The sequence below is a fragment of the Nocardia sp. NPDC051832 genome (assembly GCF_040681285.1).
Classification (GTDB): domain Bacteria; phylum Actinomycetota; class Actinomycetes; order Mycobacteriales; family Mycobacteriaceae; genus Nocardia.
In genome coordinates this window covers 696532-808500 of sequence record NZ_JBFAYL010000001.1, presented here as the reverse complement: position 1 = coordinate 808500, position 111969 = coordinate 696532, and the positions used below count along the sequence as shown (strand labels likewise).

Below are 111969 nucleotides of genomic sequence, written 5' to 3'. Positions count from 1 at the left end.
GTTCGCGGTGGCCGCGACCAGCCCGGGTCCGGCGACCCAGCCCATGCCGGTCTGCACGATCGGATGCTCGATGCCGACCAGCTCGGTCAGCGGCGTGCGGAGGCGTCCGGTCATGCCTGGACCTCCTTCTCGCGGAAACCCTTGGGGTCGAGCACGGTCCGGATGATCCGGAGCTCTTCCTCAGTGGGCCAGCGGGTTTCGCCCGCCTCGTCGAGTCCGGCGATCTCGAACGAGGTGTTCTCGGCGACCTCGTCCGCCGTCACGCCCGGGTGCAGCGAGAGCGCGCGCAGGGTGTGATCCGGGCCGTTGAAGTCGAAGACGCCCAGGTTGGAGACCACCCGGTGCAGGTGGTGGAACCGGTAGGCCGGGTTCTCCGGATCGATCTTGTCGTAACCGATTCCGGAGACGATGTCGACGGTCTCGCAGAACACCCGCTTGTTGTGTTTGGGCACGAAGTAGCTGGTGGCGTGGTTGATGGTGTTGCCGGGCGCGCCGCGCACACCGAACATCTGACGCGAAGGCTGTTGCAGCGCACCGAAAGCCGACAGGTTCTGGTTGCCGAACTTGTCGATCTGGTTGGCGCCCATCACCACGTGCCGGCGGCCGGAGGCGACCACGTCGAACACCTTGGAGAACGGAATCCAGCCCTCGATCGGGGCTTTGCCGCCGATCGCCGGAACCTCGGCGAAGAACAGCGCCTCACCGTCGGAGAGCAGCAGATCCGGCTCGAAGGTGAGCCGGGCCAGGCGCGCGCCGATGGTGGTCACGGTGGACATCGGGCTGGCCATGATCTCGCCCGCGCCCCGGAAGATTTCGGCCGCGGCGACGACGCAGACCTCGGCCCTGGTGATCGTATCGGTGCTGGTCACTTCTGCTCCTCGGCGAAAGCACGGACGGCGGCCTGGTATTCGTCCTCGGACACATCCAGGTACCGCGCCTTGAACTCGGCCCACGACTCGGGCGTCTTGGCGGCCTCGACATAGTGGCGCTGGAACTTCTCGTCGCGGCCGTAGCCGCCGGAGAAGGTGAAGTGCGCGCCACCGGGGGCCTCGACCACGCCGTCGACCATCATGCGGTTGAGGATGATGGACTGCTGCGGAACGGCTTTCACCAGTTCCTCGGTCTCCACGAGCCGGTCCGCCGACAGGTACCGGCGCTCGGCGGCCAGGCAATACAGGTCGTCGAAGTAGGGGTCGACGCCGGTGTAGGCGGCATTGCCGTGCTTGTCGGCCAGATCCAGATGCACGAAGGCGGCGTCGAGCTGCAAAGCGGGCATGGCGACCAGGGTCTCGGTCTTGCCGTCGGTCGGGTACGGCGACTGCACGGTCTGCAGCTCGCCCTCCCAGAAATCGACGACGGCGGAACCCAATCCGGCGCGAATCGGCAGGAACGGCAGCCGGGCGGCGGCAGCCTGCAGGCCGCACTTGACCATGCCCTCGTCCATCTCGCGCACTGTGATCTCGCCGCCGGTGCGCGCCTTGGCGAACCACGGGTCGTAGAACGGCGCGGAATCCAGGGAAACGAAGCCGTAGTAGGCCTTTCGCACCTTGCCCGCCGAACACAGCAGACCCAGGTCCGGCCCGCCGTAGGTGACGACGGTCAGATCCTTGATGTCCGAACGCAGGAGCGCGCGGACGAAGGCGAGCGGCTTGCGCCGGGAACCCCAGCCGCCGATGCCGATCGTCATCCCGCTGCGCAGCTCGCCGACCACATCGTCGAGCGACATTCGCTTGTCGCGCATGGCTTTATTTCCCCTTCTTCTGTGCGGCCAGATCGTCGTCGAAGCGCGCCCGGATCTCATCGGCCACACCGGCGAGGTTGAGCTCCATGGTGAAGCCCTGCTCGAAGCGGTAGGACCGGTGCACGTCCTGCACGTCGATGCCGTTGAGCGCCTTCTTGGCGGCGCGGATGACGCGGCCGTCCTTGTTCGCGATGTTCTTCGCGACTTCCAGTGCGGCGGCGTCGAGTTCGGCGCGCGGGACCACCTGGTAGACCGAGCCGAAATGGTGCAACTGCTGCGCGGTGAGCTTGCCCGCGGTGTAGAACATGGTCCGCATCAGATGCTGGGGGACCAGCCGGGCCAAGTGGGTGGCCGCGCCGAGCGCGCCGCGATCGACCTCGGGCAGGCCGAAGGTCGCGTCGTCGGAGGCGATGATGACATCGGAGTTGCCGACCAGGCCGATGCCGCCGCCGAGGCAGAACCCGTTGACGGCGGTGACCACCGGAACCTGGCAGTCGTAGACCGCGGCGAAGGCCTCGAAGCAGCCGTGGTTGGCGGCGATCAGCTTCGCGTGGCCGACGTCCTCGTTCATCTCCTTGATGTCGACGCCCGCGTTGAAGCCGCGGCCCTCGGCGCGCAGCACGACGACCCGGGTTTCCGGGTTGCGCCCGGCCGCGCGGATGGCGTCGGCGAGGGCGAACCAGCCGTCCGAAGGCAGGGCGTTGACCGGCGGATAGTCGACCGTGACGACTTCGACGCCCGCGGTTTCGGTGTGACGGTTGATCCCCATCGAATGTCCCATCGTTCTTAAGACTGGTGTGCATTGCCGAAGCAAGCAGTTGCTTGGTAGGTTAGCACGGTGGCTCTCGAAATCGACCTGTCCGGCCGCGTTGTTCTCGTCACCGGCGGTGTGCGAGGCGTCGGCGCCGGAGTGAGCAAGGCCTTCCTCGCGGCGGGCGCGACCGTCATCGCGTGCGCGCGCCGCCCGGCGGAAGCGGCGGTGTCCTGCGACGGGCGGGAGATCGAATACCTACCCTGCGATGTGCGCGACGCCGACTCGGTCAACGGCCTGGTCGAGACCATCGTGCGCAAGCACGGCCGCCTCGATCACGTGATCAACAACGCCGGCGGCGCGCCCTTCGCGCTGGCCGCACAGGCCAGCAAGAACTTCCATTCGAAGATTGTCGAGCTGAACCTGCTTGCTCCGCTGCTGGTTTCGCAAATTGCCAACGCGGTGATGCAGCAGCAGCCGGACGGCGGCTCGATCGTCATGGTGTCCAGCGTCAGCGGGCACCGGCCCTCGCCGGGCACCGCCGCCTACGGCGCGGCCAAGGCGGGCATCGACAGCCTGACCGAGTCGCTGTCGGTGGAGTGGGCGCCGAAGGTCCGGGTCAACTCGCTGGTCGTCGGCCTGGTCGAAACCGAGCAGAGCGAACTGCACTACGGCGATCAGAACGGCATCGCCGCGGTCGCGGAGACCATCCCGCTGGGCCGGATGGCCCGTCCCGAGGACATCGGGCGCTGTGCCGCCTTCCTCGCCTCCCCGCTGGCCGCCTACGTCAGCGGCGCGACTCTGCTGGTGCACGGCGGCGGTGAGCGCCCCGCCTTCCTCGCGGCCGCGACCGCTGATCACCACTCCACAACGAAAGAGGGACAACAGGTATGAGCACCGAGATCTGCGCCGGACGCGTGGTCATCGTCACCGGCGCGGGCCGCGGCATCGGGCGGGCGCACGCGCTGGCCTTCGCCGCGGCGGGCGCGAAGGTGGTCGTCAACGACCTGGGCTCCGCGCTGAACGGCGACGCGACCGCCGAAACCCCGGCCCAGCAAGTGGTTTCGGAGATCAAGGCGCTCGGCGGCGAAGCCGTGGCCAACGGCGACGACATCGCCGACTGGGCGGGCGCGCAGAATCTGATCCGCACCGCCGTCGACACCTTCGGCAAGCTGGACGTGCTGGTCAACAACGCCGGCTTCGTGCGCGACCGGATGCTGGCCAACCTGTCCGAGGAGGAGTGGGACGGGGTGATCCGCGTGCACCTCAAGGGCCACTTCGCCACCATGCGTCACGCGATCAACTACTGGCGCGCGGAAAGCAAAGCGGGCAATCCGGTCGACGCGCGCATCATCAACACCAGCTCCGGCGCCGGCCTGCAGGGCAGCGTCGGCCAGAGCAACTACGGCGCCGCCAAGGCCGGCATCGCGGGCCTGACCCTCACCGCCGCCGCCGAATTCGGCCGCTACGGCGTGACCGTGAACGCGATCGCCCCGGCCGCGCGCACCCGGATGACCGAAACCGTCTTCGCCGAGACGATGGCCGCACCCGAGGACGGCGGCTTCGACGCCATGGCGCCGGAAAACGTCTCGCCGCTCGTGGTTTGGCTCGGCAGCGCCGAGTCGGCCGGCATCACCGGCCGGATGTTCGAGGTCGAAGCCGGCAAGGTCGCCGTGGCCGATGGCTGGCGGCACGGCGCGGCGGTGGACAAGGGCGCCCGCTGGGAGCCCGCCGAACTCGGTCCGGTCGTCAAGGACCTGCTCGCGAAAGCTGTGTCGCCGGAACCGGTCTACGGCGCCTGAGCCCCGGTCAACGGCCACTTCTTCGAGCCCCGCGCACGTTTCGTGCGCGGGGCTCGGCGTTTGTGCGGCTGGAGGGGCCCGTCACAGTTCCGCGGTCTCTCTGCGCAAGATCGCGAGGCCTACTACTCTTATATCTCGTCCGTATAAGTCCCGGAGAGTGTTGCGACCGGGCAAGCGAAACTGCGCTGTATGTGATGAAGGGGAAGGCTGGCGCATGGCCATTGGTCGCACGATGCGAGTTGCTGCGGTAGCTGGGCTGGTTTCCGGCTTCGCGCTACTCGGGCCCGTGGCTGCCTTGGCGCAGCCCGACGGCCGCGTCAGACCTGAGGCGCCCGCGCAGGCCGATGTGCTGGCCCAGCCCGGATGTTCGTTGAGCGCGGGTTGTCCCGAACCGGCCGCTCCGGAGATCGCGGAACAGTGGACGCCGATGACCATCCCCGGGCAGCGGGCCCCCGTGGTGTCCGAACCCACGGATGTCGCCCAGCCTCCGATGCAGCCCACCCAGGCGGTCGGCTCCGGCTCGGCCGCCGGGCTCGGCGCGTTGCTGGGCACCGGCTCCGCCGGTCTCGGCGTAATCCTCGGCACCGGCTCGGCCGCCGGCTCCGCGGTCCTCGGCACCGGTTCCGCGGGCGTCGGCACGGTCCTCGGCACCGGGTCGGCCGCGCTGGCGACCGGTTCGGCCGGTACGGCCGCGGTGCTCGGTACCGGTTCGGCCGGCCTGGGGCTCGCGCTCGGTACCGGTTCCGCGGGTCTCGGCGCGGTGCTCGGTACCGGTTCCGCCGGTTTGGGCGCAATCCTGGGCACCGGTTCGGCCGGACTCGGGGTAGTGCTCGGTACCGGTTCGGCCGGGCTGGGGCTCACGCTCGGCACGGGCTCGGCCGGTCTCGGCGTGGTGCTCGGCTCGGGGTCGGCCGGTTTGGGCGTGATTCTCGGTACGGGCTCGGCGGCGCTCGCCGGTACCGGTTCCGCGGTGCTCGGAACCGGCTCTGCCGCAGTCGGTTCGGCGGGCGTGGGGTCCGCTGCCGTCGGCTCGGCCGGTGTCGGCTCCGCCGCGGTGGGTTCGGCCGCCGTCGGCTCTGCCGCGGTCGGTTCCGCGACTCCGCTTCTGCTGCTGTTGATTCCGATCCCGCCGGTGCCCGCGCCCGCGCCGCCCACCGTGCCCATGGTGATTCCGCCCGCGCCGTCCGTGCCCGCGCCGGCGGTACCGCAACTGCCGGTACCCGTCGTGGCCCCGCCTGCGCCCCAACAGGTTCCGCCGGAAGCGCCCGCCCCGCCGCCACCGCCGCCGCCCGCGCCCCCCGCCGCCCCGGCGAAGCCGAATCCCGATGTGCGCCCGACCTCCTCGGACGACGGACTGCCGGAGCCCAACGTGCTCACCGTGGTAGGCGGTCTGATCGCGCTCGCGCTGGCCGGAACCGGCTCGGGCGCAGTGAGTTTCCAGAGTGCGTCGGCGGCGCAAGCGCGCATCGATGCCGCCCGTGCCGAGTTCTTCGGACCTAGGTCGTGAGGGGCAACGGCATGAGTGACAGCAAAACTCAGAACAGCGCGCGGTCCTACCGCCGGGTGGCGGCCGCGGTCGACGCGGTGTGCGCGGTCGCCGCCGATTTCGACGCCTGCACCCTCGACGAAGTGGTCGAGGCGATCGCCCGGGAGCGGCAGCGGGAGATCGAAATCGCCAGTGCCCATTTGGGTCCCGGCGTCTGCGGACAGCGGCGGCTGTATCCGGACCGGGACGTGATCGTGCTGGCGACCGCGTTGCCCAGCCGCGAGCACACCCTCGCGCACGAACTCGGTCACATCATCTTCGACCACGAGGGCGCACCGGCCCCCGAGGTCACGCTGGAGGCCAGCGACGACCTGATCGCCTACATGCTCAGTCAGCGGGCGCATCAGCAGATCCTCGACGACGGAGCCGACGAACAGGCCGAATGGGAGGCCGAGACCTTCGCGGCCATGCTGATGACCAGGCTGCGCGTGTTCAACACCCGGGGCGCAGGCGTCTCGGTCCTTCGATTCGACGAGGCACTCGGATGATGACCTTGTGGTTGACAGCCATGTTGGTTTGGATGGCCGCCGGTGCGAGGGTGGGGCGGGTGCTGGTCAAACCGGCGACCACGGCGCGCGTCGCGATCGTGGTCGCGGTCGCCGCCGTCGCGCTCGGGGCCACCGTCGCGGTGCCCGAAATCGCTTTGGCCATAGACAATTTGCTTCCGCGCGGGCTGCACGCGGGGCTGCTCTCCGACGGTGTCGTGGTGTCGGCGTGGATCCTGTTCACGACCGCCACCGCGGTGGTCGCGGCGGCGGCCTGGCCGGTGGTGTCGCGGCGGAACCTGGGGCGGATCGCGTCCTACATCTACGCCGGCGGCGTCCTCACCGTGATCGTCGCGCTGGCCTGGTCTTATACCTTCGGCTGGGCATATGTGGTGATCGCCTGCCTGTTCATCGTCACCACCGGCGTGCGCAACCTGGACTGGACCACGCTGGGCCGTGGAATCGCCATCTATACGACCGGCACCGCGGTTGTCGCGGTGTTGTCCGCCTTCAATATTCGGCGTGCGCTCAGCGAAGCGCCCCGTCCCGCACCGGGTCTGCCCGCCTGGGGCTGGCCGGTGTGGGAAATCGCCGCGCTGCTAATAGCTTTCGGCGCGATCTGGATCGTGGTGGAGCTGTGGCTGCGTGCGCGGGTGCTGCTGCGCCAGATCCGGGAACTGCACCGCTTGATGATCGGCCGCTTCCCCGAGGTGCTCGCGCACGATCAGACCGGAACCTCCACCCAGCTCAAGGCTTCCGACCAGGTCGCCCAGATCATGGACGCGCTGTATCTGCAGTCCGGCGGCGGCGTGGAGCTGATGGCCGCGGGTAAGCCGCCCGCCTCGATCGTGGAGCGGGCCGACATGGTGGCCGAGTGGGCCCGAAACCCCTTGGGCGACATCGTGTGTGACTCGCGCTGGATCGCGCCGCCGGAGGGTATCAGCCCGCGCGGCTGGGTGCAGGCCATCGCCCGCTCCTTCGACGCCTACAGCGGCGTGGAAGCGCCGGCGCGGAACTCCGCACACGGGTAGCGATTTCATTTGCAAGTACATCTCGGCTGAGTTTGCCAGAACCGCCCAATTGGTCTGATTCGCTTCGTGGAGCGAATTCAACTCGGGCAGCAGAAAATCCGGCACGGCCAAAGGCCGAGCCGGACTCAGCTGCTACGACGCATACCCCCCTGGCCAACTGAGTTCGAAGACACATGGGTAACACGTCGGGCACCCCAAAGGAGCCCGCCTTACACACACCACCGCCGACGCCCCCGACAGCCGTCGGGCGGTGACCTTACTGGCCCCTATTCAGTTCCGTCCGGCGGGATTTCGGGCAAGCCTTCACTGGCCCGAAGCTTCTCCGCCATCGAGGTGAGGAGGTTCTGTGATTCTTCGGACAGGTCGAACGCTCTACTCGACAGCCGTCGCAGTCCATAGCCCTGCAGCTGGGACAGCAGCTCCAGATCGTGATCGATCTTGGCGGCATAGATGTCGTTGAAGAAGTAGTCCGGCTTGACCTTGAAGAACTTGGCCAGTGCAGCCACCGTTTCGTCCGACGGGTTCGTCCGTTGTCCCGACCGCAACTGCGAGAGATACGGTTTCGAGATCGGATGCCCGGAGGCTGTCAGCGCAGCCGCAACCTCCGCGTTGGTGTGCGGCTTGCGCCCCGGGGGATGCACGGTTTCGAACAGCTTGTTCAGCCGCGCCGCGAAATCAGCCATTGTGAGCCGCCCAATTCCCTTCGCTGTACTAACAGTCGTTATCTCGGATACGTATCATTGATATTAGCGGCTCAGTAACTGAAAACCTACGCCTGATTCCGGATTTCCTTGAAGCTTCTAGGTGTGCCTCGAGCGAAGTCACTGGGACCGTAGCGTTTGCGGGTCGCCCCAAGGTCTCTGGTGGAGACGTGACAAGCACCGGTTCTGGCCCGTCGCAGAGGTCTTCCGCGACGGACCAATGATAGCCGTAAGATAGCTGACGTCTCATCTACTTCTCTGTACCGCCGATTGTGTGGCGTACGACACGTTTTGACGCTTCTGGGATGAACGTTCAACAAACGGGGTGGAATCTCGTTGAGTCCTAAAGTCGCTCGATGATGGTGCCGGTGGCGAGCGCGCCGCCGCAGCACATCAAGATCATGGCGGTGCTCTTGCCGGTGCGCTCCAGCTCGTGCAAAGCCGTTGTGATCAGCCGGGATCCGGTGGAGCCGACCGGATGGCCGAGTGCGATCGCGCCGCCGTTCACGTTCACCCTATCCATGTCCGGCTTGTGCACCGACGCCCAGGACAGCACTACCGAGGCGAAGGCCTCGTTGATCTCGAACAGATCGATGTCGGACATGCTCATGCCGGACTTGTCGAGCAGCCGCTGACAGGCCTGCACCGGCCCGTCCAGGTGGAACTCGGGCTCGCTGCCGACCAGTGCCTGCGCCACGATCCGGGCGCGCGGGCGCAAACCGCGCTGCTGCGCGGCCTTTTCGTCCATGAGCAGCACGGCCGCGGCGCCGTCGGAGATCTGGGAGGAGGTGCCCGCGGTGTGGATCCCGCCCTCCAGAACCGGCTTCAACTTGGCCAGCCCCGCCCGGGTGGTGTCGCGCAGGCCCTGGTCCCGGCTGACGTCGAGGGTCTCGCCGGTCGGGTTCCCCTCCTTGTCGACCTGCGGCGCGTCCTTGATGGTGAGCACCTCGCGGTCGAAGCGGCCCTCGGCCCAGGCCTGCGCGGCCAGGCGCTGCGAGCGTTCGCCCAGTTCCTCGACGTCGTCGCGGGTGATGCCGCGGCGCTTGGCGATCCGCTCGGCGGCCTCGAACTGGTTCGGCATATCGATATCCCAGGAGGCGGGGCGGCGCGGACCGGCATGGGTTCCGACGTTGGCGCCCAGCGGGACATGGCTCATCGACTCCAGGCCGCAGGCCAGGCCCACCTCGATGGCGCCGGTGGAGATCAGGCCCGCGACCAGGCCGACGGCCTGCTGCGCCGAGCCGCACTGGTTGTCGATGGTGACCGCGCCGGCCTGCCAGGGGAGTCCGGCGTGCAGCCAGGCGGTGCGGGTGACGTTGTTGCCCTGCTCGCCGACCTGCATCACGCAGCCGCCGATGACCTGCTCGACGAGGATCGGATCCAGTTCCGCCTTGTCGAGGATCCCGCGCTGGGCGGCGCCGAGCAGTTCGGCGGCGTGCAAGCCGGCGAGCCAGCCGTTGCGCTTGCCGATCGGGGTGCGAGCTGCCTCGACGATTACGGGTGTGCCCATGTCCAAATCCTTCTTTTGCTCAGACCCTGTGTTCGGGACAGAAAACTGGAACGCGTGTTAGTCGGTCCCCTAGATCTTCTTTACTAGTAATACCCCCTGTGCTGCAATGAGTGTAGAACGTGTTTCAGTTCTCAAAGGAGACAACTGGTGGTTCACACTCGTCCTGATCTGCCCGAGGGTTTCGACGTCACCGATCCGGATATCTACGCACAGCGCGTCCCGGTCGAGGAGTACGCGGAACTGCGCAAGTCCGCGCCGGTCTGGTGGAATCCACAGCCGCCGGAAGTCGGCGGTTTCCACGACGACGGCTTCTGGGTGGTGAGCAAGCACGCCGACGTCAAGGAGGTCTCGCGGCGGAGCGAGGTCTTCTCCACCTTCGAGAACACAGCGCTGCCGCGCTTCAACGACGACATTCCGCGCGAGAACATCGACATGCAGCGACTGGTGCTGCTGAACATGGACGCGCCCGACCACACCAAACTGCGCAAGATCATTTCGCGCGGCTTCACCCCACGCGTCATCAACGGTCTGCGCGCCGAGCTGTCCGCGCGGGCCGAGGGGATCGTCAAGCGCGCTGCCGAAGAGGGCGCGGGCGACTTCGTCACCCAGATCTCGTGCGAACTTCCGCTCCAGGCCATCGCCGAACTGATCGGCGTGCCGCAGGAGGACCGGATGAAGGTCTTCCAGTGGTCCAACGAGATGACCGGCTACGACGACCCCGAATTCGCCGATGTCGATCCGATGGCCTCGTCCATGCAGATCCTCAGCTATGCCTACGAGATGGCCGAGGCGCGCAAGGCGTGTCCCGCCAACGACCTGGTCACCAAGCTGATCGAGGCCGACATCGACGGCGACTCGCTCAAGCCGGAGGAGTTCGGCTTCTTCGTGATCCTGCTGGCGGTCGCGGGCAACGAGACGACACGCAATGCCATCACGCACGGCATGATGGCATTCCTTGATCACCCCGAGCAGTGGGAGCTGTTCAAGAAGGACCGCCCGGCGACCGCCTACGACGAGATCATCCGGTGGGCCACCCCGGTCACCTCGTTCCAGCGGACCGCGCTGGAGGACACCGAGATCGGGGGAGTGCAGATCAAGAAGGGCCAGCGGGTCGTCATGCTCTACCGCTCGGCCAACTTCGACGAGGACGTCTTCGAGCAGCCGGAGCGGTTCGACATCCTGCGCAAGAACAACGACCACCTGTCCTTCGGCGGCACCGGCGCGCACTTCTGCATCGGGGCGAACCTGGCGCGGCTGGAAGTCGAGCTGATCTTCAACGCGATCGCCGATCACCTGCCGGACATCACCAAGCTCGGTGATCCGAAGCGGCTGCGGTCGGGTTGGCTGAACGGCATCAAGGAATTCCAGGTCGACTACAAGACCAAGAGTGGCGGCTGCCCGGTCGCGCACTGACCGGCCGCACCCGCACGAAGGCCCCGAACCGGCACGTCCCATGCGGTTCGGGGCCTTGGCGTGCTGAACCCGGAGGTCAGCGGTCCTTACTCGGCGGCCTTCATGGTGGCCATGGCGCGCTCGGTCTCCCAGAACGCGCGTAGCGCCGCGATCTTCCCGGCGTCGTCCACCTTGTAAGTGAAGACGCCCTCGGCATCGATCTGCTGGCCGGCGATGCGGGTGCGGATCTTGCCGGTGAAGGCGACCTCGTGACCGCAGGCGAACGAGTCGTCGAACAGGAACTCGATCGATTCGGTCTTCGCGATGGCCTTGTCCCAGAACGCCGCGATGGCCTCGGGACCCCGGTGACCTTTGCCTTCGGGGTCGAATCCGGAAGGGCCGACGGGGTCTTCGACAATCCCGTCGGCCGCGAACAGCGCGACCCAGGCGTCCTTGTCCCGGGACCGCACGGCCGCCTGCGAAGCGCGGCCCGCAATCACCGCCGGATGGTTCTCGTTCGTCATGGCTTTTCCGATCCGACAACCCACATGGAGAAGTACTGCGAGCCGCCGCCGTAGGCGTGACCCATGGCCTTGCGCGCGTCCTTGACCTGGTAATCCCCGGCCCGGCCCATGACCTGCTTGGCGGCTTCGGCGAACCGGATCAGGCCGGAGGCGCCGATCGGGTTCGAGGACAGCACGCCGCCGGACGGGTTCACCGGGATCTTGCCGCCGATCTCGGTCTCGCCCTTGTCGGTGAGCTTCCAGCCTTCGCCGGGTGCGGCGAAACCGAGGTTCTCCAGCCACATCGGCTCGAACCAGGAGAAGGGGACATAGATTTCGGCGGCGTCGATCTCTTCGATCGGGTTGGTGATGCCCGCCGCCTTCCACAGTGCGGCGGCCGCGTCCTGGCCGGCCTGCGGGTTGACCTGGTCGCGTCCGGCGAAGGTGGTCGGCTCGGTGCGCATGGCGGTGCCGTGCACCCACGCGACCTTCTTGCCTTCGGCTTCGACCACGGCGGCGGCTTCGGCGTCGCCGATGACCAGCGCGCACGCGCCGTCCGAGGACGGGCAGGTCTCGTCGAATCGGATCGGGTCCCACAGCATCTGCGAGGCCAGCACTTTGTCGACGGTGATGTCGGGCTGATGCAGATGCGCGAGCGGGTTCTTGGCGCCGTTGCGGCGGTCCTTCACCGCGACCAGTGCGCCGATATGGCTCGGGGCGCTGGACCTGCGGATATAGGAGCGCACGTGCGGCGCGAAGTAGCCGCCCGCACCCGCGCCCACCGGCATGGTGAACGGCACCGGAATAGACAACGCCCACATGGCATTCGATTCGGACTGCTTCTCCCAGGCCACCGCGAGCACCCGCTTGTGCATGCCCGCCTGCACCAGGTTGGCGGCCACGACACCGGTGGAGCCGCCGACCGAGCCGGCCGTATGCACGCGGAGCAGGGGTTTTCCGGTAGCGCCCAGGGCGTCGGCCATCATGAGCTCGGGCATCATGACGCCCTCGAACATGTCCGGCGCCTTGCCGACCACGACCGCGTCGATGTCGGCCATGGTGAGGCCGGCGTCTTCGAGCGCACGATCGATTGCCTCGCGGCACATCCCCGACATGGAGACGTCGGTTCGTTTCGTCACGTGATGGGTCTGGCCGGTGCCGAGCACCGCGGCGGGGCCGGGTGCATTCAAAGACGTCATCGGGTGCCCTCCAAAACAGTAACCAGGTTCTGCTGCAGCGCCGGGCCGCTGGTCGCGTGCGCGAGTGCACGATTAGCTGAGCCCGCCATAATCGCCCGTGCGGCGAATCCGATGCGCTCCAATCCGGCGGCGAACATCGGGTTTGCTACCAGTGCGCCACCGGAGGGGTTCACCCGAGTTCCCGGCTTCAAGCCGATCGCCTCGGCGAGGATCAGCTGCTGGTGGCTGAACGGCGCGTGCAGTTCGGCGATATCGAATCCGGTGGTGTCGCCACCGGTCACCGCCTGCGCCGCCGCCGCGGTGGAGGGGGATACGGAGAGGTCGCGGGCGCCGAGCATCGGGGTGTCGATGCGGTGCGCCATCCCGGTGATCCAGGCCGGGCGCTCGCACAGTTCCTTGGCGCGCTCGCCCACTGCCAGCACAATCGCGGCCGCACCGTCGGTGACAGGCGCGATGTCGTGCGCGCGCAGCGGATCGGCCACATACGGTGTGGCGAGCAGAGATTCGAGATCGCCGTCCGGGCCGGCGGCGACCGCGGCCATATCCCGCTCGGTCCAGCGGCCCGCGGCCAGCCCGGCCCGGGCCTGCAAGCCCGCGATGGCGTGCGAATCCGGCCACAGCGGCGTGACGGTGTACGGGTCGAGCTGCATGGTCAGCACCTGGCGCAGCGTGCCCGCCGAAGATTTGCCGAAGCCGTACACCAGTGCGGTCTGGGCCTGGCCGGACCGCAGTTTCACGAACGCCTCGTACAGCGCCCAGGCGGCGTCCATCTCGACGTGCGACTCGTTGATCGGCGGCACCGCGCCGATCGCGTCGACCGCGGAGATGAACGAAAAAGCGCGTCCGGCAAGGTAATCCGAGGAGCCCGAGCACCAGAAGTCGATGTCGGACTTGGTGATGCCGAGGTCGGCGTAGAGCTGCTGGAAGCAGGGCACCAGCATTTCGACACCGTTGGTGGTGCCGAAGGTCTCCGGTACATGCGGCGCGTGGGCGAACCCCACCACCGCGATGTCGGTGGAATTGTCAGTCAACGTACGCGGCCTCTCAGAGGTGATGCTTGTAGGTGTCGTAGTCGGCGTCGGGTTCGCCGGACGGCTCGAAGTGGTCCACGTTGGACAGGCCGAAGCCCCACTCCTCGCGCGGTTTCCACACCGCCTGCACCCGCATGCCCATGCGCACTTCGCTTGCCTCGCAACCGAGTACGAGATGCAGGACCGGGATGTCGGCGCCGTCGAGCAGGACGTAGGCGGCCACGTAGGGCGGCTTGATGCGCTGACCCAGGAACGGCACGTTGACGATGCAGAAAGTGGTGACGGTGCCGTGATCGGACAGCTCGACGTAGTCGTTGGTCGGCAGGCCGTTGGTCGGATTCGCGCCGCGCGGCGGGAAATACACCTTGTCGCCGTCGCCGGAGCGGGCGCCGAGCAGCTTGCCCTCGGCCAGGCCGCGCAGGTAGACGGTCTCCTGCGGCGAGGCGTTGTGGCTGTAATGCAGGTCGACGGGCGTGACGATCTCGGTGATCGGCTCCCGCTCGTCGCTGGAATCCGCTGGGGCGGTGGAGGTTTCGCCCGGCTCGAAGCAGGCGATGTCCTTGATGCTGCCGGTGGTTTCGGCGGCCCAGCGGGCGCGCACGCGCATGCCGGTCGAAATATCCTGCGGCGTAGCGACATCCACGGCATGCAGCAGCGCGCTGTCGGCGCCGTCGAGGCGGATCAGCGCGTAGGCGAAGGGCCGGTCGAACGGCTGGCCGGGCAGCACGTCGGCCACCCAGCTCCAGGATTCGACGGTGCCGACATCGGCCACGGTCACGAACTCCGTCAGCGGCGCGGCGGTCACCGGATCGTATTCCGGCGGCGGCACCAGCACGCGTCCGTCCGAGCCGCGCACGCCGATCACCTGATGCCCGCGCAAGCCGGTCAGGAACTTGCCGATGGTCGGTCCGACCGAGCGGGTGTAGTCGAAGTGCATCCGGAGGGGCGCACTGAGTACATCGGGCGTCGCTGTGTTCAATTCCGCCCCTTTCTCATCCGTAACTACGCCGGATGCGGTATTCCCCTGAGTCACGACATCGAGTAGAACAGGTTCTTATTCTGGTGGCAAGCATCGGGAGAGCCTAGGGTCCGATGTGAGCTCGGCCACGGCGGCCTCGGCGACGGAGAAGGAGACACCTGATGAAGTTCGGATTGCAGCTCGGGTACTGGATGGCACAGCCGCCGGCCAACGCCGGGGAGTTGGTGCAGGCCGCCGAGGCTGCCGGCTTCGACGCGGTGTTCGCCGCCGAATCGTGGGGTTCGGACGCCTTCGGGCCGCTTACCTGGTGGGGATCGCAGACCGAGCGGGTGCGCCTGGGCACGTCGGTGGTTCAGGTGTCCGCGCGTACGCCGGCCGCCACCGCGATGCACGCGCTCACCCTGGATCACCTCAGCGGCGGCCGCGCGGTGCTGGGCCTGGGCGTCTCCGGCCCGCAGGTGGTCGAAGGCTGGTACGGGCAGCCCTTCGCCAAGCCGCTGGCGCGCACCCGCGAGTACGTGGACATCATTCGCAAGGTGCTGGCGCGCGAGGCGCCGGTGACCAATGCCGGGCCGCACTACCCGCTGCCCTATACCGGGCCGGGCGCGGTCGGTCTCGGCAAGCCGCTGAAGCCGATCGTGCACCCGCTACGTGCGGATTTGCCGATCTGGCTGGGCGCGGAGGGCCCGAAGAACGTGGCGCTGACCGCCGAGATCGCGGACGGCTGGCTGGCGATCTACTTCGCTCCGCGGCTGGCGAACATGTACAACGACTGGCTCGATGAGGGCTTCGCGCGGGCTGGGGCGCGCCGCACCCGGGAGACCTTCGAGATCGCCGCGAGCTGCCAGGTGGTCATCACCGACGATCCGGCCGCCGAACTGGAGAAGATGCGCTGGATCATGTCGCTCTACATCGGCGGCATGGGTGCGCCGGAACAGAACTTCCACGCCCAGGTCTACAAGCGGATGGGCTACGAGCGCGAGGTCGACGAGATCAGCCGGCTGTTCCTGTCGGGCAAGAAGGCCGAAGCCGCGGCGGTGGTGCCGGACGAGCTGATCCTGGACACCGCGATCATCGGCCCGGTCGAGCACGTCCGCGAACAGATCAAGGTCTGGGAGGCCGCGGGCGTGACCATGATGCTGGTTTCGGCCGCCGACGCGGCGCAGGTTCGGCAGCTGGCCGAGCTCGCCTCGTGATAACCCTTGTTCATTGATAGAACACGTTCTAGATTCATTGAGGTGACGATGACCACAATCGATCCCGATACCCGCCTGCGGATGCCTGTGCACAACGGGTTCAGCCTGCTCGCTGGACTGCGGCGGCACAAGAACTCTCCGGTGGTCACGCTCGGGGACACCGTGCTCACCGGCGCGGACGTGCTCGACGCCATCAGTCAGTACGTGGCCGCGTTCGAAGCCAACGGCATCGAAACCGGCTCTCCGGTAGGCGTTCTCGCGTTGAACCGGCCCGAGGTGCTGTTCACCATCGCGGCCGGGCAGGCGCGCGGGCACCGGCGGACGGCGCTGCATCCCATCGGCGGCCTGGACGATCACGCGTATGTCCTTGCCGACGCGGGCATTACGACGCTGATCCTGGATCCGGTGCCGATGTTCGTGCAGCGCGCCCGCGACCTGGTGGACCGCGTCGAGGGGTTGACCAAGGTGCTGGTGCTCGGCCCGGTGCCGGACGAATTGTCCGATGTCGGTGTGGATTTCCTCGCCGAGGTGGCGAAGTACGAGCCCGGTCCGGTCGACGCCGTGGAGCTGCGGCCCGAGGACGTCATCTCGGTCAGCTACACCGGCGGCACCACCGGCAAGCCCAAGGGCGTGGTCGGCACGGCGCAGGCCATGGCCACCATGACCCAGATCCAGCTGTCGGAATGGGAATGGCCGAAGCGGCCGAAATTCCTTATCTGCACACCACTTTCGCATGCGGGCGCGGCGTTCTTCCTGCCCGTGGTGCTGCTCGGCGGCGAGTGCATCGTGGTCCCGCGCTTCGACGCCGGTGAGGTGCTCAAAGCGATCGAGGAGTACAAGATCAGCGCCACCATGCTGGTGCCGTCGATGATCTACGCGCTGCTCGACCATCCCGACGTGGACAAGCGGGACCTGTCCTCGCTGGAAACCGTGTACTACGGCGCGTCCTCGATCGATCCGACCCGGCTCACCCAGGCCATCGAGAAGTTCGGCCCGATCTTCGCCCAGTACTTCGGCCAGTCCGAGGCCCCGATGGCGATCAGCTACCTGGGCAAGGAGGAGCACGACAAGGAGCGGCTCACCTCGTGTGGCCGTCCCTCCGCCGCCCTGCGGGTCGCGTTGCTCGACTCCGAGGACAACGTCGTCGCCCCCGGCGAGGTCGGCGAAATCTGTGTCTCCGGACCGCTGCTGGCGGCCGGCTACCTGAATCTCCCCGAGGTGACCGCCGAAACCTTCAAGGACGGCTGGCTGCGCACCGGCGACCTGGCCCGCCAGGACGCGGACGGCTTCCTGCACATCGTCGGCCGCAGCAAGGACATGGTCGTCACCGGTGGCTTCAATGTGTTCCCGCGCGAGGTGGAAGACGTTGTCGCCGAACACGACAGCGTCCTCGGCGTGGCCGTGGTCGGCGTCCCGGACCCGCAGTGGGAAGAGGCCGTCACCGCGGTCCTCGTGCTCGACCCGGCCATCGCCGCCGACGAAGCCGCGGTGCAGAAGGTGACCACCGAAATCTCCCAGACCGTGAAGCAGCGCAAGGGCTCGGTCCAGGTGCCCAAGCACTACATCGTCGTCGACCAGCTGCCGCTCACCGGCCTCGGCAAGCCCGACAAGAAGGCCATCCGGGTCCTCGCCAACGAGCGGTTGGGTATCTCCTGACCCAGGAACCACGGGCGGCTTGGTGGTCGAGTCGCCCGTAACGAATCTGCCCCCGTCCAGAGCCAGGACGGGGGCAGATCTCGTTTCGGCGGGGCGCCTCAGGCGTCCGTGCGCAGTTCCATCGGGAGATCGAAGAGCGGGAACAGTTTTTCGGTGTCGAGGAAGAAGTTCAGGCCGGCGATGGCGTCGCCGTCGAGTTCCAGAATCGTGATCGACCACGGCATGTAGACGCCCGGTTCCTCGGTCGGCTTGTAGTGGCCGAAGGCGATGTGTCCGTTGGCGCCTTCCAAGCGGATCATCTTGGAGCCCTCGCACGCGCTGCCGGTGCCGAGCATGAACTCGGCGACGTTCTGCGGGCCCGAGATCCAGAGGTCGAACGGCGGCATCGACAGTGCCACATCGGCTTTCAGCAGCGTGGTGAGGGCGTCCATGTCGTAGGCCTCGAAGGCCGAGACGAAATTGTCGACCAGCTTGCGCTGGTTCTCGTCGGCTTCGTCGAAGTCGTCGAAATCGCTGGGCTGCACCTTGGACATGGTGGCCCGGGCCCGTTGCAGCGCGCTGTTCACCGACGCGGGGGACATGGTGAGCGCCTCGGCGGTCTCGTTGGCGGAGAACCGCAGCACCTCGCGCATGATCAGGATGGCGCGCTGGGTGGCGGGCAGGTGCTGACAGGCGGCGACGAAGGCCAGGCGCAGCGTGTCCTTGGTGGAGGCGTGCTCGGCCGGGTCCGCGCCGAAGGCCAGGGCGTTGGGGATCGGCTCGATCCAGACGTAATCCGGCTGCGGCGGCGGGAGGGTGGAATCGGGGCTGCTGGGGCCGTTGAGGTCCATCGGCCGGGCCCGGCGCTGCGGGCCGTCGAGCATGTCCAGGCAGACGTTGGTGGTGATGCGGTACAACCACGAGCGCAGGCTGGCGCGGCCCTCGAACGAGTCGTAGGACTTCCAGGCGCGGGTGAAGGTCTCCTGCACGGCATCTTCGGCTTCGAAGGAGGAACCGAGCATGCGGTACGCGTAGGCGCATAGCTCGCGCCGGTGCCCCTCGAACGACGCGAGCACGTCGGGGGTGAGGGTGGCGGATCTGGCCGAGTCGTTCATGGATGTCACGATGCCACAGCCCACCGACAAGTCACAGAGGGCAATTTGCCCGAACCGGATCGCCGCACGGGCTTTTCACCAGCGGTTTCAAGATCATTCACCGGTGTAGGTCTTTCGCTTCGCGAAGGATCCTGACAGGAGCGATGAATTTCGATTCGGACGTCCGTCCTTATTCGTGACGGCACCACCGCCCGCGAAAGGACGAAAACATGAGCAGCAAGATGATTTTCATCAACCTCCCGGTCGAGGACCTGAACCGGTCCAAGGCCTTCTACGAGGCGGTCGGCTGGAAGGTGAACGCGGATTTCACCGACGAGAACGCCGCCTGCATCGTGGTCGACGACAATATTTGCCTGATGCTGCTGACCAAGTCCTTCTTCACGACGTTCAGCCAGCGGCCCGTCGCCGACACGGTCGCCGCCACCGGCGCCGCGTACGCGCTATCGCTGGCCAGCGCGGACGAGGTCGACGTGCTGACCGACGCGGCCGTCGCCGCGGGCGCCACCGAGGAGCTGTGCCCGGACAAGCGCGCCCAGGAGGCCGAGGTCGGAATGCACGGCCGGACCTTCATCGATCCGGACGGTCACCAGTGGGAGCCGTTCTACATGGCGTATCAGGCGGCATGATCGCGTCGCCCGGCGGGAGCCAGGACCCAACTGCGGTGGGTCCAGGCGCTCGCCGGGCAGACGGTGCTACTGGCCGGTGAAGTTCGGCGTGCGCTTCTCGGCGAAGGCCTTCGGGCCCTCCTTGGCGTCGGCGGACCGGAACACCGTCATCCCGATCTTCGCTTCGATCTGGAACGCGTCCAGCTCGTGCATGCCCTCGGTTTCGCGCAGCGTGCGCAGGATTGCCTGCACTGCCAGCGGGCCGTTGTTCGAAATCTGCGCCGCCAGTTCCAGCGCCTTGTCCAGGGCGGTGCCGTCCGGCACCACATGCCCGATCAGCCCGTACTCCTTGGCTTCGGCGGCGGTGATGTGCCGTCCGGTCAGCAGGATGTCCGCGGCGACGGTGTAGGGAATCTGGCGCGCCAGCCGCACCGCCGACCCGCCGAGCGGGAACAGGCCCCAGCGCGCCTCGGAGACACCGAATTTCGCGCTCTCGGCGGCCACTCGAATGTCGGTGCCCTGCAAAATCTCCGTGCCACCCGCGATGGCCGCGCCCTCCACGGCCGCGATCAGCGGCTTGGTGAGGCGGCGGCCCTTGAGCAGCGCCGGGAGGTTGGCCGGGTCGAAACTGGATTCGTTGTCACCGGGGTGCCTGGCGCTCATCGCCTTGAGGTCCATGCCCGCGCAGAAGGTCCCGCCCGCCCCTGTAAGGATGGCCACACGGATGTCGGGATCGCTATCAACCTGATCCCAGGCGTCGCGCATGATCGCCATCATCTCCGCGGACAGGGCGTTGCGCGCCTCGGGGCGATTCATCGTGACGATGAGAACGTGATCGCGCTTTTCGACGAGGCAGTGCGGCATAGAGGTTCTCCTGACTTTTGACGCTTGCCAGGGACAGTAACACGTTCTATTTTAGGGCTGTGAGCTACAACATAGCGGACCTTGTCGAACACGCCATCGACCTCATGCCGGATCGCGTCGCGCTGGTCGACGACGCCCGCGAGGTGACTTACGCACAGCTGGAGGAGCAGGCCAATAAACTGGCCCACTACCTGCTGGAACACGGTGTCCAGCACGGTGACAAAGTGGGTCTCTACTCGAGGAACACCATCGAGGCCGTCATCGCCATGGTCGCGGTCTTCAAGGCCCGCGCGGTGTTGATCAACGTGAACTTCCGGTACGTCGAGAACGAGTTGCAATACATCTTCGACAATTCGGACATGGTCGCGCTGATTCACGAGCGTCGCTACACCGACAAAGTCGCCGCCGTCCGGTCGAACACCCCCAAGCTGGGAACCGTCATCGTCGTCGACGACGATACGACCGGAACCATCCCGACCGCAGCCGATTCAGTGGATTACGCCACAGTGCTGGCGGAGTCCTCGGGCGAGCGTGACTTCGGCGAACGCTCCGGCGACGACATCTTCATGCTCTACACCGGCGGCACCACCGGCCTGCCCAAGGGCGTGATGTGGCGCCAGGAGGACTGGTGGCGGGTGCTCGGCGGCGGCATCAACTTCGTCACCGGCGATCGCATCGAGGACGAATGGCAGCAGGCCAAGACCGGCGCCGGCAACGCGCAGATGGTGCGCTACCCGATTCCGCCGCTGATCCACGGCGGCTCGCAGTGCGCGGTGTTCCACACGCTCTTCGACGGCGGCAAGGCGATCCTGCTGCCGGAGTTCAGCGGGCACGGCGTGTGGCAGGCCATCGACCAGCACACGGTGAATTTAATCTTCATCACCGGTGACGCGATGGCCCGCCCGATGCTGGACGCACTCAAGGAGGGCAACCCGAAAACCGGTGAGCCCTACAAGCATTCGACCCTGTGGGCGATGGCCTCCAGCGCGGCGCTCTTCTCGCCGACGCTCAAGGACCAGTTCATGGAAGAACTTCCGAACACCATGATCACCGACTCGATCGGCTCCTCGGAGACCGGTTTCGGCGGTCTGGCCGTGGTCACCAAGGGTCAGACCCACACCGGCGGCCCGCGGGTGAAGATCGACGCCTCCACCGAGGTGCTCAACGACGAGGGCTACCCGGTCGAGCCGGGTTCGGGCCAGATCGGTTTCATCGCGCGCAAGGGCCACATCCCGATCGGCTACTACGGCGACGAAGCCAAGACCAAGGCGACGTTCAAGGAGTTCCACGGGGTGCGCTACTCCATCCCCGGCGATTTCGCCCGGGTCGAGGAGGACGGCACCGTCACCATGCTGGGCCGCGGTTCGGTCAGCATCAACAGCGGTGGCGAGAAGATCTACCCCGAAGAGGTCGAGGGCGCGCTGAAGATGCACCCGGAGGTCTTCGACGCGCTCGTCGTCGGCGTGCCGGATGAGCGCTGGGGTCAGCGGGTTACGGCCGTCGTGCAGTGCCGCGGCGACAAGCGCCCGACGCTGGAGGACCTGCGCCCGATCCTGACCAAGGAGATCTCGGCCTACAAGCTGCCGCGCAGCCTGTGGTTCGTCGACGAGATCAAGCGGTCCCCGGCGGGCAAGCCGGACTACCGCTGGGCCAAGGAGCAGACCGAGCTGCGCCCGGCCGACGAGCACGCCGAAGCCAGCAGCAAGTAAGTTCGGCTAAGGACCACCGGGCAAGGGCTGTCACCTGGGTGGCGGCCCTTGCCCCTTTTCCCTGCCCGGAACTGGAGATCGACATGGACAAGTTGCCGCCGCTGGCCTTCTTCGAGGCCACTCCGGACGGTTTCGAACCGTTGCCGTTCGCGCAGAGTGCCTGGTCGCCCACCATGATCAACGGCCCGGCCGTCTGCGGCCTGCTGGCCCGGGAACTGGAGAACCAGTTCTGCCCGGCGGGCTTCCTGCCGTCCCGGCTGACGGTCGACATGTTCCGGGCGCCGCAGAAGAAGCGCACCACCGTGCTGACCAAGGTGGTGCGCGAAGGCAACCGGATCGTGGTGGCCGACGCGGTCTTGCAGCAGGACGGGCAGGACATGGCGCGCGCGACCGCGATCTTCCTGAAGCAGTCCGAGCAGCCGCCGGGGGAGCGCTGGACGCGCGCTGAGGCGCCGCAGCCGCCGGACGTGCCACCCGCCGACGGCCCGACCGTCCCGTGGTGGAACAGCAGCGACAGCGCCGAAGGCTGGACCAATCGCATCCGGGACCATCAGAACGACGGCCACAAGAAGATGTGGCAGACACCGATTTCCGCGGTCCTCGGCGAGGCGCCGTCCTCGTTCGTCGGTGCGGCCATCATCGGTGAGTCGACCAGCCTGCTCACGAACTGGGGCACCGAGGGCGTCGGATTCATCAACGCCGACCTGACCATCGCGCTGGCCCGGCCGGCCGAGGGCCTGGAGATCGGCCTGGAGGCCGACAACCACATCAGCGTGGACGGCGTGGCCGTGGGCAGTGCGACGCTGTTCGATCGGCAGGGGGCTTTCGGCACCTGTGTGGTGACGGCGTTGGCGAACGCGCAGCGGGCGGTCAACTTCGGCAAGGGGTACCGGCACCCCGCGGAAATCGCCGCGCAGTAGGCGACAGCTCTTCGGCCCGCAGGCGACAGCGCTACGGCCCGCAGGACATTGTCCTGCGGGCCGTATTGTGTTGGGGGAGTGGGTCAGCGGGTTTGAAGCTCGGCAATGCGGAACGCCAGCTTGGTGCGAACCGCGGGGATGCGGGTGGCCAGCGACATCACGGTGTTGCGGAGCAGGCGGGCCGGGCGGGGGCGCAGGGTCGCCATGCGGGTCATCCGGTCGGTGAATGCGACGACTCCCAATGCGACTGGGCGGCGGGTGGTTTCGTAGGTGTCGAGCAGTGCCGCCGGTTCACCCTTGACCACCCGGGCGACCAGCGGCCCGAGGAAAGCGGCGTCTTGGATGCCGGTGTTCATGCCCTGGCCGCCGGCTGGGCTGTGCACGTGTGCCGCATCGCCGGCCAGTAGGATCCGGCCCGAACGGTACCGATCGGCGACCCGATGGTGCACCCGGAAACGCGAGCTCCACAGCACCTCGGTGACTTTCACGTCCCCGCCGGGGCCGCGCTTGTCGAGGATCGCCTGGATGTCCTCGGCCGTCGGGTGCTCGGGGGCCTGGTCCAGGGTGGCGACGACGCGGTAGCGGTTCGGTTCGTCGTGGTCGGGCAGCGGGGCCACCACGGTCACGCCTTCGGGTGAAAGGTGCAGCGCCACTTCGCTCCTGGCGATCGGCCAGGTCATCCGGACGTCGGCCAGGACGAACGATTCCGGGTAGCTGTCGCCGGTGAAGCCGATGCGCGCTTGGTCGCGGACGACGCTGTGCATGCCGTCGGTACCGATCACGTAGTCGGCCCGGATGCTTCCGGCTACACCGGCCGCGTCGGTGTATTCGACTGTGACGCTGTCCTTCCCGTCGACTACGCGGGTCACCTGGTAGGGGCGGTGCACCTGCCCGCCTGCCTTGTGCAGCCGGTCCAGCAGCACTTCCTCGGTGGTGTCCTGCGGAACCATCAGTGTGTAGGGGTATTCGGTGGGGAGTCCGCCGAACTCGATCTTCGCCAGGGTGCGTGCGCCGTCGTACACCCGGAAGGTCGGCACCACGATCCCGCGCCCGATCAGATCCTCCGCGAGCCCGAGCTCCTCGAGCACCTCCAGGGTCCGGGCGTGCACCACGGCGGCGCGAGAAGTGTTGGCGCCCTCCGCCTGTCGATCCAGCAGCAGGAAGTCGACGCCGGCGTCGGCGAGGGTGATCGCCGCGGTGAGGCCGGCCGGACCGGCGCCCACGATGACGACGGTGGTGGTCTCGGGGAGCGGGGTGGTGTTCATGGCGAACTCCTAAGTCAACATCTGTTTGCCAACGCTTGTTGACTTCAACTGTAAGTAGACCGCCTGGAAAAGTCAACAGATGTTGGCCTACAATCGTTGACATGACCGTCGAGCCTGATCAGACCCCTGCGCGCCGCTCGGACGCGACCCGCGCGAAGATCCTGGACGCCGCCCGCGCGCGCTTTGCCGCCGAGGGCTTTCGCAAGGCCACCGTGCGTGCGATCGCCGCCGACGCGGACATCGACCCATCCATGGTCATGCGCTACTTCGGCAGCAAAGACGGCCTTTTCGCCGCCGCCGTCGACATCTACCTGGAGCTGCCGGACCTGTCTGCTGCGGATCCGGAAGCCCTGGGCGACTTGCTGATTCGCCGCTTCCTGGCGATCTGGGAAGAACCCCCGGGCAATGAGGTCATGCTCACCCTGCTGCGCACCGCCATCACCGACGACGCCCTCGCCGATCGCGCCCGCGCCGTCTTCGCCGAGCAAGTGCTGCCCGCAGTCCTCCGATATGGCGATCCCGCCGACGCCCCCCGGCGCAGCGGGCTCATCGCCAGCCAGCTCCTCGGGTTGGCGCTCTGCCGCTACATCCTGCGGTTACCGCCCGTTGTCGCGATGACTCCCGATCAGATCGTTGTCGACGTCGCGCCCACCCTGCAGAACTACCTGACCTCGCAGCCCGGCTAGCGCGGCGGGGGAGTGTTTCGCCGTGCTCGGAGCGGCGAGGGTGATGCTCAGGATGGCTGGGCCGCTGCTGAGTCGACGGGATCGGCAACGCCGGAAAGGCTTTCGCTGGATTGAGCGAGGAGCCGGCGGAGGACGGCGAGGCCGTCGGGGCCGAGGGCATGGCTGAGCTGCTCTTCGATTGCCCGGATGTGCTGGGCGGCGGTGCGCAGGGCCTTGTGGCCGGAGTGGGTGAGGGCCACCAGGCGACCGCGGCGGTCGGCTGGATCGACGCGCCGTTCAACGTATCCGTAGCGCTCCAGGTGCGTGATCAATTCACCCATCGACTGCTGGGTCATGCCCGCGGCCTCGGCCAGGGCGCTGATGCGGGAACCGGCGGGGTCGAGATATCGGAAGACCGCGTAGTGGGCGGGGCGCAGGTTGTCGCCCAGGTCCGCGCGCAATCGGCTGTTCAGCTCGTGCTCGAAGCTGCGGCTGGTCTGAACGAGAAGCTTCAACAGGGTGGGTGGGGGTTCGGCGGCCATTGACACGATAGGAAGGTTACCTTCATATTGGAGTCATGGATAGCCCGAGTCTCACCTTCCGCAATGGCCACCGCGTCACCTTCGTCGAGGAGGGCTCGGACGAGCACGGTCGCTACCTCCGGCTCGAGCACCTGCTCCCGGCGGCCGGGCGGCAAGCCGGGCCGCATTGGCACCCGGTGCTCGCCGAGCGATGGTCGGTGCGGCGCGGCCGGCTGCGCTTTCGGATCGGTGGGGCGGAAGTGACAGCGGGGCAGGGTGATTCAGCTGCCGCCCCGGCCGGGGTGGTGCACGAGTTCTGGAGCGAGGAACCGGGCACGATCATCGATCACGAGATCCGGCCGCCGCTGCGGCACTGGGAGATGTTCCGGCTGTGGCAGGCGCTGGACGCCGCCGGGAAGACCACCAAGGGTGGCGTGCCGCGCAACCCGCTCGCGCTGGCCCTCCTGTGGGATTACCAAGACGGCTACCTGGGCGGCATCCCGGCCGGATTGCAGCGGGCAATCTTCGGCAGCCTCGCCCAGCTCGCCCGGCGCCTCGGGTACGAACGCCGGTGGCTGCCCGCTGTCGGTTCACCGCTGTGATCGCGTACGAACGCCGCTAACTGCCTGCTGTCAAGGCGGGTGCGGCAGTCGAACGGCCCGGCGGTGAAAACCGCCGGGCCGCTTCGTGTTCGCGGGATCAGGCCGGGTTGGCCAGGGCCGCGCCGATGGCGCGCAGGTGATCGGTGCCGGCGCCGAGTGCGAATTCGTTGTGCTTGGCCGCGGTGAAGTAGTTGTGCACGATGTGGTCGCGGTCGATGCCGACGCCGCCGTGCACGTGCACGACGGTGTGCGCGACCCGGTGGCCGGCGTCGGCGGCCCAGAACTTGGCGGTGTGCACCGCTTCGCTGCTGGGCAGGCCTTCGGACAGCCGCCAGGCGGCCTGGGTGACCGCCAGGCGCAGGCCCTGGATGTCGATGTAGGCGTCGGCGAGGCGCTGAGCGACGGCCTGGAAGGCGCCGATCGGCTTGCCGAACTGTTCGCGCTCGCGCGCGTAGTCGGCGACCAGTTCCAGCGACTTCTCCAGGGTGCCGAGCTGCTGGGCGGACAGGCCGATCCAGGCCCGGGTGAGCACCCAGTCCAGGATCTCCGCGCCGGCTTCCACCGTGCCGACCAATTCGGCCGGGGTGTCGTGCAATTCGACCTCGAACTCGGCGCTGAAGTCGACCACCCGCTGCGCGGTCAGCGTGACCGAGGCCTCGGACGGATCGACCAGGAACAGTGCCGGAGCGCCGGAGACGGTGGCGGGCACCAGGATTCGGGCGGCCCGATCGGCGTAGGGCACGGTGGTCTTGTTGCCGACCAGCCGCCACCCGCCGTCCGCCTCGCGCGCGACGGTGGTGGGCTTGGCCGGCTCCCAGTTGTGTTCCTCGGCGAGCGCGGCGGTCAGGATGACCTCGCCCGTCGCGGCCTTGCTCGCCCATTCCCGCTGTGCGGCGGAGCCGTACGCGGCGAGCGCGCCTGCGCCGACCACGATCGAGGACAGATACGGCACGGCCGCCACGGCCTTGCCGAGTTCGCGCAGCACCGCGGTCTGCTCCAGGATGCCGAAGTCGCCGCCGCCCAGGGCTTCCGGCAGCGCGGCGGCCAGGACACCGGTCTCGGCCAGGGAGTTCCACAGCGGCTCGTCGTAACGGCCTTCGGCGTCGAGTGCGCGCAGCCGGTCGGCGGTGACCAGCTTGCCGCACACCTCGGCGGTCAGCCCGGCCAGGTCGTTCTGGGCTTCGGTGGGAGTGAAATCCATTGGTATTCCCCTGTTCTCAGCGCGCGGAGGCCGGCTGGCGCAGCGCGGTCATGGCGATGATGTCGCGCTGGACTTCGTTGGTGCCGCCGCCGAAGGTCAGGATCAGCGCGGCCCGGTGGAAGCGCTCCAGCCGGCCGCGCAGCTCGGCGCCGGGGGATTCCTGGCGCAGGTAGGCCTGCGGGCCGAGGATTTCCATGAGCAGCCGGTAGGCCTCGGTCGCGAGTTCGGTGCCGTAGACCTTGCAGGTGGAGGCGTCCCACATCTTCGGCGCGGCCTCGCCGCCGTGGTCGGCGCCGCTGGCGACCTGCCAGTTCAGCAGCTTCAGGTACTCCACCTTGGCGTAGACCTTGGCCAGGTTGATCTGCACCCATTCCTGGTCGATCACGCGATCGCCGTTGGCGGCCTTGGTGTCCCGCGCCCACTCGATGGTCTGGTTCAGCGCGACCAGCAGCGGTCCGGCCGAGGTCAGCGCGACCCGCTCGTGGTTGAGCTGATTGGTGACCAGCGACCAGCCGCCGTGCTCCGGGCCGACCAGCGAGCTCACCGGGACCCGCACGTCCTGGTAGTAGGTGGCGCTGGTGTCGGGGCCGGCCATGGTGTGCACCGGCGTCCAGGAGAAGCCCTCGGCGGTGGTCGGCACGATGAGCATGCTGATGCCCTTGTGCTTCTTCGCGGTGGGATCGGTGCGCACGGCCAGCCACACGTAGTCGGCGTAGGCGATGAGGCTGGTCCACATCTTCTGGCCGTTGATGACGTAGTCGTCGCCGTCGCGCACCGCGGAGGTGCGCAGGCTGGCCAGGTCGGTGCCCGAGCCGGGCTCGGAATAGCCGATGGCGAAATGCAATTCGCCCGCGGCGATCTTGGGCAGGAAGAACTTCTTCTGCTCCTCGGTGCCGTAGTGCATGATCGTCGGCGCGACGGAGTTGATGGTCAGGAACGGCACCGGAGCGCCCGCGATGGCGGCTTCGTCGGTGAAGATCAACTGATCCATGGTGGTGCGGTCCTGGCCGCCGTATTCTTTGGGCCAGGCCATGGTGAGCCAGCCGTCCTTGCCCATCTGCTGGACGACCTCGCGGTAGACGTTGCCCTCGCCGTACTCACCGGTGGTGGAGCTCAGCGCCGCGCGGCGCTCCGGTGTGATCAGCCGCGCGAAGTAGTCGCGCAGTTCGGCGCGAAGCTCCTCCTGCTGCTGCGTGTACGCAATGCGCATGGCAGTACCTCAGCCTTCGTTCGAATCAAGTAAGACCGATGATTGCATATGAGTTGAAACATGTTCCAGTATTGAGTGCGGATCCGATCGATGGCGGCACAGCCCGCCGCCATGGCTTGTACGCTCGGACAAAGCTCGAACGAAGGAGTGACCATGAAGGTCGAAGTCGATCTCGATCAGTGCGAGGCGAACGGAATCTGTGTCGGATTCGCCCCCGACGTGTTCGATCTCGATGACGAGGACCAGCTGCACATCTTGGTGGACGACGTCGCGCCGGACCGGCTCGAGGATGTCAAAGACGCCGTCGCTCAATGCCCGAAGGCGGCGCTGAAGCTCATTTGATCGATGCTTGCTCCGGAGTAGAACACGTTCTAGAGTCGGCCCGGTGAGTGAACTGAACTTGGCGGGCAAGGTTGCGATCGTCACCGGCTCCGGTGCCGGACTGGGTAAGGCCGAGGCGCTCGCCTTGGCCGCCGCGGGCGCCGCGGTGGTGGTCAACGATCTCGCCGAAAGCGACGCGGTCGCGGAAACCCTCGCCGAAATCCGCGCGCTCGGCGCGAAGGCGGAATTCGTCGCGGGCAGCATCGCCGAGCGCAGCACCGCCGACGCGCTGCTGCGCACCGCGCAGGAGTCCTTCGGCAGCGTCGACATCGTGGTCAACAACGCGGGCATCACCCGCGACAAAATGCTGTTCAACATGTCCGACGAGGAGTTCGACGCGGTCGTCGCCGTGCACCTGCGCGGGCACTTCCTGCTGACCCGCAATGCCGCGGCCTACTGGCGCGCCAAGTCCAAGGAAGCGGGCGCTCCGGTGTACGGCCGCCTGATCAACACCTCCTCGGAAGCGGGTCTGCTGGGCCCGGCGGGCCAGGCCAACTACGGCGCCGCCAAGGCCGGTATCACCGCGCTGACGCTGACGGCCGCGCGGGCGCTCGCGCAATACGGCGTGCGCGCCAACGCGATCGCGCCGCGCGCTCGCACCGCGATGACCGAGGCCGTCTTCACCGACGCGCCGGAAGGCTCGGTGGATCCGCTCTCGCCCGATCATGTCGCTCGTTTGGTCGCGTTCCTCGCCTCGCCCGCGGCGGAGCAGGTCAGCGGTCAGTTGTTCGTGGTCTACGGACCGATGGTGGCGCTGATGGCGGCCCCGGTGGTGGAACAGCGCTTCGACGCGAGCGGCGATCAGTGGACGGCGGGCGACCTCGCGGCGACCCTCGGCGGCTACTTCGCCGAGCGTTCCGCCGACCAAACTTTCTCCGCGGGGCCCGCGCTGCGCGAGTTGGGCTGACGCGCAAATCAGCGGCCTGACCAGGGTTGCTGATGGTTGGCAAGTTCGGCCATGTCAACTTGATCAAGTGTCCAATTGTTGATCACGGCACCTGACTTTGTTAGACATGGGAGTCGGTGTGTGTGACGGCTCACAAGGCCTGAAGCGGACAGAACTGACACACGTTGCAAATACATAGGCTGATTCCGGGGAAAAGTGCAGCACAAAAGTGATCAAAACCTCACAGCCATCAGGTGAACATGTTCTAATCATCCCGAGCAATGCGGCTCCCGGGTGGGGCCGTGCTTTCAGCAACACGAGCACGTTGAGCAAGGAGGATCGCGAATGAACGAGGTCCTTGCCGTGCCGTTGCGGGCAGTCGGGGGGTTCTTCGAACTTGTCGCCGACGTGGCCCGGGCGAGCATTCGCAGGCCTTTCCAAGCGCGTGAGTTCGTTGATCAGTCCTGGTTCATCGCGCGCGTTTCCATCGTGCCGACCCTGCTGGTCGCCATCCCGTTCACCGTTCTGGTGAGCTTCACGCTGAACATCCTGCTGCGCGAGATCGGCGCCGCCGACCTCAGCGGAGCGGGCGCGGCCTTCGGCACCGTCACCCAGGTCGGTCCGATCGTCACCGTGCTGATCGTGGCCGGCGCCGGCGCCACCGCGATCTGCGCGGACCTGGGCGCGCGCACCATCCGCGAAGAAGTCGACGCCATGAAGGTGCTCGGCATCGACCCGATCCATCGGCTGGTGGTACCCCGGGTGCTGGCCTCGACCTTCGTGGCGCTGCTGCTGAACAGCCTGGTCTGCACCATCGGCATCCTCGGCGGCTTCCTGTTCTCGGTGTACCTGCAGGACGTCAACCCGGGGTCCTTCGTCAACGGCATCACGCTGCTGGTGCATCTGCCCGAGCTCATCATCTCCGAGGTCAAGGCGGGGCTGTTCGGACTGATCGCCGGCCTGGTGGCCTGCTACCTGGGCCTGAACGTCAAAGGCGGGCCCAAGAGCGTCGGCGACGCGGTGAACCAGACCGTCGTCTTCGCGTTCATGGCGCTGTTCGTGGTGAACGTCGTGGCCACGGCGGTCAGCATCAAGTTCGCGGCGCGGTGATCACATGGCCTTCGTGATCAATTCCCGCTTCCCCAAGACCGTCCGGCGCGTACGGCGCATGTCGGATTCGCTGGATACGGTCGGCAAGCAGGCGGTGTTCTACGGCCAGACCGTGGGCTCGGTCCCGCGTGCCCTGATCCACTACCGCACCGAGACCATCCGGCTGATCGCCGAGATCAGCATGGGCACAGGAGCTTTGGCGGTGATCGGCGGCACCGTGGTGATCGTCGGATTCCTCACGCTGTTCACCGGCGGCACCATCGCGGTGCAGGGCTACAGCTCGCTCGGCAATATCGGCGTCGAGGCGCTGACCGGCTTCTTCTCCGCGTTCCTCAACGTTCGTATCGCGGCGCCGGTCATCTCGGGTATCGGCCTGGCGGCCACCATCGGCGCGGGTTCCACCGCGCAGCTGGGCGCCATGCGGGTCTCCGAGGAGATCGACGCGCTGGAAACGATGGCCATCCGGCCGATTCCGTACCTGGTCAGCACCCGGGTGCTGGCCGGGATGATCGCGATCGTCCCGCTCTACGCGCTCGCGGTGATCTGCTCGTTCCTGGCCGCGCGCTTCGCCACCGTGGTCATCTACGGCCAGTCGGCGGGCGTCTACGACCACTACTTCTCCACCTTCTTGATCCCGAGCGACATCCTCTGGTCCTTCGCGCAGGCGATCCTGATGGCGCTGGCGGTCATGATGATTCACACCTACTACGGCTTTACGGCCGCGGGCGGCCCGGTGGGCGTCGGTATCGCGGTCGGTAAGGCGGTGCGCGCCTCGCTGGTCGCGGTGGTCACGGTGACCCTGCTGGTGTCGCTGGCCATCTACGGCACCTCCGGCAACTTTCACCTCTCCGGGTAAGCGGAATGGGAACGATGAAGCTCAAATTGGCCGGCGCCGCAATGGTGCTCACGCTGGCCGCGATCGTGGGGGTCGCGATGGTGATGTTCGTGGGCGGGTTCACCCCCACCGACACCATCACCGTGACCGCGCCGCGCAGCGGCCTGGTACTCGACACCGACGCCAAAGTGAAAGTGCGCGGCGTGGAGATCGGCCGGGTCGTCTCGGTCGATCATTCCGCGAACTCCGCGCGACTACACCTGGAAATCGACCCCGACAAATTGAAACTGGTGCCCGAGAACGTGGCCGTGGACATTCGGTCCACCACCGTGTTCGGCGCCAAGTATGTCAATTTCATTGTCCCGGATCAGCCCTCGAAATCCGCGCTGCGGCCGGGCGCGACCATCGCCGCGAACAAGGTGACGGTCGAATTCAATACGCTGTTCCAGCATCTGTCGGATCTGCTCGCGAAAGTGGAACCGGACAAGCTGAACGCGACCATGTCGGCGCTGGGGACGGCGCTGAGCGGGCGCGGTCAGAAACTGGGCGAATTGCTGTCCACCAGCAACTCGTATCTGCGCGACACCGTCAATCCGTATCTGCCGACGCTGCAAACGGATCTGGGCAAGACCGCCGAGGTCACCGGAATCTACGGCGACACCGCCGCCGACTTCCTGCGCACGGTGGACAACGCGACGGGCACCAGCCAGACCATCGCCGAGGAAGCGGGCAATGTGGACGCGCTGCTGGCCAATCTGATCGGGCTGGCCGACACCACCGGATCGGTGCTGCGGGACAACGAGTCTCAGCTGATCACCGCGCTGAATCTGATGACACCGACGGTGCAGTTGCTCTACGACTACCGGGCGGCTGCCGAGTGTGTGATCAACGCCGTCGGCAATTTGATGCCGCTGGCGGACCGGATCTTCGGCGGCATGTACGACGGCGTCGGCATGAACACCAACCTCCAGATGGGGTCCAAGCCCTACACCTTCCCGGAGGACCTGCCCAAGGTGAACGCTACCGGCGGCCCGCGCTGTGAGGGCGTGGTCGACCGGGTGCCGGACAGCCATCACGGCTACGTGGTCACCGATACCAATGAAGGGGCGCCGTTCGTTCCGAACGCGACGCAGCCGCGGCTGGACGAAGGACAGCCCAAGGTCTTCGAAATCCTGTTCTCCGGCTTCGCGGGGGTGCATCAGCGGTGAGAAACACTGCGACACTGGTCAAGCTCTCCATCTTCACGCTGGTGATGACGCTGGTTTTCGCCGGCTTGGTGGTCGTCTTCAGTCAGATGCGTTTCGCGCGGGAAGACGGATACAAGGCGATCTTCACCAGCTCCTCGGGCATGCTGCCGGGGGCCAAGGTCCGGATCGCCGGCGTCCCGGTCGGTTCGGTCACTTCGGTGAAGGTCGGTAAGGACAATCTCGCGCACGTCGAATTCGATGTGGACCGCCGTTACGCGCTGCTCACCAGCACCCGTGCGACGATCAAATACGAGAACCTGGTCGGCGACCGCTACATGGAACTGCTGGAGGGCCCGGGCAGCGCCGACACGCTGCGCGAGGGCGGCACCATCGGCAAGGACAAGACCTCGCCCGCACTGGATCTGGACATGCTGCTCGGCGGTTTCAAGCCGCTGCTGCGTGGCCTGGACCCCGGCCAGGTCAACGACCTGACCTCGGCGCTGCTGCAGATCTTCCAGGGCCAGGGCGGCACGCTGGTCTCGCTGCTCAACAGCGGCGGCTCGTTCGGCAAGACCCTGGCCGAGCGGGACGAGTTGATCGGCAACGTGATCAACAACCTGAATACGGTGCTGGGCACCATCGATCAGCGCGGTGAGCAGTTCCGCACCACGCTCGACGAATTGCAGCGCCTGGTCACCGGTTTGGCGGAGAACAAGGATCCGCTCGGCGACGCGCTGCCCCGCATCGCGGGCGCCACCGGCGAGCTCAACAGCCTGCTCGCGCAGGCCCGGCCGGATCTCGCGGGCACCATCGGCAACCTCGGCCGGCTCGCGACCAATCTCGACAACGGCAGCGAGACCGTCGACTGGGTATTGCAGAACCTGCCGGATACCTACAAGAAGCTGATTCGGATCGGCTCCTACGGCGCCTTCCTGCAGATGTACATCTGCGGCACCTGGCTGCTGGTAGACGGCCCCGACGGAAAGCCGATCGAGATGTCGCTGCCGGGTGGGCAGACCGCAAATGGCGAGCCGACCGGGAGGTGTGCGAGCAATGGCTGATTCCAAGAGGTCTCCGGCCATCACCGTCGGTGTCGTCGGCATCGTGGTCGCGGTCTGTATTTCGCTGACGGCGTTGCAGTTCTCCCAGCTGCCGTTCATTCGCGGCGGCGCGAACTTCACCGCCTACTTCGCCGACGCGGGCGGGCTGGTGCCGGGCGACGCGGTACAGGTCGCCGGGATTCGCTCGGGTGAGGTGGACGGGGTCGAGCTGGCCGGCGACAAGGTGCTGGTCCGGTTCCGGCTGGAGGAGTCGATCGAGCTGGGGGACAAGTCCTCCGCCGCGATCAAGACCAATACGGTGCTCGGGCGCAAGTCGCTCGAGGTGACTCCGGCCGGGCACGGCGCGCTGCGCACCGCGGACACCATTCCGCTGGAGCGCACCACGTCGCCGTATTCGCTCAACGACGCGCTGAGCGAGCTGGGCGCCACGGTGCAGGGCCTGGACATGCAGCAGGTCGACAAGACCCTGGACGCGCTCTCGGAAACCTTCGCCGACACCCCCGCGCCGCTGCGCAACGCGCTCGACGGAGTTACGGCGTTGTCGCGCAGCATCAATACCCGCGACGAGGCGCTGAGCCAACTGCTCACCCGGGCCCAGAACGTCACGAAGGTGCTGGCCGATCGCAGCAACCAGATCAGCGCGCTGCTGCTCGACGGCAACAATCTGCTCGGCGAGCTGGACCGGCGCCGCTCGGCCATCGCGCAGCTGATCGTGAACATCAACGGTGTCGCACAGCAGCTGTCCGGCTTGGTCAACGACAACGAACCGCAGATGAAAAACACGCTGGACCGGTTGAATTCGGTGCTGGCGCTGCTCGAGAAGAACAAGCAGAACATCAACGACGCGCTCGACAACCTCGGACCCTACGCGGCCGCGCTGGGCGAACAGGTCGGTAACGGCCCCTGGTTCAACGCCTATGTGGCGAACGCGTCCTCGGTGTACCTGCAGATCCTGTCGGACGCCCTGGCGTGGCCGGAGCATCTGCCGGAAGACCTGCGCAAGACGTTCCTCGACCCGAATCCGCTGACCACCATCCGCCCGGCAGAAGAGGATCCGCCGCGATGAACCTGCAGAACAAGGTCCGCGGCTTGCCGCGCTGGGCGCTGGTAGTCGCCGGGGTGCTGGTCGCCGCGGTGGTGGTGGTCGGGGTGTACAACGGCGTCACCCGGATCGGCAAAACCACGATCACCGCCTACTTCCCGTCCACCAACGGGCTCTACGAGGGCGACGAAGTGCGCGTCCTCGGGGTCGAGGTCGGGCGCATCGACTCCATCGAGCCCGGCCCGGATCAGGTCAAAGTCGAGCTCACCGTGAATCGCGGCATCGACATCCCCGCCGACGCCAAAGCCGTGATCATCTCGCCCTCACTGGTTTCCGCGCGCTTCATCCAGCTGGCGCCGGCCTACACCGGCGGCCCGAAAATGGCCGATGACGCCGAGATTCCGATGAATCGCACCGCGGTGCCGGTGGAATGGGATGACATCAAGGCCGAATTGTCCAAGCTGGCCACCACTTTGGGCCCGGTCGGCGACGACCAGCAGGGCTCCTTCGGGCGCTTCATCAATACCGCCGCCGACAATATGGACGGCAACGGACAGAAGTTCCGCGACACCCTGCGGGAGCTGTCGGCGACGCTGACCACGCTGTCGGACGGTCGCACCGACCTGTTCGGCACCATTCGCAATCTGCAGAAGTTCGTCGAGGTGCTCTCGGCCAGCAATGAGCAGATCGTGCAGTTCGGCGGCCGGCTGGCCTCGGTCTCGCAGGTGCTGTCGGACACCTCCGACGATCTCGGTGCGGGACTGGACAATCTGGATATCGCGCTGGCCGACGTGAAGCGCTTCCTCGAGGGCAGCGGCACCGAGCTCACCGAGGGCGTGCAGCGGCTGGCCGACGTCACCCAGATCCTGATCGACAAGCGGCCCCAGATCGAGCGCGTGCTGCACTCCGGGCCGACGGCGCTGGTGAACTTCTACCAGATCTACAGTCCCTCGACGGGCACGTTCGGCGGCAGCGCCGCGCTGAACAACACGGCCAACCCGCTGGCCTTCCTGTGCGGCGGGATCGAGGCCCAGGGCGACGTCAACGACGCCAAGCGCAGCGCCGAGTTGTGCGCGCAAATGGTCGCGCCGGTCATCAACTCGCTCGCGATGAATTACGCGCCGATCATGCTGAACCCGGCCACCGGCGTGCACGCCTTCCCGGACCAGCTGGTGTACAGCACGCCCGAGGTGGAGGCGGCAGCCAAGGCCAGCGGAGCCGTTGCGGTCCCCAAAGATCTTGCCGGACTTGCCATTCCAGGAGGGACACGGTGATCACCAAATCGTGCCGCCGCATCGTCGCGCTCGCGCTCGGGGTAGCGGTGACGCTGTCGGTCTCCGGCTGCGAATGGGACGGGCTGAACTCGCTACCGCTACCCGGCACCGAAATCGCCGAGGGCGCTTACGAAGTGAAGATCCAGATGCCCAATGTCACGACCCTGACCCGGAATTCGCCGGTGCGGGTGTCGGACACGGTGGTCGGCACGGTGACCGGTATCGAGGTGGAGGACTGGCACGCGCTGGTCACCATCGCCATCGATCCCGGGGTCCGGCTGCCCGCCAACGCGATCGCCAAGATCGGGCAGACCAGCCTGCTCGGCAGCAATCACATCGAGCTGTCCGAGCCGTCGGAGGTCGCCGCGGCCGGTGAGCTGAAGGCCGGGGATGTCATCCCGCTGGAGCGGGCGGGGGCCTACCCGACCACCGAGCAGGTGCTGTCCTCGCTGTCGGTGGTGCTCAACGGCGGCGGCATCTCGCAGCTGGAAACCATTACCCGGGAACTGAATACGGCGCTGCACGGGCGCGAGAACGATATCCGGGATCTGCTGCCGCAGCTGAACACGCTGACCACCGGCTTGAACCAGCAGACCGCGGACATCACCAGGGCGATGGAGGGCCTGGACTATCTCGGTGCGCAGCTGGCCGATCAGAGCGATGTCATCGGCAAGGCCATCGATCAGATCCACCCGGCGCTGACCGTGCTGGCCGACCGCACCAAGAACATCACCGACACGGTCACCGCGCTCGGCGACCTCAGCGATGTCACCGACCGGATCATCCAGGCCAGCGGCGAGGACCTCAAGACCAACCTGGCCAACCTCGCGCCGCTGCTGGACACCCTCGCCGGCACCGGCACCAACCTGATCGAGTCGCTGAAGATGTTGCCCACCTTCCCATTCCCGATGAAGAACATCGGCAAGGCGATCAAGGGCGACTACATGAACCTGTGGATCACCGTGGACCTGACCACGAAGCGGCTGGACAGCAACTGGCTGAGCGGTACGCCGCTGGGCGGCCGGTTCGGCGGCGTCGAAGGCGTGGTCGGTAGCTTCGCGCCGCCGACCGCCGCCGAGGCCGGTAATCCGCTCACCGTGCCCCCGGCGCCGGCTCCCGCGGCGGCGCCCGCACCGGGCATTCCCGGTCTGCCCGCGATTCCGGGCCTGCCCGCGATCCCCGGCCTCACGGCGCCCCTGGACAACCCCGCACCGCAAGGAGCGCCGCGATGACGCTGACCCGCTTCGTCAGAACCCAGCTGTCCATCTTCGCCGTGCTCACGGTGGTCGGTCTGGTCATCATGGGCGGCGTGTATGTGCAGGTGCCGGCCATGCTCGGCATCGGCCGCTACGACGTGACGGTGCGCCTGGCCGCCACCGGCGGACTCTACGAGACCGCGAACGTCGCCTACCGCGGCACCAATATCGGCAAGGTGCAAGAGGTTCGGCTCACTCCGGACGGTGTCGAGGCGATGCTGTCCATCGACAGCGATCAGAAGATCCCCGTCGACGTGACCGCCTGGGTCCGTAGCGTTTCCGCGATCGGCGAGCAGTACGTCGATCTGGTCCCGGCCGACAAGCCCAAGGGCGGAAACCTGGCCGACGGCGCGGTGATCCCGCAGGATCGCACCCAGCTGCCGCAGGATGTCGGTTCGCTGCTCGACCAGACCGACCGGCTGCTGTCCACCATCACCAATACCCGCCTGCGCCAGGTGATCGACGAGGCCTTCCTGGCCTTCAACGGGGCCGGCCCGGATCTGCAGCGGTTCATCGACTCCGCGTCGCTGCTGATCCAGGAGGCGAACAACACCGCCGAACCGACCAAGAAGCTGCTCGATCAGATCGGGCCGCTGCTGGACACCCAGATCGAATCCGATGCCGCGATCCGGTCCTGGACCCAGAACCTCGCGACGGTGACCGACCAACTGCGCGAGCATGATCCGTCGCTGCGGAACGTGCTCCGGGACGGCCCGTCGGCGCTGCAGACGGTGACCGATCAGTTCGCCTCGCTGCGGCCCACGCTGCCGCTGCTGCTGAACAATCTGGTCGGCCTCGGACAGGTCGGCGTCACGTATCACGCTGGGCTGGAACAGCTTCTGGTGGTCCTTCCGCCGCTGATCTCGGTGTTCCGGACGGTGATCCGGGGGCCGGAGAAGTACGGCGCGATGGTGAACTTCCAAACGGTGGTGAATGATCCACCCGCGTGCACCACCGGCTTCCTGCCGCCGGCGGAGCGGCGCTCACCCGCCGACCTCTCGGCGGTGGACACCCCGGAGGGCCTGTACTGCAAGGTGCCGCAGGATTCGCCGATCGCGGTGCGCGGTATCCGCAATACGCCGTGTATGGAATTCCCCGGCCGGCGGGCGCCGACACCGGAGCTGTGCCGCACCGGGTACACGCCGGTGGGCGACGATCCGGCCTGGGGCCCGGTCACCCCGTACCAGGCCCCCGCTACCGAACCGCAAACCCCCGATGTGACGCCGGTCGCACCGGCGTCCTATGGTGGCCAGACACCCGCGGCCGCACGGACCTACGATCCGAAGACCGGGGTGTATATCGGAACCGACGGTAGAACCTACCGGAACGGCGATGTCGCGCCCGGCGGATCGGGCGCGGTACCGGCGAGCTGGCAGGCAATGTTCGAGGAGCAACAACGATGACCCAGAACAACGGCGAAACCCACCGCACGCGCCGGCGTGCGGGCCGTCCCGCGGGGCCTCCGGTCGAAGACGCCGAAGCCAGCGAAGTCACGGTGAAGAGTTCCGCCGTTGTCACCGTCGCGCAGCAGCGAGCGGCCGCACCGGCCGACCGCGCCGAGGAGACGGTGGTCACCGAGGTCGGCACCGAGAAGGTCGCGCTCACGAAGGAATCCGAAGCCGCCCCGGTTGTGCCTGAAGCCCCGGCGGTGCCCGAAGCCGCCCCGGCGGTGCCCGAGGCGGCCGATTTCGTGGCGCGGCCCGAACCCGCGGGCAAGCTGGGCGCCCGGCGGATCGTCGCACTGGCGGCGGCCGTGGTCCTGGTGCTGGCCCTGATGGTCGGCGCGGGCAGCACGGTCTACCTGTGGCACAGCAATAACGTGCGCGAGGACCGGCGCGCCGAATACGTGCAGGCCGCCCGTCAGGCCGTCATCAACCTGACCACCATCCGCGCCGACTCCGCCAAGGAAGACATCGAGCGGATCCTGTCCACCGCGACCGGCAAGTTCAAGACCGAATTCGACGGCCGCGTGGACCCGTTCATGGAGGTCGTGAGGCAGGCCAAGGTGTCCTCCACCGGCGAGGTCGTCGAGGCCGCGCTGGTCCGGGACGACGAGAACTCGGCGACCGTGCTGATCGCCGCCAAGCAGACCCTGACCAACGCGGCTTCCGCCGAACCCCAGACCCGCCTCTACCGGTTCCGGATCACCGTGACCCGCACCGATTCCGGCCTGTCCGCGTCGAATGTGGAGTTCGTGGCATGAGAATTTCGAAACAGAACCCCCTGGTCCTGCTCGTCGTCGGGATCTCCGGCGTGCTGGTCGCCGCTTCATTGGTCGTCGGCGGCTTGTTCGGCTACAAGTACTGGGACCAGGAACGGGCCGAGAAGTCCCGCACTGAAGTAGTCGACGTGGCCGGTCGCTCCGTCGCGGCCATGTTCACCTACGACCACAACACCGTCGACACCGAACTCCCGAAGGCCGCCGAGGCCCTCACCCCGAAATTCCGCGAGGATTACCTCAAACTCATCGCCCAGGCCATCGCGCCCGGCGCCAAGGACAAACAACTCACCGTCCGCGCCACCACCCAGGCCGCCGGCGTCATCACAGCCGACCGCGACCGCGCCGACGTCCTGATGTTCCTGAACCAGGTAACGACCAGCAAAGAGAACGCCCAGGGCACCACCACGGGCAGCCGCGTCCGCGTCACCCTGGACAAGTCCGGCGACCACTGGCTCGTCGACGCGGTCACTCCGGTCTAACCGGGTTCGCGGGGGAGCCGCACGGTGAACGTGGTGCCCTCGCCTTCGACGCTGGCGACCGTGACCTTGCCGTCGTGCGCGGTGACGAGAGCTTGCACGATGGACAGGCCCAAGCCGGTGCCGCCGCTGGTGCGGGTGCGTGAGGTGTCGGTGCGGTAGAAGCGTTCGAAGACCCGGGCGGCCGCCGCGGCGGGCAGGCCGGGGCCGGAGTCGGCGACTTCGAGCAGCACCTCGTCGATTTCCGGCGTGAGGTGCACGGTGACCGTGGCGTCGCGCGGTGTGTGCGTCAGCGCGTTGTCGACCAGGTTCGCCAGCACCTGGCGCAGCCGCATCTCGTCGCCGGTGATCTCCAATGTGCCCTCGCCCGAGTGGATTTCGAGTTCGATCGGGCGGCGCGGGCCGTCCGGGTCGGCCGCCGCGGCGCGGGCGCGGGCGTTGTGGACGGCATCGCTGGCGACCGTGAGCAGGTCCACCGGGCCGAGTTCGAGCGGTCGCTGGGCGTCCAGGCGCGCCAGCATGAGCAGGTCTTCGACCAGCAGACCCATCCGCCGCGCCTCGTGTTCGATGCGATCCATGAAGCGGGCGGGATCGTCGGTGGCGCCCTGGCTGTACAGCTCGGCGAAGCCGCGAATCGTGGTCAGCGGCGTGCGGAGTTCATGGCTGGCGTCCGCGACGAAACGTCGCATGGTGGCTTCGGATTCGCGCGCGGACGCCTCCGAGGCCTCGGTGGCGGCGAAGGCGGACTGGATCTGGGCGAGCATGCCGTTCAGCGATTGGGACAGGCGATCGACCTCGGTGTTGGTGCCGCGCACCGGAACTCGGCGGAACAGGTCACCGCGGGCGATGGCGGCGGCGATGTTCTCCACCCGGCCGAGCGGGCGCAGGCTGCGCTGGATGACGAAGTACGCCAGCACCGCGAGCACGGCCAGCACCACCGCGCCGATCATCACCTGCAACCGGATGAGTCGATTGATGGTGTCGTCGTTCTGGGTGAGCGGCACCGCGACCGTGGTGACGGTTTCACCGGCGCGCAGCGTCAGGGCGCGCCACTGCACCGGGGAGTCGTCCAGCGATCCGACCGTCGCCGCCCGCGGGCCGTGGATCTGGGTGAGATCGGGCCGGGCCTCCACGTCGAACGGCTTGAGGACGAGAGCTCCCGCGCCGCCGGCGTTCTCGGTGACGATGTAGAACGGGCTCGGCGGCATGCGCTGATCGATGGCCGGCGCGGGCAGCGCCGGACGCGCGACCGTCACCCGGGACATCCCCGCCTCACGCAGCTGCTGATCGGTCTGGCTGAGCAGCTGCTTCTCGAACGCCGAGGTGACCGCCATCCCGGAGGCCAGCAGGCCCAGCGCCGCCAACGCGACCAAGGCCAGCACCAACGTGATGCGCAGCGGGATCGAGGCGAGCCGGCGGCCGATCGCGTTCCGGATCCGGCCGAGCCGTCCCGGTTGCTGCCGAACCCGATTGGGCCCGTAGGGCTTACGGATCGGCTTCGGCGGCAGAACGCGCTCGGTGCGGTTCATCAGCGGGGTTTCCGCATCACGTACCCGACGCCGCGCAGTGTGTGAATCAACCGTTGCTCACCCGTGTCGACCTTCTTGCGCAGATACGACACGTAGGTCTCCACCACCCCGACCTCGCCGCCGAAGTCGTAGCGCCACACGTGGTCCAGGATCCGCGGCTTGCTCAGCACCGTGCCCGCGTTGACCAGGAAGTAGCGCAGCAGCGTGAACTCGGTGGGGGACAGGGCTACTGGTTCGCCCGCCTTCCACACCTCGTGGGTGTCGTCGTCCAGTTCGATGTCCTCGAAGCGCAGGCGCGCATTCGCCGGTTCGGGCGCACTGTGCCCGGCGCGGCGCAGCACCACCCGCAGCCGCGCCACCACTTCTTCCAGGCTGAACGGCTTGGTGATGTAGTCGTCGGCGCCCAGCGTCAGCCCGGCGACCTTGTCCTGCACCTCGTCGCGCGCGGTCAGGAACAGCACCGGCGCGGCGATGCCGTCGGCGCGCAGCCGGGGCAGCAGGCCGAAGCCGTCCATGCCCGGCATCATCACATCGACGATCAACGCGTCCGGCCGGAAGGATCGGGCCTTGTCCAGGGCCTGCGCGCCGTCGGCCGCCGTTTCCACCTCGAACCCCTGATACCGCAGGCTGACGGCGAGGAGTTCGACGATCATCGGCTCGTCGTCGACGACCAGCACCCTCGCCTCGGGGCCTTCAACGGACGCAGCTGTCATGGCTTAATCCTGCGCCACCGCGCTGCGAGATCCCTGGACCTTGGCTGGGAGGTTCCTGTGAACGCCCTACCCGCGCGGCGCCCGGCCCTACCGGCGCGGCGTCCGCTCCTCCGGGTAGACGTCGTCGTCGGTCAGCAGCGCGCTGCCGGCCACCTGATCCTGTGCGAGCGCCTCCAGGAACGAGCGCGCCCAGCGGTCCACGTCGTGCGCCAGCACCTGGCGGCGCAGCGAGCGCATCCGGCGGCGCTTGGTGTCGCGTTCGTCCTCGATGGCGGAGACGATGGCGTCCTTCACGCTGTCCAGATCGTGCGGGTTGCACAGGTAGGATTGCCGCAATTCGGCTGCGGCGCCGGTGAATTCGCTCAAGACCAGCGCGCCGTTCAGGCCGCTGTGGCAGGCCACGTACTCCTTGGCGACCAGGTTCATGCCGTCGCGCAGCGGCGTCACCAGCATCACGTCGGCGGCCACGAAGAACGCGATCAGTTCCTCACGCGCGATCGGCCGGTGCAGATAGTGCACGACCGGGTGCCCGACCTCGGCGAATTCACCGTTGATCCGGCCCACCTGGCGCTCGATGTCGCCGCGCATCTGGATGTAGGACTCGACGCGCTCCCGGCTCGGCGTGGCCAGCTGCACCATGACCGTGTCGGCCGGATCGATGCGGCGCTCGATCAGCAGTTCTTCCAGCGCGTTGAGCCGGATGTCGATGCCCTTGGTGTAGTCGAGCCGGTCGACGCCGAGCATGATTGTTTTCGGATTGCCCAGTTCCGCACGGATTTTCGCGGCCCGGTCGCGCACCGACTTGCGCCGGGACAGCTCGTCCAGCTCGGCCGAGGCGATCGAGATCGGGAACGCGCCGACCCGCACGGTCCGGAATCCGACCTGCACCACACCCAGCTTGGAACGCACCCCGACATTGCCGCGCGAGGTGGGCTGACCCGCCAGCCGGCGGGCCAGGTACAGGAAGTTCTGCGCACCGCCGGGTAAGTGGAAACCGATCAGATCCGCGCCGAGCAGACCCTCGATGATCTCGGTCCGCCACGGCATCTGCATGAACAGCTCGACCGGCGGGAACGGAATGTGCAGGAAGAAACCGATGGTCAGATCGGGTCGCAGCATGCGCAGCATCTTCGGCACCAGCTGCAACTGGTAGTCCTGCACCCAGACGGTGGCGCCCTCGGCGGCCACCTTGGCGGCGGCCTCGGCGAAGCGCCGGTTCACGTTGACGTAGGCGGCCCACCAGGTGCGGTCATAGGTCGGGCGGACGATGACGTCGTGGTAGAGCGGCCAGAGCGTGCCGTTGGAGAAGCCCTCGTAATAGTCGGCGACTTCCTCGGAACTCAGCGGCACCGGATGCAATTCCAGGCCGTCTTCGATGATCGGGTCGACGTCCACATCGGGGACGCCCGCCCAGCCGACCCAGGAACCCTTGTTCATCCGCAGCACCGGTTCCAAGGCGGTGACCAGGCCACCAGGGCTGCGTTTCCAGCGGGAGCCGCCGTCGGGTAGTCGTTCCAGGTCGACCGGCAGCCGATTCGCGACGACGACGAAACCGGAGCCGGCGCCGTTCGATTCGACCGGCGCCAGACCGGAGTTGGGGTCGGCGGGCTCGGAGTCGGACGGCTGGTCGGTCATCTGGTCCATTCACGCATCCTTCGCGCGTCGCGGTTTCCCGTGGGGTGTCAGGTCGACGGCGCCGTTGTCGTCGAATGGTGGTCGGGTGTTACCCGCCCGCCCAGTCCGCTATTCGCCCCGGCCGATCGGACCGATGCCGAGCATCGACAGCAGCATCCGGCACTCGTCCGCGTCTTCGGCGTAAGCCGCCACTACGCGCTGGGCCTGACGTGCGGTTTCGTCGGCGAGTGGTTCCAGTTCGTCGTCCGCGATGTCGTTCGCGCTGCCCTTCGCGGCCATCTTCTTTCCTCCCGGCTCATTACGCTCGTACGTGCGAATAGTCAATGGTATATGGCCTCGGTGGCCGTTCGTGGCTCCCTATACCGTGGGGGCCAGCATCAAACTCCACGAAAGGGTCGACAATGCCGCTGGCCACGGTAAACGGAATTCCCCTCAACTACCAGGTCAAGGGTGACCGGGCCAAGGGTACCGACGCCAAAGGCGGTGGTCCGCTGGTCGTGATGATCATGGGAACCGGCAGCCCCGGCCGGGTCTGGGAGCTACATCAGGTGCCCGCGCTTGTCGCCGCCGGTTACCGGGTCTGCACCTTCGACAACCGCGGTATCGCGCCCTCCTTCGAAGCCGCGTCCGGCATCGCGATCGAGGAGATGGTCGCCGACACCGCGGGCCTGATCGAGCTGCTGGGCGAGGGCCCGGCGCTGGTCGTGGGCACCTCGATGGGCGCGCGCGTCGCCCAGGAACTGGCCCTGGCCCGCCCCGATCTGGTGCGCAAAGCGGTGTTCATGGCCGGGCACGGCCGGCTCGACCAGTTCCAGAAGACGCTCTCGCTCGGCGAGCACGAATTCGACGCCAGCGGGGTGCGGCTGCCGGCGAAGTACGAGGCCGCCCTGACCGCGGTGATGAACCTGTCGCCGGCCACCATGGCCAACGCCAATACCGCGCGTGACTGGCTGGATCTGTTCGAATTCACCGGCGGCCCGGTCACTCCCGGCATCCGCGCGCAGCGCCGCATGGACCACGATTTCGATCGTGTGCAGGCCTACCGCGCGATCACCGTGCCCTGCTTGGCCATCGGGTTCGCCGATGACCGGATGATCCCGCCCTATCTGTCCAGGGAGGTTGCCGAGGCCATCCCGGGCGCGCGCTACCAGGAGATTCCCGATGCGGGGCACTTCGGCTACCTCGAACGACCGGAGGCGGTCAACAAGATCCTGCTCGATTTTTTCGCCGGATGAGGTAACCCCCTACAGGTAACGTCCGCCTTGCTAGTGTCGACACACGCTCGGGGAGTAACCGAGCCGATCCCGTACACAGCGCCAGTATCCAGTGAGGTGAAATGAGCACCAACCCCTTCGATGACGAAGACGGCCGCTTCTTCGTTCTGGTCAACGACGAAGAGCAGCATTCCCTGTGGCCGGCGTTCGCCGAGGTCCCGGCCGGGTGGCGAGTCGTGTTCGGCGAAGACAGCCGGGCCGCCTGCGTCGAATATGTGGAGAAGAACTGGACGGATATGCGTCCGAAGAGCCTGCGTGATGCGATGGCCGCTGATGATGCGGCACGACAGGGCGCCCAGTCCTGACAGTGGTATCTGAGAGTACTGCGCAGGGGACCTGATGCTGAGCCGCCGCCAGGCGCGGCACCGTTAGTCGGTGTCGCGCGGGCGGCGAGCCCGGTTATGATGGCTTCCGCGTTTCACCCGCCTCCTTAGCTCAGTGGTAGAGCACCGCTCTTGTAAAGCGAAGGTCGTCAGTTCAATCCTGACAGGGGGCTCCAGCCTGGCCGCCGCCTGCGGACAAAAAGCGTCCGCAGGCGGCGGCCTTCGCGTATTTTTTGGGGGCGCAGCCCCCAAGCCCCGCCCGGGGGGCTTCGCCCCCGGACCCCCTCCGGGGTTCAGTCTGGGACGTTTGCGCTGTGGCCCAGGGTGCGCAGGGCCGCTTTGATTTTGGTCTGGGCTTCGTCGAGGGACTCGGGGGATGGGTTCGGGTCGGCGCCGGAGATGTCGAAATCGCCCATGGTGAAGGCTGGGAAGACGTGGACGTGCAGGTGGGGGACTTCCAGGCCGGCGATCAGGAGGCCGGCGCGTGGGGCGTCCCAGGCTTGGCGCACGGCTTGGCCGATGATCTGGGCGACGCTGTTGAGGCGTGCGAATGTGTCGCCGTCGACGTCCTGCCACTGATCGATTTCCTTGCGCGGGACGATCAAGGTGTGGCCCGGAGTGACCGGGGCGATGGTCAGGAAGGCGACGAATTCGTCGTCCGCCCAGACGAATCGGCCGGGGAGCTGACCTTCGATGATCGCGCTGAAGACAGATGCCATGTCTCGCAGCGTAGCTGGGGTCAGGCTGCCGCGAAGTGGGACAGGATGCCCTGGACCTCGTAGATGTCGACCTGGCGATTGAACCGTTTGTGCAGCGGCTCGGCGGTGCCCGCGATCCAGATCACGAGCTCGGCATCCAGATCGAAGGTGCCGGCGGTCTCCACCGAGAAATGCGTGATCGCCCGGTAGGGAATGCTGTGATAGCTCACCTTGCGGCCGGTCATGCCCTGCTTGTCCACCAGGATCAGCCGCCGGTCGGTGAACAGGATGGCGTCGCGGACCAGCAGATAGGCGGCATAGATCTGTTCGTCCTGGCCGAACAGGCGCGCGTACTCGTGTTGTGCCTTCGCCGGATCGAGCCGACCGGCATTACCCATGATTCCGTCGATCAGACCCATGGTTCGACCACATCCTTCAGATGTGTTGGGGATCAGTGTGTTCAACTCACACCTGTCCTCAACCATCATCCTCTTGGTGCGCTGCCGACGCGCCCACTTATGCTGTCTCGCGTGCGCGTACTCGTTGTCGGCTCCGGAGCCCGTGAACATGCTCTTGTTCTTGCCCTGCGCAAGGACCCCGCGGTGACCGCGCTGTTCGCGGCGCCGGGTAACCCGGGGACCGCGCTGCACGCGCAGAACTATCCGGTCGATCCGTCCTCCGGCGAGGCCGTCGCCGGGCTGGCCGCGGAGCTGGGCGCCGACCTCGTGGTGGTCGGGCCCGAGGTGCCGCTGGTGCTCGGCGTCGCCGACGCGGTGCGCGCGGCGGGCATCGCCTGTTTCGGCCCGTCGGCCGCGGCCGCGCGGATCGAGGGCTCGAAGGCCTTCGCCAAAGACGTGATGACCGCGGCGGGGGTGCGGACCGCGCACAGCGAAATCGTGGACACGCCAGCCGAACTCGACGACGCGCTGGATCGTTTCGGGCCTACCTGGGTAGTCAAGGACGACGGGCTGGCCGCCGGCAAGGGCGTGGTCGTGACCGCCGATCGGCTGGCCGCCCGCGACCACGGCGCCGAACTGCTGGAGCAGGGTCATCCGGTGCTGCTGGAGTCGTTCCTCGACGGCCCTGAGGTGTCGCTGTTCTGCCTCGTCGACGGCGAGACCGTGGTGCCGCTGCTGCCCGCGCAGGATCACAAGCGCGTCGGCGACGGCGATACCGGCCCGAACACCGGCGGCATGGGCGCCTACACCCCGCTGCCCTGGCTGCCCGAGGAAACCGTCACCGCCATCGTCGAGGACGTGGTCAAGCCGGTCGCGGCCGAGATGGTGCGCCGCGGCTGCCCGTTCTCCGGCCTGCTCTACGCCGGTCTCGCGATCGGTGCGGCCGGGCCCGCGGTCGTCGAATTCAACTGCCGCTTCGGCGATCCGGAAACCCAGGCCGTGCTCGCGCTGCTGGACAGCCCGCTCGGCGAGCTGCTCAACGCCACCGCGACCGGCACCCTCGCCGAGGTCGCGCCGCCGCGCTGGCGGGCCGGCTCGGCCATCACCGTGGTCATCGCCGCCGAGAACTACCCGGGTCGGCCGCGGCTGGGCGATGTGATCACCGGCGCCGGTGAGGGCGCCGCCGAGGAGACCACCGCGGTGATGCACGCCGGGACCGCACTGCGCGAAGACGGCGCACTGGTCTCCGCGGGCGGTCGCGTCCTCAATGTGGTCGGCGTCGGCGGCGATCTGTCCGAGGCCCGCGCGAACGCTTACGCCCGCATCACCGGAATCAAGCTGCCGGGCAGCCATTTCCGCACGGACATCGGCCTGGCCGCCGTCGAGAACCGGATTACGGTCTAGAAGCCGAGGCCGTGCGCGGCCAGCCAGGCCCGCGGGTCGACGTGCTGGCCGGCCGCGATGACCTCGAAGTGCAGGTGCGGGCCGGAGGAGTCGCCACGGTTGCCCATGCGGGCGATCTGCATGCCCGCCGGGACGCGTTCGCCGACCGAGACGAAGAAGTCGTACATGTGCCCGTAGACGGTGATGGTGCCGTCGTCGTGGCGGATGCGCACCCACAGGCCGAAGCCCTGGGCGGGGCCGGCGTCGATGACGGTGCCGTTGGCGACGGCGTAGATCGGGGTGCCGATCGGGCCGGCGACGTCGATGCCGTTGTGGAAAGTGCCCCAGCGGGAGCCGAATCCGGAGGTGAAGGTGCCGCGGGTGGGGAGCACCATGCCGCCGATGCCGGGCAGGATCGAGCCGGGCGGCAACGGGGTGGTGGCTGTCATCCAGGGCTGGTATTCGCCCGCGGCGGCCGCGGCGGCTTCGGCTTTGGCGCGTTCCAGGGTGGCGCGGGCGGCGGCGGCGACCACGGCCTGTTCGCGAATGCGCTCGCCGTTGGCGATGGCGGCGAGGTAGCGCTTCACCGACGGCACGGTGGATTGGACGAGCTGCTCGTGGGCGAAGGCGACGCGCTGGGCCTCGCCGGGGCCGGGCGTGCGGTTGCTGACGCCCCAGTCGAACGACGAGTCGCCGGCGGCGAAGAGCGCGACGGCGGTGAAGACGGCCAGTTTCACGCGGTGTTTGTAGAGCAGGGCGCGGTAGTCGCGCTGTTTGTACTGGTTCCAGAGCTCTTGCGGGTTCGGGCGCGGTCTTCTTCGTAGCTCGTCGAACCGGCGCTGGATCCGTCTGGCCCAGGCTCTCAGGTCCGGCGGCTTGCGGCGGCCTTCGAAACGGGTCCGCCAATCGGGTGGAATGACGCCGATGCCACTCACCGCGCGTATCTCGTCCAGCCCCGCGCTGGGGGCGGGCGGGCGGCGCAGCCGACGGAGTGGATGGGCGCTGTCAAGCATTAGGCCGACCTTAGCCTTTGTCGCGCCAGTGACAAAGGTTGTCGGAGCTCGTGGTGTCGTGGGCCCGGAGCGATTACGGTCTCTCGGGTGTCCAGAGAATCTCGCCGGTCGATCATTCCCACCTTCTACGTGATGGACGTCTGGAAGGCCGCCGCCGAACGCGCCCGGACCCACGGTGACGTGCTCGTTCTCGCCGCCGGGCAACCCTCGACCCCGGCTCCGGCGCCGGTGCTGCGCGCCACCAAGCAGGCAATCGACGCGGAATTGCTGGGCTACACCGAGACGTTCGGCATCCTGCCGCTGCGCGCGGCGATCGCCGAGCATCATCGCCAGACCTACGGGTACGCGGTGGACGCCGACGACGTGGTGGTGACCACCGGCTCCTCGGGCGCGTTCACGCTGATCTTCCTGGCCGCCTTCGACGCGGGCGACACCGTGGTGGTGGCCCGCCCGGGCTACCCCGCCTACCGGAACACCTTGAACGCGCTGGGCTGCCGGGTGATCGAGCTGGACTGCCGCGCCGACACCAGGTTCCAGCCGACCGTTGCCATGCTCGAGGAGTTGCCCGAGCCGCCGAAGGGCCTGATCATCGCGAGCCCGGCCAACCCGACCGGCACCATGATCGAACCGGAGGAACTGGCCGCCATCGCCCGCTGGTGCGATGCGCACGGCACCCTGCTGATCTCCGACGAGATCTATCACGGCATCACCTATGGCGCGGAGGGCACCTCGTCGTCCTGGGAGACCTCCCGGAACTCGGTGGTCATCGGCTCGGTCTCGAAGTACTTCTCGATGACCGGATGGCGACTCGGCTGGATGCTCGCCCCGGCCGATCTGCGCCCGGCGTTGCAGCGCCTGGCCTCCAACATGACCGTGTGCCCGCCCGCGATCTCCCAGTACGCGGCGCTGCACGCGTTCGGCGCGGAGGCGAAAGCCGAACTGGACGGGCATGTCTCGCGCTACGCTACCAATCGCCGGCTGCTGCTGGACGGCCTGGCCGCGCTCGGCATCACCGACCTCGCGCCGGCCGACGGCGCGTTCTACGCCTACGCCGATATCGGTCACCTGACCGAGGATTCCCGCAAGTGGTGCGCGCAGGTGCTCGAAGCCACCGGAGTAGCCTTGGCGCCCGGTATCGACTTCGATACCGCCAACGGCCACCGGACCGTTCGGTTCTCTTTTGCCGGCGCGACGTCCGACATCGAGGAAGCGCTTGTTCGCTTGGGGTACTACCTGCGCGGCTGAACCATTGTGCCGGGCAACAAGTTTGCCGAGACTCGCACCTCGACGAGGTGAATGCGGTAAAACATCGATGGCTGGGATTCCCTCTAACGATTTCGCACGGGTGAACCGATGACGACTGGCACGATGGCACGGTGATAACCGCGACGACCCCCAAAGGCGAACGGCGTCGCCAGGCTTTGGTAGCGGCCGCCGCCGAGTTGTTACTCGAAGGCGGATTCGATGCGGTGCGGCATCGGTCGGTGGCCACGCGCGCCGATCTGCCGCTGGCGTCGACCACGTACTACTTCGAGTCGCTGGAAGATCTGATCGCGCGCGCGGTCGAGTTCAGCGGCAACGCGGAGTTGGACGCGATGCGCCGCCGGGTCGGCGAGGTGTCGCATCGCCGCCGTGGCGCCGAGGCGACGGTCGATCTGCTACTGGATCTTCTAGTGGGTACCGACGGGCACGACGAGGGCGCGCGCGGTCAGTTGATCGCCCGCTACGAGCGGTCGGTGGCCTCGGCGCGGCATCCGGAACTACGCGAGGTGCAGCTACGCCTGCGCGCCCAGCTCGACGAACTGCTCGGCGACGTGCTGCGCCGCTCGGACCGGCTGGTCCGGCACGAACAGGTGCGCCGGCTGGTCGCGGTGGTGGACGGCGCGGTGGTCGCGGCGCTCACCGAACTCGACCCGGAACCGCGCCGGATGGCGCGCGGCGCGCTACTGGAAATCATCGATATCGTCGCGCCCGCGACGCCCCAGCAAGCGGACAGGTACCGCGCACTAGACTCGTAAAACGTGAGTCTTGTCCCGAACGTCCTCGCCACTCGCTACGCCAGCCCGGAACTCGTGCACCTCTGGTCGCCCGAGAACAAGATCGTGCTCGAGCGCCGGCTGTGGCTGGAGGTGCTGCGGGCGCAATCCGAGCTCGGCATCGACGTGCCGGCCGGTGTGCTGGCGGACTATGAGCGGGTCATCGACCAGGTCGATCTGGCTTCGATCGCGGAGCGTGAGCGGGTCACCCGCCACGATGTGAAGGCGCGCATCGAGGAGTTCAACGCCCTCGCCGGGCACGAGCACGTGCACAAGGGCATGACCAGCCGCGACCTCACCGAGAACGTGGAGCAGCTGCAGATCCGGCTCTCGCTGGAGCACGTGCACGCGCACGGTGTCGCGGTCGCCGCGCGCCTGGCCGAGCGGGCCGGCGAGTACCAGGCGCTGGTGATGGCGGGGCGCTCGCACAATGTCGCGGCCCAGGCCACCACCCTCGGCAAGCGTTTCGCCTCGGCCGCCGACGAGGTGCTGATCGCACTGGCCCGAGTCCGGGAACTGATCGACCGCTACCCGCTGCGCGGTATCAAGGGCCCGATGGGCACCGCCCAGGACATGCTCGACCTGCTCGACGGTGACGCCGCGAAGCTGTCCACCCTGGAACAGCAGGTCGCCCGGCACCTCGGCTTCGCCAACGTGCTGACCAGCGTCGGCCAGGTTTACCCGCGTTCGCTCGATCACGACGTGCTCTCCGCGCTGGTGCAACTGGGCGCGGGCCCGTCCTCGTTCGCGCACACCATCCGGCTGATGGCCGGGCACGAGCTGGTCACCGAGGGCTTCCAGCCCGGTCAGGTCGGCAGCTCCGCGATGCCGCACAAGATGAACACCCGCTCCTGTGAACGCGTCAACGGCCTGCAGGTCGTGCTGCGCGGCTACGGCTCGATGGCCGCCGAGCTCGCGGGCGCCCAGTGGAACGAAGGCGACGTCTTCTGCTCGGTGGTGCGCCGCGTCGCCCTTCCGGATGCTTTCTTCGCCCTCGACGGCATGATGGAAACCTTCCTCACCGTGCTCGCCGAATTCGGCGCGTACCCGGCTGTCGTCGCCCGCGAACTGGATCGCTACCTGCCCTTCCTGGCCACCACCCGAATCCTGATGGCCGCGGTCCGCGCGGGCGTCGGCCGGGAAACCGCGCACGAGGTCATCAAGGAGCACGCTGTCGCCGTCGCGCTGGCGATGCGCGAGCAGGGCCGCGAGCCCGATCTGCTCGATCGGCTGGCCGCGGACTCCCGGCTGCCGCTCGATCGCGCCGCCCTCGATACCGCCCTGGCCGACAAGTCCGCCTTCATCGGTGCGGCCGAGGCCCAGGTCGTCGATGTGCTCGCGGCGGTCGAGAAGCTGGTCGACGGTTACCCCGAGGCCGCTCGCTACAGCCCGTCGCCAATTCTGTAGCCGCCCTGGCGGGTTAGTGTCGCCGGGTGAATCCGTACACGATTTTCTCCGACATCGTCGCCGGGCAGGCGCCGGCCAGCAAGGTCTATGAGGACGACGATGTGCTGGCGTTCATGGACATTCGGCCGATGACGCCCGGGCATGTACTGGTGGTGCCGAAGGTGGCGGCGCGCAGTCTGGCCGAATTGGACCCCGAGGTCGGCGGCAAGTTGTTCCAGGTGGGCCAGCGGGTGGCCGCGGCCTTGCGGGCCAGCGAAGTCGGGTGCGACGGGGTGAACTTCTTTCTCGCGGACGGAGTGACCGCCGGCCAGGAGGTCTTCCATGTGCACCTGCATGTGATCCCGCGGACGGCGGGGGATGGGTTCGGGCTGCGGGGGCGGCCGACGAGTCCGCGGCGGGACGACCTGGACTACCTCGCGGGTTCGATCCGGGGCGCGCTCGGCCGGTCCGCCTGAGGCATTACGTACCGGAAAGTTTGCTGAACGGATGCTATTGTCTGCAAATGCCCGCACCACGTTGGCTGGTGAGATAGCTTGAAGGGCAACAGGATGCGGTGATGGAGGTGGGTTATGCGTCGATCCACGGTTGCTGTCGTTGTGCTGATGTTCGGCCTCGCGGTCACGGGTCAGGTGATCATCGGACCCGGCACGGCCACGGCCGCGCGGATCGTCCGGATCGACGACAAGAGCCCCACTCGATCGGCGGTTTTCATCGACTCCGTGGCGATGGGCCGCACCATCCAGGTGGACGTGCTGCACCCCGCCGATAGCGCCGCCCGCCCCTCCTACTACCTGCTCGATGGCCTGGATCCCGGTGTGGGACAAAGCACTTGGACCAACGCGACCGATGCCGAGCCCTTCTTCGCCGACCGGCGCGTGAATGTGGTGCTGCCCGTGGGCGGTCAGGCCAGCTACTACACCGACTGGGTGCAGGAGGATCCACGCCTCGGCCGCTACCAGTGGGAAACCTTCCTCACCAGCGAACTGCCGCCGCTCATCGACGCGGCGTTCCATGGCAACGGCGTCAACGGGATCGGTGGACTCTCCATGGGCGGCATGGCGGCGTTCACGCTCGCCGTCCGCCATCCGGAGCTCTATCGCGCGGTCGCCGGCTACAGTGCCTGCCCCGACCTGGGTTTGGCCAGTTCCGCGATCATGTTCTCGGTCGCCAACCGCGGCGGCAACCCGATGAACATGTGGGGTGCGCCGGGCAACGCCGAATGGGCGGCGCACGATCCCGCGCTACTGGCGGATCGGCTGCGCGGCAAGACGATCTACCTGTCCACCGGGACCGGCCTGCCCGGCCGGCACGAGCTGGAGATCAAGCCGCAGCTGCCGGAGAACGTGGCATTCGGCGGCCCGATCGAAGCGGGCGTCAACGCCTGCGTGCTGTCCTTCGATCAACGTCTGCGCGGGATCGGCATCGCGGCGTCGATCGACCACAGCGTCACCGGCACCCACTCCTGGTCCTATTGGCAGGACACCCTGCACCGCTCCTGGCCCACCCTGGCGCCGGCGCTCGGCGTCTAGTCCCGGCGGGTCCGCCGAACAGTAGGGTGGGAGCCATGTCTGTCGAGAGTGTGGTGGCGGCGCCGGTCGCCAAGAAGGTGCCGGCGGAGCGCAAGCATCACGGAGACGTGTTCGTCGACGATTACGAATGGCTGCGGGCGAAGGAAGACCCGGAAGTCCTGGCCTACCTGGCGGCGGAGAACGCCTACACCGAGGCGCAGACCACGCACCTGGAGGGGCTGCGCGGGCAGATCTTCGACGAGATCAAATCACGGACCTTGGAGACGGACCTGTCGGTGCCGACCCGGATCGGCGACTACTGGTACTACGGGCGCACCTTCGAGGGCAAGCAGTACGGCGCCAGCTGCCGGTGCCCGATCGACGCGACGGCCGAGGGGATCGACGCGTGGACGCCGCCGCGGCTCGAACCCGGTGTGGAGATTCCGGGGGAGGAGGTGCTGCTGGACCAGAACATCCTGGCGGAGGGGCACGACTTCATCAGCGTGGGCACGGTCACGGTCAGCCGCGACGGCAACCTGCTCGCCTATTCGGTCGACGTCGTCGGCGATGAGCGCTACACCCTGCGGTTCAAGGACCTGCGCACCGGCGCGGAGCTGGCCGACGAGATCCCGGGCACCGAGGGCAGCGTCACCTGGTCGCACGACGGGACGCATGTCTTCTATCTGACGGTCAACCAGTCGTGGCGGCCGGACACGGTGTGGCGGCATCGCCTGGGCGCCGACCGCGCCCAGGACGTCAAGGTGTTCCACGAGCCCGACGAGCGTTTCTGGGTCGGAATGGACAGCACCCGCTCGGAGAAGTACCTGATGATCGGGCTGTCCTCCAAGCTCACCAGCGAGATCTGGCTGCTCGAATCCGATGATCCGGAAGGCGAATTCCGGGTCATCCTGCCGCGCCGGGAAGGCGTCGAATACTCCGTCGAGCACGCGGTGATCGGCGGCGAGGACCGCTTCCTGATCCAGCACAACGACGTGGTGGACGGGGTGAAGGCGGTCAATTTCGTGCTCTGCGACGCCCCGGTCGACGATCCGCTGAACATGACGCTGCTGATCCCGCACCGCGACGACGTCCGCTTGCAGGGCGTCGGCGCCTTCCGCGACCACCTGGTGCTCGGCTACCGGCGCGAGGCGCTGCCCCGGATCGCGGTCTGGCCGCTGACCGAGGCCGGTTACGGCGAGCGGCGGGAGCTGGAATTCGATCTGGAGCTGTGCACCGTCGGTGCGAGCGGCAACCCGGAGTGGGAGCAGCCGACGCTGCGACTCGGCCTCACCTCGTTCCTCACCCCGATGCGGCTCTACGACTACGTGCCCGCCACCGATACGCTGCTGCTGCGCAAGGAGCAGCCGGTGCTCGGCGGATACAACGCGGATGAGTATGTGCAGCAACGCGATTGGGCCGTGGCCGAAGACGGCACCCGGGTCCCGATCTCGCTGGTGTGGAAGAAGGACGCGGTCGCCGAGGGCCCGAAACCGTTGCTGCTCTACGGATACGGGTCATACGAGTCCGAGATCGATCCCTACTTCTCGGTGCCCCGGCTGTCCATCATGGACCGCGGCATGGTCTTCGCCATCGCGCACGTGCGCGGCGGCGGTGAAATGGGCCGGCTCTGGTACGACCACGGCAAGATGCTGTCGAAGAAGAACACCTTCACCGACTTCATCGCGTGCGCGCGGCACCTGGTCGACACCGGGGTCACCGCGGCGGACCGGATGGTGGCCGACGGCGGCAGCGCGGGCGGCCTGCTGATGGGCGCGGTGGCGAACATGGCGCCGGAACTGTTCCGGGGCATCATGGCCAACGTCCCGTTCGTGGACCCGCTCACCTCGATCCTGGATCCGGACCTGCCGCTGACCGTCACCGAATGGGAGGAATGGGGAAACCCGCTGGCGGACAAGGAAGTCTACGACTACATCAAGTCCTATTCGCCGTACGAGAACGTCGAGGCCAAGAACTACCCGGCCATCCTGGCCATCACCAGCCTCAACGACACCCGTGTCCTCTACGTCGAACCGGCCAAGTGGGTCGCCAAGCTCCGCGCCACCAAGACCGGGGACTCCCAGCTGCTGCTCAAGACCGAGATGAGTGCGGGCCACGGCGGCGTCAGCGGGCGCTACGAGAAGTGGAAGGAAATCGCCTTCGAATTCGCCTGGCTGCTGGACACCGTCGGGCTGGCCGGCGAATAGCACTGCGCAACAACTGATCCCGGCCCGCGCAGCAGGCCGGGATCAGTGCCGTCAGACGCCGCAGTTCACGATGTCGTCGATCATCTGCTGCCGGTTCTGTTCCCGGATGTGCTCGATCCCCCGATAAGCCCCCTTCGAATCCAGCACCGCGATGTACACGTCCGCGATCTGCTGGGGTGTCGCGTCCGGCCGCTGCGCCCGGACCTTGTCCGCGAAATCCTTTGCCGCGGCGCACTTCTCCTCCTGCGTGAAGATCGGCGGCGGATCCCCCTCATCGGCCAGCGCCACCCCGGGCGCCAGCAGGAGTAGCGGAGTGGCCAATGCGCTCAACAGTGCTGCTCTCACCTCCGCCATCCTAGACACGGTCACAGAGTTCTCCACCCGGTCATTTGCCCTGCACGCTGAGTACATTTCCGTTTGGCACCGTAGTTTCATGAACGCTGAGTTGCTCGTATCCGTATCCGGGATCCGGGACACCACCCGGGACGCGGCGATCGAATTCGCCGCCGAGATGGATCAGCGGGACGTCAGGTTGTCGCTGCTGGTCGCGCCGCGGTTGAAGGGCGGGTATCGGCTGGCCGCGGATCCGGCGACGCAGTCCTGGCTGCGCGGGCGGCGCGCCCGCGGGGACGCGATCGTGCTGCACGGCTACGACCAGGCGGCGACGAAGCGGCGGCGGGCGGAGTTCGCGACGCTGCCCAGGCACGAGGCGCGGCTGCGGTTGACGGCGGCGGATCGGGTGATGGAGCAGGTGGAGCTCCGCACCAGGTTGTTCGCGGCGCCGCGCTGGGACGCGTCCCAGGGTGCGATCGCGGCATTGCCCGATGTCGGGTTCCGGCTGGCGCTGGGGCTGACGTCGATGCTGGATCTGGAGCGCAATGCCGCGCAGAAGGCCCGTGTTTACGGGATCGGTGAGGGGTTCCGCGCCGAGCCGTGGTGGTGCCGGGCACTGGTTCTCGGTGCGGCCCGCACGGCTCGGCGTGGAGGTATTCTGCGCCTGGCGATTTCGGCCGCGCAGCTACAGCGGACCGGGCCGCGGCAAGCCATGACGGACGCGGTGGACCTGGCGTTGTTTCACGGCGCGAAGAGCGAGATCTACCGCTGGGAGCCGTTCGCCGCGGTGCGCGCGGCCTGACGAAAGTCCAGGGGGCCGAACCGACTACGGAACAAGCGGGTGGGCGTCGTGGCTGAATCCGCCCGCCTCGGTGCGGTCCAGCCGCATCGGATGTTTCGCGAGGTGGGTGAGGCAGCGTTCGATGTCCTCGATCAGCAGGTCGGCCATGTCGACGGTGAAGCCGTGGCGGATCACCGCGCGCATGATGGTCTCGGTGCCGCGGTCGGCGGGCAGGGGATAGGCGGCGATGGTCCAGCCGCGGGTGCGCAGCCGGTCGGACAGGTCGTAGAGGTTGTAGTCATGACCGGTGCGCAGCCGCCAGGAGACCGCGGTGACGCCCTTGGCCGGGTCGCCGTCGTGGATCAGGTCGAACATGCCCAGGTGCACCAGCTGTTTCGCCAAATGCCGTGCGACGCGGTAGATCTCGGACTGCACGCGGCTGTAGCCGGCCCGGCCGAGCCGGATGAAGTCGTAGTACTGGGTGATGACCTGCCCGCCGGGGCGGGAAAAGTTGAGATTGCAGGTGGACATCGAACCGCCGAGGTAATCGACCTCGAAGACCAGATCGTCGGGTAGGTCGGCGGCGCTGCGCCAGATCGCCCAGCCCACGCCGAGCGGGGCCAGCCCGGTCTTGTGCCCGGAGGCGTTGATGGACCGCACTCGCGGCAGCCGGAAATCCCACACCAGGTAGGGCGCGCAGAACGGGGCCAGGAAACCGCCCCCGGCGGCATCGACGTGGATGGGGATGTCCAGTCCGGTCTGCTCTTCGAGCCGATCGAGCTCCCGGCTCACGCCGGCCACGTCCTCGAACAGTCCGGTGCCCGTCTGGCCGAAGGTGGGCACCACCATGATGGTGTTCGCGTCGCAGGCGGCGATCACGTCTTCCGGGCGGAGCGTGAATTGCTCACCGTGTAAAGGCAATTGGCGCATCTCGACATCGAAGTACCGCGCGAATTTCGCCCAGCACACCTGGGCCGGGCCGCAGACGAAATTGGGCGTCCCGGTTCCGCCGCGCGCACGCCAGCGGAACTTGGCAGCCAGCCCGCCCAGCATCGCGGCCTCGCTGGATCCGGTGGTGGAGGTACCCCGGGTAGCCGCCGGATCGGGACAGTGCCACAGATCGGCGACCATTCGCACGCAACGCTTTTCGAGTTCCGCGGTCTGTGGGTACTCGTCCTTGTCGACGATGTTCTTGTCCAGCGATTCCGCCATCAACCGGCGCGCCTGGTCGTCGAGCCAGGTGGTGCAGGGGGTCGCCAGGTTGATCCGGGACATGCCGTCGAGCCGCAGTTCGTCGTGCACGATCTCGTAGGCCGTCTGCGGAAACATCTCCGCGGCAGGGAAACCCGCCCGGGGCGCGCCGTGCCGCAGGCCGGGCACGGCGAACAGGTCGTCGGAATCCGGGTTGTCGAGCATCCACACGCCTCCAAGAGCACTCGCAGCGATGGTTGGCCGATCCAGAATCGCATATCCGGCGGCCCTGGTATTGCCAATCGTTCGCGACACGGACCATTCGGTCGGATATCGGCGCCGATGCTGCTGGCCGGTCTGCTTCGGGGGCAGTAGCGGATCGATTGCCTGTCGGCATGGGTATTGTCGGACTGCGAGTTGGACACCCGGACAACCACAGGAGAGACCGGCATGATCGCCGATGGCCCGCAGACCGCCGAATTACGCACGCGCATAGCCGCTTTGATGCCGCAGGCGAAAAAAGATCTGACCCAGCTGGTTTCGTTCAGATCGGTGGCCGACCCGCGCCAGTTCCCGCCGGAGGAATGCGAGCGGACCGCGCAGTGGGTGGCCGACGCGTTCGCCTCGGTCGGGCTGTCGAAGGTCGGGCTGCACGAAACCCCGGACGGCAGCAAGGCGGTCATCGCCGCCCGGCCCGCGCCCGCCGGCACCCCGACGGTCCTGCTGTACTGCCACTACGACGTGCAGCCGCCGCTGGACGACGCCGCCTGGCGCACGCCGGTGTGGGAGCTGACCGAGAAGAACGGCCGCTGGTACGGCCGCGGCAGCGCGGACTGCAAGGGCAACATCGTCATGCATCTGACCGCGCTGCGCGCCATCGGCCCCGATCTGCCGCTGGGCGTCACGCTGGTGTGCGAGGGCTCCGAGGAGCAGGGCACCGGCGGCCTGGAGCGTTTCGTGGAAGCCAACCCGGACCTGCTGCGCGCCGACGCGATCGTGGTCGGCGACTGCGGCAACTTCGCCGCCGGGGTGCCGACCTTCACCGAAACCCTGCGCGGCAACGTCAATGTCGTGATCACCGTGGAAACCCTTGCCGGACCCATGCATTCGGGCATGTTCGGCGGCGCGGCGCCCGATGCGCTGGCGGCCCTGATCCACCTGCTGGCCACCCTGCGCGACGAGCACGGCAACACCACGGTCGACGGCCTGTCCAACGATCAGCGCTGGCCCGGGGTGCAGTACCCGTCCGACCAGTTCCGCACCGACGCCGGCGTGCTCGGCGGGGTCGACCTGCTGGGCGAGGGCACCGTCGCCGACATGCTCTGGGCCCGGCCGGCGTTGACGGTGCTCGGCATCGACGCGCCGCCGGTGGTCGGTTCCACGGCCGCCATCCAGCCCGCGGCCCGGGCCCGCTTGAACCTGCGCATCCCGCCGGGCGTCGACCCGAAGGCCGCCTTGTCCGCCCTCGAAGCGCACCTGACGGCGAACGTGCCCTGGCACGCGAAACTGTCGATCGAAACCGAAGCCACGGGGGCCCCGTTCCGATCCGGTCGCGGCGGACCGGCGCGCACCGCCATGGAGGCCGCGCTCGCGGCGTCCTACGGCCGGGCGGCGACCACCCAGGGGCAGGGCGGCTCGATCCCGCTGTGCAACGTCTTCGCCGATACCTACCCGGACGCGGAGATCATGCTGCTCGGGGTGGAGGAGCCGAAATGCCTGATCCACGCGCCCAACGAGAGCGTGGATCCGAACGAGATCGAGCGGATGGCGCTGGCCGAGGCGCTGTTCCTCACCGCCTACGCCGAGCGCTAGAACTCGCGCTGGTCCTCGGGCTCGAGCACCGTGAATTCGGTTCCGGCGGGCCCCATTTCGCTCAACCGGCCGAAGTAGATGCCCCGCGCGCCCGGCTCGATGATCCCGTAGTGGATCGGAAGGGCCGTCCGCGGCGCGACCGCGCGCAGATAATCGACGGCCTCGCTGATCCGCATCCACGGCGCGGCCGCCGGGATCGCGAGCACGCCGACCGGCACCGGCGGCACCCACAGCGAATCGCCGGGATGCACCAGCTCGGCCGGGTCCTCGGCGGTGCCGAGCTGGAAGACGGTGTTGTCGATCACCGGGAGCTCCGGGTGGATCACCGCGTGCCGGCCGCCGCCGCCGGTGATCCGCAGGTCGCCGAGCTCGACGATATTGCCCGCGTGCACCGCCTCCCACCGGCCGCCGCGCTGCTGGGCGGTCTGCGGATCGGAGAACACGCGCGCCCCGGGGTTGGCGTCCAGCAGCGCGTCGATGCGCAGCGGATCGATGTGATCGGGATGCTGGTGGGTGACCGCGATGGCGTCCAGACCGGTGAGGCCTTCGAAGCCGTGGGCGAAGGTGCCCGGATCGAACAGCACCTTCTTGCCGTGCAGCTCGACGAGCAGACACGAGTGGCCGAAGTGGGCTATGCGCATGCCGCCATCGTATTGACCCCGGAGCCTGCGCGGGGGAAGCGAACAACTACGCTGATCGGTAACCCCACCACCCCGAACACTGAGGAGCAACGCGTGGCACGAGTCGTGGTCGAGGTGATGCCGAAGGCCGAGATCTTGGATCCGCAAGGGCAGGCCATCGTCGGTGCGCTCCCGCGTCTGGGATTCGCCGGAATCGCGGATGTGCGGCAGGGCAAGCGATTCGAACTCGATGTGGACGACTCGGTGAGCGACGCCGAGCTCGAGCAGATCGCCGAAGCGCTGCTCGCCAACACCGTGATCGAAGAGTGGAAGGTCGTCCGGCTGTGACCGCTCGCATCGGCGTCATCACCTTTCCGGGCACGCTCGACGATGTCGACGCGGCCCGCGCGGTGACGCGGTCCGGCGCCGAGGCGGTCAGCCTCTGGCATGCCGACGCCGACCTCAAGGGCGTCGACGCGGTCATCGTGCCCGGCGGCTTCTCCTACGGCGATTACCTGCGCTGCGGCGCCATCGCCCGGTTCGCGCCGGTGATGGGCAAGGTCGTCGAGGGCGCCAAGGCCGGTATGCCGGTGCTCGGCATCTGCAACGGTTTCCAGGTGCTGTGCGAGGCCGGTCTGCTGCCCGGCGCGCTGACCCGCAACGAGGGCCTGCACTTCATCTGCCGCGACGAGTGGCTGCAGGTCGAGTCGGTGGACACCGCCTGGACCGCGCGCTACGAGCCGGGCGCGCAGATCCTGATCCCGCTGAAGTCCGGGGAGGGTCGCTACCAGGCCTCCACCCAGGTGCTCGACGAGCTGGAAGGCGAAGGCCGCGTGGTCTTCCGCTACGCCGGCGAGAACCCGAACGGTTCGCAGCGCGGCATCGCGGGCATCGCCTCGGCCAACGGCCGGGTCGTCGGCCTGATGCCGCACCCCGAGCACGCGACCGAACCGCTGACCGGTCCGAGCGACGACGGCATGGGCATGTTCCTGTCGGTCCTGGATTCGCTGATCTCGGCCTAACGCGGGGATCAGCAGATCCGCGCGATGATGTCGAAATCGACGCCGTTCGCGCGAGCGATGTACCCCGGCTGGATCACCTGATTGCCGCGGAAACCCCGGACGCCGCCCGGGGTTTCGTAGCGCACGCCGTCCAGCAGCGCGCGGTGGATACTGGGGACCTCGAGTGAGCCGACGGCCTCGGCCAGTCCGCGCAAGGTGTGGATCGCCTCGTAGGTGGCATTACCGAAGCTGGTGAGCGCGGGCGCGAAGCTGCCGTGCCGGCGCCGGTAGCGGGCTTTGCGCTCCGCGCCGTCGACGAGGTCGTCGTCGAGGAAGAAGCTGGACGGGACATACAGGTTGTGGTTGGCGCCCGGGCCGCCGGCCAGCAGCACGTTCTCGTCGGCCGACGGGCTGACCCGCAGCTGGGTGGCGGCGCGGCCGGTGGCGGCGAACTGCCGGTTGAACCGGGACACGTCGTTGCCGACCATGAGAATGATGACGGCCTCCGCCCGGTCCAGCGCGGGCTCGGCCAGGAAACTCCCGAAATCCGGGCTGCCGAGCGGCACGAATTGTTGCAGCACAATGGCATTCGGATCAGCCAGGCTGGTGTGGATGGCGCGGGCGGTTTCCCTGGGCCAGATGTAGTCGTTGCCGATCAGCGCCCAGCGCCGGATGCCGTACTCCCGCTCCAGCCAGCGCACGGCGGGCAGGATGTGCCCAGCCGGATGTTCGCCCAGCAGCAGCACCCCGGGCAGTTCGTCGGTCAGGCCCTCGTTCGCCGTGGCGTAGATGTAGGGCACGCGCCCGCCGTTGGCCTCGGCCACCGCCCGGCGCACCGCCGAAGTGTGCCAGCCGGTGATCGCGTGCACCATTCCGGTCGCCAGCAGCGCGCCGACCTCGTCGGCGATCTCCCGCGGCGAGCGCCCGCCGTCGATATGCGTGGTGCGAATTTCACGGCCGAGAATTCCACTGCCGCTGTTGATTTCGTGTACCGCGAGGGAAATCGCCGCATCGCAGGACGGAGCCACGATCCCACCCGGTCCCTGGCGCGGGACGATGTCGAGGATCTCGATGATGCCGTCTGGGCTCTCGCCGAACGGAGGCATTCGGTACTCTTCTTCTCGATCGAGCAGAATTCATGGGCGGGCAGGAAACAATGACGACCATTGTAGGCCGACATTCCACGCTGCATGGTGCGCTGCGAGCCGCGGAACGCCGTTGGCTGCAACACCTCGACGACGCATTGTGCGCCAGGCGACTTTCGCCGGATCAATGGTCGATGCTGTGCAATTTGTGCAGTGATACCGGCATAACTATGAGCGAATTGGCGGTTCGCTCCCAGTTGGCGCCGTCGTCGGCGACGCGGCACGCGGATTATCTCGCCGAGCGGGGGCTGATCTTCCGGGTGGCGGCCGAGGAGGACCGGCGGCGCATCCTGATCGGGCTCAGCACGCTCGGGGCGGAATTGGTCGAATCGGTGCGCGCCGAGGAGGCGCGGGCCGAACAGGAGCTGCGTGCCCGGGTCGGTGCGCGCCGCTATGGCGAATTGCTGCGTGTGCTCGAGCTCATAGCCGGCGCCGAGTTGCCATAATCGCACTCCGGTCGTACCGGGTTCGCTTCGTTCGGGACTCAATCGTCCCAAAAGTCCACTCTCGAAACGCCCGCCTCCCGCTGCTGATCTTCTTCCATTACATTTCCAAATGAAATTAGTTTGGTGATGGCGAGGAGCGGAAGATGGGAAACGAATCGGTTGTGTCGAACCCTGACACGGTCAATGTCGCGGTGATCAATCACGCGATGCCACGCCTGCATTCGCGTCCGGAGGTGCTGGCCAACTGCTACCGAATCGGACATCTCGTCGACGGTTTGAAACTCGGCCACCCCGACGTCGATCTCGTCGTCCTGCCCGAATATTCGACGATGGGCGTGATGTACGACGAAACCGAGCTGTACTCCACGGCAACGGTGATTCCGGGCGACGAGACCGCGGTTTTCGCCGAGGCCTGCCGGCGCAACGAGGTGTGGGGTGTCTTCTCGCTGACCGAGCGGCACGAGGACCATCCGCTGCGCCCGCCGTACAACACCGTCGTGCTGATCAACCACCTCGGCGAGATCGTGCAGCGCTATCGCAAGCTCGCGCCGTCACCCGGCGGCGGACCCTGCTATCCGGGCGAGACCACCTATGTCTGCCACGGCCCCAGGGGAATTCAGCTCGCGCTGATCATCGGCGAGGACGGCAACTACCCCGAGGTCTGGCGCGACTGCGTGGCCAAGGGCGCCGAACTCGTGGTGCACAGCCAGGTGCTGCGCGGCTGCCAGGCCGAACAGCAGCTGGGCATGGCCAAGGCGATGGCCTGGGCCAACAGCGTCTATGTGGCGGTGGCCGGCGCGGCCGGATTCGACGGCGTGCACTCCTACGCGGGCCGCTCGGCGATCATCGACTACGAAGGCCGCACGCTGGGCGAATGCGGTGCGGAGCAGAACGAGCTGCGCTCGGCCCGGCTCTCGCTGCGCGCGATCCGCGAGGCCCGCCATTACGACCGCGACCACTTCGGGCCCTACGGCCTGCTGCACCGGGGCGAATCCCGCGCCGCCGACGCGTTCGGGGTCGCGGACTGCCCGCTCGATTTCTATCGGACCTGGATCAACGACCCGGTCAAGGCGCAGGAGCAGGTCGAGGAGATCGTCGGGAGCTGAGGCCGCATTACGATCGTGCCCATGCCCGCGACTACTACCGCTGCTACGGCCTCGGGGCTGTGCCAGTTCATCGATGCCTCGCCGAGCCCGTTCCACGTCTGCCGGACGGTCGCGGCGGAGCTGGACACGCACGGATTCACCCGGCTCGCGGAGGCGGCGGCCTGGCCGGCGGCGCCCGGCCGGTACTACGTGGTCCGCGGCGGCTCGCTGATCGCCTGGGCGAGCACCGATGACACCACGCTGCCGTTCCGTGTTCTCGGCGCGCATACCGACAGCCCGAATCTGCGGGTCAAGCAGCAGCCGGATCTGTCCAGCGCCGGCTGGCAGCTGGTCGGGCTGGAGCCCTACGGCGGCGCGTGGCTGAACTCCTGGCTGGACCGGGAGCTCGGCATCTCCGGGCGGCTCAGTGTGCGCGACGGGAACTCGTTGCGCGACACGCTGGTTCGCATCGATGATCCGATCCTGCGGGTGCCGCAGCTGGCCATCCACCTGTCCGAGGATCGGCGCGGCGTGCAGCTCGATCCGCAGCGGCACGTGAACGCCGTGTGGGGGGTGGCCGCCCGGCCGCAGCCGTTCCTGGATTACGTCGCCGAACGCGCCGGGGTCGACCCGGACGCGGTGCTGGGCTGGGAACTGATGACCCACGACCTGACCCCGAGCCGGCTGATCGGCCGCGATCAGGACCTGCTCAGCGCGCCCCGCCTGGACAACCAGGGCACCTGCTACGCGGGCCTGCACGCCTTCCTCGCCGCGCTCGCCGAGCCCGGTGCGGCGGTGCCGGTGCTGGTCATGTTCGACCACGAGGAGGTCGGCAGCCAGTCCGATCGCGGCGCGCAGTCGGATCTGCTGCCGACGGTGCTGGAGCGGATCGTGCTGGCCCGGGGCGGCGGCCGGTCCGAATTCCTCACGGCGCTGGCCGGTTCCGTCGTCGCGTCCGGTGATATGGCGCACGCGACGCACCCGAACTACCCGGACCGGCACGAGCCCGCGCACCGCATCGAGGTGAACGGCGGACCGGTGCTGAAGGTGAACCAGAACCTGCGCTATGCCACCGACGCCGCGGGTGCGGGCGCCTTCGCGCTGGCCTGTGCGCAGGCCGGAGTTCCGTTGCAGCGCTACGTGCATCGCGCGGATCTGCCGTGCGGCTCCACGGTCGGGCCGATGACGGCCGCGCGCACCGGCATGACCACCGTCGATGTCGGCGCACCGCAGCTGGCCATGCACTCGGCGCGGGAAATGATGGGCACGGCCGACGTGCCGGCCTACGCGGCCGCGCTCGCCGCCTTCCTCACGCCCACCGCCGAGGACTGAACGGCCGCGAAGATCAGCACCGCGAGCGCGGCCAGCACATAACTGCTGCCGACCAGCTGCTGCCACCAGGTCCACTCGAGTTCGCGCTGCCAGGGCAGATGCCACTGCGGCCCGATGAGCAGCAGCGCCACGAAGGCGGCGACTGTCCCGAGGAACCATGGGTTCCGGTTGCCGCGCTCGAAGGCGTTGGCGGCGACAACAAGCGCGGGCGCGGTCCAGACCCAGTGATGCGACCACGACACAGGCGAAATCAGCAGCAGCGCAAAGGCATTCACCAGCAGTGCGGTAACCGTCGCGCCCTCGTCGAGCAACCGGCGCATCCAGACCACGGCGAGCGCGAGCGTGCACCCCGCCAGCGTGAGCCACAGCGCGGTCGCCACCGGCGCGTCCAGCCCGAGCCGGAACAGCAGGCCTTTGAGCGACTGATTGCCCGCGAAATGCGGCGTCCCGATGCGGCCGGTGTCGGCGACGGTGTGGAACCAGTACTGCACCGAATCCTTGGGGAACAGCAGGAACCCGGCGCCCACCGCGGCGACCGCGGCGATCCCGATGTTGCGCACGGACTGCCAGTCCCGGCGCAGCAGGAAGTACAGCAGGAACGCGGCCGGAACCAGCTTCACCGAGATCGCGATCCCGATCAGCATCCCGCGCGGCCAGACCGGTTTGCGCACCAGGCAATCGGCGGTGACCGCCGCCATCAGCAGCAGATTGATCTGGCCGAACCCGAAGGTCTGGCGCACCGGTTCCAGCAGCTGCGCCAGTGCGACCGCGCCGAGGACGAGCGCCAGGGCCGCCGGGCGCGCGAGTTCGGGCCGGAGCCGGGCCAGCACCAGCCACAGCGTGATCCCGAGACTCAGCACCGACAGCACGATCATCGCCACCTCGGCGGCGGGCAGCGGCAGCAAGGCCAGCGGGGTGAAGAACAGCGCGGCCAGCGGGGGATAGGTGAACGGCAGATGGATGCCGAGCACCTGCGGCAACTCGCCGTAGAGGTCGTTGCCGTCGAGCCAGGCCTGCGCGCCGTTGCGGTAGACGAGCAGATCGATGTAACCCCGCCACCACTGCATCCGCAGCGAGACCAGCACGGAAACGACGAAGGCCACGGCCGCGACGATCAACCACCGAAGACCCGAACTCGGCACCGCTCGATCACTCATGATTCCGCCTCGCTGCCCCTGGGTTCCATCATGACCGAGTGAGCCACAGTGTGACTTTCACTGCTCGCGCTCACCGCCGACAGCGTAATGGTGCGCGGGCTCCTCGAAGCGTCTTCGGCAACCGGGCGTTTCGCGGCCAAATAGTGGCTTCTGACAAGGCTTTACGTTGTTCGCCAGGAAACCGTTCTGATCCTATGGCAATCGCAGGGCAAACGCTCCCCAGTTCTCTACCCGGGTAGGCACCGGCCGACCTGGGCGCTCCCTCTAGACTGAGCCGCAGGCACCTCGCCGTATTCCCCAGGCCAGGCCGAAAGGACCCAGGTACTCCGTGACTCCGCAGGTCGATACCGTCAGCGCAGCCGCAGCAACCCCCGATGCGCCGCAACCGTACAAAGAACTCGGCCTCAAGGACGACGAGTACGCCCGCATCAAGGAGATCCTCGGCCGCCGGCCCACCGATGCCGAGCTGGCCATGTACTCGGTGATGTGGAGCGAGCACTGCTCCTACAAGTCCTCGAAGGTGCATCTGCGCTACTTCGGCGAGACCACCACCGACGAGATGAAGGCCTCGATGCTCGCGGGCATCGGCGAGAACGCCGGCGTGGTCGACATCGGCGACGGCTGGGCGGTCACCTTCAAGGTGGAATCGCACAACCACCCGTCCTACGTGGAGCCCTACCAGGGTGCGGCCACCGGTGTCGGCGGCATCGTGCGCGACATCATGGCCATGGGCGCGCGGCCCATCGCGGTGATGGATCAGCTGCGCTTCGGCGCCGCCGACCACCCGGACACCCGGCGCGTGGTCGACGGCGTGGTGCGCGGCGTCGGCGGCTACGGCAACTCGCTCGGCCTGCCGAATGTCGGCGGCGAGACCGTATTCGACGCCTCCTACCAGGGCAACCCGCTGGTGAACGCGCTGTGCGCCGGTGTCATGCGGGTCGAGGACCTGCACCTGGCGTTCGCGTCCGGCACCGGCAACAAGATCATTCTGTTCGGCGCGCGCACCGGCCTCGACGGCATCGGCGGCGTCTCCGTGCTCGCCTCGGACACCTTCTCCGGCGACGAGTCCGGCACCGGCCGCAAGAAGCTGCCCGCCGTGCAGGTCGGCGACCCGTTCACCGAGAAGGTGCTCATCGAGTGCTGTCTGGAGCTGTACGCGGCCGGTCTGGTCGTCGGCATCCAGGACCTCGGCGGCGCCGGACTCTCCTGCGCCACTTCCGAACTCGCGGCCGCGGGCGACGGCGGCATGCACATCGACCTGACCAAGGTCCCGCTGCGCGCCGCCGGCATGACCCCCGCCGAGATCCTCTCCAGCGAATCGCAGGAGCGGATGTGCGCGGTCGTCACCCCCGAGAACGTGGACGCGTTCATGGCCGTCTGCAAGAAGTGGGACACCCTGGCCACCGTCATCGGTGAGGTCACCGACGGCGACCACCTGGTCATCTCCTGGCACGGCGAGACCGTGGTGGACGTGCCGCCGCGCACCGTCGCGCATCAGGGCCCGGTCTACGAGCGCCCGGTGCGGCGCCCGGATTACCAGGACGCGCTGATCGCCGACACCGCCGACACCCTGTCCCGGCCCAAGACCGGCGACGAGCTGCGCGCCACCCTGCTGCAGATGCTGGCCAGCCCGCAACTGTGCAGCCGCAAGTGGATCACCGAGCAGTACGACCGCTACGTGCGCGGCAACACCGTGCTCGCCGAGCACGCCGACGCCGGCGTCATCCGGATCGACGAGGAGTCCGGCCGCGGTATCGCGCTGGCCACCGACGCCTCCGGCCGGTACACCAAACTGGATCCCTACGCCGGCGCGCAGCTCGCGCTGGCCGAGGCGTTCCGCAATGTCGCCACCACCGGCGCCACCCCGAAGGCCGTCAGCAACTGCCTGAACTTCGGCTCCCCGGAGGATCCGGGCGTGATGTGGCAGTTCCAGCAGGCCGTGCGCGGCCTCGCGGACGGCTGTGTGGCCCTGGGCATTCCGGTCACCGGCGGCAACGTCAGCTTCTACAACCAGACCGGCCAGGACGCCATCCTGCCGACCCCGGTGGTCGCTGTGCTCGGTGTCATCGACGACGTGCACCGGCGCATCCCCACCGGCCTGGGCCTGGAGCCGGGCGAGACGCTGATCCTGCTCGGCGAGACCCGCGACGAGTTCGGCGGCTCCATCTGGTCGCAGGTCGCCCACGATCACCTCGGCGGCGTGCCGCCGCAGGTCGACTTCGCCCGGGAGCAGCTGCTCGCCGAGGTGCTGAAGTCGGGTTCGCGCGACGGCATGATCAGCGCCGCGCACGACCTGTCCGAAGGCGGCCTGGCCCAGACCGTGGTGGAGGCCGCGCTGGCCGGCGAAACCGGCTGCCGCATTCTGCTTCCCGAGGGCTCCGACCCGTTCGTCCAGCTGTTCTCCGAATCCGCGGGGCGCGTGCTGGTGGCGGTCCCGCGTACCGAGGAGACCCGCTTCACCAAGATGTGCGACGCCCGCGGCCTGCCGTGGACCCGCATCGGCGTGGTCGACCAGGGCTCCGACGAGCTCGAGGTGCAGGGCCAGTTCACCGTGCCGCTGGCGGAACTGCGTACCGCCTTCGAAGGCACCCTGCCCGCACTGTTCGGCGCGCACATCGCCTGACCTCCCACGCCGAAAGGCGGGTCCGGTACACCCCTCGTGTACCGGACCGCCTTTCGCCGTTGTCAGATCGTCTTGAACGGATCGTGTTCGGCCATCAGCTTTTCCATCCGCGCCTGATCGATCCGGGAGTGCAGGTGCTCCGATTCGTGCCGGTCCCGGATCACCTTCGCCAGCGTGAAAGCACTGGTCACCAGGAACAACAGCGACATGCCGAGAAACCCGCGCTGCCACGCGTCCAGTGGGAGATAGAAAACGCCGACGCCCGCCCCGAAAAAGCTGACGCCGAACGCGATCGCGGCCTGGGCGATGAATGCCGAGGTGGTCTTCGGCTGGGCGTTAGGTGTGCTCATAGCGACAATCTTCGCGAGATCCGCTGCGCCGCAACCCTGTGGAACTACTCGAGCGGCGTGGGTAGTTGCCGGGCGCGGTGCGGGGGTTGTCGCCGCGGACCTTCATACTGTTCGGGTGCTCGAAAAGGCCAGTGCCCTGACGAGGCTGCGTACGCGCGGCGTCGTGGTGGTGCGCCGCGTCGAGAACATCATCGATCTCAACTATGTCGGCCTGATCTTCGCGACCCTGTTCTTCGCACTCTCGGTGACACCGTCACTGGTGCCGCGAGACTGGCTGTTCCAGGGCCTGATCAGCGGCATCAACGCCGCGCTCGGCTACGGCGTCGGCTGCCTGCTGGAATGGCTGTTCCGGGTCTGGCTGCGGCATTCGCCCAAGCTGGGTCCGTGGTTGCGCGCGGCCATCCCGCCGACCTGGGTGCGCTACGCGGTGAAGTCGTCGATCCTGCTCACCGCCGCGCTGACCGCCGCCCTGATGCTGGTGCAGTCGGCGCGCTGGCAGCGCGAGATCACCGCGCTGATGGGCATGGAAGGCACCACGACGCCCGCCTATCTGCGCACCGGCCTGCTCAGCCTGGCGGTCGGGGCCGCGGTGGTGGCGGGGTACCGCACCCTCCGGGAAATCGTGCTCGCCCTGGCTCGCCAGCTCAATCGCTGGATCCGGGTGCCGCGCGAATTCGCCCCGGCGCTGGGGTTGCTGCTGATCACGATCTTCACCGTGACCGTCGTCAACGGCGTTGCCTCCCGCGCCTTCTTCGCCGTCGCCAACTCCGCGTTCAGCGTCCGCAACGACCACACCTCCGTGAACGCGGTGCAACCGCAGCTGACCGAACGCTCCGGCAGCCCGGCCTCGCTGGCGCGCTGGGAGACCCTCGGCTTCGAAGGCCGCTGGTTCGTCTCGCACGGACCGACGGCGAGCCAGATCGCCGCGATCACCGGAAAGCCCGCGCGCGAACCGATTCGCGCTTACATCGGCCTGGAATCGGCGGCCGACCCGGAGGCCCGGGCCCAGCTCGCCGCCGCCGAACTCGAGCGCACCGGCGCCTTCGACCGCAAGGTCATCGTGGTCGTCACCACCACCGGCACCGGCTGGGTGAACTCGCTGGCGGCCGGCGCCGTCGAGTACATGTACGGCGGCGACACCGCGATCATCGCCTCGCAGTACTCGTATCTGCCCAGCGTCCTGTCCTTCCTCGCCGACCGCGGCAAGGCCAGCACCGCGGGCGAGCTGGTGTTCGACGCGGTGCACACGCATTGGTCGGCCCGGCCGACCGGGGCCCGCCCGAAACTGCTCGTCTACGGCGAGAGTCTCGGATCGCAGGGCTCCGAGGCCGCCTTCGACGGACTGTCCGACCTCCGTGCGAAGGTCGACGGCGCGCTCTGGGTCGGTCCGCCCAACTCGAACGAGATGTGGAAGCAACTGGTTTCGCGCCGCGACCCCGGTTCCCGGGAGGTCGAGCCGATGTACGCCGACGGGCTGGTGGTCCGATTCGCCGCCGGCAGCGCCGATCTCGCCCGCCCCAGCACCGAGTGGCGGGCCCCGCGCATCGCCTACCTGCAGCACCCCTCCGACCCGATCGTCTGGTGGTCGCCGGATCTCATCTTCTCCCAGCCGGATTGGCTGGCCGAACCACGCGGGTCCGACGTCTCCTCGCAGATGCGCTGGTGGCCCTTCGTGACCTTCTGGCAGGTGGCCGCCGACCTCACCAACGCCCAGGGCGTCACCGACGGCCACGGTCACCGCTACGGCTCACTGGTCCTGGACGGCTGGGTCGCGATCGCCGAGCCCCCGGACTGGACCGCCGAGCTCTCCGACAAGATCCGCGCCCAGCTCGAATCCGCCGAGGATCTGGAGCGCGAGCTCAAGTGAGCGCCGGCGCCCCTCCGTCATCCCGGCGCCCGCCGGGACCCGGTAGCACCACGGAAACCATTGCTGCCATTGCCCTTCCACTGCTGTGGAGCAATCTCCTGCTTCCCGGTCTGCGCTTGAATCTGCGCGGGCGCACGACGGCCAACGCCGCCTTCGCCACGGCCTATGCTGTGGTGTTTCGTGGCGCACCGCACTGGATTTCGGCTCGTGGCCTGCGGATAGGTCTCGCTTCGGCCGGTGTGGTCGCCGCTGGATACGTTGTGGCACTTGCCGTTCCGGAGCTGCGGGCGAAGTTGATCGAGTTCGCGGATCGGGAATCCGAGGTCGCGCCCGCCGAATGGGCCGCGGTCCATATCCCGATCGGCACCGCCTACAGCGAGGAGCTGATCTTCCGCGGCACCTTGGAACCTTTGCTGGACAACGCTTTCGGTGCGCGGACGAGCGCGTTCCTCGGCGCGCTGACCTTCGGCCTCTGGCATGTCCACCCCGCCCGCGCCACCGGCGACAGCGTTGCGGGCACGGTCGCCCTCACCACCCTCGGCGGCCTGGTCTTCGGCCGGCTGCGCCGGTGCGGCGGCAGCGCCACCGCCCCCTTCCTGCTGCACTGGGCCCTGAACGCGGGCGGCGTACTGGCTCCGCGCCTGGCCCGCCGCTCTGTCGAGCCTGTCGGACCCGCACAGTAACCTCGCCTGCGTGGCAGGACGAACGACCGTTGACCCCGCCGAGCTGCGCGCGGCCGTGGCGGCGGTGACCCCTTGGCTACTGGACGCCGCGCTCGACGCGCCGCCGCGCGCCGCCCTCGCCGCGGCGGTCCGCGGTACCGCGCGCACCCTGGCCGCCTCCGCGCCGGGCCACTCGGTGGAGGTCCGCGTGCCGCCGTTCGTCGCGGTGCAGTGCGTCGAGGGCCCGCGCCACACCCGCGGAACCCCGCCCAACGTGGTCGAAACCGACCCGCGCACTTGGCTGTTGCTGGCGACGGGGCTGCTGGAATTCGCCGACGCTGTCGACGCGGGCACCCTGACCGCTTCCGGTAGCCGTGCGCCCGAGGTCGCGCACTGGCTGCCGATAGCGAAACCGGCCTCCGGCTGAGCTACGCCAGGTCGACGGTCACCCACTGCGCCAGCTCGGCTTCGAGCGACGGGGTGCCGTTCCACGGGTTGTTCTGGAAATTGGTGTCGGTGAGCAGGGCTTTGTACGGCGCTTTCGGGTAGCCCTCGTTGGTGACCTCCATGATGGTGGTCCGGATGAAGATCAGTGGCGTCTTCTTCAGGAAGTGCGCGAGGTCGGTGGCGGCGGGGCGGAGGTCGTCGATGCTGACCGAACTCGGCGCGGTGAGTTCGAAGCGGACCTTGATCCGCCCTGGCTGGTCGATCAGATCCGTGGCGTCGACCTCGGACAGGCAGATCCCGGCGGGCAGGATCTTGCGTTTGGTGATCTCGACCGTCAGGTACTTCTCGTCCGCGTTCTGCTCGCTCGCGGCGGTTTGGTCGGTGCATCCCCCCGCACTCTGCGTGCTCGATTCGGAGCCGCAACCGGCTGTCATCGTGAGCCCGGCGACCGCCGCGGCGATCGCGGACAGCGAGCGCCAGCCGACCGGCATGACTCGGCCTTCAACACTGTGCATCAGAACCCCCACTTGCTGCGAAAACACCGCCACGTCGGCAGTCGCGACCACCTTGTACGCACGCGCGGCCTTTGTCAAACCTCTCGTCGAGATCTACAAATCGTGAAATACACTGTGGGCCAGATGACTTCGTGATCTGCGCGGACCCGTGGCGGCGCCGCCCCCCGGCTGTGCACCGCCACAGGCCGCCGCTGTCACTCGACGACGACCTCCGCGCCGCGATGCAGCCCCTTGCGGTCGTAGAACCGGGTGACCAGCAGGCCGAGGACCAGTCCGATGGCCATGCCCAGCAGCGACATCCAGACGCCGCGCCCCAGACCGGCCTGGTAGTTCCCGTCGAAGTAGAGGATCGCCCGGACCCCGAGGAAGACCTGGTGCATCGGCTCGAACTGCGCCAGCCAGCCGAAGTACGGGGGAGTCGCCTCGATCGGGACGGTGCCGCCGGAGGACGGCAAGCCCAGAATGATGAACAGGATCAGGTTCACCAGCAGGCCCGCCGAACCGATGGCCGCGAGAATGGACAGGCCGGTGATGCCGACGGCCGCGATCGCGAGCACACCGAACAGATACAGCAGGTACGAGTTGTTCATCGGCATGCCAAGGGCCTTGCCGACCAGAACGAAGACTCCCGACACCACGAACGACGTCAGAACCATCACGCCCCACTTGATCAGCAGGGTCTTGAACCGGGAGATCTGCGTGCGCGGATAGTGCACGAACCAGGGCCCGTATTCGGTGGGCACGACGCCGAGCGCCGCGTCCAGCATGGTGTGGATGGTCATCGAGCCGACCAGGCCGGCGAGCAACAGCAACAGGGCGTAGAAGAAGGCCGTCAGGCCCTCGCCGGTGCCCGAGGGCAGCTGGCGGAACGGTTCGACGATGATGTCGACCGGATTGGCCAGGGCGAGGCGAGTGGCGCCGGTCAGCTCCGGGGCCGGGCCGCCGTCGGGCGGCGTCAGCTGAACTTTCACCTGCTCGGTGAGCTGTTCGCCGACCTGTTTGTCGACCTGCGCCAGTGCTTCGTTGCCGACCTTCTGCACGATATTGGTGACGAACGCGCCGGTCCGCGGGTTGGTCTGCAAGGTGATGACCGGCTTCTGGATATCGCCGGGGATCACGCTGCCGGCGCCGAGAATGCCGAGTCGTTTGCTGAAATCGCTCGGAATCACGATGGTGCCGTAGACCTGGCCGTTCTGCATCTGCAACTCGGCCTCGTTGATGCCGAGCTCGCGCAGATCGACCTTGTCCGCGGGAATGCCCTCTTTGAGAGCCGCGGCGATCTGGGTGCCGAAGTTCACCTGTTTCTGGGCGTCCGGCGGCCCGGTGACGTCGCCCTCGTCCTGGTTGACGAGCGCGATCGGGAAGTCGTGCAGGTTCTTCTCCGGGTCGACCACGTAATCGAGGTACATGGTGCCCAGCAGGGCCATGAACAGCGTCAGCACCACCACCGGGGCGAGCCAGGCGCGCGGTCGCAGGCGAGGGGTCCGGGTCGTCTCCACTTCCTCCGATGTCGTCACGCCCGGACCGTAACAGCAGATGAAGCCGATATTCGGCACCTCCGGCCGGTGTCTCGGATCACTCCTCGCGGCGGATTGCCGCCAGTATGCGGTGGCGGTGCTCCGCGCCGGATTTCCATCCGTAGAATGAGGTTGCCCCCAGCCCGCCCGAATAGGGAGCAAACGTTGACCGACGTCAGCCAGGCAGTCATTCCCGATCAGGACGAGAACGAACCACGCGAAGAGTGTGGCGTTTTCGGTGTCTGGGCCCCGAGCGAGGACGTGGCCAAGCTCACGTACTACGGGCTCTACGCATTGCAGCACCGCGGCCAGGAGGCGGCGGGTATCGCGGTGTCGGATGGTTCGCAGATCCTGGTGTTCAAGGATCTGGGTCTGGTGAGCCAGGTCTTCGACGAGCAGACGCTCGCGGCGATGCCGGGCCATATCGCCGTCGGCCACTGCCGCTACTCCACCACGGGCGGTGTGACCTGGGAGAACGCGCAGCCGATCTTCCGCACCACCGCCGTCGGTTCCGGACTTGCCCTGGGCCACAACGGAAATCTCGTCAACACCGCCGAATTGGCGACCCGCGCAAGGGAACTCGGGCTCGTGGGCGCGCCGATCCAGGGCGGCCGGCCGCAGCCGGTGGGCGCGACGTCGGACTCCGACGTGGTGACCGCGCTGCTCGCGCACGCCGCCGCCGATTCGTCCATCGAGCAGGCCGCGATGGAACTGCTGCCCACGCTGCAGGGCGCGTTCTGTCTGACCTTCATGGACGAGCACACGCTCTACGCCGCGCGTGATCCGCACGGTGTGCGCCCGCTCTGCCTGGGCCGGCTGGACCGCGGCTGGGTGGTCGCCAGCGAAACCGCAGCATTGGACATCGTGGGCGCCGCCTTCGTCCGCGAGATCGAGCCGGGCGAACTGCTGGCGATCGACGCCGAGGGCGTGCGATCGATGCGTTTCGCCAATCCGGAGCCCAAGGGCTGCGTCTTCGAGTTCGTCTATCTGGCCCGTCCCGACTCCACCATCTCCGGCCGCTCGGTGCACGCCACCCGCGTCGAGATCGGCCGCCGCCTGGCCAAGGAACATCCGATCGAGGCCGATCTGGTGATTCCGGTGCCGGAGTCGGGCACCCCCGCGGCGGTCGGTTACGCACAGGGCTCGGGCGTCCCGTACGGCCAGGGTCTGATGAAGAACGCCTACGTCGGCCGCACCTTCATCCAGCCCAGCCAGACCATCCGCCAGCTCGGCATCCGGCTCAAGCTGAATCCGTTGCGCGAGGTGATCCGCGGTAAGCGGCTCATCGTCGTCGACGACTCCATCGTGCGCGGCAACACCCAGCGCGCCCTGGTCCGCATGCTGCGCGAGGCGGGCGCCCTGGAGATCCATGTGCGCATCGCCTCGCCGCCGGTGAAGTGGCCGTGCTTCTACGGCATCGACTTCGCCTCGCGCGCGGAGTTGATCGCCAACGGGGCGGGCGGCGCCGACGACAGTTACGACGACATGGTGGAGGCGGTCCGCCGCTCCATCGGCGCGGACAGCCTCGGCTACATCTCCACCGAGGGCATGATCGCCGCCACCGAGCAGCCGCGCTCGCGCCTGTGCGCCGCCTGCTTCGACGGCGATTACCCGATCCCGCTGCCCACCGAGGCCGCCATCGGCAAGAACGTCCTGGAAGGCATGCTCAGCGGGCAGTCCGAGGCGATGCTGCTGAGCGACAACGCGAATGCGAGCGCCCTGAGCCGCCCGTAATTTCGAATCCGTACATCGAAGGCGTCCCCGCGGGGGCGCCTTCGGTCGTTTCTGCCCTGGCGTCAGCGTCGGTGTCATGCCCGGTGTCGTGGCCTACTCGAGACACCGAAAATCTGAAATCCAGGCCAACCTGGACATATGACCTGTCAAGGGGACTCCACGGTCGCCGGACACCGTCCGTCTGCTAACACCCCCGTGATTTTTTCTTCGAAAACGCAACTCGCCGGAAATGGTTCCTGGGTACGGTCCCCGTCATATCGGTAGTTCACCGTGCCCGAGCCGTGCCTGTGATCCAGGGTCACACGGCGCGGGCGCATGCTCGAGATGGGGCCTGAGTTGATTGTTTCAAGGACGCCTGGACGGCGCACCCGGACGAAGTGGGTCGCGGCGGTCGGCTTGGCCGCGCTGACGACCTCGGTCGTGGCGGGTTGTGGTTCCGGTAACAAGGATGAGGGCGGCGAGGCCGGTCTGCTCGTCGGCACTACGGACAAGGTGGTCGCGCTCGACCCCGCGGCCGTCTACGACAACGGTTCGCTGGTCGCCGAGACCCAGATCTATTCGTATGTACTGAATTTCGAGCCGGGCGACACCACGCCCAAACCGGACGCCGCGGAGAAGTGCGAGTTCACCTCGCCGACCGTCTACACCTGCAAGATGAAGCCGGGCTTGAAGTTCGCCAACGGAAACCCGTTGACCGCCAAGAGCGTCAAGCATTCCTTCGACCGGGTGCTCAAGATCAACGATCCGAACGGTCCCGCCGCGCTGCTGGCGAATCTCGCGAAGACCGAAGCTCCGGATGATCTCACCGTCGCCTTCACGTTGAAGGAGGCCAACGATCAGACCTTCCCGGCGATCCTGCCGACCAACGCCGGCCCGATCGTCGACGAAAAGGTGTTCCCCGCGGACCGCATCATTCCCGACGAGGAAGTGGTGGAGAAGAAGGGCTACTCCGGGCCGTACACCATCCTCAGCTACCAGAAGAACCAGCTGGTGGACTACCAGGCCAATCCTGACTACAAGGGCATCCTGGGAACGCCGAAGACCAAGCGGGTCTCCGCGAAGTACTACGCGACCGCCGACAACATGAAGCTGGATCTGCAGAACGGCGCACTCGACGCCGCCTACCGCTCCTTCACCCCGACCGACATCGAATCGCTGCGCGGCTCGGACAAGTTGAAGGTGACCGAGGGCCCCGGTGGCGAGCTCCGCTACATCGTGTTCAACATGAACACCATGCCCGGCGGCACCCCGGAGCAGAAGCTGGCCATCCGCAAGGCCATGGCCTCCTCCGTCGACCGCGCCGCGCTGGGGCAGAACATCTACAAGGGCACCTTCGCGCCGGCGTATTCGCATGTGCCGCAGGGCCAGCCGGGCGCGACCGAGCCGTTCAAGGAGCTCTACGGCGAGAAGCCGGATAAGGCCAAGGCCGCGAAGTACCTGGCCGACGCGGGCGTCGCGACTCCGGTCGAGATCAACCTGCAGTACAACCCCGACCACTACGGCCCCTCCAGCTCGGAGGAGTACGCGGCGGTGAAATCGCAGCTGGATGCCACGGGTCTGTTCAAGGTCAACCTGCAGTCCACCGAATGGGTCACCTACAACCGGGAACGCACCCAGGATGCCTACCCGATCTACCAGCTCGGCTGGTTCCCGGACTTCCCGGACCCGGACAACTACCTGTTCTTCGGCCCGAACAACTTCCTGCAGTCGCACTTCGAGGATCCGGCGATCAACGCCCTGCTGACCGCGGAGCGCACCGAGACCAACAAGACCAAGCGGCTGGAGATCCTGGCGCAGCTGCAGAAGGAACTGGCGGACAAGCACATTCCGACCCTTCCGCTGCTGGTCGGTAAGCAGATCGCGGTGTCCGGTAAAGACGTCCAGGGCATCACCTTGGACGGTTCCTTCAAGTTCCGATACACGACGCTGAGCAAGTGAGCTCAGTAGAAACGACCGGGTCCGAATCGGCAGTCGAGACCGAAAACTCGACTCCGATCCGGGCCCGGCGGTTCGGGCTGCCGCCGTGGATTTCGGGCGATTCTCGTCACGCTGCCCTGCTGCGGTATGTGGGTGTTCGGTTGCTGATGATCCCGCTGACCGCGTGGATTCTGGTGACCGTGGTGTTTTTCTTGATGCGGGTAATCGGTGACCCCATCACGGCGGCTTTGGGTGGCCGCATGAGCCCGGAACAGATCGATGCGCGTAAGGAGGCGGCCGGGCTGAATCGGCCGATCCTGACCCAGTATTGGGAGTATCTGTCCGGTCTGATGCGCGGTGATTTCGGCCGATCCCAAGACAATCGGCAGATCAGCGAGGTCATCATGACCTACGGCGCGGCGACGCTCGAGCTGGTGATCTGGGCGTTGATCGTGGCCTTCCTGGTGGGTATCCCGCTGGGTAGATACGCTGCGACACATCGGGATTCGGCTGCCGACGCCGGGCTGCGCATGTTCGCGATCCTGGCCTACGCGGCGCCGGTGTTCTTCGTCGGCCTGCTGCTGAAGCTGGTGTTCTCGATCAAGCTGGGCTGGCTGCCGGTGGCGGGCCGGGCCAGCACCAACGTCGAATTGCGATTGCAGCACGTCGAGCCGAAGACCAACATCATGGTGGTCGACGCGATCCTGTACGGGAACAACGACTATCTGATCGATGTGCTCAAACATGCTGTGCTGCCGTCGATTACGCTGGGATTGCTGACCGCGGGCGTATTCCTGCGCCTGGTGCGGATCAATCTGATCCAGACCCTGCGGTCCGGCTATGTCGAAGCCGCTCGGGCTCGCGGCCTGTCCTCGCGGGTGGTCACCGGGCGACATGCCTTCCGTAACTCGATGATTCCGATCGTCACGGTGATGGGCATGTACATCGCCATGCACTTCGGCGGCGCGGTGCTCACCGAGACAACCTTCGAATGGAAGGGGCTCGGTTACCAGCTCGCCGAATACCTCAAGGCCCGCGATTTCATCGCGGTACAAGGGATTGTCGCGTTCATCGCGGTGATGATCGCGGTGGCGAGCTTCTTGGTGGACATGGTTGTCGCGATGATCGACCCGAGGGTGAGGTTCTGATGACCACACCGGAATTGCTCAACGAACCGGTTGTCACGGCTCCGGTACCGCCGGTGGCCGGCAAGCGCGGAATACCCGGGCTACGGCTGTTCACGATGACCTCGGGACTACAGCGAGCCACGCTGATCTTCGGCCTCGCGCTGATCGCGATCTTCGTGCTCGCGGCGATCTTCGCGCCGTTGCTCGCGCCGTACGGTTTCTCCCAGATACAGGAGAACGGAACGGATTTCGTGCGCCAGCAGGCGCCGTCGGCGGAGCACTGGTTCGGCACCTCGGTGCGCGGCGAAGACGTGTTCTCCCGAGTGCTGTTCGGCGCCCGGACCGCGCTGTACGTGATCCTGACCTCGCTGGTGCTGTCGCTGTTCGTCGGCGTGCCACTGGGCCTGGTGTCCGGCTATATCGGACGCTGGCCGGACCGTGTGCTGGTGTTGTTCATGGACGCGATGTACGCCTTCCCGACGCTGCTGCTGGCGATCGTGGTGTCCATCGTGGTGGCCGGCGGCCAGTCCAGCAGCTTCGGCGGCGTGCTGTCGGCGGCGATCGCGATCACGGCGATCTTCGTGCCGCAGTACTTCCGGGTGGTGCGCAACGCCACCATCTCGGTGAAACAGGAACCCTATGTGGACGCCGCCCGGGTGACCGGAGCGTCCACCGGCCGAATCCTGTTCCGGCACATCTTCGCCAATGTCACCCAGTCGTTGCCGGTGATCATCACCCTCAACGGCGCCGAAGCGATCCTCACGCTGGCCGCGCTCGGCTTCCTCGGTTTCGGTATCGAACCGACCCAGGCCGCGGAATGGGGCTATGACCTCAACAAGGCGATTTCCGATGTCTCCAACGGCATTTGGTGGACCGGGATCTTCCCCGGTACCGCCATCGTGCTGGTGGTGCTCGGCATGACGCTGGTCGGCGAGAGCCTGAACGAGGTGCTCAACCCCCTGTTGCGGACCCGGCGCACCGCGCGTCCGACCGCGGTCGGGACCGACGTCATCGTCAGTGAAACCGGCACTCCCGAAGTGGATGCCGCGTCCGAGAACTCCGAAGTCGTGCTCAGCAAGGAGAACCGGGATGAGTAGCCAGCAGACCGGTGCAGCCGCGCTGTCCATTCAGGGGCTGTCGGTCACCTTCGCTACCGACGCGGGCCCGGTGCACGCCGTCGACAACGTGTCCTACGAGGTGTTCCCCGGCGAGGTGCTCGCCATCGTGGGGGAGTCGGGTTCGGGCAAGTCGGTGAGCTCGCGCACGGCGATGGCGCTGCTGCCGGGCACGGCCCAGGTCACCGGCTTGGTCACGCTGGGCACCCAGGCGATCACCAAGATGAGTGAGAAGCAGCTCACCGCCCTGCGCGGCGGCGCCATCTCGATGGTGTTCCAGGAACCGGGCTCGGCCCTGGATCCGCTGTTCACCGTCGGCTTCCAGATCTCGGAAGCCATTCGGGCGCATACGGATATGAACAAGAAGCAGGCCAAGGCGCGGGCGATCGAACTGCTCCGCCTGGTCGGGCTGCCCGATCCGGAGCACCGGGTGGATTACTACCCGCACCAGCTCTCCGGCGGGCAGAAGCAGCGCGTGGTGATCGCCATCGCCATCGCCTGCGAACCGAAGGTGATCATCGCCGACGAGCCGACCACCGCCCTCGATGTCACCGTGCAGGCCGAAATCCTGGAGTTGCTGCGCGATCTGCGTGATCGCATCGGCAGCGCCATCGTCCTGATCACCCACAACATGGGCGTGGTCGCCGACCTCGCCGATCGGGTCGTGGTGATGTGGAACGGCAAGGTCGTCGAAACCGCCCCGGTGGACGAGCTCTTCGCGAATCCGCGCGAGGAGTACACCCGCAAGCTGCTCGCGGCGGTACCGCACCTCGGCGCGCGCAAGGAGCCGTCCGGGCCGGTGCAGGTGACCGAACCGGCCGAGCCGTCCCTGGCGCAGTCGGAGGCCGAGGTCGAACGCGGGGCCGAGGCGGGCCGCGAGCCGGTGCTCGAGGTGTGCGATCTGGTCGTGGAGTTCCCGGGGCCGTTCGGCCGCCCGCGATTCAAGGCGGTCGACGATGTGAGTTTCACCATTGCGGCCGGCGAGACCGTCGGCCTGGTCGGTGAATCCGGCTCCGGCAAGTCCACCATCGGCCGGTGCGTAGCCGCGTTGCAGCGCCCCAGCTCCGGAGTGGTGCGGGTGCGCGGCGCGGAGATCTCGGGGATGTCGCAGCGTCAGCTGCGGCCGATCCGCAAACGCTTCGGTTTCGTCTTCCAGGATCCGGCGACCTCGCTCAACCCGCGGCTCACCGTGGGCGACTGCGTGGCCGAACCGCTGCTCGTGCACAAGATGGGCAGCGCCGCGGAGATCCGGGAGCGGGTGCGGCACATGCTCGACGACGTGCAGCTGCCCGCGGGCGCCGAACGCCGGTACCCGCACGAGCTGTCCGGCGGGCAGCGCCAGCGCGCCAGCCTGGCCCGGGCCCTGGTCACCGGACCCGACCTGCTGGTCGCCGACGAACCCACCAGCGCACTGGACGTGTCGGTGCAGGCGGCGGTGCTCGACCTGTTCGGCGAGTTACAGCGCGACTGCGGATGGGCCTGCCTGTTCATCAGTCACGACCTGGCCGTGGTGGACCAGCTGTCGGATCGCATCGTGGTGCTGCGCAACGGCGCGGTCGTCGAACAGGGCGACCGGGATCGCATCCTGCGCGATCCACAGCAGGAGTACACCCAGCGTCTGGTCGCCGCGGTGCCCGTGCCGGACCCGGTCGAGCAGCGGCGCCGGCGGGCCGAGACCGCGGCCCTGTTCGCCACGGAGGTGACGTAGTGGCAGTCCGGAGTGTCAACCGGGGCGGATATTTGCGAAAAGTGACAACTGATTTCGCACGGACATGGGCCTACGACCGGCAAAAGACGCGGAGCGGCGGGCCTGCCTGCCAACTCCGCTGCGGGGCCGTTATCCGGTTCCGGTAGCGTGAGCAGGCATCTATCCGCCGATTCGGTTTGGAGCTTTCCCCGAAAATGACTGAACAGACCCCCTCCGGTGCTGGGGCTTCCTACGCCGCGGCCGGCGTGGACATCGAAGCCGGTGACCGCGCAGTCGAGTTGTTCGGACCATTGGCGAAGAAGGCCAGCCGTCCCGAGGTGCAGGGCGGTCTGGGCGGCTTCGCCGGATTGTTCGCCCTCAAGGGCGGCTACCGCGAACCACTGCTCGCCGCCTCCACCGACGGCGTCGGCACCAAGATCGCGGTCGCGCAGGCGATGGACAAGCACGACACCGTCGGGCTCGACCTGGTCGCGATGGTCGTCGACGACCTGGTGGTCTGCGGCGCCGAGCCGCTGTTCCTGCAGGACTACATCGCCATCGGCAAGGTCGTCCCGGAGAAGGTCGCCGAACTGGTCTCGGGTATCGCCGAGGGCTGTGTGAAGGCCGGCTGCGCACTGCTGGGCGGCGAGACCGCCGAGCACCCGGGCCTGATGGACCCCGACGACTACGACCTGTCCGCGACCGGCGTCGGCGTCGTCGAGGCCGACTCGGTGCTCGGCCCCGACCGGGTGCGTCCCGGTGACGTGGTCATCGGCATGGGCTCCTCGGGCCTGCACTCCAACGGCTACAGCCTGGCCCGCAAGGTCCTGCTCGACATCGACCGGATGTCGCTGACCGGGCACGTCGAGGAGTTCGGCCGCAGCCTCGGCGAGGAACTGCTGGAGCCGACCCGCATCTACGCCAAGGACTGCCTGGCGCTGATCGCCGAGACCGACGTGCGCACCTTCGCCCACGTCACCGGCGGCGGCTTGGCCGCGAACCTGGCCCGGGTGCTGCCCGCGGGCATGGTGGCCGAGCTGGATCGCGGCACCTGGAGCCCGGCGCCGGTGTTCAAGATGATCGCGCAGCGCGGGCGTGTCGAGCGGGTCGAGATGGAGAAGACCTTCAACATGGGCGTCGGCATGGTCGCCGTCGTCGCGCCGGAGGACGTGGACCGGGCCCTGGCGGTGCTCACCGCGCGCCACATCGAGTGCTGGACGCTCGGCACGGTGAAGAAGGCCAAGGACGCCGACGCGTTGCGCGCGGTGCTGGTCGGCGAGCACCCGCGCTTCTGAACCACCGCTGAAACACTGCGAAGCCCCGGCCACGGCCGGGGCTTTTCGGTATGTGCGGACTCGTTGGCGGCCAAGGAGTTCCGAGCTTTGTCCAGCTACGACTCAGCGCCCCGCATCGTAGCGATGAGGGCGCTGATTTCGTTATGAAAAGTTGTACAGCGTTATCCGCAGCACGGTGTCAACGCTCGTAGGAGAGGCCCGCCGACCTCTCCTACGGTGAAGATCCGAATCTCAGCGGCGCCAGTCGTCGTCCTCATCCCAACTACGGGATGGGGACTCGTCTGCGTCGTGCTCCTCGGACAGCACTCCACCACTCATCTGAGAGTTGGGGCTACCCGAAAGCTCGCGCTGAAGGCTCGAGAAGTCGGTGTTATGCGTGCTGTACTTCAGCTCGCGTGCAACCTTGGTCTGCTTTGCCTTAGCCCGGCCACGGCCCATGGCTGACCCCCTCGCGTCACTGCGGGGCGGCCTGGGGTGTGTTGGCGGCCCCGTTCGAATTAATACTCTTCCTGACAGACACTTTAGCGTGTGTCCGGCGCTCGCGCTTCCAGGAGTGGGGGAAGTACTCCGGAAGTGGTGTCGTTTGCCCGGTTGTCGCCGTCTGCCCGGGTTGCCTACAGCGCGCCGGGGATGGCCCGGATCACCCCGACCCGGGCGCCGCCGCCCATGATCGGCAGGGCCGCGAGTTCGGTGTGCGCATCGGTCCATTCGATGCCCATGCGTTGCAAAATGGCCAGCGTCAAGGGCATTCGTGCCCGGTCATGGCCGTCATCGATCTTGTAGGCGAAAGCCGAACCGTCCGGCAGCGCGCCCGCGTGCACGCCGTCCGCGCCGATTTTGCAGACCAGGCCGGGTGTGGCTCGCATCGCCAGCAAGTCCGGAGCGTTCGTGCCGGAAATCACTCGCGGGTGCGCGCGAATCGCCTCGGCGACGCGCCGCTCCGGCGAGCCGGGCGCGGCGGTGGCCATCGTGGCGAACGCGCGCGCCAGATTCACCAGCGAGACCGGAATGATCGGCAGGCCACAACCATCGATGCCGAGATCGGTTTCGGGCTCGCCGGTGAGCTCGGTGATGGTGGCGATCACCGATTGCTGGAGCGGGTGGTTCTCGGCCAGGTACCCCTCGGTCGGCCAGCCGTTGATCTGGCAGGTCGCGAGCATGGCGGCGTGTTTGCCGGAGCAGTTCATGTAGACCTTGCGCGGCGGGCCGGCGGTGACGGCGGCGGCCCGGGCGCGGTCCTCGAACGGGTAGTCGGCCGGGCATTCGAGCTGCTTCTCGTCGAAGCCGAACCGCTCCAGCAGGCGCCGCACCAGGGCGACGTGCTCGGGTTCACCGAAGTGTGAGGCCGTGGTGATCGCCAGCTCGGCGTCGTCGGCCGGTTCGAAACCGTTGCGCAGCAGGGTGATCGCCTGCATCGGCTTGTTGGTCGAGCGCGGGAAGATCGGCAGGTGCACCTCGCCGAGCTCGAGCGTGGCCTCGCCGTCCGCGCCGAGGATGACCACCGAACCGCGATGCACACACTCCCGGAACCCGCTCCGAACAACCTCGACCAGCTCAACGCTCACGAGACTGCCTCCGTTCGCTGGGCCACGGCGCGGGCGGCGTTCGCGTGCCGGCGGGCGTGCCGGTCGATCTGCATGCGGACGTCATCGGAGATCGACGGCTCCGCCTCGAGCAGCAGGTTCAGCCGGTCCAGGTCCGCGCCGACGAACAGGTCGCGGGCGGTGACGCCGTGCTCGGGGACGTGCACCACGCGGACCTCGTCACCCGCGCCTATGCTGCCCTCGGTGAGCACGCGCAGGTAGGCGCCGGTATCGCTCTGCAGCGTGAAGCGCTTGACCCAGTGCGCCTCGCCGGACCAGTGCTGGAAGACCGCGCAGGGCACGCGCGGGGCGCTGACCTCGAGCAAGGTGTCGCCGATCGCCCAGCGGGCGCCGAGCACCGCGTCGCTGACCGCGAGCCCGTCGATGCGCAGGTTCTCGCCGAACCAGCCGGCGGGCAGGTCGCGACCGAGTTCGGCGGCCCAGCGCTGGGCGTCCTGCTCGGCGTAGGCGTAGACCGCCTGATGGACGCCGCCGTGGTTCTTGGTGTCGGCGACGTGGTCACCGGCGAGACCGAGCTTCTGTACCCCGACCCGGCCGGCCACCGGTCGCTTGTCGATCGCGGTGCGGCCGACCCGGCCCGGCACTTCGAGCTCGGCGTGCACGACACAGACCGCGAGCACCTCGGCCGGCATCACCGGCCGCGCAGACGGTCGACGGCGAGCCGGCCCGCCTGGGGTGTGTCGTCCACGGGGACCGAGTCGGGGTCGATCGCGGCGGCGGTCGGCCCGGCGGTGAGCGCGGTGTCGGCGGGCACCGCGCGCTTGACCAGAGCCAGCGCGATCGGGCCGAATTCGAAGTGATCGATGACGGTGCCCAGCCGGCCGACCGTGCGACCGCCGGCGGTGACGTCGTCGCCGGGCACGGGCCGTTCGTCGGCCGAGCCGTCCAGGTGCAGCAGCACCAGGTGGCGCGGGGGTTTGCCGAGGTTGTGCACGCGGGCGACGGTTTCCTGGCCGCGGTAGCAGCCCTTGTTCAGGTGCACCGCGCCGTACTCCTCGACGCCGCCGATCCAGCGGGCCTCGTGCGGGATGGTGCGATCGTCGGTGTCCTGGCCGATGCGCGGGCGTACGGCGGCCACCCGCAGCGCTTCGAAGGCCCACATGCCGGCCGGGACGGCGCCCGCTGCGGTCAGCTCGGCCCACCAGTGGCCGAGGCGTTCGCGGGGGATCAGCAGATCGAAGGAGTCCGCGGTCGGCCATGGCATGCGGCGCAGGAAGCCGCCGCTGGGCAGCGGCACGGCCTGCAAAGCGGCAGGCAGTGCGGTGATGCCCAGGGTGGCGGTGAGGTCGGCCACGCCGGGACCGAGCAGGCTCAGCACCGCGTAGTCGGCGGCGACCGGTTTCGCGTCGGCCCAGAACACCATCTTCTGCAGGAACGCGAGCAGATCGGGGCCGCGTTCGGCTTCGGTGTCGATCCACACGGTGCCGTCGAGCTCGGTCAGCACGAAGTGGTTGAGCACGCGGCCGTTGAGATCGAGATCGAGATTCTCGGCGGACTGCCCGTCGGACAGGTTCGCGACATGCTGGCTGGTGATGGTGTGCAGCCAGGTCAGGCGCTCTTTACCGGTGATGCTCAGGACGAAGCGATGGGACCGGTCGATTACCGCCGCGCGCTGCACGGCGGCGCGCTGTTCGCCGAACGGATCCCCGTAATGCCAGGCCACCGCGGCATCCGGAGAACCCGGAATTCCCGCGACAGCACCCGAGACGGAAAGAAGAGGACTGGGCACAACGACCACGGACACGTAAACCACTCTAGGCGCATCAGATCCTTCGCCGCGCTCAGGATGACCAGAAAGCGCCTATCCGGAACACAATGGGCTGGACAAAAGCCGAGCGAAGCGAGGCGTTGTCCAGCCGGTTACCCTACGCTCGACGGCATGGTAGATCGAGTTCTTGTAACACTCGACGGCGCGGTCCGGGATGCGGACGCGCCGTTGCTGTTTGCCGACGACATCGGTGTGCTGCGCGGTGACGGTGTCTTCGAGACGGTACTGGTGCGTAGCGGTAAAGCGTGTGCGATCGAACACCACCTAGGCCGGCTGCGGCACTCGGCGCAGGCTCTGGACCTACCCGAGCCGGAATTGGCGCGCTGGCGCGAGGCGGTCGAGACGGCCGCCAAGGAGTGGGGCAGCGAGCGCGAGGGCGTGCTGCGGATGGTGCTGACCCGGGGGCGCGACAGCGAACTACCCGGCGTGCAGGACAGCGTCACCTCCGGTGATCTGGCGGCCGCGGTACCGGTGCCGACCGCGTACGTGCTGGTCCTGCCGGTCGGGGCGCGGGTGGCCAAGGCCCGCACCGAAGGCATCAAGGTGGTGTCGCTGGCCCGGGGGATCTCGATCGATCTGGCGCAGGCCGCGCCGTGGCAGCTGCTCGGCGCGAAGACGCTGTCCTACGCGACGAATATGGCGGCGCTGCGATTCGCGCAGCGGATGGGCGCCGACGACGTGATCTTCACCAGCAACGAGAACCGGGTGCTGGAGGGCCCGCGATCGACGGTGGTGATCGCGCGGGACAAGCAGTTGCTCACGCCGCCCGCGAAGAACGGTGTGCTGCCGGGCGTTACGCAGCGCGCGCTCTACGCCGAGGCGGAGCAGGCCGGCTGGGAGTGCACCTATAAATCTTTGTTCACTGCGGATTTGCTCACGTGCGACAGCATCTGGCTGCTGTCCAGCATCACCCTGGCCGCTCGGGTGAACTCGCTGGACGGGCTGCGGATGTCGGCGCCGGACAATGCCGACGAGATCATCGAGCTGGTGGACCGGGGTATCGAGAAAGCGGGTTCGGTCCGCGACTGGTGAGCCGCAACGCCTTCGGCGACTGAGGAAATCGCGCCCCAGCTAACTTCCGGCGTGTCGTGTTGCAGAGCACGTTGAACCGAGCACCTTCCGGCGTATCGTTTACTACGACATGTCGTAGATCGGCAGGAGATCGGATGAACGTCGTCGACGTAGCGCGTTGGCAGTTCGGAATTACCACGGTTTACCACTTCATCTTCGTGCCGCTCACGATCGGCCTGGCGCCGCTCGTCGCCGGCATGCAGACCGCCTGGGTGGTGACGGGTAAGGAGCACTGGAAGCGCCTCACCAAGTTCTTCGGAAAGCTGTTCCTGATCAACTTCGCCTTGGGCGTCGCCACCGGCATCGTGCAGGAATTCCAATTCGGTATGGGCTGGAGCGAATACTCCCGCTTCGTCGGCGACGTCTTCGGCGCACCGCTGGCGATGGAGGCCCTGGTCGCCTTCTTCATGGAGTCGACGTTCCTGGGCCTGTGGATCTTCGGCTGGGACCGGCTGCCGAAAAAGGTGCACCTGGCCTGCATCTGGCTGGTCGCCCTCGGCGTGAACGCCTCCGCGTACTTCATCATCGCGGCCAACTCGTTCATGCAGCATCCGGTCGGGGCGCGCTACAACCCCGAGACCGGACGCGCTGAGCTGACCAGCATCTGGGAAGTCATCACGAATGTGACGACGCTCGCGGCCTTCCCGCACGTCATCGCCGGCGCCCTGCTCACCGCGGCCACGTTCGTTGCGGGCGTCGCCGGCTGGTGGATGGTCCGCACCGTGCGCAAGGGCGGCGCGGACGTCGAGGAGGCCCGCACCATGTGGCGGCCCGCCGCGCGCCTGGGGCTGTGGATCATTCCGGTCGCCTGCGTCGCGCTCATCTATACCGGCGACGTGCAGGGCAAGCTGATGTTCGAGCAGCAGCCGATGAAGATGGCGTCGGCGGAATCGTTGTGCCACACCGAAACCGATCCGGACTTCTCCATTCTCACCGTCGGCACGCACAACAACTGCGACAGCGTCGATCACCTCATCGAGGTCCCGTATGTGCTGCCGTGGCTGGCCAAGGGCGAGTTCAGCGGCGTCACCCTGGACGGCGTCAAAGACCTCCAGGCGTCCTACAACGAGAAGTTCGGGCCCGGCGACTACCGGCCCAACCTGTTCGTCACCTACTGGACCTTCCGCGCCATGATCACCTGGATGGCGGGCTCGATCCTGTTGGCGCTGGTCGGATTCTGGCTGACCCGGCGCGGGCGGGTGCCGGATCAGAAGTGGTTCGGCTGGCTGTCGCTGCTGGCGATCGCCACACCGTTCCTCGGCAACAGCGCCGGCTGGATCTTCACCGAGATGGGGCGGCAGCCCTGGGTGGTCGCGCCCAATCCGACCGGTGACCCGAATATCCGGATGACGGTGCAGCAGGGCGTTTCCGGGGTGTCCGCGGGCACCATCCTGACCTCGCTCATCGTCTTCACGCTGCTCTACGGAATTCTCGCGGTCGCCTGGTTCTATCTGCAGCGGCGCTACGTGATGGCCGGACCGGAACCGGCCGCCACCGAATCCGACACCCCGGGGCCGACCGGGGAACCCGTCGAGAAGCTTTCCTTCGCCTACTAGGAGCTCCGGATGACCCTGCAAGTGTTCTGGTTTCTGCTGGTCGCCGTGCTCTTCATCGGCTACTTCGTGCTGGAGGGCTTCGACTACGGCGTCGGCATGCTGATGCCCATCATCGGACGCAAGTCCGAGGTGAAGCGGCGCGTGGTGCTCAACACCATCGGGCCGGTCTGGGACGGCAACGAAGTCTGGCTGCTCACCGCCGGCGGCGCCATGTTCGCGGCCTTCCCCGAGTGGTACGCGAGCCTGTTCTCCGGGTTCTATCTCGCGCTGCTGCTCATCCTCGTCGGACTCATCGCCCGGGCCTGCGCCATCGAATGGCGCAGCAAGATCAACGACGACAAATGGCGGCGCTGGTGCGATGTCGGCATCGGGCTGGGCTCCTGGATCCCCGCTCTCGCCTGGGGTCTGGCCTTCGCCAACATCGTGCGCGGGGTACAACTCAACGAGAAGCGCCAGATCGAGGGCAACCTGCTCGATCTGCTCAACCCATACGCACTCCTCGGCGGGCTCACCACGCTGCTGTTGTTCCTGCTGCACGGTGCGATCTTCGTCAGCCTCAAGACCGGCGGCGAGGTGCGTGACGACGCGCAGGCGGTGGTGCGGAAGATCTTCGTTCCGACCGCCGTCGTGGTGGCGGCGTTCGGCATCTGGACCCAGCTGTCCTACGGGGTGGGCTGGACCTGGATTCCGTTGGTGCTGGCGGTGATCGGCCTGGTGCTCGCGGGGCTGGCGTACACGCAGGGTCGCGACGGCTGGGCCTTCACCGGCACCGCCCTCACCATCGTCTCGGCCACCACGCTGCTGTTCGGCGCGCTGTTCCCGGATGTGCTGCCCTCGAGCATCGACCCGGCGCTCAGCCTCACCGTCGACGGGCGCGGCGGCACGGTCAGCGCCTCGGCGACGCACTACTCGCTGCAGGTCATGACCTGGGTGGCCGTGGTGATGGTGCCGCTGGTGCTGATCTACCAGGCGTGGACGTATTGGGTGTTCCGCGCCCGGCTCACCATGGAGCAGATTCCCGACCCGATCGGGCTGCTGCCGGAGAAGGTGCGGAGCTGAGTCATGGCTCGACCGGTCGACCCGCGCCTGTGGCGGCACGCCCACTCGGCACGCAGGTATCTCGTTCTGAGCGTGGCGTTGTCGCTGGCGATCACGGTCTGCATCGTGATCGCGGCCCTGGCCCTGGCGCGGGTGCTGGCCGGGGTGATCACCGACCCCGCGCAGCGTGACATCGGCTCGTGGACAACCGAACTGGTGCTCCTCGTGCTTGCCGTAGCCGGCCGGGCGGCCGCCACCTGGTGGCAGGCCCGGCTGGCGCACCGGGCCGGTGCGCAGGTGGTGGCGGAGCTGGAGACGGCGGTGGTGGTCGCCGGCGCCAAGCTCCCGCCACGCGAGTTGGAATCGCGCCGTACCGAATTGGCGGTGGTGGCCGGCTCCGGGTTGAGCGGGCTGCGCGCCTACCTCGCGGGATACCTGCCCGCACTGCTGCTTTCGCTGCTGGTGCCGCCGATCGTCTTGACCGTCGTCGCCTTCCACGATCTGGTTTCCGGCGGGATCGTCCTGGTGACGCTGCCGCTGATCCCGATCTTCATGATCCTGATCGGGCTGCTCACCCAGGGCAAGGCCAAGGACACCTTGGCGGCCACCACCCGCCTGTCCGACCAATTACTCGACCTCTTCGCCGGTATGCCCACGCTGCGCGCCCTCGGGCGCGAGAGCGGGCCGGACACCCCAGCGGATTCACCCCGGACCAGCATGGCGGGCCGGGTCCGCGACCTCGGTGACGCACTGCACAAGCGGACCATGTCGGCCCTGCGCATCGCCTTCCTGTCCTCGATGGTCCTGGAAATGCTCGCCACCCTCTCCGTGGCCCTGGTGGCCGTCTCCATCGGCATGCGCCTGGTGTTCGGCAACATGGGCCTCTACGCCGGCCTGGTAGCCCTGATCCTCGCCCCCGAGGTCTACCTCCCGCTCCGCATGGTGGGCGAACGCTTCCACGCCGCCCAGGACGGAATGGCCGCCGCCGACAAGGCCTTCGCCGTGCTGGACCCACCCACTCCCACCTCGTCACCTCAGCACCAACCGGCTTCGTCGCCCGTTCCGTCGTCCGCAGTCGGGCTCAACTCGCGCTCGGCGGCGACCACCTCGTCATCGCGGCATGCTTCTGGCCGGGATCCAGTGCTAGCGCCGGAGACTCGGCCGAAAGCGGCCCGGCCGGTCCGAGTTGGTCGCGTAGAAGTGCACGGCCTCGGTGTGCGTGCTCGCGATGGCATGGCACCGTCCGGGCTGACGGCGGCGTTCCGGCCGGGCGCGATCACCGTGCTGGCCGGTCCGAATGGAAGCGGGAAATCGACTGTGTTGCAGGCGATCCTGGGCCTGATTACGCCGGACAGCGGTTCGGTGACTGTCGACGGCAAGGATGTCCGCGACCTCGACCCCGACTGGTGGTGGTCGCAAATAGCCTGGCTGCCACAGCGGCCGGTGCTCGTGCCAGGCACCCTGCGTGACAACCTCGAGTTGCTGGGCGCACCCGCCGGACCGGCTCAGGTGGAAGCGGCCTGTGTCGCAACCGGATTCGACTCCGTCCTCGCCGACCTGCCCGACCGCTGGAACACCACCGTCGGCGCCGGCGGCGCCGGTCTCTCCCTCGGCCAGCGCCAACGTCTCGCGCTGACCCGAACCCTCGCGGCCCCACGCCAGGTTCTGCTCCTCGACGAACCCACCGCACACCTCGACGATGCCAGCGAGGCAACGGTTCTCGCCGCGCTGGCAGCGCGCGCCCACGCGGGCGCCACCGTAGTGATCGTCGGCCACCGCCCCAGCGTCCTGGCCATCGGCGACTACGTCGTCCAGGTCCACGCTGGTGCGTCGCTCGGCGATTCCGTTCGCGGAGAACACGAACGACCCGCCGCGGGGGCGCGGCCGACCACGGCGGCCACCGAGGCGGTGGTGTGATGCAAGCTCTGCACACCGACCTGCGGCGGGCTGGGGCCACCAGGCTGATCGTCGGCAGCCGCCTGAGCGTGCCGGCCATCGGCGACCACGTCGTCCAGGTGCGCGCCGAGGCATCGACCGGCGATTCCGTGCATGGTCACGCAACCGAGCGCGTCACAGCTGCCGGGGTGGTCAGTGCCTGGGCGGCAATCCGTATGACCGACTTCGAGGTGGCGGTGCGATGAAAGCTGTGTTCGACGACTTTCGCCGGGTTCGGGAGCTGCTCGAGTTGTCACGGTGGCGGATGGCGGTGTCCATCGGGTGGGGGACGTTGGCGCTGGGGAGTGGGCTGGGGTTGGCGGCGCTGGCGGCGTGGTTGATCGCGCGGGCGTGGGAGATGCCGCCTGTGCTCGATCTGACTATCGCGGTGGTTACGGTTCGGGCGCTGGGGATTTCGCGGGGGCTGTGCCGGTATCTGGAGCGGTTGGCGACCCATGATGTGGCGTTGCGGGCGATGAGTACGGCGCGGACAACCACCTATCGGACGTTGGCGGCGGCTGATATCTGGCGGCCGCGGCGGTGGGATTCGATCGCGGATGGCTCGGCGGCCGGTTCGGAAGACAGTGTGCGGCAAGGCGACCCGACGCAGCTGCGGCGTGGTGAGCTGCTCGGCCGGGTGATGGGGGATATCGACGATCTCGGGGCCGTGGTGGTGCGGGCTTTCGTGCCCATCGCCGTCGCGGTGATCCTGGGGGTCTTCGCGGTAGGGCTGCTGGCGCCGATCTCGCTGCCCGCCGCGGCGATTCTGGCGGCCGCGCTGGTGGTGGCCGGTGTTGTCGCGCCGTGGCTTTCGGCTCGGGCCACGCGGGAGGCCGAGATGGCGGTGCGGAGCGATCGGATCGAATTCACCGCTGCCACGATGACGGTGCTCGATCATGCGCCGGAGCTGCGGGTCGCGGGGCGGCTCGACGCCGCGGTGGCCACGGCGACCGCGGCCGGGCGGCGTGCCGTCGCCGCCGAGGATCGGGCGGCGTCGCGCAGCGCGTGGGCGGCCGCGGCCACTCCGCTGTCGATCGGGGTGAGTGTGCTCGGATCGCTGTTTCTCGGAATCGTGTTGTACGGCAATGGGTCCGGCGCGCGCACGCTCGGATTCCAGACCGTCGCGCCGGGCGGAATCTCGCCCATGGCACTCACCATCATGGTGTTGCTGCCGCTCTCGGCCTTTGAGGCGGTAGCGGTACTGCCCGCGGCGGCACAGGCGCTCACCAATGGGCGGGCGGCGCTGCGCCGGATCACCCAGCTGGAGCAGAGCGAATCCAGCACGGGCCAAAGGGTTTTCCCGGAACTGCCGGCGGGTCGGCGCATCGCCGTGACCGGCCCCAGCGGTTCGGGCAAGACCACCTTGCTGATGCACTGGGCGGGTTTGTACGGCACTCCGCACCCCGGCGTCACGTTCTTCGCCGAAGACGCTCATCTCTTCGGCACCACGGTCCTGGAGAACCTGCGCGTCGCCCGCGGCGACGTCATCGAGGCCGAGGCCGAGAAGGCCCTGCGCGCGGTCGGACTCGGTGACTGGCTGGAATCCCTGCCGGACGGACTGCACACCGACCTGATCGGCGGCGCGGCCGCGGTGTCCGGCGGCCAGCGCCGCCGCATTCTGCTCGCTCGCGCCCTGCTCGCTCCGGCCCGGATCCTGCTCTTGGACGAACCCACCGAGCACATGGAAGCCGAAGCAGGCGACCAGCTCCTGCGCGATCTGCTCGATCCGGCCTCGGGGCTGGTCGAGCCGGAGCGCACGGTTGTCGTTGTCACTCACCAGCTCCCGCCGGAGCACGCGGCCGACACCCTGGTCCGGATCGATGCCGCCGGCGGGGTGACGATATCGCCGCAGGTCAGGAACCTGAATTAATTCCGTTGCCGGACCGGGCGCATTCCACTAACTTCATCGGTACACAAGGAAGGAGGTGGTTCGAGAGATGTATTTCCAACGGACGCGTGAGGTGGCTGTCCGCTAGCGCCACCGCTGCCGGTGGGATTTCCCTCGCGCGAGCGCTGAGCGAATTCCAGGCAGTCACCCGGCCCCCGAGCCCCCGGTCTTGTCCGACCGGGACCCGTGCAGGAGCAATCCGCACCGGTATGGCTCGGGGGTCGTCCCATTTCTGAGGAGACCTGGGCTGGGGAGATTTGGGGATGATTCGAAGTCAGCCGATGTAGCGCTGTAAGCGCGCCGACAGCCGCGGCTCCAGCGGCCCGTCGGCCACCACACGTTCTTCGACGTAGGCCAGATCGCCACCCTCGACGATCCCGTACAGACGCTTGGCGCCGCCCACGACAATGCCGGACTGCGACCGGATCACGACATCGGTGGCCAGCTCCCAAGAGGACTGGGTCAGCGCCGTGCCGTAGAACAGCTCCACGATCCCGGTGGAGTGGGTCAGCAGCAGCTCGATGACCTCGTCGTCGCCGTCGATGCCGACCCGCCAGAAGCCGCTCTCGCGCAGGTCCGGGCCGGTGTAGCCGCCCTCGTTGTCGAGCACCCAGGAACGCGATTCCCAGGACAGATAGTCGCCGCCATCGTGCGCCACGATGATCTGCTGACCGAAGCGGTAGTCGCCACGCTCGGGGGAGTTGCCTTCGCCCTCGCCACGCCACACGCCGACCATGGGCAGCAGCGCCAGCATGGACGAACTCAGGTCGGGACCGAGGCGCAGATTCGCGGTGTCCTCGGGCAGCGGCAGATCCGGCAGGACCGGGATATTGCGGCCGGACGTGGACTTGGCGCGTTCAGCCGCATCGGCGACCGCCTGATCGCCACTGCGGCGGGTCGGCGCCGCGTCATCGCCCGCGGGGGCGGGCTGACCGTTCCCGTTCAATTGTTCACTCGCTCGCTCGGCCGGTTCGGAACCTTCGCTCGCGAGATCGCTCATGACTCGGTGAACAGCCGGTAGGCGACGTAGATGCCGAACCAGGCGATCAGCACCGAGCAGAGGACCAGCAGGACTTCGAAGAAGAGGACCACATGTGGAGTCTACGACGCACGCGCGGATCCAACGGCAACGGCCCCGCAGGTTGTGAGAAACCTGCGGGGCCGTTGACAAACAGCGAGATTAACGCGCGACCGCGACTTCCACCTCGTGGATGCCGGTGCCCTCGGGGCGCACCTCGGCGGAGCCGTTACCGGCCGAGGAGAGCGCCCGCACGGTCCACGCGCCCGGAGCCGCGAAGAACCGGAAATCACCGGTGCCCGAGGCGACGACCTCGGCGGTGAAGTCACCGTTGCCGTCGAGCAGGCGCACGAACGCGCCGCCCACCGGCTGGCCGTCGGTGCTCAGAACGCGGCCGGTGATGACCGTTTCCTTCTCCACATCGACGCCCGCGGGAATGGCCTGACCCTGGGTAGGTGCTGCACACATATTGATTACGCTCCCAACTCGATCGGTGCACCGACGAGGGAGCCGTACTCGGTCCAGCTCCCGTCGTAGTTCTTGACATTGCTGTGGCCCAGCAGCTCCTGCAGCACGAACCAGGTGTGCGAGGAACGCTCGCCGATCCGGCAGTAGGCGATGGTTTCCTTGGTGCCGTCCAGGCCGGCTTCCTTGTAGAGCTCCGCCAGATCGGCGTCGGACTTGAAGGTGCCGTCCTCGTTCGCGGCCTTGCTCCACGGCACGTTGATGGCGCCGGGGATGTGGCCGGGACGCTGGCTCTGCTCCTGCGGCAGGTGCGCGGGCGCCAGGATCTTGCCGGAGAACTCGTCGGGGCTGCGCACGTCGACCAGGTTCTTGGTGCCGATGGCCGCGATGACCTCGTCGCGGAAGGCGCGGATCGAGACGTCGGGAGCCGACGCCTTGTAGCTGGTGGACGGGCGGTTGACCGCGTCACGCGAGAGCGGACGGCCGTCGAGCTCCCACTTCTTGCGGCCGCCGTCGAGCAGCTTGACGTCGTTGTGGCCGTAGAGCTTGAAGTACCAGTAGGCGTAGGCCGCGAACCAGTTGTTGTTGCCGCCGTAGAGCACGACGGTGTCGTCGTTGCCGATGCCGCGGGTGGAGAGCAGGTCGGAGAACTGCTCCTGGTTCACGAAGTCGCGGCGAACCTGGTCCTGCAGGTCGTTCTTCCAGTCGAGGCGCACGGCGCCCTCGATGTGGCCACCGTCGTAAGCGGAGGTGTCCTCGTCGACCTCGACGAAAACGACGCCGGGGGTGTTGAGGTTCTCTTCGGCCCAGTCAACGGAGACCAGGACATCGGAGCGAGCCATGTTGTTCCTTTCAAAAATTTCGACGTGCAGGGTCAGTTCGGTGCCGGGGTCCGGCGGAGACGGGCGGCCAGGGGGTAGATCTGGCAACCCAGGCAGATCCCGAACGCCGCGTTCAAGAACGCCGCGAACAGGGCGAAGCCGGCGAACACCCCGCCGGCCACGGTGGAGCCGGCCAGGAATCCCAGCAGGCTGACGGCACTGAAGACCAGGCCGAGCAATTGCGCGAACCGCAGCGGGGCCACGGGTTCGGTTTCGGTTACCGGACCGTTGCGGGGTGCGATGACCGCCGCGTAGATCCGGCCGTAGGGGGACCGCCGCGGGCCGTTCAGCGCGCCGAGCGCGAAGACGACGGCCTGCGCGCCGATCAGCACGGCGGCGGCAGCGGGGGAGAGCACCGCGAGGACCAGGACCAGCACGAGCACGCCGCTGGTGAGCCAGGCCGCGAAACGCGGGCCACGGGCGTCGACGCTGTCGGTAGGTATGGCATTACGAGTGTCGATAGACATTGGATGTACTCCTGCGCGCTGAATTGTCTGATTAGCGGGGACGTTGCCCATTGCCGGGGATCCGAAGATCACTCGCACGGCGGAGACAACAGGTCGGCGTCAGGAAAGGAGGGGAGGCCGACCGATCAGGCACACAGGCAGCAACAACCACCGAGGCGGCACAGGTCTACTGTGCGGCGTCGGGTGAGCATCAGCTCGTGGTTGGTTTGCACGGAAGCGAGTTTACCCGGTTCTTCCGGAGAATTGGACCCGGGGTTCGTCACACTTGGCCGAAGGCGGGCACGTATCGGGAATTTCCGCGCTCGGGAGCACGATTTTCCGGTGGGAAACCGGCAGCGCCACAAAAATTTTCAGACGGTCAGCGGGGCCAGTGCGGTGCGCAGGTCCGCGGCCTTGGGTACGCCGGAGATGCGGAACCGCTCCTTGCCCGCGCTGTCGAAGAGGAATGTGGTCGGCAACGACAGCACGCTCAACTCACGTGCCAGCGCGGCTTCGGCGTCGATGTCGACCTCGACGTCCTGCGGCGGGTGGGCGGTGTCGGCCAATTCCCCTGTGACGGAGGCGACTACCCGGCGCACCGCGGCGCACGGACCGCACCAGTCGGCCGAGAAGTGCAGCACCAGGGGTCCCGTCCCGGTGAAGCCGACGGCGGTGAGCAACTCCGCCCGCGTCGGCGCGTCCGCGGCGTCGGGCGCCGCGGTGTCGCGCACCTTGCCCGCACGGCGCTGCCACAACAGCCCGACCGCCAGCGCGGCCAGGAGGACGACGATCAGAATTGTGATTTCGATCATGGTTGCTGCAACCGATCCAGATCGATGACGACGTTCTCGGCCTCACCCTCGACCACGATCTGCCCGCCGAGCGCGTACACCCGCTTCGGCTCCAGGCCGAAGGGCAGCTCCTTGGTGTTGATGGTGTGCGTGAAACGTTCCAGCACGATCGCCTGGTCGGTCTCCGGGATGCGCGCGGCCGGGTTCGGGTCGGAGCTCTTCTCGACATAGAAACCGGTGGCGACGATCTTGACCTGATCGCCGTCCAGTACGAGGTCGGCCTTCACCTTCACGTTCTGGCCGCCGAGCGGTTTCCCGTACACGTCGGTGAGACTGAAACTCGTCGGCAGCGTGCCGGTGAGCACCAGCGCGCCCGCCGTGGTCATGCCGGTTCCGCCGGACCCGCCGGTGCCGTCGGATTTGTCCGCCGGGCGCGAATGAACTTGCAGGTCGGGGATTTTGAAGAGCCGGCCGAGCTCGACCGGTTCCACTCGCATCAGCGCGGTGACCCGGTCCACCGGGACGTCGCGGACATTGCCGTCGGCCAGTTCGCGGAACGGCAGACGCGCGCCGCGCAGGTTCGCCTCCACCGAGATCTCGCCGGGAATATCGGGTCGCATGTAGCGCGCCCGGATGTACACGTTCTCGTAGACGCCGTCGAGGGCCTGGCCCAGGAACGGGAAGCCGTGGATCGTCACCTCCGGATCGGCGGTGAGATCGGCGCCGGCGCGCAGCGCGCGGGACACGCGGTACTCCGAGTAGGCAGCGGCGGTGAAGTCGACAACCACGGCCAGCCCGGCGAGTACCAGCAACCCGATGATCAGCTTGCGCATGACGGAAACCCTATCCGGCCCGGGGTTTGCCGGATGAACTGTGTCGTTCCTGGCATATCGGTCACCGCATCGCGTGGTCTCGGGGGTTCACGCGCTAATCTTGCATCCGATTACCTGCGATCAGCGACGCAGCCGACAGCAGTGTTGCTGATGACTTGCGTAGCCATGGCTATGAGATGGGAGGAGGGCTTGTGGAGCTGCTCCTGCTGACCTCCGACCCCAACCCCGAGTCGGTTCTGCCCTCCTTGGCGCTGCTTGCGCACAATGTGCGGCCGGCACCGACCGAGGTGGCGTCACTACTGGAGGCGGGCACGGCGGACGTCGCGCTCGTCGACGCGCGGACGGACCTGGCCGCGGCCCGCGGTCTGTGCCGTTTGCTGGGGAGCACCGGTTCGTCGGTGCCCGTGGTCGCGGTGCTCACCGAGGGTGGGCTGGTGGCCGTGAACGCCGACTGGGGTCTGGACGACATCCTGTTGCCCGGCACCGGTCCGGCCGAGCTCGATGCCCGCCTGCGCCTGCTGGTCGGGCGCAACGGCGGCGTGGCCAGTCCGGAGAACACCGGCAAGATCACCCTGGGTGAGCTGGTCATCGACGAGGGCACCTACACCGCGCGGCTGCGCGGCCGCCCGCTCGATCTGACCTACAAGGAATTCGAGCTGCTGAAGTACCTCGCGCAGCACGCGGGCCGGGTCTTCACCCGCGCCCAGCTGTTGCAAGAGGTCTGGGGCTATGACTTCTTCGGCGGCACCCGCACCGTCGACGTGCACGTCCGGCGGCTGCGCGCCAAGCTCGGCAGCGAATACGAGTCGCTGATCGGCACCGTGCGCAATGTCGGCTACAAGGCGGTGCGCCCGTCGCGCTCGACCAGCAAGGGTGAGCAGGTGTTCCCGGACGAGGACATCGACGGCGACGACGTGCCGAGCGCTCCGATCAAGAATTCCTTCCAGTAACTCGCTGCCCGGCGTGGAATGCCGCGAGCGGGTGCGGCGCTGTAGCAGATCAGGCGTGCCCGCTCGGTGGCGCGTGAACGCGAAAGGGGTGCGGCAGGTGAGCGAGCGTCAGCGAGGTGGTGTCGTGAACGGTCCGGCGGGGGAGTGGGGCGAGCGGCTGCCCGAGGAGCTCGCCGAGCAAGTGCGGGCGGTGCTGACGCGCGCGACCGAATCCGACGGTGTGGCACCGGTATCCGAGCAGGCGGTGCTGTCCCTGACCGCTGATGCCGCGGCCCGGCATCTGCTCGTCCGGCGCGACGGCGCGGTGGCCGGTTACGCGAATCTCGTTCCCGCCCATGGCGAGCACGGCGCGATGGCCGAAGTCGCGGTCGACCCGGGGTTTCGTGGTCAGGGCATCGGAACCGAGCTGGTGGCCGCCGCCTTGGCCGAAGGCGGCTCCGGCGCCCGGGTCTGGGCGCATGGCGACCGCCCCGCCGCCAAGGCTGTCGCGGCCCGGCTGAAACTGGTGACAGCGCGCGAACTCTGGCAGATGCGCCGACGTCTGGCTACACCTGAGCTACCGGAACTTCCGGTTCGGGACGATATTGTCCTGCGGACCTACGCCGGCCCCGCCGACGACGCCGAACTGCTGCGCGTCAACGCCGCGGCATTCTCCTGGCATCCGGAACAGGGCGCTTGGACCGAGCGCGACATCGAAATCCGCCGCGACGCACCGTGGTTCGATCCGAAAGGCCTTTTCATCGCGGCCGATCCCGCGAACCCGGCCCGGATTCTCGGCTTCCACTGGACCAAGGTGCATCTCGACGAGGACCCCGCGGTGGGCGAGGTCTACGTCGTCGGCATCGATCCCGCCGCCCAGGGGCGCGGCCTCGGGCGTCTGCTGACCCTCGCGGGCCTGCACTACCTGCGCGAACGCGCGCTCGGCGAGGTTCTGCTCTACACCGAGGCCGACAACGCCGCCGCCGTGCACACCTACACCGCACTCGGGTTCGCCCCCGCGCACATCGACGTCGCCTACGCCACGGCCTGATCTCCGACTGGCGCACTCCCGCCCTCGGCCAGCAAGATAGAGCGGTACTGCCGGGGGATGAGGGGAAGCGCGTGACCGACAAGCCGGCTGGGGCGGACGATCAGTCGCCTCAGGATCCGACCCGTGTGTTCGCCGATCCGGTGGACCCGCAGCCGTGGTGGCAGACCGCGCCGACCACGCAGCTGCCCGGCGCGCCGGACCACCGCGGCTATCAGCCGCCCGCACCGCCCCCGTACGGGTACGGCCCGCCGAACACGCCGCAGCAGCCGTACTACCCAGGGCAGCAACCGTTTCCGGGATACCCGCCGCCGCGGCGCAGCAGCACCGGGCCGATTGTCCTGGGCATCCTGGCGGGCGTGATCTTCCTGGTCGGCAGCGTGGTCGTCGGCGTCGTGCTGGCCGGCGGGTCGCCTTCGGAGAACTCCGCCAAGCCGACTACGCCGGGCCCGATCACCACCCAGTCCACTGTCGCGCCGCCGCCCGGCAAGCAGTTTGTGAAGGTGCCCTCGCTCGGGATCTCCTACGCCGTGCCGTCGTCCTGGGTCGTCGAGTCCGCGCCGTACACGCGCAGCGGGGCGGGCAGCTCGGTCACCGGCTACGGCAAGACCGTCGACAGCCCGAACTACTGCCCCGGCTCCATCGCCCGGACCATGACCTACGTGGCCAAGTCGGACAATCCCGATCTCGGGTCGGCCGCGACCCGGACCGCCCGGATCGCCGCCGAGGGCGGCTACGCGGAGAGCGGGCACCGGCAACTGAGCGGACCCAGCACGTTCACCGGGCCGAGCGGTCTGATCGGTCAGCTGGCGGAGAACAAAGGCCCATGGCAGCCGCGCAAGCCCGGTTGCACCACGGACGCCTACGTCGTCTACAGCTTCGCCTTCAAGAGCCCGCGCGGCGAGACGCTGGTGCTGACCATCGAATCCGACCAGGACACGCGGACGGCCGCGGGCCTGTCCTGCCTGACCGCCGACGAGGCGCATGGGATCATCAGGAGCATCGGGCCGCTGCTCTAGGCCCCATCAGTAACACTGCGGCAAACGTCACACCGTATCGTGCGGATTCGCGCCGGGCTGTTCACTTTCCGTTCACCCAGCTCGGGCCGACTGTCAACCGGGCGACCCTACGTTACTTATGGGTGGCTCAGCTGCCTGGTGCGCAAGTTCCCCGCGAACGGCACCACAACACCCGCCCGGGCCGGTGAGGGACCGGGCGTGTTCGGATGCGATTCCCCGGAGGAATAGTGAAGTTCAAGCGCAGCAGCGCCCTCGTCGGTGTCATGGCCGCCGTTGCCATGCCGCTCGCCGCCTGTGGCAGCGACGACAACACCGGTGCCGGCAGCGGCACCGCCGCCAACAGCAACGTGCAGTGTGGCGGCAAGAAGGCCCTCAAGGCCAGTGGCGCCTCCTCGCAGAAGAACGCCATGGAGCGTTTCGTGGCCGCCTACGAGGCCAACTGCGACGGCTACACCCTCAACTACACCTCCAGCGGTTCCGGTGCGGGCGTCAACGAATTCATCGGTAACCAGACCGACTTCGGTGGCTCCGACTCCCCGCTGAGCTCGAAGAAGGAAGAGCCGGCCAAGGCCGAGCAGCGCTGCGCGTCGCCCGCCTGGAACCTGCCGGTCGTCTTCGGCCCCGTCGCCATCACCTACAACGTCGACGGCGTCACCGACCTCGTGCTGGACGGCCCGACCGCCGCCAAGATCTTCAACGGCGCCATCATCACCTGGGACGCCGCCGAGATCAAGGCGCTCAACCCGAACGCCAAGCTGCCCGCGGACAAGATCAACGTGATCTCCCGCTCCGACGAGTCGGGCACCACCGACAACTTCCAGCTCTACCTCGACGCCGCCTCCGACGGCGCCTGGGGCAAGGGCGCGGGCAAGATCTTCAACGGCGGTGTCGGCGAAGGCGCCAAGGGCAACGAGGGCACCTCGGCCGCCATCAAGGCGACCAAGGGCTCGGTCACCTACAACGAGTGGTCCTTCGCCAAGGCGCAGAACCTGTCGGTCGCGCAGATCGTCACCTCGGCCGACAAGACCCCGGTGAAGCTCACCGTGGAGACCGCGGGCAAGGCCATCGACGGCGTGAAGATCAAGGGTGAGGGCAACGACCTGATCCTGGACACCACCTCGTTCTACAAGCCGACCGTGGCGGGCTCCTACCCGATCATGATGCCGACCTACGAGATCGTGTGCTCGAAGTACAGCGACGCCGAGACCGGCAAGGCCGTCAAGGCGTTCCTGACCTCGGCCACCAGCAACGGCCAGAAGGGCCTGGAGGAGAACGGGTACATCCCGATCCCCGACAAGTTCAAGACCCGCCTGACCACCGCGATCAACGCCATTTCCTGATCTGATCCGAAAGTCATGACCGTGCACCCTGAGGTGACCGCACCGGGCTCGTCGAATTCGACGGGCCCGGCCGCGGCCGGAGATACTGCGCATATGTCGAGCGAACCGAATGACGACGTGAACCTCACGAAGGAGGCTCCCGAGAAGGGGGCGTCTGTCGCGGTCCGTCGGGCCCACAGTCAGCGCGCCGAGACGATCTTCCGATCGCTGGCCACGGCAGCTGGTGCGATCATCGTCGCCGCCATCGTGCTGATCGCACTGTTCCTGCTGATTCGCGCAGTTCCCTCGCTCCGGGCGGACGAGGCCAACTTCTTCACCAGTACCGAGTTCAGCACGACCGATGCGAACAACCTGCGCTTCGGCATCAAGGACCTGTTCATGGTCACGGTGCTGAGCTCGGTGTTCGCGCTGGTGATCGCGGTGCCCATCGGCGTGGGCATCGCACTGTTCCTGACCCACTACGCGCCGAAGGCGGTGGCCCGCCCGGCCGCCATGCTGGTCGACCTGCTGGCGGCGGTGCCGTCCATCGTCTTCGGTCTGTGGGGCTTCCTGGTGCTGGCGCCGCAACTCGGCCCGGTCCAGACCTTCCTCAACGACAACCTGGGCTGGTTCCCGCTCTTCGCCGACGGCAACGTCTCGATCAGCGGCGGCGGCACCATCTTCGTCGCGGGCGTGGTGCTCGCGGTGATGATCCTGCCGATCATCACCTCGGTGTCGCGTGAGGTCTTCAACCTGACCCCGGTCACCCACATCGAGGCCGCGCAGGCCCTGGGCGCCACCAAATGGGAGGTCGTCCGGATGACGGTGCTGCCCTACGGCCGCTCCGGCGTCATCGCGGGCTCCATGCTCGGCTTGGGCCGCGCGCTCGGTGAGACCATCGCGGTCCTGGTCGTGCTGCGGACCGCCGCGCAGGCCGGGCACTGGTCGCTGTTCGACGGCGGCTACACCTTCGCCTCCAAGATCGCCTCGGCGGCTTCGGAATTCAGCTCCCCGCTGCCCACCGGCGCCTACATCGCGGCGGGCTTCGTGCTGTTCGCGCTGACCTTCGTGGTCAACGCGCTGGCGCGGCTCGCGGCCGGCGGAAAGGTCAACCAGTAATGGCGACGACGACCACGCTAGAGAAGCCGATCAAGGCGCCCACGTTCCGCCATGTGAGCACGGGCCGCCGGATCAAGAACAACATCGCCACCGGCGCGTTCGCCGCCTGCTTCGCCATCGCGATGATCCCGCTGGTGTGGGTGCTGTGGATGGTGGTCAGCAAGGGCATCGTCGCGGTCACCTCCTCGACCTGGTGGCTGAACTCGCAGAAGGGCATCCTGCCGGACCAGACCGGCGGCGGTGTCTACCACGCCATCTACGGCACCATCGTGCAGTCCGCGGTGGCCGCGGTGATCGCGGTGCCGCTCGGTGTGATGGCCGCGATCTACCTGGTCGAATACGGCAGGGGGCGACTCGCCAAGGTCACCACGTTCATGGTCGACATCCTCGCGGGCGTCCCGTCGATCGTGGCCGCGCTGTTCATCTTCGCGCTGTGGATCGCCACCCTCGGCTTCCCGCAGAGCGCGTTCGCGGTGTCGCTGGCCATGGTGCTGCTGATGCTGCCGGTGGTGGTGCGCTCGACCGAGGAAATGCTCAAGCTCGTCCCCGACGAATTGCGCGAGGCGTCCTACGCGCTGGGCATCCCGAAGTGGAAGACCATCGTCAAGATCGTGGTGCCGACCGCACTGCCCGGCATGATCTCCGGCATCCTGCTCTCCCTCGCCCGCGTCATGGGCGAGACCGCGCCGGTGCTGGTGCTCGTCGGCTACGCGAAGTCGATCAACACCAACCTCTTCGACGGCAACATGGCCTCGCTGCCGCTGCTGATCTACCAGGAGCTGGCCAACCCCGAAGCCGCCGGCCGGGAACGCGTCTGGGGCGCCGCCCTCACGCTGATCCTGCTCATCGCGCTGCTGTACGCGGCGGCCGCGGTCGTCAACAAGCTGCTCACGCGGAACCGATAGGAAAATCTGATGGCCAAGCGGATCGACGTCAAAGACCTCAACATCTACTACGGCAAGTTCCACGCCGTGGCCGATGTCTCGCTGACTGTGCTGCCGCGCAGCGTGACCGCCTTCATCGGTCCCTCGGGCTGCGGTAAGTCCACCGTGCTGCGGTCGCTGAACCGCATGCACGAGGTGACCCCGAGCGCCCGCGTCGAGGGCGTGGTGGCCCTCGACGGCGAGGACATCTACGGGGCGGCCATCGACCCGGTCGGTGTGCGCCGCACCATCGGCATGGTGTTCCAGCGCCCGAACCCGTTCCCCACCATGTCGATTCGCGACAATGTGGTGGCCGGGCTGAAGTTGCAGGGCGTGCGCAACAAGAAGGAACTCGACGAGGTCGCCGAGCGCTCGCTGCGCGGCGCGAACCTGTGGAACGAGGTCAAGGACCGCCTGGACAAGCCGGGCGGCGGTCTCTCCGGCGGTCAGCAGCAGCGTCTGTGCATCGCCCGCGCCATCGCGGTCTCGCCCGACGTGCTGCTGATGGACGAGCCCTGTTCGGCCCTGGACCCGATCTCCACGCTGGCGATCGAGGACCTGATCACCGAGCTGAAAAAAGAATTCACCATCGTCATCGTCACGCACAACATGCAGCAGGCCGCGCGCGTGAGTGACCAGACCGGTTTCTTCAACCTGGAAGCCCAGGGCAAGCCGGGCAAGCTGGTCGAGATCGACGACACCGAGAAGATCTTCTCCAACCCGGGCAAGAAGGCGACCGAGGACTACATCTCCGGCCGCTTCGGCTAAAAGCTGCCGGTATGACGAAGGCCCGCACTCCAAGGAGTGCGGGCCTTCTGTCGTGTCAGTGGAAGTGACTGTCAGACAACGGGTTCCGGGTCGACATCCGGGGGAAGCACGCCGGTGACCAGGAAGATGACGCGGCGGCCGATCTCCACGGCGTGATCGGCGAAGCGCTCGTAGTAGCGGCCCAACAGGGTGACGTCGACGGCGGCGGCGACGCCGTCCTTCCAGTCCCGGTCCATCAGCAGCGTGAACAGGTGCTTGTGCAGGTCATCCATCGCTTCGTCGTCCTGGTTGAGCTGCGCGGCGCGATCCGGGTCGCGCGTCTCGAGGACTTCCTTGGCGCCCGCGCCCATGTTCACCGCGATGCGGCCCATTTCGGCGAAGTAGCCGTGCACCGACTCGGGCAGGGCGGGGTTCGGGTGCCGCCGGCGCGTGGTCTTGGCGACGTGCAGCGCGAGGGCGCCCATCCGGTTCACGTCGTTGACGATCTGGATGGCGCTCACCACCTGTCGCAGGTCGCCCGCCACCGGGGCCTGCAGCGCGAGCAGCGCGAAGGCGCGCTCCTCGGCGTCGGTGATCATGTCGGCGATCCGATCGCCCTCACTGATCACCTGCTCCGCGAGGGAGAGGTCGGCCTGGAGCAGTGACTGGGTGGCCCGCTCCATCGCCGAGCCGGCCAGTCCGGCCATCTCGCCCAGCAGGTGGGCAAGATCGGCCATTTGCTCGTTGTAGATGACACGCATGGAACAGAACATTAGTTCCCGCTGCTGACCGCGTCACCAACAGTGGGTAAATGCTCGGTGCCGATGCCTACTTGCAGGTCTCGTCGGCCGCGTTGACGTGCTCGAGATCCGAGGGCAGCGCCACCGTGGTCGCGTTCGTCACCGACGTGGTCGGCACGTTGGTGATCGGGTCGCCGACCGGCACCGGCGTACGGATGGTGCCGGTGAAGTCGGTGCCGAGGACCACCTCGATGATGCCCTTGAGGTCGGAGTCGGCCTCCAGGCTGGCGCCGGGGACCGCGGAGGCCACGGTCGCGGCCTCGGCCTCGTGGCCCGGGGCGAACCGGATCTTGGTGGTCTGCGACCCGCCGGTGAAGGTGCCGACGTTGTAGATGTTGAAGCCCTGGTTCCCGAGCTTGTTCGACACCTGCAGCGCCCGGCCCTGCACGTCGGAACCGTTGGAGACCAGCAATGAGATGGTGTCGGGATCGACCGCGGTGTAGGTCGGCGGCGGCGCCGGGGTCGACGGGGCGGTGGCGGGTTCCGCGGTCTTCTCGCCGGGCAGCGGGCGATCTTCCCGGATCGCGGCGAAGATGGCCTTGATGTCGGTTTCGCGCGGGATCTCGTTGCCGTAGGAGGTGGTGCCCGCGGTCGGGATGGTCAGGAAGGTGACCGCGCCGGCTTCCATCTTCTGCAGCGAACGGCCCAGGGTCAGCAGGTCGTCCGGGGTGACCCCGTCGACGAAGGTGTGGTCCTTGAACGCATTGACGAAGTTCTTCAGCTTGCCGAGATCGAAGAGCACCTTGCTCGACAGCGCACCGCGCAGCAGCGACGCCATGAACCGCTGCTGCCGGCTGATCCGGTCGTAGTCGCTGCGCTCCTCGCCGTAGACGTGGCGGGCACGCACGTAGTTCAACGCCGTCTCGCCGTTGACCACCTGCTTGCCCCCCTTCTCCAGCACGGTGCCCAGGACGCCGTCGTTGATCGGTTTGGGTGAGCAGACCTCGACGCCGCCGATGGTGTCGACCATGCTCTCGAAGCCGGCGAAATCGATGCCGATGAAGTGGTTGATGCTCAGGCCGGTCATCTTGCGGATCACGTTGACCAGGCACTTGGGCCCGGCCAGGGCGTAGACCGCGTTGAGCTTGTCGCCGATCGCGGAGGGGAAGACCTCTTTGGTGTAGTCGCCCTTGTCGTTGTCCCAGCCGTTGCACTGCGGCCGGGTCACATCCAGGTCGCGCGGGAAGGACACCGCGACAACACGTTTCCGGTTCTTGGGGATGTGCACCAGCATGACCGTGTCGGCCCGGGCGCCTTCGGCGTCGTCGAGCGTGCCCGCGCCCATCTTGCCGTTCAAGCCGGCGCGCGTATCGGTGCCGACGATCAGATAGTTCTCGTCACCGAGCTGTTCATCGGCGTTGACGACGTCGTGTGGGTTTTCGCCGATGCCGGTGGCGACCTTGGTGAAGCTGTCGCCGGTCGCGCGCAGGAAGCTCCAGCCGCCGCCGGTGATCAGCAGGATCAGCACCGCGATCAGCGAGGCGCCGACGCGGCCGGAGGTCCGGAGCCGGCGGGTGCGGCGCTGCTTGCTCGCGGCGAGTCGCGAAAGCGACGGGCTGCCCACGGTTTTGGGCGCGGCCTTGGACTTGCCAGTGGTCGGCCAGGCCTTGCCCGGTCGCTTCGGCGCGGGCTCGGCGTCCGCGGCCTCGGCGAGCGGGGCCATCACATCGGTGACTTCCTCCGGCTTCTCGGGGCGCCGGGCTTTCCGCTTCGGCGCGGGCAGGCCGGACGCGGGCGTGCCCGCGATATCGTCGACGACCGCCGAGGGCCGCGCGGTGCGCTGGCGGGCGGTGGCGGGGCGCGCGGGGTCGCCCGCCGGTGTGGCGGGTGGGTTGCCGGGGGTCCGGGCGGCGGTCTGGGGCATGGCCTTGGTGGCCTTCTCCGGACGTTGCGCGGAGGAAGCTGAACGGGGTGAGCGCGCGCTGGGGTGCGGTGCGGGTTCGGCGGCGCGCCCGGCGGATTCGCTCGGGCGTGCGACGGATCCGGTCGATCGGGGCGCGGATTCCGGTGCGCGGTGCGCGCGCTCGGCCGGATGGGCGGGCGCGGTGTCGGCCCGGCGGGTGGCGCGCGCGCCGCCTTCGGCCCGGCGCCGGCGGCCGCCGCGTTCGTTGTCGACCTTCTGAACGAGATCCTGGACCGTCAGCGGCGCGGAGCCGGATTCGGCCGCGGTGTCGGTGTGCCGGGCGCGACGGGACGTGGACGAGCCGTCTCGTTCGGTGTTGTCCGCCGTGGGATAGCGCTCCCACGGGGCGCGATCTCCGGGCCGTGGCGCTTGCCCGTGCCGATCGTCACCCACCAACGAACCTCGCTTTTCGTCTTCGTCGTCTGATCGTTTCGAGCGACCTGCGAGCAGGCGCTACGGCCGGGCCGAGCTCGACCCGGCAGGACCGATTCCGCCAATGATAACGATTCCGCCACGACGAGCCAGCCGAGTCCGAAATCGAAGAGGCCGCAATGCTGTAGCCCGGTTCGCCGCCGATCATTTGCTGAATATTAGCGATCTGCCGGGCGCTATCCCCGATGCTGAGGCGTTGCCACGAGCTCGAGTTTGCTGGAACGACTACCCCTGGACAGGGTGCTACCGAATGGGCGGACCGGCCATCCGGTACGCGGGTGTGATCTGCCCGACAGTGGAGGGCCGGTCGGTCAGCCGCCGCTGTGCATGACGTCGGCGGCGGCCGGCACGGTGTCGTCCTCCGGGTCGTCCAGCCAGCCCTCCGGCAGCGCCACCTTGGCCTGCGGCGACCCCTGTCTACCGCGCGGGCCGGTGGCCTCGGTCGGGAACGGGACGTCCGGCGATAGTTGCGCGATCAGGTCTTCCAGCTGGGTCAGGCTGGAGACCGTGGCGAACTCGCGGCGCAGCTGGGAGCCGACCGGGAAGCCCATCAGATACCAGGCCATGTGCTTGCGGATATCCCGCATCGCCTTGTCGGCGCCGTCATGCTCGACCAGCAGCCGGGTGTGCCGGTACAGCACCTCGCCGACCTTGCCCAGCGTCGGGCCCGCCGGGATCGGCTCGCCGCGCAGGGCGGCGCTCAGCTCGGCGAACAACCAGGGCCGGCCCAGGCAGCCGCGGCCGACGACCACGCCGTCGCAGCCCGTCTGATCGCGCATGAGCAGCGCGTCCGCGGCGGAGAAGATATCGCCGTTGCCGAGCACCGGAATCGTGGTGACGGCTTCCTTCAGCCGGGCGATCGCCGACCAGTCCGCGGTACCCGAATACAACTGCGACGCGGTGCGGGCGTGCAGCGCGACCGCCGCGGCGCCCTCGGCCTCCGCGATCCGGCCGGTGTCGAGGTAGGTGTGGTGGTCGTCGTCGATGCCGATGCGGAACTTGAATGTCACCGGGACGCCGGCCGGCTCGGCGGCCTTGACCATCTCCCGGACGATATTGGCGAACAGCCGCCGCTTGTAGGGCAGCGCGGAACCGCCGCCGAGCCGGGTCACCTTCTTGACCGGGCAACCCAGATTCAGATCGATGTGGTCGGCCCAGCCCTCGCCGACGATGATCCGCACCGCCTCGCCGAGGGTGGCCGGGTCGACGCCGTAGAGCTGCATCGAGCGCGGGTGCTCGTCCGCGTCGAAGGACATCATGTGCAGTGTTTTCTCGTTGCGTTCCACCACCGCCCGGGCGGTGATCATCTCGCACACGTAGATGGAGGTGGAGCTGCCGAACTCACGGCACAGCCTGCGGAACGCGCGATTGGTGATGCCCGCCATCGGCGCGAGCACGACCGGCGGATCGACCGGATACGGCCCGATCGCCAAGGTGCGCTTCGCTTCAGCAGTCACAGTCACACCGTCCAGTGTCTCAAACGCCGATCTGCCAGCTCGAATGCCACCTGTGTCGTTCGTGGGGGCGCAGTGTGCACTCAGGTGACCTCAGTAGCCTGTACCTGGGATATCGCAGACGAAACACCCGTTGGAGAGGACCTGATGGCAGAGAACGAAGCTGAACAGCCGGTGAAGCTGGATAAGCAGAACGACGCCGATTCGGCCGCGGCGACCGCTCCCGATGCCGCGCGGTACCTCGCTCCGGCCCGGCAGTCCGGCGCCACGGTGTCGCTGCCGCTGTCCTCGCTGCTGCTCGGCGCGCTCGCGGTGGTAGCCGTCGTGCTGGCCGGTGTGTTCGGGTTCCTGTGGCTCGGCGCCAAGGGCGATCTGGACGAGCAGAACGCCCAGGCCGCCGACGACCGGCACGCCGAACAGGTCGCCACCGATTACGCGGTCGGCGCGGCCACGGTCAACTACCAGGACATCAACGCCTGGGTCGCCAAGCTGAAAGCCAATACGACCCCGCAGCTGGCCAACAAATTCGATGCGACCGCGCCGAAACTGGAACAGATCTTGGTCCCGTTGAAGTGGACCTCGACCGCCGCGCCGATCACCGCCAAGGTGATCTCCGAAGACAATGGCGTCTACAAGGTGAATGTATTCGTCAACGTCTCCTCGACTAATGCGCAGAGCCCCGAAGGCGCGCAAACCACGGTCACCTACAACGTGACGCTGGATCAGAAGTCGGATTGGAAGATCAGTGATGTGGGCGGCGTCGACGGCGCATTGCCGTTGAAGTGATCGCCGAGGTTGAACCAATAACCTCGCCGCCTGTCAATGGATTAACGAACGAGCCGCTCCGGATAATCCGGAGCGGCTCGTTTCGTATTCGATTGTGTTGCTGGGAGTGGGTTCTCAGCCCCGCGCTCCGGTGTCGACCAGCTCGCGCTTCTTGGCCTCGCGGGCCAGCATGCGGTCGCGCTGCTCCTCGAACTTGACCACGTCGCCGGCCAGCTTCTCCAGGAACAGGCCCAGGCGCTCGCGCACTTCCTCGCCGCGGGCGGTGAAGTCGCTGCGCTCGAAGATGTCCCACTTCTTCAGCACCGGCTGCACTACTTCCTCGAGGTGCTGGCGCAGGTCGTAGATGCCGTGCTTGGCCATGAGTACGCCGTTGCGGCGGAAGTTGGGCATGCCGGCGCCAGGCATCTG

Annotated in this window: 110 protein-coding genes and 1 tRNA gene (2 of these 111 cut by a window edge); 66 read left to right on the top strand and 45 right to left on the bottom strand. The window is 67.7% G+C overall.

Going from position 1 to position 111969, the window contains the following annotated elements:
• The 4 genes in view from AB0M14_RS03380 to AB0M14_RS03365 are tightly spaced (at most 4 nt apart) and all read right to left on the bottom strand, a layout consistent with a single transcriptional unit that may run on beyond the window.
• Positions 1 to 114 carry the 5' portion of a nitronate monooxygenase gene (locus AB0M14_RS03380; RefSeq protein WP_364988250.1) on the bottom strand. It extends 978 nt beyond the left edge of the window, so 114 of the gene's 1092 nt are visible here — the first part of the coding sequence; its start codon is at positions 112 to 114; its stop codon lies beyond the left edge, outside the window.
• Positions 111 to 869 (bottom strand): CoA-transferase, encoded by a 759-nt coding sequence (locus AB0M14_RS03375; protein WP_364988247.1) that lies wholly within the window; start codon positions 867 to 869, stop codon positions 111 to 113. Before AB0M14_RS03375 ends, AB0M14_RS03380 begins: the two co-directional genes overlap by 4 nt.
• Positions 866 to 1741, bottom strand: a complete 876-nt coding sequence (locus AB0M14_RS03370; RefSeq protein ID WP_364988244.1) for a CoA-transferase — start codon at positions 1739 to 1741, stop codon at positions 866 to 868. The genes AB0M14_RS03375 and AB0M14_RS03370 overlap by 4 nt, the downstream gene beginning before the upstream one ends.
• A gap of 4 nt (positions 1742 to 1745) precedes the next feature.
• Positions 1746 to 2510 carry an enoyl-CoA hydratase family protein gene (locus tag AB0M14_RS03365; protein ID WP_364988240.1) on the bottom strand — a complete coding sequence of 255 codons (765 nt, stop codon included), beginning with the start codon at positions 2508 to 2510 and terminating at the stop codon, positions 1746 to 1748.
• Positions 2511 to 2579: 69 nt separating this feature from the next.
• Between AB0M14_RS03365 and AB0M14_RS03360 the strand changes: the two genes are divergently transcribed.
• From AB0M14_RS03360 to AB0M14_RS03340, 5 genes are all read left to right on the top strand, one after another.
• Entirely contained in the window at positions 2580 to 3386 is an 807-nt protein-coding gene (locus AB0M14_RS03360; protein ID WP_364988237.1) for an SDR family oxidoreductase, read from the top strand.
• Positions 3383 to 4294, top strand: coding sequence for an SDR family oxidoreductase (locus tag AB0M14_RS03355; RefSeq protein ID WP_364988234.1), 912 nt, complete (start codon positions 3383 to 3385; stop codon positions 4292 to 4294). Before AB0M14_RS03360 ends, AB0M14_RS03355 begins: the two co-directional genes overlap by 4 nt.
• Positions 4295 to 4508: 214 nt before the next feature.
• The gene (locus AB0M14_RS03350; protein WP_364988230.1) at positions 4509 to 5801 is read left to right on the top strand and encodes a hypothetical protein; all 1293 of its coding nucleotides are present in this window, start codon (positions 4509 to 4511) and stop codon (positions 5799 to 5801) included.
• Positions 5802 to 5812: 11 nt separating this feature from the next.
• Positions 5813 to 6328, top strand: coding sequence for an ImmA/IrrE family metallo-endopeptidase (locus AB0M14_RS03345; RefSeq protein WP_364988227.1), 516 nt, complete (start codon positions 5813 to 5815; stop codon positions 6326 to 6328).
• Positions 6329 to 6348: 20 nt separating this feature from the next.
• Positions 6349 to 7356: a hypothetical protein gene (locus AB0M14_RS03340; protein WP_364988224.1), complete on the top strand. Its 1008-nt coding sequence runs from the start codon at positions 6349 to 6351 to the stop codon at positions 7354 to 7356.
• A gap of 266 nt (positions 7357 to 7622) precedes the next feature.
• Here AB0M14_RS03340 and AB0M14_RS03335 read toward each other — a convergent pair whose 3' ends face one another.
• Together AB0M14_RS03335 and AB0M14_RS03330 are read right to left on the bottom strand one after the other, a co-directional pair.
• Positions 7623 to 8039 (bottom strand): helix-turn-helix domain-containing protein, encoded by a 417-nt coding sequence (locus AB0M14_RS03335; protein ID WP_011207048.1) that lies wholly within the window; start codon positions 8037 to 8039, stop codon positions 7623 to 7625.
• 361 nt (positions 8040 to 8400) lie between these two features.
• Positions 8401 to 9567: a steroid 3-ketoacyl-CoA thiolase gene (locus AB0M14_RS03330; protein ID WP_364988221.1), complete on the bottom strand. Its 1167-nt coding sequence runs from the start codon at positions 9565 to 9567 to the stop codon at positions 8401 to 8403.
• 147 nt (positions 9568 to 9714) lie between these two features.
• Between AB0M14_RS03330 and AB0M14_RS03325 the strand changes: the two genes are divergently transcribed.
• Positions 9715 to 10980, top strand: a complete 1266-nt coding sequence (locus AB0M14_RS03325) for a cytochrome P450 (protein ID WP_364988217.1) — start codon at positions 9715 to 9717, stop codon at positions 10978 to 10980.
• Positions 10981 to 11066: 86 nt separating this feature from the next.
• Here AB0M14_RS03325 and AB0M14_RS03320 read toward each other — a convergent pair whose 3' ends face one another.
• From AB0M14_RS03320 to AB0M14_RS03305, 4 genes are read right to left on the bottom strand one after another with little or no spacing between them, the layout of a single operon-like run.
• On the bottom strand, positions 11067 to 11483 hold the full coding sequence (locus tag AB0M14_RS03320) for a nuclear transport factor 2 family protein (protein ID WP_364988214.1): 417 nt from the start codon (positions 11481 to 11483) through the stop codon (positions 11067 to 11069).
• Entirely contained in the window at positions 11480 to 12661 is a 1182-nt protein-coding gene (locus tag AB0M14_RS03315) for a thiolase domain-containing protein (protein WP_364988211.1), read from the bottom strand. Before AB0M14_RS03315 ends, AB0M14_RS03320 begins: the two co-directional genes overlap by 4 nt.
• Positions 12658 to 13692, bottom strand: a complete 1035-nt coding sequence (locus AB0M14_RS03310) for a thiolase domain-containing protein (RefSeq protein ID WP_364988209.1) — start codon at positions 13690 to 13692, stop codon at positions 12658 to 12660. Before AB0M14_RS03310 ends, AB0M14_RS03315 begins: the two co-directional genes overlap by 4 nt.
• 13 nt (positions 13693 to 13705) lie before the next feature.
• The gene (locus AB0M14_RS03305; RefSeq protein WP_364991264.1) at positions 13706 to 14629 is read right to left on the bottom strand and encodes an OB-fold domain-containing protein; all 924 of its coding nucleotides are present in this window, start codon (positions 14627 to 14629) and stop codon (positions 13706 to 13708) included.
• 203 nt (positions 14630 to 14832) lie between these two features.
• Between AB0M14_RS03305 and AB0M14_RS03300 the strand changes: the two genes are divergently transcribed.
• Together AB0M14_RS03300 and fadD8 are read left to right on the top strand one after the other, a co-directional pair.
• Positions 14833 to 15867, top strand: a complete 1035-nt coding sequence (locus AB0M14_RS03300; RefSeq protein WP_364988205.1) for an LLM class F420-dependent oxidoreductase — start codon at positions 14833 to 14835, stop codon at positions 15865 to 15867.
• A gap of 48 nt (positions 15868 to 15915) precedes the next feature.
• On the top strand, positions 15916 to 17523 hold the full coding sequence (fadD8, locus tag AB0M14_RS03295; protein ID WP_364991261.1) for a fatty-acid--CoA ligase FadD8: 1608 nt from the start codon (positions 15916 to 15918) through the stop codon (positions 17521 to 17523).
• Positions 17524 to 17621: 98 nt separating this feature from the next.
• Here fadD8 and AB0M14_RS03290 read toward each other — a convergent pair whose 3' ends face one another.
• The gene (locus AB0M14_RS03290) at positions 17622 to 18617 is read right to left on the bottom strand and encodes a sigma-70 family RNA polymerase sigma factor (protein ID WP_364988200.1); all 996 of its coding nucleotides are present in this window, start codon (positions 18615 to 18617) and stop codon (positions 17622 to 17624) included.
• A gap of 209 nt (positions 18618 to 18826) precedes the next feature.
• Here AB0M14_RS03290 and AB0M14_RS03285 point away from each other — a divergent pair, with 209 nt between their 5' ends.
• Positions 18827 to 19243, top strand: coding sequence for a VOC family protein (locus AB0M14_RS03285; RefSeq protein ID WP_364988196.1), 417 nt, complete (start codon positions 18827 to 18829; stop codon positions 19241 to 19243).
• A 66-nt stretch (positions 19244 to 19309) separates the two neighbouring features.
• Here the strand turns inward: AB0M14_RS03285 and AB0M14_RS03280 are convergent, their stop codons facing one another.
• Positions 19310 to 20086: a crotonase/enoyl-CoA hydratase family protein gene (locus AB0M14_RS03280; RefSeq protein WP_364988192.1), complete on the bottom strand. Its 777-nt coding sequence runs from the start codon at positions 20084 to 20086 to the stop codon at positions 19310 to 19312.
• A 59-nt stretch (positions 20087 to 20145) separates the two neighbouring features.
• Between AB0M14_RS03280 and AB0M14_RS03275 the strand changes: the two genes are divergently transcribed.
• Together AB0M14_RS03275 and AB0M14_RS03270 are read left to right on the top strand one after the other, a co-directional pair.
• Complete coding sequence (locus AB0M14_RS03275; RefSeq protein WP_364988188.1) at positions 20146 to 21795, top strand: acyl-CoA synthetase; 1650 nt, start codon at positions 20146 to 20148, stop codon at positions 21793 to 21795.
• An 83-nt stretch (positions 21796 to 21878) separates the two neighbouring features.
• Positions 21879 to 22715 carry an acyl-CoA thioesterase domain-containing protein gene (locus tag AB0M14_RS03270; protein ID WP_364988185.1) on the top strand — a complete coding sequence of 279 codons (837 nt, stop codon included), beginning with the start codon at positions 21879 to 21881 and terminating at the stop codon, positions 22713 to 22715.
• 83 nt (positions 22716 to 22798) lie between these two features.
• Here AB0M14_RS03270 and AB0M14_RS03265 read toward each other — a convergent pair whose 3' ends face one another.
• Entirely contained in the window at positions 22799 to 23980 is a 1182-nt protein-coding gene (locus AB0M14_RS03265; RefSeq protein ID WP_364988182.1) for an FAD-dependent monooxygenase, read from the bottom strand.
• A 101-nt stretch (positions 23981 to 24081) separates the two neighbouring features.
• On the opposite strand from AB0M14_RS03265, the gene AB0M14_RS03260 reads away from it, so the two are divergent.
• A complete protein-coding gene (locus tag AB0M14_RS03260; protein WP_364988179.1) occupies positions 24082 to 24666 on the top strand; it encodes a TetR family transcriptional regulator in 585 nt (194 codons plus the stop codon).
• 47 nt (positions 24667 to 24713) lie between these two features.
• Here AB0M14_RS03260 and AB0M14_RS03255 read toward each other — a convergent pair whose 3' ends face one another.
• The gene (locus AB0M14_RS03255; protein WP_364991258.1) at positions 24714 to 25187 is read right to left on the bottom strand and encodes a MarR family winged helix-turn-helix transcriptional regulator; all 474 of its coding nucleotides are present in this window, start codon (positions 25185 to 25187) and stop codon (positions 24714 to 24716) included.
• Positions 25188 to 25222: 35 nt separating this feature from the next.
• Between AB0M14_RS03255 and AB0M14_RS03250 the strand changes: the two genes are divergently transcribed.
• The gene (locus AB0M14_RS03250; RefSeq protein ID WP_364988176.1) at positions 25223 to 25768 is read left to right on the top strand and encodes a cupin domain-containing protein; all 546 of its coding nucleotides are present in this window, start codon (positions 25223 to 25225) and stop codon (positions 25766 to 25768) included.
• Between the two features lie 97 nt (positions 25769 to 25865).
• Here AB0M14_RS03250 and AB0M14_RS03245 read toward each other — a convergent pair whose 3' ends face one another.
• Together AB0M14_RS03245 and AB0M14_RS03240 are read right to left on the bottom strand one after the other, a co-directional pair.
• Positions 25866 to 26969, bottom strand: a complete 1104-nt coding sequence (locus AB0M14_RS03245; protein WP_364988172.1) for an acyl-CoA dehydrogenase family protein — start codon at positions 26967 to 26969, stop codon at positions 25866 to 25868.
• A 16-nt stretch (positions 26970 to 26985) separates the two neighbouring features.
• Positions 26986 to 28179 carry an acyl-CoA dehydrogenase family protein gene (locus AB0M14_RS03240; protein ID WP_364988167.1) on the bottom strand — a complete coding sequence of 398 codons (1194 nt, stop codon included), beginning with the start codon at positions 28177 to 28179 and terminating at the stop codon, positions 26986 to 26988.
• A gap of 153 nt (positions 28180 to 28332) precedes the next feature.
• On the opposite strand from AB0M14_RS03240, the gene AB0M14_RS03235 reads away from it, so the two are divergent.
• The 12 genes from AB0M14_RS03235 (at position 28333) to AB0M14_RS03180 (ending at position 39911) form a co-directional block, all read left to right on the top strand.
• Positions 28333 to 28521: a ferredoxin gene (locus AB0M14_RS03235; protein WP_364988159.1), complete on the top strand. Its 189-nt coding sequence runs from the start codon at positions 28333 to 28335 to the stop codon at positions 28519 to 28521.
• A 43-nt stretch (positions 28522 to 28564) separates the two neighbouring features.
• Positions 28565 to 29467, top strand: coding sequence for a 3-oxoacyl-ACP reductase (locus AB0M14_RS03230; protein ID WP_364988156.1), 903 nt, complete (start codon positions 28565 to 28567; stop codon positions 29465 to 29467).
• A gap of 324 nt (positions 29468 to 29791) precedes the next feature.
• Entirely contained in the window at positions 29792 to 30556 is a 765-nt protein-coding gene (locus AB0M14_RS03225; RefSeq protein WP_364988152.1) for an ABC transporter permease, read from the top strand.
• Positions 30557 to 30560: 4 nt separating this feature from the next.
• Positions 30561 to 31412, top strand: coding sequence for an ABC transporter permease (locus AB0M14_RS03220; protein ID WP_364988148.1), 852 nt, complete (start codon positions 30561 to 30563; stop codon positions 31410 to 31412).
• 14 nt (positions 31413 to 31426) lie between these two features.
• Entirely contained in the window at positions 31427 to 32599 is a 1173-nt protein-coding gene (locus tag AB0M14_RS03215; protein WP_364988144.1) for an MCE family protein, read from the top strand.
• Entirely contained in the window at positions 32596 to 33639 is a 1044-nt protein-coding gene (locus AB0M14_RS03210; protein ID WP_364988140.1) for an MCE family protein, read from the top strand. Before AB0M14_RS03215 ends, AB0M14_RS03210 begins: the two co-directional genes overlap by 4 nt.
• Positions 33632 to 34705 carry an MCE family protein gene (locus AB0M14_RS03205; protein ID WP_364988136.1) on the top strand — a complete coding sequence of 358 codons (1074 nt, stop codon included), beginning with the start codon at positions 33632 to 33634 and terminating at the stop codon, positions 34703 to 34705. The genes AB0M14_RS03210 and AB0M14_RS03205 overlap by 8 nt, the downstream gene beginning before the upstream one ends.
• Positions 34702 to 35955 carry an MCE family protein gene (locus AB0M14_RS03200; protein ID WP_364988132.1) on the top strand — a complete coding sequence of 418 codons (1254 nt, stop codon included), beginning with the start codon at positions 34702 to 34704 and terminating at the stop codon, positions 35953 to 35955. Before AB0M14_RS03205 ends, AB0M14_RS03200 begins: the two co-directional genes overlap by 4 nt.
• Positions 35952 to 37187 (top strand): MCE family protein, encoded by a 1236-nt coding sequence (locus AB0M14_RS03195; protein WP_364988129.1) that lies wholly within the window; start codon positions 35952 to 35954, stop codon positions 37185 to 37187. The genes AB0M14_RS03200 and AB0M14_RS03195 overlap by 4 nt, the downstream gene beginning before the upstream one ends.
• Positions 37184 to 38614: an MlaD family protein gene (locus AB0M14_RS03190; RefSeq protein WP_364988126.1), complete on the top strand. Its 1431-nt coding sequence runs from the start codon at positions 37184 to 37186 to the stop codon at positions 38612 to 38614. The genes AB0M14_RS03195 and AB0M14_RS03190 overlap by 4 nt, the downstream gene beginning before the upstream one ends.
• Complete coding sequence (locus tag AB0M14_RS03185) at positions 38611 to 39414, top strand: hypothetical protein (protein WP_364988123.1); 804 nt, start codon at positions 38611 to 38613, stop codon at positions 39412 to 39414. Before AB0M14_RS03190 ends, AB0M14_RS03185 begins: the two co-directional genes overlap by 4 nt.
• The gene (locus AB0M14_RS03180; RefSeq protein ID WP_364988120.1) at positions 39411 to 39911 is read left to right on the top strand and encodes a h domain protein; all 501 of its coding nucleotides are present in this window, start codon (positions 39411 to 39413) and stop codon (positions 39909 to 39911) included. The genes AB0M14_RS03185 and AB0M14_RS03180 overlap by 4 nt, the downstream gene beginning before the upstream one ends.
• Here the strand turns inward: AB0M14_RS03180 and AB0M14_RS03175 are convergent.
• From AB0M14_RS03175 to AB0M14_RS03160, 4 genes are all read right to left on the bottom strand, one after another.
• Positions 39908 to 41437: a HAMP domain-containing sensor histidine kinase gene (locus tag AB0M14_RS03175; RefSeq protein ID WP_364988117.1), complete on the bottom strand. Its 1530-nt coding sequence runs from the start codon at positions 41435 to 41437 to the stop codon at positions 39908 to 39910. The genes AB0M14_RS03180 and AB0M14_RS03175 overlap by 4 nt on opposite strands.
• Positions 41437 to 42150: a response regulator transcription factor gene (locus AB0M14_RS03170; RefSeq protein WP_364988114.1), complete on the bottom strand. Its 714-nt coding sequence runs from the start codon at positions 42148 to 42150 to the stop codon at positions 41437 to 41439. Before AB0M14_RS03170 ends, AB0M14_RS03175 begins: the two co-directional genes overlap by 1 nt.
• An 87-nt stretch (positions 42151 to 42237) precedes the next feature.
• Positions 42238 to 43794 carry a trehalose-6-phosphate synthase gene (locus tag AB0M14_RS03165; RefSeq protein WP_364988111.1) on the bottom strand — a complete coding sequence of 519 codons (1557 nt, stop codon included), beginning with the start codon at positions 43792 to 43794 and terminating at the stop codon, positions 42238 to 42240.
• Between the two features lie 99 nt (positions 43795 to 43893).
• Entirely contained in the window at positions 43894 to 44064 is a 171-nt protein-coding gene (locus AB0M14_RS03160; protein WP_364988108.1) for a hypothetical protein, read from the bottom strand.
• Positions 44065 to 44186: 122 nt separating this feature from the next.
• Between AB0M14_RS03160 and AB0M14_RS03155 the strand changes: the two genes are divergently transcribed.
• From AB0M14_RS03155 to AB0M14_RS03145, 3 genes are all read left to right on the top strand, one after another.
• Positions 44187 to 45020 carry an alpha/beta hydrolase gene (locus AB0M14_RS03155; RefSeq protein WP_364988104.1) on the top strand — a complete coding sequence of 278 codons (834 nt, stop codon included), beginning with the start codon at positions 44187 to 44189 and terminating at the stop codon, positions 45018 to 45020.
• A 101-nt stretch (positions 45021 to 45121) separates the two neighbouring features.
• Positions 45122 to 45364 carry an MbtH family protein gene (locus AB0M14_RS03150; protein ID WP_011207082.1) on the top strand — a complete coding sequence of 81 codons (243 nt, stop codon included), beginning with the start codon at positions 45122 to 45124 and terminating at the stop codon, positions 45362 to 45364.
• A 119-nt stretch (positions 45365 to 45483) separates the two neighbouring features.
• Positions 45484 to 45558, top strand: a tRNA-Thr gene (locus AB0M14_RS03145).
• A 117-nt stretch (positions 45559 to 45675) separates the two neighbouring features.
• Here the strand turns inward: AB0M14_RS03145 and AB0M14_RS03140 are convergent.
• Together AB0M14_RS03140 and AB0M14_RS03135 are read right to left on the bottom strand one after the other, a co-directional pair.
• Complete coding sequence (locus AB0M14_RS03140; RefSeq protein ID WP_364988101.1) at positions 45676 to 46101, bottom strand: HIT family protein; 426 nt, start codon at positions 46099 to 46101, stop codon at positions 45676 to 45678.
• Positions 46102 to 46121: 20 nt separating this feature from the next.
• A complete protein-coding gene (locus AB0M14_RS03135) occupies positions 46122 to 46499 on the bottom strand; it encodes a PH domain-containing protein (RefSeq protein ID WP_364988097.1) in 378 nt (125 codons plus the stop codon).
• Between the two features lie 111 nt (positions 46500 to 46610).
• Between AB0M14_RS03135 and purD the strand changes: the two genes are divergently transcribed.
• Complete coding sequence (purD, locus tag AB0M14_RS03130; RefSeq protein WP_364988093.1) at positions 46611 to 47882, top strand: phosphoribosylamine--glycine ligase; 1272 nt, start codon at positions 46611 to 46613, stop codon at positions 47880 to 47882.
• Here purD and AB0M14_RS03125 read toward each other — a convergent pair.
• Complete coding sequence (locus AB0M14_RS03125) at positions 47879 to 48874, bottom strand: M23 family metallopeptidase (RefSeq protein ID WP_364988089.1); 996 nt, start codon at positions 48872 to 48874, stop codon at positions 47879 to 47881. The two genes, purD and AB0M14_RS03125, sit on opposite strands and share 4 nt — an antisense overlap.
• A gap of 87 nt (positions 48875 to 48961) precedes the next feature.
• Between AB0M14_RS03125 and AB0M14_RS03120 the strand changes: the two genes are divergently transcribed.
• The 6 genes from AB0M14_RS03120 (at position 48962) to AB0M14_RS03095 (ending at position 56029) form a co-directional block, all read left to right on the top strand.
• On the top strand, positions 48962 to 50119 hold the full coding sequence (locus AB0M14_RS03120) for a pyridoxal phosphate-dependent aminotransferase (protein WP_364988086.1): 1158 nt from the start codon (positions 48962 to 48964) through the stop codon (positions 50117 to 50119).
• Positions 50120 to 50250: 131 nt separating this feature from the next.
• The gene (locus AB0M14_RS03115) at positions 50251 to 50892 is read left to right on the top strand and encodes a TetR family transcriptional regulator (RefSeq protein WP_194817121.1); all 642 of its coding nucleotides are present in this window, start codon (positions 50251 to 50253) and stop codon (positions 50890 to 50892) included.
• Positions 50893 to 50895: 3 nt separating this feature from the next.
• On the top strand, positions 50896 to 52317 hold the full coding sequence (gene purB, locus AB0M14_RS03110; RefSeq protein ID WP_364988080.1) for an adenylosuccinate lyase: 1422 nt from the start codon (positions 50896 to 50898) through the stop codon (positions 52315 to 52317).
• 26 nt (positions 52318 to 52343) lie between these two features.
• The gene (locus tag AB0M14_RS03105; protein WP_364988077.1) at positions 52344 to 52772 is read left to right on the top strand and encodes an HIT family protein; all 429 of its coding nucleotides are present in this window, start codon (positions 52344 to 52346) and stop codon (positions 52770 to 52772) included.
• A gap of 114 nt (positions 52773 to 52886) precedes the next feature.
• Positions 52887 to 53846 (top strand): alpha/beta hydrolase family protein, encoded by a 960-nt coding sequence (locus tag AB0M14_RS03100; RefSeq protein WP_364988074.1) that lies wholly within the window; start codon positions 52887 to 52889, stop codon positions 53844 to 53846.
• A 35-nt stretch (positions 53847 to 53881) separates the two neighbouring features.
• Positions 53882 to 56029: a S9 family peptidase gene (locus tag AB0M14_RS03095; RefSeq protein WP_364988071.1), complete on the top strand. Its 2148-nt coding sequence runs from the start codon at positions 53882 to 53884 to the stop codon at positions 56027 to 56029.
• A gap of 51 nt (positions 56030 to 56080) precedes the next feature.
• Here the strand turns inward: AB0M14_RS03095 and AB0M14_RS03090 are convergent, their stop codons facing one another.
• A complete protein-coding gene (locus AB0M14_RS03090; RefSeq protein ID WP_364988068.1) occupies positions 56081 to 56374 on the bottom strand; it encodes a hypothetical protein in 294 nt (97 codons plus the stop codon).
• Between the two features lie 88 nt (positions 56375 to 56462).
• On the opposite strand from AB0M14_RS03090, the gene AB0M14_RS03085 reads away from it, so the two are divergent.
• The gene (locus AB0M14_RS03085; RefSeq protein ID WP_364988065.1) at positions 56463 to 57164 is read left to right on the top strand and encodes a DUF2334 domain-containing protein; all 702 of its coding nucleotides are present in this window, start codon (positions 56463 to 56465) and stop codon (positions 57162 to 57164) included.
• A gap of 24 nt (positions 57165 to 57188) precedes the next feature.
• Here AB0M14_RS03085 and AB0M14_RS03080 read toward each other — a convergent pair whose 3' ends face one another.
• Positions 57189 to 58559: a glutamate decarboxylase gene (locus tag AB0M14_RS03080; protein ID WP_364988061.1), complete on the bottom strand. Its 1371-nt coding sequence runs from the start codon at positions 58557 to 58559 to the stop codon at positions 57189 to 57191.
• A 225-nt stretch (positions 58560 to 58784) separates the two neighbouring features.
• Between AB0M14_RS03080 and AB0M14_RS03075 the strand changes: the two genes are divergently transcribed.
• On the top strand, positions 58785 to 60146 hold the full coding sequence (locus AB0M14_RS03075; protein ID WP_364988058.1) for a dipeptidase: 1362 nt from the start codon (positions 58785 to 58787) through the stop codon (positions 60144 to 60146).
• On the opposite strand, the gene AB0M14_RS03070 is transcribed toward AB0M14_RS03075, so the two are convergent.
• Complete coding sequence (locus AB0M14_RS03070) at positions 60143 to 60787, bottom strand: MBL fold metallo-hydrolase (RefSeq protein WP_364988055.1); 645 nt, start codon at positions 60785 to 60787, stop codon at positions 60143 to 60145. The genes AB0M14_RS03075 and AB0M14_RS03070 overlap by 4 nt on opposite strands.
• Positions 60788 to 60880: 93 nt before the next feature.
• On the opposite strand from AB0M14_RS03070, the gene purS reads away from it, so the two are divergent.
• Both purS and purQ read left to right on the top strand, forming a co-directional pair.
• Positions 60881 to 61114: a phosphoribosylformylglycinamidine synthase subunit PurS gene (gene purS, locus AB0M14_RS03065; protein ID WP_357329518.1), complete on the top strand. Its 234-nt coding sequence runs from the start codon at positions 60881 to 60883 to the stop codon at positions 61112 to 61114.
• Positions 61111 to 61788, top strand: a complete 678-nt coding sequence (gene purQ, locus AB0M14_RS03060) for a phosphoribosylformylglycinamidine synthase subunit PurQ (RefSeq protein ID WP_364988050.1) — start codon at positions 61111 to 61113, stop codon at positions 61786 to 61788. Before purS ends, purQ begins: the two co-directional genes overlap by 4 nt.
• Positions 61789 to 61796: 8 nt before the next feature.
• Here purQ and AB0M14_RS03055 read toward each other — a convergent pair whose 3' ends face one another.
• Positions 61797 to 62873, bottom strand: a complete 1077-nt coding sequence (locus AB0M14_RS03055) for a substrate-binding domain-containing protein (protein ID WP_364988045.1) — start codon at positions 62871 to 62873, stop codon at positions 61797 to 61799.
• 32 nt (positions 62874 to 62905) lie between these two features.
• Here AB0M14_RS03055 and AB0M14_RS03050 point away from each other — a divergent pair, with 32 nt between their 5' ends.
• From AB0M14_RS03050 to AB0M14_RS03040, 3 genes are all read left to right on the top strand, one after another.
• On the top strand, positions 62906 to 63358 hold the full coding sequence (locus AB0M14_RS03050; RefSeq protein ID WP_364988042.1) for a MarR family transcriptional regulator: 453 nt from the start codon (positions 62906 to 62908) through the stop codon (positions 63356 to 63358).
• Positions 63359 to 63501: 143 nt separating this feature from the next.
• On the top strand, positions 63502 to 64464 hold the full coding sequence (locus AB0M14_RS03045; protein WP_364988037.1) for a nitrilase-related carbon-nitrogen hydrolase: 963 nt from the start codon (positions 63502 to 63504) through the stop codon (positions 64462 to 64464).
• 21 nt (positions 64465 to 64485) lie between these two features.
• Entirely contained in the window at positions 64486 to 65775 is a 1290-nt protein-coding gene (locus AB0M14_RS03040) for a M18 family aminopeptidase (protein ID WP_364988030.1), read from the top strand.
• On the opposite strand, the gene AB0M14_RS03035 is transcribed toward AB0M14_RS03040, so the two are convergent.
• On the bottom strand, positions 65727 to 66932 hold the full coding sequence (locus AB0M14_RS03035; protein ID WP_364988024.1) for a glycosyltransferase 87 family protein: 1206 nt from the start codon (positions 66930 to 66932) through the stop codon (positions 65727 to 65729). The two genes, AB0M14_RS03040 and AB0M14_RS03035, sit on opposite strands and share 49 nt — an antisense overlap.
• A gap of 328 nt (positions 66933 to 67260) precedes the next feature.
• On the opposite strand from AB0M14_RS03035, the gene purL reads away from it, so the two are divergent.
• Complete coding sequence (purL, locus tag AB0M14_RS03030) at positions 67261 to 69555, top strand: phosphoribosylformylglycinamidine synthase subunit PurL (protein ID WP_364988018.1); 2295 nt, start codon at positions 67261 to 67263, stop codon at positions 69553 to 69555.
• 62 nt (positions 69556 to 69617) lie between these two features.
• Here purL and AB0M14_RS03025 read toward each other — a convergent pair whose 3' ends face one another.
• Positions 69618 to 69905: a YiaA/YiaB family inner membrane protein gene (locus AB0M14_RS03025; RefSeq protein ID WP_364988015.1), complete on the bottom strand. Its 288-nt coding sequence runs from the start codon at positions 69903 to 69905 to the stop codon at positions 69618 to 69620.
• Positions 69906 to 70020: 115 nt separating this feature from the next.
• Here AB0M14_RS03025 and AB0M14_RS03020 point away from each other — a divergent pair, with 115 nt between their 5' ends.
• The 3 genes from AB0M14_RS03020 to AB0M14_RS03010 all read left to right on the top strand — a co-directional run bounded on the left by AB0M14_RS03020 (position 70021) and on the right by AB0M14_RS03010 (position 72861).
• Complete coding sequence (locus tag AB0M14_RS03020) at positions 70021 to 71772, top strand: alpha/beta hydrolase (protein WP_364988011.1); 1752 nt, start codon at positions 70021 to 70023, stop codon at positions 71770 to 71772.
• A 260-nt stretch (positions 71773 to 72032) separates the two neighbouring features.
• Positions 72033 to 72455 (top strand): CPBP family intramembrane glutamic endopeptidase, encoded by a 423-nt coding sequence (locus AB0M14_RS03015; RefSeq protein ID WP_364988007.1) that lies wholly within the window; start codon positions 72033 to 72035, stop codon positions 72453 to 72455.
• 10 nt (positions 72456 to 72465) lie between these two features.
• Complete coding sequence (locus AB0M14_RS03010) at positions 72466 to 72861, top strand: sterol carrier family protein (RefSeq protein ID WP_364988002.1); 396 nt, start codon at positions 72466 to 72468, stop codon at positions 72859 to 72861.
• Between the two features lies 1 nt (position 72862).
• On the opposite strand, the gene AB0M14_RS03005 is transcribed toward AB0M14_RS03010, so the two are convergent.
• Entirely contained in the window at positions 72863 to 73396 is a 534-nt protein-coding gene (locus AB0M14_RS03005; RefSeq protein WP_364988000.1) for a hypothetical protein, read from the bottom strand.
• 194 nt (positions 73397 to 73590) lie between these two features.
• A complete protein-coding gene (locus tag AB0M14_RS03000) occupies positions 73591 to 74913 on the bottom strand; it encodes an ABC transporter permease (protein ID WP_364987996.1) in 1323 nt (440 codons plus the stop codon).
• A gap of 165 nt (positions 74914 to 75078) precedes the next feature.
• Here AB0M14_RS03000 and purF point away from each other — a divergent pair, with 165 nt between their 5' ends.
• The 6 genes from purF (at position 75079) to purM (ending at position 83788) form a co-directional block, all read left to right on the top strand.
• Positions 75079 to 76647 (top strand): amidophosphoribosyltransferase, encoded by a 1569-nt coding sequence (gene purF, locus AB0M14_RS02995; protein WP_364987992.1) that lies wholly within the window; start codon positions 75079 to 75081, stop codon positions 76645 to 76647.
• 420 nt (positions 76648 to 77067) lie between these two features.
• The gene (locus tag AB0M14_RS02990; RefSeq protein WP_364991255.1) at positions 77068 to 78585 is read left to right on the top strand and encodes an ABC transporter substrate-binding protein; all 1518 of its coding nucleotides are present in this window, start codon (positions 77068 to 77070) and stop codon (positions 78583 to 78585) included.
• A 116-nt stretch (positions 78586 to 78701) separates the two neighbouring features.
• Positions 78702 to 79712: an ABC transporter permease gene (locus AB0M14_RS02985; RefSeq protein WP_364991252.1), complete on the top strand. Its 1011-nt coding sequence runs from the start codon at positions 78702 to 78704 to the stop codon at positions 79710 to 79712.
• A 95-nt stretch (positions 79713 to 79807) separates the two neighbouring features.
• Positions 79808 to 80788, top strand: coding sequence for an ABC transporter permease (locus AB0M14_RS02980; protein ID WP_364991248.1), 981 nt, complete (start codon positions 79808 to 79810; stop codon positions 80786 to 80788).
• Complete coding sequence (locus tag AB0M14_RS02975) at positions 80781 to 82514, top strand: ABC transporter ATP-binding protein (RefSeq protein ID WP_364987988.1); 1734 nt, start codon at positions 80781 to 80783, stop codon at positions 82512 to 82514. Before AB0M14_RS02980 ends, AB0M14_RS02975 begins: the two co-directional genes overlap by 8 nt.
• Positions 82515 to 82708: 194 nt before the next feature.
• Positions 82709 to 83788: a phosphoribosylformylglycinamidine cyclo-ligase gene (gene purM / locus AB0M14_RS02970; protein WP_364987984.1), complete on the top strand. Its 1080-nt coding sequence runs from the start codon at positions 82709 to 82711 to the stop codon at positions 83786 to 83788.
• 231 nt (positions 83789 to 84019) lie between these two features.
• On the opposite strand, the gene AB0M14_RS02965 is transcribed toward purM, so the two are convergent.
• The 4 genes from AB0M14_RS02965 to AB0M14_RS02950 form a co-directional block, all read right to left on the bottom strand.
• Positions 84020 to 84226 (bottom strand): DUF3073 domain-containing protein, encoded by a 207-nt coding sequence (locus AB0M14_RS02965; RefSeq protein ID WP_357329548.1) that lies wholly within the window; start codon positions 84224 to 84226, stop codon positions 84020 to 84022.
• Between the two features lie 176 nt (positions 84227 to 84402).
• Positions 84403 to 85353 (bottom strand): asparaginase, encoded by a 951-nt coding sequence (locus AB0M14_RS02960; RefSeq protein WP_364987980.1) that lies wholly within the window; start codon positions 85351 to 85353, stop codon positions 84403 to 84405.
• The gene (locus tag AB0M14_RS02955; RefSeq protein WP_364987977.1) at positions 85350 to 86024 is read right to left on the bottom strand and encodes an MOSC domain-containing protein; all 675 of its coding nucleotides are present in this window, start codon (positions 86022 to 86024) and stop codon (positions 85350 to 85352) included. Before AB0M14_RS02955 ends, AB0M14_RS02960 begins: the two co-directional genes overlap by 4 nt.
• The gene (locus tag AB0M14_RS02950; protein ID WP_364987974.1) at positions 86024 to 87136 is read right to left on the bottom strand and encodes a folate-binding protein; all 1113 of its coding nucleotides are present in this window, start codon (positions 87134 to 87136) and stop codon (positions 86024 to 86026) included. The genes AB0M14_RS02955 and AB0M14_RS02950 overlap by 1 nt, the downstream gene beginning before the upstream one ends.
• A gap of 135 nt (positions 87137 to 87271) precedes the next feature.
• Between AB0M14_RS02950 and AB0M14_RS02945 the strand changes: the two genes are divergently transcribed.
• The 6 genes from AB0M14_RS02945 to AB0M14_RS02920 all read left to right on the top strand — a co-directional run bounded on the left by AB0M14_RS02945 (position 87272) and on the right by AB0M14_RS02920 (position 94630).
• On the top strand, positions 87272 to 88192 hold the full coding sequence (locus AB0M14_RS02945) for an aminodeoxychorismate lyase (RefSeq protein WP_364987970.1): 921 nt from the start codon (positions 87272 to 87274) through the stop codon (positions 88190 to 88192).
• Between the two features lie 134 nt (positions 88193 to 88326).
• The gene (locus AB0M14_RS02940) at positions 88327 to 89787 is read left to right on the top strand and encodes a cytochrome ubiquinol oxidase subunit I (protein WP_364987966.1); all 1461 of its coding nucleotides are present in this window, start codon (positions 88327 to 88329) and stop codon (positions 89785 to 89787) included.
• 9 nt (positions 89788 to 89796) lie between these two features.
• Positions 89797 to 90846: a cytochrome d ubiquinol oxidase subunit II gene (gene cydB, locus AB0M14_RS02935; RefSeq protein WP_364987962.1), complete on the top strand. Its 1050-nt coding sequence runs from the start codon at positions 89797 to 89799 to the stop codon at positions 90844 to 90846.
• 3 nt (positions 90847 to 90849) lie between these two features.
• Positions 90850 to 92742 (top strand): thiol reductant ABC exporter subunit CydD, encoded by a 1893-nt coding sequence (gene cydD, locus AB0M14_RS02930; protein ID WP_364987959.1) that lies wholly within the window; start codon positions 90850 to 90852, stop codon positions 92740 to 92742.
• Positions 92742 to 92966: a hypothetical protein gene (locus tag AB0M14_RS02925; protein ID WP_364987955.1), complete on the top strand. Its 225-nt coding sequence runs from the start codon at positions 92742 to 92744 to the stop codon at positions 92964 to 92966. Before cydD ends, AB0M14_RS02925 begins: the two co-directional genes overlap by 1 nt.
• Positions 92963 to 94630: an ATP-binding cassette domain-containing protein gene (locus AB0M14_RS02920; RefSeq protein ID WP_364987952.1), complete on the top strand. Its 1668-nt coding sequence runs from the start codon at positions 92963 to 92965 to the stop codon at positions 94628 to 94630. Before AB0M14_RS02925 ends, AB0M14_RS02920 begins: the two co-directional genes overlap by 4 nt.
• A 292-nt stretch (positions 94631 to 94922) precedes the next feature.
• Here AB0M14_RS02920 and AB0M14_RS02915 read toward each other — a convergent pair whose 3' ends face one another.
• From AB0M14_RS02915 to AB0M14_RS02890, 6 genes are all read right to left on the bottom strand, one after another.
• Positions 94923 to 95648 (bottom strand): FABP family protein, encoded by a 726-nt coding sequence (locus AB0M14_RS02915; protein ID WP_364987948.1) that lies wholly within the window; start codon positions 95646 to 95648, stop codon positions 94923 to 94925.
• 180 nt (positions 95649 to 95828) lie between these two features.
• Positions 95829 to 96134 (bottom strand): DUF1416 domain-containing protein, encoded by a 306-nt coding sequence (locus AB0M14_RS02910; RefSeq protein ID WP_194817162.1) that lies wholly within the window; start codon positions 96132 to 96134, stop codon positions 95829 to 95831.
• A 5-nt stretch (positions 96135 to 96139) separates the two neighbouring features.
• Positions 96140 to 96973, bottom strand: a complete 834-nt coding sequence (locus tag AB0M14_RS02905; RefSeq protein WP_364987943.1) for a sulfurtransferase — start codon at positions 96971 to 96973, stop codon at positions 96140 to 96142.
• A 32-nt stretch (positions 96974 to 97005) separates the two neighbouring features.
• Positions 97006 to 97479, bottom strand: a complete 474-nt coding sequence (locus tag AB0M14_RS02900; protein ID WP_364987940.1) for a DUF4395 domain-containing protein — start codon at positions 97477 to 97479, stop codon at positions 97006 to 97008.
• A gap of 350 nt (positions 97480 to 97829) precedes the next feature.
• Positions 97830 to 98270, bottom strand: a complete 441-nt coding sequence (locus AB0M14_RS02895) for a thioredoxin family protein (RefSeq protein ID WP_364987936.1) — start codon at positions 98268 to 98270, stop codon at positions 97830 to 97832.
• A complete protein-coding gene (locus tag AB0M14_RS02890) occupies positions 98267 to 99082 on the bottom strand; it encodes an LmeA family phospholipid-binding protein (protein ID WP_364987933.1) in 816 nt (271 codons plus the stop codon). Before AB0M14_RS02890 ends, AB0M14_RS02895 begins: the two co-directional genes overlap by 4 nt.
• A gap of 191 nt (positions 99083 to 99273) precedes the next feature.
• Here AB0M14_RS02890 and AB0M14_RS02885 point away from each other — a divergent pair, with 191 nt between their 5' ends.
• The 7 genes from AB0M14_RS02885 (at position 99274) to pstB (ending at position 106207) form a co-directional block, all read left to right on the top strand.
• On the top strand, positions 99274 to 100032 hold the full coding sequence (locus AB0M14_RS02885) for a response regulator transcription factor (protein WP_364987924.1): 759 nt from the start codon (positions 99274 to 99276) through the stop codon (positions 100030 to 100032).
• A gap of 157 nt (positions 100033 to 100189) precedes the next feature.
• Positions 100190 to 101062 (top strand): mycothiol synthase, encoded by an 873-nt coding sequence (gene mshD, locus AB0M14_RS02880; RefSeq protein WP_364991245.1) that lies wholly within the window; start codon positions 100190 to 100192, stop codon positions 101060 to 101062.
• A gap of 71 nt (positions 101063 to 101133) precedes the next feature.
• Positions 101134 to 102078 carry a hypothetical protein gene (locus tag AB0M14_RS02875; protein ID WP_364987921.1) on the top strand — a complete coding sequence of 315 codons (945 nt, stop codon included), beginning with the start codon at positions 101134 to 101136 and terminating at the stop codon, positions 102076 to 102078.
• Between the two features lie 227 nt (positions 102079 to 102305).
• Positions 102306 to 103418, top strand: coding sequence for a phosphate ABC transporter substrate-binding protein PstS (gene pstS / locus AB0M14_RS02870; protein ID WP_364987918.1), 1113 nt, complete (start codon positions 102306 to 102308; stop codon positions 103416 to 103418).
• Between the two features lie 93 nt (positions 103419 to 103511).
• Positions 103512 to 104516 carry a phosphate ABC transporter permease subunit PstC gene (gene pstC, locus AB0M14_RS02865; RefSeq protein ID WP_364987915.1) on the top strand — a complete coding sequence of 335 codons (1005 nt, stop codon included), beginning with the start codon at positions 103512 to 103514 and terminating at the stop codon, positions 104514 to 104516.
• A complete protein-coding gene (pstA, locus tag AB0M14_RS02860; RefSeq protein ID WP_364987912.1) occupies positions 104516 to 105421 on the top strand; it encodes a phosphate ABC transporter permease PstA in 906 nt (301 codons plus the stop codon). Before pstC ends, pstA begins: the two co-directional genes overlap by 1 nt.
• Positions 105422 to 105430: 9 nt before the next feature.
• Entirely contained in the window at positions 105431 to 106207 is a 777-nt protein-coding gene (pstB, locus tag AB0M14_RS02855; protein WP_364987907.1) for a phosphate ABC transporter ATP-binding protein PstB, read from the top strand.
• Between the two features lie 71 nt (positions 106208 to 106278).
• Here the strand turns inward: pstB and phoU are convergent, their stop codons facing one another.
• From phoU to dusB, 3 genes are all read right to left on the bottom strand, one after another.
• Positions 106279 to 106947, bottom strand: coding sequence for a phosphate signaling complex protein PhoU (gene phoU / locus AB0M14_RS02850; protein WP_364987903.1), 669 nt, complete (start codon positions 106945 to 106947; stop codon positions 106279 to 106281).
• Positions 106948 to 107014: 67 nt separating this feature from the next.
• Positions 107015 to 109282, bottom strand: coding sequence for an LCP family protein (locus AB0M14_RS02845; protein WP_364987900.1), 2268 nt, complete (start codon positions 109280 to 109282; stop codon positions 107015 to 107017).
• A 350-nt stretch (positions 109283 to 109632) separates the two neighbouring features.
• Entirely contained in the window at positions 109633 to 110754 is a 1122-nt protein-coding gene (gene dusB / locus AB0M14_RS02840; protein ID WP_364991242.1) for a tRNA dihydrouridine synthase DusB, read from the bottom strand.
• A 168-nt stretch (positions 110755 to 110922) separates the two neighbouring features.
• Between dusB and AB0M14_RS02835 the strand changes: the two genes are divergently transcribed.
• Entirely contained in the window at positions 110923 to 111561 is a 639-nt protein-coding gene (locus AB0M14_RS02835; RefSeq protein ID WP_364987897.1) for a hypothetical protein, read from the top strand.
• Positions 111562 to 111675: 114 nt separating this feature from the next.
• On the opposite strand, the gene AB0M14_RS02830 is transcribed toward AB0M14_RS02835, so the two are convergent.
• Positions 111676 to 111969, bottom strand: partial view of an acyl-ACP desaturase gene (locus AB0M14_RS02830; protein WP_364987894.1) — the 3' end only. It continues 675 nt past the right edge of the window; the window shows 294 of its 969 coding nt (coding positions 676–969); its start codon lies beyond the right edge, outside the window; its stop codon occupies positions 111676 to 111678.

Bases quoted from the DNA above. Each gene is read 5' to 3' on its own strand.
- AB0M14_RS03005 (WP_364988000.1), bottom strand. From the start codon at position 73,396: ATGCACAGTGTTGAAGGCCGAGTCATGCCGGTCGGCTGGCGCTCGCTG.
- AB0M14_RS03100 (WP_364988074.1), top strand. From the start codon at position 52,887: ATGCGTCGATCCACGGTTGCTGTCGTTGTGCTGATGTTCGGCCTCGCG.
- AB0M14_RS03095 (WP_364988071.1), top strand. From the start codon at position 53,882: ATGTCTGTCGAGAGTGTGGTGGCGGCGCCGGTCGCCAAGAAGGTGCCG.
- AB0M14_RS02925 (WP_364987955.1), top strand. From the start codon at position 92,742: ATGCAAGCTCTGCACACCGACCTGCGGCGGGCTGGGGCCACCAGGCTG.
- AB0M14_RS03330 (WP_364988221.1), bottom strand. From the start codon at position 9,567: ATGGGCACACCCGTAATCGTCGAGGCAGCTCGCACCCCGATCGGCAAG.
- AB0M14_RS03135 (WP_364988097.1), bottom strand. From the start codon at position 46,499: ATGGGTCTGATCGACGGAATCATGGGTAATGCCGGTCGGCTCGATCCG.
- AB0M14_RS03250 (WP_364988176.1), top strand. From the start codon at position 25,223: ATGGATAGCCCGAGTCTCACCTTCCGCAATGGCCACCGCGTCACCTTC.
- AB0M14_RS02920 (WP_364987952.1), top strand. From the start codon at position 92,963: ATGAAAGCTGTGTTCGACGACTTTCGCCGGGTTCGGGAGCTGCTCGAG.
- AB0M14_RS03240 (WP_364988167.1), bottom strand. From the start codon at position 28,179: ATGCGCATTGCGTACACGCAGCAGCAGGAGGAGCTTCGCGCCGAACTG.
- cydB (WP_364987962.1), top strand. From the start codon at position 89,797: ATGACCCTGCAAGTGTTCTGGTTTCTGCTGGTCGCCGTGCTCTTCATC.
- AB0M14_RS03315 (WP_364988211.1), bottom strand. From the start codon at position 12,661: ATGACGTCTTTGAATGCACCCGGCCCCGCCGCGGTGCTCGGCACCGGC.
- AB0M14_RS02905 (WP_364987943.1), bottom strand. From the start codon at position 96,973: ATGGCTCGCTCCGATGTCCTGGTCTCCGTTGACTGGGCCGAAGAGAAC.
- AB0M14_RS03045 (WP_364988037.1), top strand. From the start codon at position 63,502: ATGGGAAACGAATCGGTTGTGTCGAACCCTGACACGGTCAATGTCGCG.
- AB0M14_RS03150 (WP_011207082.1), top strand. From the start codon at position 45,122: ATGAGCACCAACCCCTTCGATGACGAAGACGGCCGCTTCTTCGTTCTG.
- AB0M14_RS03355 (WP_364988234.1), top strand. From the start codon at position 3,383: ATGAGCACCGAGATCTGCGCCGGACGCGTGGTCATCGTCACCGGCGCG.
- AB0M14_RS03080 (WP_364988061.1), bottom strand. From the start codon at position 58,559: ATGCTCGACAACCCGGATTCCGACGACCTGTTCGCCGTGCCCGGCCTG.
- AB0M14_RS03125 (WP_364988089.1), bottom strand. From the start codon at position 48,874: ATGCTTGACAGCGCCCATCCACTCCGTCGGCTGCGCCGCCCGCCCGCC.
- AB0M14_RS03260 (WP_364988179.1), top strand. From the start codon at position 24,082: ATGACCGTCGAGCCTGATCAGACCCCTGCGCGCCGCTCGGACGCGACC.
- AB0M14_RS03140 (WP_364988101.1), bottom strand. From the start codon at position 46,101: ATGGCATCTGTCTTCAGCGCGATCATCGAAGGTCAGCTCCCCGGCCGA.
- AB0M14_RS02895 (WP_364987936.1), bottom strand. From the start codon at position 98,270: ATGATCGAAATCACAATTCTGATCGTCGTCCTCCTGGCCGCGCTGGCG.
- AB0M14_RS02945 (WP_364987970.1), top strand. From the start codon at position 87,272: ATGGTAGATCGAGTTCTTGTAACACTCGACGGCGCGGTCCGGGATGCG.
- AB0M14_RS03200 (WP_364988132.1), top strand. From the start codon at position 34,702: ATGAACCTGCAGAACAAGGTCCGCGGCTTGCCGCGCTGGGCGCTGGTA.
- AB0M14_RS02940 (WP_364987966.1), top strand. From the start codon at position 88,327: ATGAACGTCGTCGACGTAGCGCGTTGGCAGTTCGGAATTACCACGGTT.
- AB0M14_RS02915 (WP_364987948.1), bottom strand. From the start codon at position 95,648: ATGAGCGATCTCGCGAGCGAAGGTTCCGAACCGGCCGAGCGAGCGAGT.
- AB0M14_RS03220 (WP_364988148.1), top strand. From the start codon at position 30,561: ATGGCCTTCGTGATCAATTCCCGCTTCCCCAAGACCGTCCGGCGCGTA.
- AB0M14_RS03165 (WP_364988111.1), bottom strand. From the start codon at position 43,794: ATGGACCAGATGACCGACCAGCCGTCCGACTCCGAGCCCGCCGACCCC.
- AB0M14_RS03185 (WP_364988123.1), top strand. From the start codon at position 38,611: ATGACCCAGAACAACGGCGAAACCCACCGCACGCGCCGGCGTGCGGGC.
- AB0M14_RS03255 (WP_364991258.1), bottom strand. From the start codon at position 25,187: ATGGCCGCCGAACCCCCACCCACCCTGTTGAAGCTTCTCGTTCAGACC.
- AB0M14_RS03190 (WP_364988126.1), top strand. From the start codon at position 37,184: ATGACGCTGACCCGCTTCGTCAGAACCCAGCTGTCCATCTTCGCCGTG.
- AB0M14_RS03050 (WP_364988042.1), top strand. From the start codon at position 62,906: ATGGGCGGGCAGGAAACAATGACGACCATTGTAGGCCGACATTCCACG.
- pstA (WP_364987912.1), top strand. From the start codon at position 104,516: ATGGCGACGACGACCACGCTAGAGAAGCCGATCAAGGCGCCCACGTTC.
- AB0M14_RS03070 (WP_364988055.1), bottom strand. From the start codon at position 60,787: ATGCGCATAGCCCACTTCGGCCACTCGTGTCTGCTCGTCGAGCTGCAC.
- AB0M14_RS02835 (WP_364987897.1), top strand. From the start codon at position 110,923: ATGGCAGAGAACGAAGCTGAACAGCCGGTGAAGCTGGATAAGCAGAAC.
- pstC (WP_364987915.1), top strand. From the start codon at position 103,512: ATGTCGAGCGAACCGAATGACGACGTGAACCTCACGAAGGAGGCTCCC.
- AB0M14_RS03025 (WP_364988015.1), bottom strand. From the start codon at position 69,905: ATGAGCACACCTAACGCCCAGCCGAAGACCACCTCGGCATTCATCGCC.
- AB0M14_RS03235 (WP_364988159.1), top strand. From the start codon at position 28,333: ATGAAGGTCGAAGTCGATCTCGATCAGTGCGAGGCGAACGGAATCTGT.
- AB0M14_RS03215 (WP_364988144.1), top strand. From the start codon at position 31,427: ATGAAGCTCAAATTGGCCGGCGCCGCAATGGTGCTCACGCTGGCCGCG.
- AB0M14_RS03175 (WP_364988117.1), bottom strand. From the start codon at position 41,437: ATGAACCGCACCGAGCGCGTTCTGCCGCCGAAGCCGATCCGTAAGCCC.
- AB0M14_RS03345 (WP_364988227.1), top strand. From the start codon at position 5,813: ATGAGTGACAGCAAAACTCAGAACAGCGCGCGGTCCTACCGCCGGGTG.
- AB0M14_RS02900 (WP_364987940.1), bottom strand. From the start codon at position 97,479: ATGTCTATCGACACTCGTAATGCCATACCTACCGACAGCGTCGACGCC.
- AB0M14_RS03180 (WP_364988120.1), top strand. From the start codon at position 39,411: ATGAGAATTTCGAAACAGAACCCCCTGGTCCTGCTCGTCGTCGGGATC.
- AB0M14_RS03340 (WP_364988224.1), top strand. From the start codon at position 6,349: ATGTTGGTTTGGATGGCCGCCGGTGCGAGGGTGGGGCGGGTGCTGGTC.
- AB0M14_RS03265 (WP_364988182.1), bottom strand. From the start codon at position 23,980: ATGAACACCACCCCGCTCCCCGAGACCACCACCGTCGTCATCGTGGGC.
- AB0M14_RS03270 (WP_364988185.1), top strand. From the start codon at position 21,879: ATGGACAAGTTGCCGCCGCTGGCCTTCTTCGAGGCCACTCCGGACGGT.
- AB0M14_RS03055 (WP_364988045.1), bottom strand. From the start codon at position 62,873: ATGCCTCCGTTCGGCGAGAGCCCAGACGGCATCATCGAGATCCTCGAC.
- cydD (WP_364987959.1), top strand. From the start codon at position 90,850: ATGGCTCGACCGGTCGACCCGCGCCTGTGGCGGCACGCCCACTCGGCA.
- AB0M14_RS02980 (WP_364991248.1), top strand. From the start codon at position 79,808: ATGACCTCGGGACTACAGCGAGCCACGCTGATCTTCGGCCTCGCGCTG.
- AB0M14_RS03335 (WP_011207048.1), bottom strand. From the start codon at position 8,039: ATGGCTGATTTCGCGGCGCGGCTGAACAAGCTGTTCGAAACCGTGCAT.
- AB0M14_RS02975 (WP_364987988.1), top strand. From the start codon at position 80,781: ATGAGTAGCCAGCAGACCGGTGCAGCCGCGCTGTCCATTCAGGGGCTG.
- AB0M14_RS03160 (WP_364988108.1), bottom strand. From the start codon at position 44,064: ATGGCCGCGAAGGGCAGCGCGAACGACATCGCGGACGACGAACTGGAA.
- purM (WP_364987984.1), top strand. From the start codon at position 82,709: ATGACTGAACAGACCCCCTCCGGTGCTGGGGCTTCCTACGCCGCGGCC.
- AB0M14_RS02890 (WP_364987933.1), bottom strand. From the start codon at position 99,082: ATGCGCAAGCTGATCATCGGGTTGCTGGTACTCGCCGGGCTGGCCGTG.
- AB0M14_RS03085 (WP_364988065.1), top strand. From the start codon at position 56,463: ATGAACGCTGAGTTGCTCGTATCCGTATCCGGGATCCGGGACACCACC.
- AB0M14_RS03155 (WP_364988104.1), top strand. From the start codon at position 44,187: ATGCCGCTGGCCACGGTAAACGGAATTCCCCTCAACTACCAGGTCAAG.
- AB0M14_RS03305 (WP_364991264.1), bottom strand. From the start codon at position 14,629: ATGCACTTCGACTACACCCGCTCGGTCGGACCGACCATCGGCAAGTTC.
- AB0M14_RS02910 (WP_194817162.1), bottom strand. From the start codon at position 96,134: ATGTGTGCAGCACCTACCCAGGGTCAGGCCATTCCCGCGGGCGTCGAT.
- AB0M14_RS03040 (WP_364988030.1), top strand. From the start codon at position 64,486: ATGCCCGCGACTACTACCGCTGCTACGGCCTCGGGGCTGTGCCAGTTC.
- AB0M14_RS03365 (WP_364988240.1), bottom strand. From the start codon at position 2,510: ATGGGGATCAACCGTCACACCGAAACCGCGGGCGTCGAAGTCGTCACG.
- AB0M14_RS02965 (WP_357329548.1), bottom strand. From the start codon at position 84,226: ATGGGCCGTGGCCGGGCTAAGGCAAAGCAGACCAAGGTTGCACGCGAG.
- AB0M14_RS03300 (WP_364988205.1), top strand. From the start codon at position 14,833: ATGAAGTTCGGATTGCAGCTCGGGTACTGGATGGCACAGCCGCCGGCC.
- AB0M14_RS03370 (WP_364988244.1), bottom strand. From the start codon at position 1,741: ATGCGCGACAAGCGAATGTCGCTCGACGATGTGGTCGGCGAGCTGCGC.
- phoU (WP_364987903.1), bottom strand. From the start codon at position 106,947: ATGCGTGTCATCTACAACGAGCAAATGGCCGATCTTGCCCACCTGCTG.
- pstB (WP_364987907.1), top strand. From the start codon at position 105,431: ATGGCCAAGCGGATCGACGTCAAAGACCTCAACATCTACTACGGCAAG.
- AB0M14_RS03170 (WP_364988114.1), bottom strand. From the start codon at position 42,150: ATGACAGCTGCGTCCGTTGAAGGCCCCGAGGCGAGGGTGCTGGTCGTC.
- AB0M14_RS03205 (WP_364988136.1), top strand. From the start codon at position 33,632: ATGGCTGATTCCAAGAGGTCTCCGGCCATCACCGTCGGTGTCGTCGGC.
- AB0M14_RS03290 (WP_364988200.1), bottom strand. From the start codon at position 18,617: ATGAACGACTCGGCCAGATCCGCCACCCTCACCCCCGACGTGCTCGCG.
- AB0M14_RS03350 (WP_364988230.1), top strand. From the start codon at position 4,509: ATGGCCATTGGTCGCACGATGCGAGTTGCTGCGGTAGCTGGGCTGGTT.
- AB0M14_RS03035 (WP_364988024.1), bottom strand. From the start codon at position 66,932: ATGAGTGATCGAGCGGTGCCGAGTTCGGGTCTTCGGTGGTTGATCGTC.
- fadD8 (WP_364991261.1), top strand. From the start codon at position 15,916: ATGACCACAATCGATCCCGATACCCGCCTGCGGATGCCTGTGCACAAC.
- AB0M14_RS03245 (WP_364988172.1), bottom strand. From the start codon at position 26,969: ATGGATTTCACTCCCACCGAAGCCCAGAACGACCTGGCCGGGCTGACC.
- AB0M14_RS03280 (WP_364988192.1), bottom strand. From the start codon at position 20,086: ATGCCGCACTGCCTCGTCGAAAAGCGCGATCACGTTCTCATCGTCACG.
- AB0M14_RS02955 (WP_364987977.1), bottom strand. From the start codon at position 86,024: ATGCCGGCCGAGGTGCTCGCGGTCTGTGTCGTGCACGCCGAGCTCGAA.
- AB0M14_RS03075 (WP_364988058.1), top strand. From the start codon at position 58,785: ATGATCGCCGATGGCCCGCAGACCGCCGAATTACGCACGCGCATAGCC.
- AB0M14_RS03320 (WP_364988214.1), bottom strand. From the start codon at position 11,483: ATGACGAACGAGAACCATCCGGCGGTGATTGCGGGCCGCGCTTCGCAG.
- AB0M14_RS03225 (WP_364988152.1), top strand. From the start codon at position 29,792: ATGAACGAGGTCCTTGCCGTGCCGTTGCGGGCAGTCGGGGGGTTCTTC.
- AB0M14_RS03285 (WP_364988196.1), top strand. From the start codon at position 18,827: ATGAGCAGCAAGATGATTTTCATCAACCTCCCGGTCGAGGACCTGAAC.